Genomic DNA, 113666 nt, shown 5'->3' on the forward strand with positions numbered 1-113666 from the left:
GCGGCTCTGGTCCGATGCGCCGCAGTTCCGTGCCTCGATCGCCGAAATGCTGGTCAGCGGGATGCCGCCGGTGCTGCATCTCGTCGCATTTCGCCGACGCGATACGGGCGACGGCGGGATCATGGCGACGCGCGGGTTGGCGCTCTTTGCGGACCAGGAACTCGAAGCGCGCATTCCGGACGGCTGGACGGTCGCCGAAATGGTACGGCGCCTGTCGCGGCTCGCGCTCGACATGATGCTCAACGGTCCGGTCCGGACCGCGCGGACGATGCGCGGGCTGGATGCCGGCGAGTGGATCGACCTGTTGCCGCCTATGGATGGCGCGAGCCAAAGATCGACGGTGATCGTCGAATTCGGCCGCGACGGTTGATCGGGCGCGGCTGGCATGGGGCGCCGCCGCCGCTGTCCGGATTTCAGCGTCATCACCTGATCCCGATCGCCCTGCTGCGACGCCCGCAGATGCTGGTGATGTTCGATCACCTCCGCGACGAGGGGTTCGGGCTTCAGAATTTCGCGGGCAACGGGCTGGTGCTGCCGGCTTGCGAGCCGGCGGCGCTGCGATCGGGTCATGCCCTGCATCGGGGGCCGCATTGCGGTTACAGCGATGTCGTTACCGCACGGGTCGAAAGGATCAGGGTGCATTTCGCGCTGCAGGCGGCGGCCGACATCCGCGCTGCGCGTCGCGCCGCCGTTATGCGTCTGAGGTTGCTGCAGGACACGACCCGGCGCGCGCTGACCGACGGGCATGGAGCGGGATTCTGGCTCAACCGGCGCGATCCGATGCGGCTGTTCGTCGACCGCCCCTATCTGGACGAAGCGATCGAGCGGTTGTTCGGGGAATAGGCGGCGGCTTTCGACCGGAAGCTGCCGCTCGATCCTCCCCATCGCGAAGCGCTGGGGAGGGGGAGTGTTGGGTCGTCCAGTCCCCCGGACTGGACTTGGATTGCCGGGGGCAATCCAACCCTACACTCCGCGAAGCGGTGGTGGAGGGGTCTGGCCTTGCACCGACGCCTGACGGCGTCGACCCCTCCGTCAGCCCTGCGGGCTGCCACCTCCCCATTGCTGCGCAAAGGGGAGGATCTGGACGACAGCTCACCACCCCAAAGCCGCCGTTGCCGTCTGGCCGGGCTATGTTGGGCTTAAAGCCGCACCTTCGCTTCGAGTTCGCGGCGGGCGGCGAGATATTGCGCTTCGAGCTCGGCGACATATTCGGCCACCGGGCGCACTGCGGTGACGGGGCCGATTCCCTGGCCCGAGCCCCAGATATCCTTCCACGCTTTTGCCTTGGTATTGCCTCCCGAACCGAAGTTCATCGTCTTCAAATCGCCTTCGGGCAGATTGTCGGGGTCCATGCCCGCCGAGACGATCGACTGGCGGAGATAATTGCCGTGGACGCCGGTGAAGAGGTTCGAATAGACGATATCCGCAGCCCGGCCCTCGACGATGCCGTTTTTGTAGCCGTCCTCGGCATTGGCTTCGACGGTCGCGATGAAGGCGCTGCCGATATAGGCGAGGTCGGCGCCGCACGCCTGCGCGGCAAGGATCGAGCGGCCATGGCCGATCGCGCCCGACAGGGCTACGGGGCCGTCGAACCATTCGCGGATTTCCTGCACGAGGGCGAAAGGGGACTGGCGCCCGGCGTGGCCGCCCGCGCCCGCCGCGACGGGAATCAGGCCGTCGGCGCCCTTTTCGACCGCCTTGCGCGCGAAGCGATCGTCGATCACGTCGTGGAGCGTGATGCCGCCCCAGCTATGGACCGCCTGATTGAGTTCCTCGCGCGCGCCCAAGGAGGTGATCGTGATCGGCACCTTCCATTTGGCGCAGGTCGCGATGTCCTGTTCGAGCCGGTCGTTCGATTTATGGACGATCTGATTGACCGCATAGGGCGCCGAGAGGCGGTCGGGATTGTCGCGGTCCCACGCGGCGAGTTCCTCGGTGATCCGGTGGAGCCATTCGTCGAGCAGCGACTGCGGCCGCGCATTCAATGCGGGGAAACTGCCGACGATGCCCGCCTTGCATTGCGCGATGACGAGATCGGGGCCCGAGACGATGAACAGCGGCGAGCCGATGACGGGCAGGCGCAGGCGGTCGAAAATCGGGGGAAGGGCCATGAATCAGTCTCTCCGGTTGCCAATTGCAACTGACCTTAACGTAAACGGAAGGTTGCGCAAGATGCTACGGTCCTGACCCTAGTCGAAGGCGGGACCCTTGAGCTCGACGATATTGCCTTCGGGGTCGGCGATGTAGATCGACGGGCCCTCGCCTTCGGCGCCGTAACGCGGGCCCGACTGCTCGACGGCGACGCCGTGGCGGTCGAGGTGGGCGCGGATCGCCGCGTCGTCGAAGGGGGTTATCGTGATCGCGAAATGGTCGACGTTGCGGCCTTCGGCACCCGGCGCCGCACCGCCCATCGCGCCCAGCTTGCCGTCGACGGTGACGAGGTCGATCAGCGAGCCGCCCGCGCGCAATTGATAAAGTCCGATTTCGGCTTGGGTGCGTTCGTCGGTGCAGCCGATAACCTCGCGGTAAAAGGCCACCATGCGGCCCACGTCGACGACGCGCAGAACCACATGGTCGATCGCGCGAAGGCTGAAGGGGGGTGTGTCCACGGTGATCGCTCCTCGAATTCTTGCGGACGGACTTCCTAACTTGTGCCTACCCCCGCTGTCCATCGAGTGGAGACGGGGGTTGGTCCGGCATCGGTTGCGGCGGGCCGCGGGGCGCGACATTATCGGGCGATGCAGTTGCTCCAGCCCAGCCTCTTGCCCCCCGCGACCGACATTGCGCGCCACCGCCACTGCGAACCCTATGCGACGGTCGTGCTGGCGGGCGCCTATGAGGAAGCAGGCGATGCCGGACGGATCGCCGCGCAGGCGGGCGAGGTGCTGCTTCACGGGCCTTTTTCGGCGCACCGCGACCGGATTTCGGCGAAGCGGACGATGGTGCTCGACCTGCCGCTGCCGTTCGACGGGCGCGAATGGCCGGCGCGCGCGCGGATCGCCGATCCCGACCGGATTGTCCGGCTGGCCGAACGCGATCCGGTCGCGGCGGTGACCGCGCTGCTCGGCGAAGTCGTGCCGGTGACCGCCGGTGAAGAGGGGGATTTGCCCGACCAATTGTCGGCGGCGCTGCGGACCTCCGCGCCGCCGCGGATCGGCGAATGGGCGGCGGCGCGCGGCCGGTCGCGCGAACATGTCTCGCGCTGTTTCGAGACGCTCTATGGCGTGCCGCCCGCCGCCTATCGCGCCGATTGCCAGGCGAAGCGCGCGTGGCGGATGATCGTGGAGAGCAAGGACAGCCTTGCCGGGGTCGCGATCGAGGCGGGCTATGCCGATCAGGCGCATATGACGCGCGCGGTGACGAAGGTGACCGGGCTGTCGCCGCGGCGATGGCGGATGGCGGTGGGTTGAGGGCGTGGCGGCATTGGGATGGGGAGCGGGCGTGTAAATCCTCCCTGCCGCGCAGCAGTGGGAAGGGGGACCGCCGCGAAGCGGTGGTGGAGGGGTCGCGACGGTGCGCCACAGCCCCTCCGTCAGCCCTTCGGACTGCCACCTCCCCATGGCTTCGCCACAGGGAGGATCGTGCGGCAACCAGCGATCGATAATTGCCACAGGTCACATTTTTTCAAGAAATGTGAGGCGCAACGACGTTAGGCCGGTCGTATGACAAGCCTCTCTCCCGCTTCGCCGCGCCCGTTTGTGGCGCTTTCCGGTTTCCGCTTCCGACTGTGGCCGATTCTGCTCGCCGCGGTGCTGATGCAGGCCATACTCGAGCTTGGCCGCGTCACCGCCCGCGAAATCTATTTTGCCGGCGCGCCGCTCTGGGACGGCTATATCTCGGTTTTCCTGCTCCTGGCGATCGCATTCCAGGCGCTGCTCGGGCTGGCCGCGATCCTTGTCATGCGCCGGTTGCTGCCTGCGGCCGACCCGCATCTGCGCTGGCCGCCGGGCGCGAGCTATGTCGGGATCGCCGCGTTGATCGGCATCGGGATGGGGCTGGTGATGCTCGTCGCCGATTACTGGCCTGCGCTCGCCGCGCAGACGCCGCCGAACATGGACTATTCGAAGGCGCCGCTCGATTCGGCGGGATATCTGCTCGGAATGATCACGACGGGGCTGGCGGAAGAGACGATCTTTCGCGGGCTGCTCGTCGGAATGCTGGTCGTACTCGTGCCCGGACGGCTGCGGATCGGGTCGTTCGACCTGCCCGTCGCCGCCTATCTCGTCGCGCTGATGTTCGGGCTGGCGCACTGGAAATCCTTTACCGTCGATCCCTTCTATCAGGCGATGGCGCAGCAGATTTACGCCTTGGCCTGGGGGCTGATCTATGTCTGGCTGATGGAGCGGTCGCGGAGCCTGCTGGCGCCGATCGTCGCGCATGGGCTGGGAAATTTCACCGAGGTCGCGATCGTGATCGCGCTCAACGCGCTGTGGGCCTGACGCACCAAGGGCGGCCGCCTGGCCGCCCTTGATCCTTTCGGGGCCGATCAGACTGCGATCGGGCGCCGGCTGGCCCTGACCGCGACATATCCGAAGAGGATCGCGGCGACGAGGAGCGCGCCCTGCGCGGCGGCAAACGGAGCTTCGGTGCCGCTCGGGGCGAGCGCGTTGAGCGCGGGGACCTTGAGGAAGGACTGCACGACGAGCACGAAGAGGTTGAGGTAGAGCGCGGCGGTGGCGCTGACCGCATAGACGGTGGCGGCGCGACCGGCGAGCTTGCGGCCGTAAAAGGCAGCGAAGGCGAAGACGAGGATCAGCGTCGAGAGGATTCCCGTACCGAGCGCCGGCGTGAAGGCAAGGATGGGGAAGAGGAAACCGGTGAGGCTGGTGAGCAAGGTCGCCCAGAGGAAGATGTGGGTGGCGCGGCGGAGGAGGCGCCCGCGCGCGAAGGCGGGAAGGGCGATAAGGCCCGCACCGATGCCGATCAGGCTGATCGCGACATGGAGTGCGGTGAACTGCGGGATGGTGAGGCCGAGGATCATGGTGGTTACTCCTTGTTTGGAGCGGACGGCGAGCGGGTCGCCGCCCGTCCGTTCGGTCAGCCGTTGATGAAGTCGAGGAGATCGGCGTTGAAGCGGTCCTGATGGGTGACGGTCAGGCCGTGGTCGGCACCTTCATAGACCTTGAGCACCGCATGTTTGACGATCTTGACCGTCGAAAGCGCCGCGGCGCCGATCGGCACGATCTGGTCGTCGTCCCCGTGGAGGACGAGCGTGGGCTTATCGAACTTCTTGAGGTCCTCGTTGAAGTCGCTTTCCGAAAAGGCGCGGATGCTGTCGAGCAGGCCCTTGAGGCCGCCGTTCATGCCCTGACGCACAAATTCGTCGCGCACCGCCTCGCTGACCGCCGCGCCGTCGCGGTTATAGCCGTAGAAGGGCAGGGTCAGGTCCTTGAAGAACTGCGGGCGGTTGTCGAACGTGCCCTTGCGGATGCCGTCGAAGACGTCGATCGGCAGGCCGCCGGGATTGGCTTCGGTCTTGAGCATCAGCGGCGGGACCGCGCCGATCAGCGCTACCTTGGCGACGCGGGCGGTGCCGTGGCGGCCGATATAGCGAGTGACTTCGCCGCCGCCGGTCGAGTGGCCGACGAGGATGACGTCTTTGAGGTCCAGCTGTTCGATCAACTCGCCGAGGTCATCGGCGTACTGGTCCATATTGTTGTTTTCCCAGACCTGATCCGAGCGGCCATGGCTGCGGCGGTCGTGCGCGATGGTGCGGAAGCCCTGATTGGCGAAAAATACCATCTGGGCGTCCCAGGCGTCGGCCGACAGCGGCCAGCCGTGCGAAAAGACGATCGGCTGGCCGTCTTTCGGACCCCAGTCCTTGAAGAAGATATTGGTGCCGTCCTTGGTCGTGATCGTGGTCATGTCCTGATTCCTTTCGTTTCGAAGGGGCGGGGTGTCCGCCCCGATGAGAGGGAGATAGGCTGCTGCGTCCTTGCGCGGGATTGGCGGACGCGACATTATGCGGGCCGATTCCGACAAAGGAGCCACCATGCCCAGATTGAAGGTGCCCGATGCGCCGCCGGCGCTCGTCGAAGTAGGGATGATGCTCTATCCCGACTGCCAGATCGGCATGGTCCACGGGATTACCGACCTGTTCGACGTTGCCGGGCGGTTCGCGATCGATCATGGGCGCCGCCCGATCCGGGCGAGCCACTGGCGCTTGCAGGAGCGCGGGGGTTTCGCGCGCTGTTTCGACAGCCATCCGGACGAGCCGGCGAGCAATTCGCCCGCGGTACTGATCGCGCCCGGGAGCCTCCACAAGCTGCTCGAGCCCGACGAGGTCGCGCCCTACGCACGCTGGCTGGTAGACCGGCACGCGCAGGGCACCGTGCTCGCATCGAATTGCGGCGGCGCCTTTGCGCTCGCCGCGACGGGATTGCTCGCGGGGCGGCCGGCGACGACGCACTGGTTCTTTGCCGAGGAGTTCCGGATGCGCTTTCCCGAAGTGCGGCTGGAGGCCGACCGGATGGTGGTCGACGACGGCGATATCGTCACCGCGGGCGGGCTGATGGCATGGACCGATCTCGGACTTCGCATCGTCGAGCGATTGCTCGGCCCAACGGTGATGATGGAAACCGCGCGTTTCTTCCTGATCGACCCGGCGGGGCGCGAACAGAAAAATTATGCGAGCTTCGCACCGCGGCTGACGCATGGGGACGAGGCGGTCCTGAAGGTGCAGCATTGGCTGCAGGCGAAGGAGGGAAGGGTAAGCGGCGTGGGCGACATGGCGCGCGAGGCGGGGTTGGAGGAGCGCACCTTCCAGCGCCGCTTCAAGGCTGCGACGGGCATGACGCCGGTCGAATATGTCCAGCATATCCGCGTCGGAAAGGCACGCGAACTGCTTGAGTTCACGCGGCGGACGGTCGACCAGATCGCGTGGAGCGTCGGATATGAGGATGCGGCGGCGTTCCGCAAATTGTTTCACCGCCTGACCGGCTTGTCGCCCGGCGAATATCGCCAGCGTTTCTCGACGCCGCAGTCGCTGGCGGAGGTCGCCTGAAAATTTTTTCTCGCCCCGTGTCGATTTGACGGCGGCTCGTTCGTCGTCTGGATACGAGCCGCTGTTGGCCCGATCAAAAGGAGATGGAAAATGCGTGTGATGGTTTTCGTGAAAGCGACCGAAGACAGCGAAAAGGGCCTGCCGCCGACCGAGGAAATGACCGAAATGTTCGAGGCGATGGGCAAGTTCAACGAGGAACTGGTCAATGCCGGCGTGATGGTCGACGGCGACGGGCTGAAGCCCTCGTCGGCCGGCAAGCGCATCGCGTTCGACGGTCCGGGCCGCACCGTGATCGACGGCCCATTCGCCGAGACGCGCGAGCTGGTCGCCGGCTATTGGGTTTGGGAGGTCAAGGATATGGACGAAGCGGTCGCGTGGGCGAAACGCTGCCCCAACCCGATGCCGGGACCGAGCGAACTCGAAATCCGCCCCTTTTATGAAATGGAGGATTTCGGCGACGCGCTGACCCCCGAACTGGCCGAGCGCGAGCAACAGCTGCGCGACAGGCTCAGCGGCCAATAATCAATGCCGGCCGCCATGCTTGCCTCCCCGGCTCCCTTGCCCGAGAAGGCAGGCATGGCGAAGGACGAGGCCCATCGGGCGATCGAGGCGATATTCCGGATCGAGCGGGCGCGGCTGGTCGCCTCGCTGGCTCGGATGGCGCGCGATGTCGACCGCGCGGAAGAGCTGGCGCAGGAAGCGCTGCTGATCGCGCTCACCGAATGGCCGAAGAGCGGTGTGCCCGACCGGCCGGGCGCCTGGCTGACCGCCGCGGCGAAGCGGCGCCTGATCGACGGCGTCCGGCACGACGCGATGCGCTCGCGAAAACAGGCCGAAATCGGCCGCGAACTCGACGAGGAACAGGATATGCGCGTGGAAGCCGCCGAAGCGGCGCTCGACGATCCGCTGGGCGATGAGTTGCTCGGGCTGATCTTCGCCGCCTGCCACCCCGTGATTTCGCCCGAGGCTCGCGCCGCGCTGACGCTGCGGCTCGTGGGCGGGCTGACCGTCGAGGAAATCGCGCGCGCCTTCCTGTCGAACGAGGCAACGATCGCAGCGCGGATCACGCGGGCGAAGAAAGCGATCGCCAAGGCAGGTGTCGCGTTCGAAGTGCCCCGCGGCGCCGAACTGGCGGCGCGGCTCGGCTCGGTGCTCGAGGTCGTCTATCTGATCTTCAACGAAGGCTATGCCGCGACCGCGGGGCCCTCGCTCGTCCGCCCGCCGCTCTGCGCCGAAGCGCAGCGGCTGGCGCGTATCCTCGCCGGGTTGATGCCCGAACAGCCCGAGGTGCTGGGATTGCTCGCGCTGGTCGAGATCCAGGCATCGCGGCTGACGGCGCGCGCCGGGCCCGACGGGCGTTTCGTGCCGCTGACCGAGCAGAACCGCGCGCGCTGGGACCAGCTGCTGATCCGGCGCGGGTTGAATGCGCTGAACCGCGCCGAGGCGTTGGGCGGTGCCGACGGTCCCTATGCGTTGCAGGCGGCGCTTGCTGCGTGCCATGCCCGCGCACGGTCGGCGGAGGCGACCGACTGGCGGCGTATCGCCGCGCTCTATGACCGGCTGGGGCAGGTGATGCCGTCGCCCGTGGTCGAACTCAACCGCGCGGTCGCGCACAGCATGGCGTTCGGCCCCGAGGCGGGATTACGGCTGGTCGACGATATCGCCGACGCGGCGATGCTGCGAAACTATGCGCCGCTTCCCGCCGCACGGGGCGATTTCCTGCTTCGTGCCGGTCGCCGCGACGAGGCGCGGGCCGCATTCGAAGCGGCGGCCGCGCTGACGGGAAATGAGCGCGAGCGCGATTTCCTGCTGGAACGCGCGGCGGCGTGTAGCGAATGACGGAGATGCGCATCGAGACGATCGGCACCGAGGGGCAGCCGCTCGTCGTGCTCGACGATTTCGCGCCCGATCCCGACGCCCTGCGCGATTTCGCGGCGGCTGCGGACTTTGCCCTGGCGCTCAACCATTATCCGGGAGTGCGCGCGGCGCTGCCCGAGGCCTATCTGTCGACGCAGCTCCCGCTTATCGCCGAGGCCGCGGCGGCCGCCTTCGAACGGCGGGGCGCGCTACGCGTCGTCGATGCGAGCTTTTCGATCGTGTCGACCCCGCCCGGCGAACTGACGATCCCGCAGCGCCTGCCGCATGTCGACGCCTTCACCAAGGATCGCATCGCGCTCGTCCATTATCTCTCGCCCGAAGGCGGCGACGGGACCGCCTTCTTTCGTCATCGTGCGACGGGATTCGAGACGGTGAATGCCGCGCGGCGCGATATCTTCTTCCGCCACCTCGATACCGAGATGCGCCACGGCGGGGTCCCGCCGCCCGGATATATGCTGGGCGATACGCCGTTGTTCGAACGCATCCGGGCTAAGCCGGCGCGTTACAATCGCGCGCTGCTCTATCGCAGCTGGAACCTGCACAGCGGCGCGATTTCGGCCGCCAACCCGCTGCCGGCCGATCCGATTAGGGGGCGGTTGACGGTGACCGCTTTCCTGTCGATCGATTGACGACGCCCGCCGCAGATTTCCAACGGTCTTTCGCCGAGAATCGGCCGCTGTTCCGTAACGGGACAACGGTCCACCGCACTTCGGTGTAGGGCGGATGACGAACCGCCTATGGGCGCCGGCGCTCTCCTCTTCGAATATGGAATCAAACTCGTGGCCTTTCCAACCCGCACTCTGGTTTCCGCCGCGCTTGCCGCGACCGCGCTGACAGTCCCGGCGCTTGCGCAGAGCAAGTCGATCACCGGCATCGACGCGCTGCGCGAATGGAATCTCGTCGTGCTCGGCAATCTCGAATCCTCCTCCGCGGCCGATCGGTCAATCTCAACGACAATTTCCTCGGCGGCACCAACAATCTTGGCGAACGGGTGATCTGGAACTTTCCCGATGCCGAGGAACTCAAGCTGACCACCGCCTGGGGCGGGTCGGTGCTTGCGCCGCTCGCCCATGCCGAGACGCGCAATTACATCCAGGGATCGGGGGTTTTCGGCAACCTCAAGCAGAATGGCGAGATGCACGTCGGGATCTTCAAGGGGGGCTATGTGACCCCGCCTTCGGGCGGCACGTCGACCGGCGGCGACAGCTCGACCGGGGGCGGGGCGCCCAGCGGCGGGGGATCTACCGGCGGCGCGGTGCCGGTGCCCGAGCCGGGGATGGTCGGCCTGTTCGGGCTGGGGGTCGCGGGGCTGATCCTGTGGCGCCGCCGCCGCGCCAGCCGGGATGACGGATAACCGTCAAGTCGTTTGTCGATTCGAACGCGCCGCTCGTCGAAGGGAAAGACGGGCGAGCGCGCGCTATATGGCAATGAAATAAAATATCTTTTTCGGGACTCGTCGCGGCTTGCGCGATGATCCGGTCACGCTTGTGCGCCCAAAAGGAGATGCGTCGCCGACCCAATTTCGCCCCGGCGGCGGTCATGGCCGAACAGGCCGATGCGACCGCCCCCTTCGTTTCCCCCACCGAAGGCTCTCCCCATGAAATTCCCCCACGCCATCAGCGGCCAAAAGGACAGCGATTGCGACTGTCTGCCGCGCCCCGAAACCGCCGCCAAAGCGCGTATCCTGACGCCTTTCCTCCTGCGTTATCGCGATGCCTGGTTCGGTATGGAGAAGCGCGTGGCGTTCGAGGCCGAGGATGTCGCCGCGGCGCTGGCGATGATGGAGCGCGAGCCGATCGGCGAATGGGCCGAATTGTCGAGCGGGGACGAGGTGATTTGCCGCCGTGGGTACGAACCGGGCGGGGCGGCCGATTATTGGGTCGTCGACTGACCCGCCCGCATGCGGCTTGCCATCAGCGGCAGCGAAGCTCGCCGCGATCGATCGCGCGCCCCAGCAGCGCGCCGCCGGCGGCACCGATAATCGTGCCCACCGTTCGGTCGCGACCGCCGTCGAGTTCGCGCCCGACGAGCGCGCCGACGGCGCCGCCGATGATCAGCCCGGTCGTCCCGTTGTCGCGGCGGCAGTGGTAGCGGCCATCGTCGCCGCGCCAGATCCGCGAGCCGCGATCGAGCCGGCGCGGCTCATAATAGCGGCCATAATTGTCGTAGATGGCGGCCTGTTTGGCGCGTTTTCCGTGCGCGGGGGCCCAAGGCGGCGGGTCGGCGAGCGCCGGCGCGGCGGGAAGGGCGACGGCCGCCATCATGGCGGCGATAAGGGTCTTGCGCATCTTTGATCCTTTCCTTGGCATGGCCGATCGTGCCACGATCGACCATAACCCGGGCTGAACGGCGAAAACGTCGCATCGGCCTTTCGGTTCCCCGTAGCGATCAATCGAGCGCCTTTCCCATGCGGACCAGCGGCACGGCGACGCCGCCCGGGCCGGGAGCTGCGACCTGTTCGATGGGGGTGTAGCCGCAGGCGCGGTAGAGCGGCTCGCCCGACAGCGTCGCCATCATTTCGGCGCGGCGGAAGCCCGCGGCGCGCGCCGCATCCTCGCACAGCGACATGACAAGGCGGCCGACGCCGCGGCGGGCGAAATCGGGGTGGGTGTACATGGCGCGGATGCGCGCCGCGTCGGTGGCGGGGTCGAGCGGGGCGGGGTTGCGGAGATCCTTGCTGTGATCGCCGCCATAGAGCGTCGCGCGGTGCGACCAGCCGCCGCAGCCGGCGATCCGGCCTTCTTCCTCGACGATGAAATAGGTGCCGTCGGCGATGAGCTGGGTATCGAGGCCCATCACCGCGTGGCTCGCGGCGATCTGTTCGGGGCCGAGAAAGCCTTTCTGCAGCTCGGCGATGGCGAGCGCCATCACGGCGCGCAGCGCTTCGAGGTCGGCGGGGGTGGCGATACGGTGAGTGAAGGGGCGGGGCGTGAACATGACCAAGCCATGACGCGCCGCCGCGCCTCGCGTCAACCGCCGTGTGCCGCCGCCATCGCGGCGTTCTTTTCGGCGCGCAGCTTTTCGGTGTGGAGCAGCTTGTCGGCCATCGCCTGCCACGCCGCCGCGGCGCGCAAATTGCGGTCGCGGACCTGCGTCAGCGCCGAGGCCTCGGCCTCCGCGGTGCATTTTTCGGCCTGTGCGACATAGAATTCGATCGTGGCCGACATGGCTGCTCCTTTAAAGGTTCGGGTCGATCAATCGACCATATCGGCGATCAGGCGCCTAAGCTCGCGGCGCGACAGCGTCGGGCGGCGGCGGCGCGGCGGGGTCGCCGTCATCGCCTTGCCGGCCAGCGACAGCGCGGGCAGAGCGGGGAAAATTGCATTGTTGTTATTGAATAGTGTCATCATCTTTATCTTTGATTTCGAGTGTTTTGCTTGTTGGAAGCCGGCGCGGTTCGCCGGTCTTCTTCGTTCAGAGCCCGCGCCTCTTGCGCTGGCTCGGGGCGACCGGCCCGCCGCCGCGTTCGCGGTAGACGAGGCGGCCCTTGGTCAGGTCATAGGGCGTCATTTCGACGCGCACGGCATCGCCGACGACCGACCGGATGCGGAAACGCCGCATCCGGCCTGCCGTATAGACGATCACCCGATGACCATTTTCGAGGACGACGCCGAAGCGCCCATCGGGCAGGATCTCGTCGATCTGCCCCTCGAAGGTCATCAGCTCCTCTTTGGCCAATAATCAGGCCGACTGGAGGTTGATCGCCGAGACCTTGCCGTTGCGGCCGGTTTCGAGTTCGTAGGAGACGCGCTGCTCCTTGTTGAGCGTGTCCATGCCCGCGGCCTGGACCGCGGTGATGTGGACGAAGCTGTCGCCCGAGCCGTCTTCATTTTCGATGAAGCCATAGCCCTTGTCGGCGTTGAAGAATTTTACGGTGCCGATCGGCATGAGGTGTTTCCTTTCACGAGAAACGGGAATCCACCGGCAAAAGCACCGGCGGAGCTGGTAGCATGTGAAGGGAAGATAGTACCCCGAAGGGCCGTAAATTTCCGTCGCAGGCGACGATAGCTTCGCGAATATGGCGGTTTTCCTGAAAAAGTCAAGGTTGGCGGATTTGGAGGCCCTCTCCTCACTCTGCGGAAAGACGGAATTTGCGCGCAGAGGCGCAGAGGCCTTTCGGGTTCACGCGGAGACGCGGAGACGCGGAGAGATGGCGCTTGCCGCGAAGCGGCTCCCTTCCCGCACGTCGCGTCAAGCCTGACCGCGGCAGCGATGAAGGGCCATTCGGCCCAGCACGATCTCCTCCGCGTCTCCGCGTCTCCGCGTGAACCCGATCCTTTGCCCCTCCGTCAGCCGCCTTGCGGCTGCCACCTCCCCATCGCTTCGCGACAGGGAGGAGCTAGACGCTCCCGCTTTTCCGCGCCTTTGCGCCGCACTCCTGCGCCGGATCGTTGGCGGGCCGGGGGATGCCGAAGAAGGCGCGGCGGGCGGCTTCGCCGGCGATGCGCAGCGGTTCGACGAAGGCGGCGTGCGCCTCCTCGATCAGCGCCTCCTCGTCGACGTCGAGCGTGCGTTCGTAATCGGGATCGCCGAAGACGCCCTCCTCGATGCCGGTAAAGTCGTCGGGCGGGGGGAAGTTGGTGCGCCATTCGCCCTGCTCCTCGTCGTGCCAGACGGTCATCGCGGCCGCCTCTTCCTCGGGGGTCGGTTCGGTTTCGGGTTCTTCGTCGCAATCGGCGGAAATCCGCGCAACTTCATTCGCGATTGCGGTGCCGCGCCAGAGCGAGGCGAGGGGGTTGGCGCGGTTGTCGCTGCCGGCGAGCCAGAGCGCGAGCGCGGCGGCCATGCCTTCGGTCGCGCGTGCGGGCGCGGTTTCGGCGGTGCCTTCGGGCGCCTCTTCGGATGCGGCGTCGGTGGCGGCGGTGCGCGCGGCTTCGGCCCTGCCGCTTGCGGCTTCGGCGGCGCCGAAGAGCGACAGGAAGCCCGGCCAGTCGCCGGCGATGGTCTGCGCGAGCATCTCCTCGCCCGCTTTAGCGCGCGTTTCGACCATGCGGTCGAGCCGCGCGAGCATCGCGAGGCCAAGGCGGCTGTCGATGCGGCGGCGTTTATAGAGGCTGCGGTCCTCCTCGCGCATCACGGTGGTGACCTCGTCATGCCCCCAGATCGCGCGCGGGCGGCTCGTCGACGAGCCGCCCGCGCGCGATCAGCAGCGCCGCGGCACAGCCGAGCCGGAACGCCGCGCCCTCGGGCCGCTGTTTGAGCTGATAGACGGCGGACGGCGACATGCCGACCTTGGCCGCGGAAATCTTCACCGACCCGTTGGTGGCGAAAGCCTCCAGAAACTCGCGCTGGAGCCGCGGCGTCCAGTGATAGCTGCCGGGAGCGGGGATATGCGCGGGATCGTGCGGGGAGTCGTCCATCGATTCGTCCTTTCGGTTGGGTGAAACCGACAGAATGAACCATATGGGTGAAATGTAGGAAAGGCTATATTTCGGAGAGCCTAATGTGCATGTAGGCGACAATGGTCAGCCGTTCAGCAAACGACGTAGTTCAGCTAGGTCTTCTGCTGGAAGGTCCTCCAGCATAATCTTGCCGGCCGAGATGCCCTTTTCTGGCGGATCAACCGTTTCGATCACGGCCCGGCTCTGCAGCGAATCAAGATTTGCAATCGAATCCTCCAAGGATTTTAGGATTGCACCTCGCGAATTCTCCTTGATCGGTCGCCTTCGGCGACCGCCCTTCCTGATTGACGAGATCGATTGGATGACTGAGTGCGTTAGTCCGAATAGTTCGGGATTGTCCCAGTGGATGGCGTTGAGGATGGCGAGCAGATTTTGCTCATTTGAAGCTATTGGATAGCCACCATCAACAACATCCTTGCCTGCAATGGGGGCAAACGTGACGACCCGAGGGGATGCTAACAGAGTTCTGCCCGCCATCAGCGGAGCGTGCAATCGGAGTCGGGTTTCAAGCTTATTCGCGTAGTCGTCCTGCTTGGCCTCGAAGCCCTCTGCTTCCGCTCCTTCGAGAAGCTGAAACATGACAACACCCTTTTGAGGACTCACCCAAAGGTCATCAACGGAGCTTACATCGTCAGCGCCCGCCAAAACAGGATATCCAACGTACAATAGACCATCGCCGGGGAAATTCTGCTCAATCAATGTCGCGAGACGCTGGCTCGTAACCGGCTTCTCGTTAGTTCCCCATACTACGTCGGTCATGAACGCTACCAAGCTCCCAGTCGGTTGAATTGGACGTTAGCAAGGCCGGCGGCTGGTGGCTATATGTCGCCTTGCAACTTAGTCCGGGGCGGCCCCATTCGCCGCGCTGAGGATCGCCCGCACGCTCGCCGTCGCCACGTCCGTATCCAGCCCGCATCCAAACAGGCTCTTCCCGTCCGCCGTGCGGCATTCTACATAGGCCGCGGCCTGCACGTTGCTGCCCTGGCCGATCGCGTGCTCGCTATAGTCGACAATGTCCATCAGCGGACCTCCTGACTCGGCGAGCGCTGCGATGACGCTCGACATCAGCCCATTGCCACGGCCGCTGACGCTGCGCGGTGTGCCGTCGATCAGGAGTTTGCCTGCGAAGATGCGGTCGGGGTTGGGGCGGTTCTGTCCCGATGGACCCCACCCCAACCCCTCCCCTGAAGGGGAGGGGCTTGAGGACGGCGCATGCGTCTCCGACCAGTCGACGAGCTGGAAGCGCTTGGCTTCGGTCGCCAGATACTGGCCCTCGAACGCGTGCCAGATATCCTCGGCGCCAAGTTCGCGGCTCGTCTGGTCGGCGAGTGCCTGCACGACATGGCTGAAGCTCGCCTGCATCTTCTTGGGCAGTTTCAGGCCCTTGTCCTGTTCGAGCACCCAGGCGACGCCGCCCTTGCCCGACTGGCTGTTGACGCGGATCACCGCTTCGTAGCTGCGGCCGAGGTCGGCGGGGTCGATGGGGAGGTAGGGGACTTCCCAGCGCTGATCATTCTGGCGCTCGCGCGCGGCGAAGCCTTTCTTGATCGCGTCCTGATGGCTGCCCGAGAAGGCGGTGTAGACGAGCTCGCCGCCATAGGGGTGGCGCGGGTGGACGGGCAGGTTGTTGCAATATTCGACCGTCTGGATGACCTCGTCGATGTTCGAGAAGTCGAGCTGCGGGTCGACGCCCTGCGTGTACATGTTGAGCGCGATGGTGACGAGGCAGGTGTTGCCGGTGCGCTCGCCATTGCCGAACAGGCAGCCCTCGACGCGGTCGGCGCCCGCGAGCAGGCCGAGCTCGGCCGCCGCGACGCCGGTGCCGCGGTCGTTGTGGGTGTGCAAGGATATGATCGCACGGTCGCGATTGGGGAGGTTCTTGCAGAAATATTCGATCTGGTCGGCGTAGATGTTCGCCGTCGAAGCCTCGACCGTCGCGGGGAGGTTGAGGATGATCGGCTTGTCCGCCGTCGGTTGCAGGATGTCCATCACCGCCTCGCAGCAGGCGATGCTGAAATCGAGTTCGGCGGTCGAGAAGGTTTCGGGGCTGTATTCGAAGCGCCAGTCGGTGCCGGGCAAGCGCGCGGCATTGTCGCGGAGCTGCTTTGCGCCCTCGATCGCGATGCCCTTGATCTCGTCCATCTCCATGCCGAAGACGATCTTGCGCCACGCGGGGCTGACCGCGTTATAGACGTGGACGATCGCGGTTTTGGCGCCTTCGAGGCTGTCGAAGCTGGTGCGGATGAGGTCGGCGCGGCTTTGGGTGAGCACCTGCGGGGTGACGTCGTCGGGGATGCGGCCCTGCTGGACGAGGCCCGAGATGAAGTCATATTCGGTCGCGCCGGCGCTGGGGAAGCCGACTTCGATCTCTTTCAGGCCGATGCGGACGAGCAGGTCGAAAAAGCGTGCCTTTTTCTCCGCATCCATCGGGTCGATCAGCGCCTGATTGCCGTCGCGCATGTCGGTGGAAAGCCAGATCGGCGCCTTGGTGGTGACGCGGCCGGGCCATTCGCGGTTCGTGAGCGGAACCTGCGGGAAGGCGCTGTACTTGACCGAGGGGTCGCGGAGCATGGTCATGGGGTTCAAACTTCTTCTGGTGGTTGCGAGTGCTTGTCGATCGGACCCTTGAGCGGGTGGCCGCGACTAGCGCGCAGCCAGTGTCACGCCCAAGGGCGTGTAAGTCGCAGAAGAAGAAGGGCGTTGCCGCGCATGGCCGCCCTAGTGATGCAAAATGTCGCCGGATGCAAGGGGGGAATGCGAAAATTGCGTGGTCTTCCCCCATCCGTCATCCCGGCGAAGGCCGGGATCTCACCGGTGCGTTCTTGCGACAGGTCGAGATCCCGGCCTTCGCCGGGATGACGAGGTTGGTTTGGGGTGCGTGCCTCAGTCAGCCCGTCACCCATTCGACCTTGGGATCGTTGAAATCGACGACGTCGGCGAGTTCGTGGACGTTCGGATAGCCATAGCCGACGAGGTTGATGAAGGTCTGGATATTGAGCGCGAGCGGCGCCGATTTGAGCGGCACGGGGCTTTTGTGGTTCGAGAAATTATTGTTGCAATAGATGAGGATGGGGCGGTTCGGGTCGGCGCCGATCACCGCGGCGAGGCTCTCGGCGGTGAAATCGGTGAGGGGGAGGTTGACCGCGCCCTTGATGTGGCCGCGCTGGAAGGCGTCCTTCGAACGCGCGTCGAGGAGCAGGGTGCCGGGCTTCGCGGCCGCGGCCTTGAAGGCGTCGAAGGCGATGAGGCGCTGCGCGCGTTCGGGGGCGACGCTGGCGGTGAGCGTCTGAAAACCCGGATAGTCGATCTGCGGATTGGCTTGGGCCAGCGCGGGCGTGGACGTAAGGGCGAGAGCGAGTAGCAGGCTGCGCATGAGGATCCTCCCTTGAATGCAAGGGAAGCTAGGCCGCTTTGGCTGGCTCTGCGATGAACCGAAAAATGTCGCCGGGCCGCGAAGAAACTCGCGGCCCGGCGTAGTGCAGGGGATGGTTGCGGAGCGGGCCTCAGGCGGCTTCGCTCTCGTCGTCCTCGTCCCACGGTTCGTAGACCTCGTCCTCGATCAGATTGTCGACCGCGTGGACGCGCACGCCGATAACCCAATCCTCGAGCGGGCCTTCCCATCCGGCCTCGACCTCGCTCAGTACCTCGGCGGCCTCAGCAGGGCGGTCGCCGACGAGGTCGAAATCCTGCACGCCGTCGTCGGGCGGAGTGATGTAGACATGGGGGTCGAGCCGGACATTGGTCCAGCCCGCGGTGGGGGCGAGGCCTTCGGCTTCGACCACCAGCAGCGGATTTTCCTCGTCGCCGTCGATCCCGGCGTTCACTTCGACGATTTCGCGTACCAGTTCGCTCATCACATGGGCTCCTTGTGCGAAAAGGGGCGGGACCATGCCGGTCCCGCCCCCTGATACGCGGCGCGTGTGACAGATTGGATGCGCGCTTACTGCTTTTCGAACGCGGCGTGGATTTCGAGTTCGACTTCGTCGCTGACCATCGGAATGCCCATCGAGACGCCGAAATCGCTGCGCTTGATCGTGGTTTCGGCTTCGAAGCCCACGGTTTCCTTCTTGGTCATGCCCATGCCCGCGCCGTGGAAATCGACGTCGAGGGTGACGGGCCTGGTCACGCCGTTGAGGGTGAGGTTGCCGGTGACCTTGGCTTCGTCGCCGTCGGCATCGACGACGACGCTGGTCGAGACGAATTTGGCGTCGGCGGGATTGGCGCCGAAGAAGTCGGGCTTGCCGCCGTCCTTGCCGGGGCGGAGGAGGTGGCTGGTGAGCCCGGCGCTGGCGGTGGTGACCTTCGACACCGGGATGGTCACATCGACCTTGGCGGCGGCGGGGTTGGCGGGGTCGATGACGAGCGTGCCGGTCACGTCGCCGAAGATGCCGCTATATTTGCTGAAGCCGAGATGGTCGACTTCCCACACGACCATCGTGTGGCCGGGGTCGGCGGCATAGGTGCCCGCGGTGACGCGCGACTTGTCGGGCGCGCCGGGGGCGGAGCCGCCCTGCGCGACGACGATCGGGGTCGCGACGGCGGCGATGAGGGCGATAGCGGCAAGGGGAGCAATGCGGCGCATGAAAAATCTCCTGTTGGGGAAGCGGAAGCTAGGCGACGGCGAGGGACGGCGTCAACAAGCGGCGGAGAAACGCAGGGTTTCAGTTTGCGTCGCGCCGGGCGTCAAGGCGCGCGGCGCGCCTCGAACCAGTCGCGCAGCGCCGCGGCGGCGCAGCCGGTGAAGCCATAGGACCCCACGGGCGAGCAGCTGTTCGGGCGGCTCGCGCGCGCGACATTTTCATAGCCCTCGACCTTCGAGGCCCAGCTGCCGCCGCCGACAGCCTCGTCCTCCTTCAGCTCCTCGCGCAATTCCTTGGGCACGCGGTAGCGTTCGGTTTCGGGCTGCTGGGCGCAGACGACGATCTCGCCCTCCTGCGCCTCGGGGCAGGGTTCGTCGCCGTAAGTATAGAGTATCGAGGTGCGCTCGGGGGGCGTGCCCGATTGCGCGAGGCTGCCGCCGTCCTCTTGCGCGAGCGCCGGCGCGGCGAGCGCGAGCGCCGCGAGAAGGGGGAGGAGGCCGCCTTTTTTCTTCGTCACAAAATCGCGTTCCCAAGCCCCGGTTCCCTGCATTGCAGATGGAGCGCCGCAGATGAACCTAAGCCGAACTGCCCCCCGCAACAATTGCCGTAACCCTTTGCGCTTTCGGCGCGAACTGGGTGGCGACGGGGCCGGCGCGGGGCCGATGCCTTCCAGATGGAGATTGCTTATGAAAAACCAAGCCTTTTTCGCGCTGCTCGCCGCGGTGCTCGCGCCGCTGTCGGTCGCGGCGTTCACGCCGCAGGCCTATGCGAAGCCGGTCTATGTCGGTGTTGACGGTGGAAACATTGCGGTGAGCGGCTATGATCCGGTAAGTTATTTCGAAGAGGAAGGCGTGCCGGTGAAGGGCGATGCGGCCTTTGCCGTCGAGCATGACGGGGCGGTCTATCATTTCGCGAGCGCCGAACATGCCGCGAAATTCCGGGCCGATCCGGCGGCGTTCATGCCGCAATATGGCGGCCATTGCGCGTGGGCGATGTCGCGCGGCTATCTCGCGCCGGGCGATCCGTTCGCCTATGCGATCGTCGACGGCAAGCTTTACCTGAACTTCAATCAGGAGGTGAAGGCGAAGTGGGACAAGGACCGCGCGGGTTTTATCGCGGCGGCGGAAAAAAATTGGGTGGCGATGCCCGACGACGCCAAATTCGGCGAGTGAGGCCGGGCAGGGGAGCGGGATTTTCGTTCGCCGCTTCCCCTGTTATCGATCCGCGAGCGAAAAAAATTTCGTTTATGCGACATGGTCTTATCGGCTTGCCGTGCGAAACGGCCGACGACCTGCGCAACTTTCGCCCGGTCCACGAGTATTCATGTGCCAGAACGGGCCACGTCAAGGGGCGGGCTCGAGCTGCGGGGGCAGCTGGTTCAATTGAAGGAGTAGGGTATGGGTGCCGTTTCGAAGAGTTCAGGCGCGATGCTGATGCTGGCGCTGCTCGCCGCACCGGCGACGGGCGGCCTGGCGGCGCAGGCGCAGGAGCAGGCGCAAGAGACGAATGGCGAAGTCATGACGACCGTTTACGGCCAGCTGCCTTCGCCCGACCAGATGACCAAGGGACCCAAGGTCGAAGGCATCATCTCGGCGCGCAGCGACGGCCGTATGCAGGTCACGACCGCCGACGGCAACAACACGGCGATCGCGATCGCGGAATATACCAAGATCAAGAGCAGCGGCGGCTTTCTGGGCCTTGACCGCGACAAGCTCGCGGCGAATTCGCTGCTTAACGGTCTGCCGGTCAGCGTCGACACCTTGCAGTGGGACGGCGGACTGGTCGCGAACGAGGTCAACCTCAAGAGCAAGGACCTGCGCACCGCGTCGATGATCCACACCGGCACCGACCAGCGCTTTGCCGAACAGACGGCGGCGACCGAGGCGCTGCGCGGCCGCGTCGGCGACATCGACCAGTATAATGTCAAGGGCACGACGAACGTGAACTTCGACACCGGCAAGGCCGTGCTGTCCGAACAGGCGAAGGCCGATCTTTGCAACGCGGCGAACCAGGCCGAGGGCATGGACAATGCATTGCTGCTCGTCGTCGGCTACACCGATTCGACCGGCAGCCAGGAATTCAATCAGGTCCTGAGTGAAAAGCGCGCCGGCCGCGTGGTCAACCATCTGCAGCAGGCCTGCGGCTGGAAACCCTATCGGATGCTGACCCCGACGGGCATGGCCGAAGCCGACCCGGCGGCGGACAACACCACCCCCGAAGGCAAGGCGCAGAACCGCCGCGTCGCGGTGAATATTCTGGTCAGCAAGGCGACCGACGGCCTGTAAGCCTTGATGGCAGGCAAGATATACGGGGCGGGCCTTTTGGCTCGCCCCGTTTTTTTGGGGGAGGCTGTCCTAAGCTCCTCCCTGTCGCGAAGCGATGGGTAGGGGGACCGCCGCCGCCGGCGGTGGTGGAAGGGCCGCGACGGTGCGCCATAGGCCCCTCCGTCAGCGCTTCGCACTGCCACCTCCCCATGGCTTCGCCACAGGGAGGATCGAAGGCCGATCTTAGCCCGGAGAGCTCCCGAGACTGTCCAGCGACGCCGCGATCTTGTTCCAGACCTGCGCCAGTTCGTCCGCCGTAATGCAATAGGGCGGCATGACATAGAGCGTGTTGCCGAGCGGGCGGAGGAGGATGCCGCGGTCGCGATAAAAAGCGATCAGGCGCGGGGCGAGATTCGAAAGATAACCCGCGTCGGGGACGGCGATGTCGAGCGCGGCGATCGTGCCGAGACGGCGCGGGTTTTGAACGCGCGGGTCGTGGCTGAGCAGCGAAAGATGCGCGGCCTGCGCGTCGGCGAGCGCATCGATGCGCTGCTGAACCGGCTCGTCGCGCCAGATTTCGAGATTGGCGTTCGCGGCGGCGCAGGCGATGGGATTGGCCGTGTAACTGCTTGAATGATAGAACGCCTTGCCGCGGTCTTCCGAAAAATGGGCTTCGAAGATCGGCTCGATGCAGAGGGTGACCGCGAGCGGCAGGCTGCCGCCGGTGAGGCCCTTCGACAGGCAGACGATGTCGGGGATGACGCCCGCAGAATCGCAGGCGAAGCGCGTGCCAGTGCGGCCCCAGCCGGTCATCACTTCGTCGGCGATGAAGAGGACATTGTAGCGGGCGCAGATGGCGCGCATTTCGGCGAGCACCCATGCGGGATAGACGAGCATACCCCCGGCGCCGAGGATGAGCGGTTCGACGATGAAGGCCGCGGGCTTTTGGACGCAGGCGGCTTCGAGCGCGTCGAGCGTCGCTTGCTCAAGTCCCTCGTGCGGGAAAGGGATGGTGTCGACGTCGAACAGCAAAGGCTGCCACGCACGGTTGTAGACGCCGCGCGCGCCGACCGACATCGTGCCGATCGTGTCGCCGTGATAGCCATGTTCGAGGACGAGGATGCGGCTCCGCGCTTCGCCGATATTGTACCAATAGCCGAGCGCCATCTTGAGCGCGACCTCGACGCTGGTCGACCCCGAATCCGAAAAGAAGACGCGCGTGAGCGGGGCGGGGGTGATGCGGACCAGCTCGGCGGCAAGGCTTTCGGCGGGCTCGTGCGTCCAGCCCGCGAAGATGAGTTGATCGAGCTTTTCGGTCTGGGCGCGGATCGCGGCCATGATGTGCGGGTGGGCGTGGCCGTGAGTGGTGACCCACCATGACGAGATGGCGTCGATCCAGCTATTGCCGTGCGCGTCGTAGAGCTTGGCGTCTTTGGCGTGGGCGATCAGCGGGATCGGATCGCCGAGGCCGTGCTGGGTGAAGGGGTGCCAGACGGGGGAGGTGGAGTTCTGCGTCATAAGGGCGCTCTATCTCATATCGTCATCCCGGCGAAGGCCGGGATCTCGACCTCGCATTCTTTCGCATCGGTGGGATCCCGGCCTTCGCCGGGATGACGAATATCTATCGAAAGTTTGCGAGATCAAAGTTGGCCGCGAAAGCATCCGCCAGTGTTTCGCTGTTCAGCGGATCGATGATCGGCAGGCGGCCCAAGCGGCGGACGCCCGAGATTTCGGATATGATCGCCTCGCTGTCTTCGACCGCATCGCCGAGGAAGGCGAGGCCGTGGATTGGGACTCCGCGGGCGCGGAGCGCCTCGATCGTCAACAGGCTGTGGTTGATCGTGCCGAGTGCGGTGCGCGCGCAGACGATCACCGGAACCTGCCACTTGGCGAAGAGATCGGCGTAGAGGGTGGTGCGCGCGACGGGGACGAGCGCGCCGCCGGCACCCTCGACGATCAGGTCGCCGGGGGGCGGGGTCAGCGTTTCGAGGTCGATGTTGACGCCGTCAATTTCGGCGGCAATATGCGGCGAGGCGGGGGTGACGAGGCGGTAGGCTTCGGGGCGGATCGGCACGCCGGCGAGGCGCGCGACGACTTCGCTGTCGGTTTCCTCGTCGAGCCCCGACTGGATCGGTTTCCAGTAGGGCGTGCCGGTCGCCTGCGCCAAGCCCGCGGAAAAGACGGTTTTTCCGATGCCGGTGTCGGTGCCGGTGACGACGAAGCGCGTCATGCCGTGGCCATCGCCTGCGCGAGCGCGTCGGCCATATCGTCGATGTTATCCTCGTCAACATTGAGCGTGATCGCGATGCGCAGGCGCGCGGTCCCTTCGGCCACCGTCGGGGGGCGGATACCGCGAATGTCGAAGCCTGCGTCGCGCAGGCTGCCCGCGATGCGCATCGCGCGCTCGTTATCGCCGATGATCACGGGCAGGATCTGGGTGCCGCTGGCGGGGATGCCGAGCGGGACGAGGCGCTCGGCGGCGTGACGGACGAGCGCGTGGAGGCGCGCCTGCCGCTCGGGCTGGTTCGCGGCGATCTCGATCGCCTGCCGGACGAGCCACGCCGTCAGCGGTGACGGCGCGGTCGAAAAGATGAAGGGGCGGCCGCGGTTGACGAGGAAGTCGCACGCGATCGCGGGGGCGCAGAGCAGCGCGCCCTCGGCGCCCAATGCCTTGCCGCAGGTGTGGAGGGTGACGAGATTGTCGCGGCGCGGCAGCGCGTGCGCGAGGCCGGCGCCGCCGGGGCCGAAGACGCCGGTGGCATGCGCTTCGTCGACCACGAGTACGGCGCCGTGGCGGTCGGCGACGTCGGCGAGCGCGGCGAGCGGGGCGCGGTCGCCGTCCATCGAATAGAGGCTTTCGACCGCGATCCACGGCGTTCCCGCGCCGCCGCCGGCGCGCCAGCGCAAAATGATGTCGTCGAACGCCTGCGCGTCGTTATGCGCGGCGGCGACATGGCCGGCGCGGCCGAGCTTCATTCCGTCGTGCGCGCTCGCGTGGATCAGCTCGTCGTGGACGACGAGGTCGCCGCGCTGCGGCAGCGTCGCGAACAATGCGGCGTTGGCGGCGAAGCCGGTGGCGAAGAACAGCGCGGCCTCGCTGCCATAATGGCGCGCGGCATGGGCTTCGAGCGCTTCATGTTCGGCGTGGTTGCCGCGCAGCAGGCGCGAACCGCCCGAGCCTGCTGGCAGGCCGCGCGCGATGCCGGCGGCGAGCGCGTCGCGCAGCACGTCGGAGGCGGCGAGGCCGAGATAGTCGTTCGACGCGAAATCGCGGCCTGCGCGCGGAGCGAGGGCGCGGCGGCGGCCCTGCTCCGCGAGCGCGGCGAGGTCGGCGCGGTGGGCGGTGAAGGGGCGAGGCTGGTCGGTCATCGGGACCCTTGTCAAAAGCCCCTCCCCTTCAGGGGAGGGGTTGGGGTGGGGTCTCGAAACCTTGCGCGAGGCCGATGGACCCCACCCCGTTGCGACTAGCGGGCAAGCCCGCAAGTCTCACTGCCCCTCCCCTGAAGGGGAGGGGTTTGCAAGCGGTTCAGTTCTTCGACTTGTCGACGAGCTGGTTCTTGGCGATCCACGGCATCATCGCGCGGAGTTTTTCGCCGGTCTGTTCGATCGGGTGCGCTGCGGCGGCCTTGCGGCTGGCCTTGAGTTCGGGCTGGCCGGCCTGGTTGTCGAGCACGAAGTCCTTGACGAAGCGGCCCGACTGGATGTCGGCGAGGACGCGCTTCATTTCCTTCTTCGTTTCGTCGGTGATGATGCGCGGGCCCGTCTTGATGTCGCCATATTCGGCGGTGTTCGAGATCGAATAGCGCATGTTCGCGATGCCGCCTTCATAGAGGAGGTCGACGATCAGCTTGGTTTCGTGGAGGCATTCGAAATAGGCCATTTCGGGCGCGTAACCCGCCTCGACCAGCGTTTCGAAACCCGCCTGAATGAGGTGGGTGATGCCGCCGCAGAGCACGGCCTGTTCGCCGAAAAGGTCGGTTTCGCACTCTTCCTTGAAGGTCGTCTCGATGATGCCGCTGCGACCGCCGCCGACGGCCGAGGCGTAGCTGAGGGCCAGCGCCTTGGCGAAGCCGTTGCCCGAGGCGCCCGCGCCCTGCGCTTCCTGCGCGACCGCGATCAGGCAGGGGACGCCGCCGCCCTTCTGATATTCGCTGCGCACCGTGTGGCCGGGGCCCTTGGGCGCGACCATGAAGACGTCGATGTCGGGGCGCGCGTCGATCAGGCCGAAGTGGATGTTGAGGCCATGCGCGAAGGCGAGCGCGGCGCCGGGCTTCATGTTCGGGCCGATGTCGTCGGCGTAGATTTTTGCCTGATGCTCGTCGGGGGCGGCGATCATGATCACGTCGGCCCATTCGGCGGCTTCCTTGTTCGAAAGCACCTTGAAGCCGGCGGCTTCGGCCTTTTTCGCGGTCGGCGAGCCGGGGCGGAGAGCGATCGCGACTTCCTTCACCCCGCTATCGCGCATGTTCTGCGCGTGGGCGTGGCCCTGGCTGCCGTAGCCGACGACGGCGACCTTCTTGCCCTTGATCAGATCCTGGTCGGCGTCGCGATCGTAATAAACCTGCATGTCATTCTTCCCTATTCTTCTTCCGTCACCCCGGACGTGATCCGGGGCGCCAATAGTTGAAACCCAATGCGTAAACTCTAGAGCGCCTCCGGCCCGCGGGCGATGGCGACGACGCCGGTGCGGCCGACCTCGACCAGCCCGCATTCGCGCATCAGCGCGATGAAGCGGTCGACCTTGTCGCTCGTCCCGGTGATTTCGAAGATGAAGCTCGACAGCGTCGTGTCGACGACCTTGGCGCGGAACACGTCGGCCATGCGCAGCGCCTCGATCCTTTTGTCACCGGTGCCCGCGACCTTGACCAGCGCGATTTCGCGTTCGACATGTGCTTCGCCCGCGTCGTTGAGATCGACCACGCGGTGCACGGGAACGAGCCGGTCGAGCTGCGCGATGATCTGGTCGATGATCGGCGGCGGGCCGTTGGTGACGATCGTGATGCGGCTCAAGGCATGGTCCGAACTGATGTCGGCCACGGTGAGGCTTTCGATATTGTAGCCGCGCGCGGTGAACAGCCCGGTGATCTTGGCGAGCACCCCGGCCTCGTTATCGACGGTGATGGCGAGCACATGGCGCTCGCCGGCTTCGGTGGTGATTTTCATGACTTTTCTTTCCCCCTCCCGCTTGCGGGAGGGGCTAGGGGAGGGCATGTCTGCGGGGCGGGGCTGGCGAACAGGCCCTCCCCCGACCCCTCCCAGCGGAGGAGAAAATTGCGGTTCTGCCGCATCACACCAGCGCTTTCGCTTCGTCGTCCATCGTGCCGGTGACGTCGCTCGGCTGGAGGATCATGTCGGTGTGCGCCGCGCCCGACGGGATCATCGGGAAGCAGTTGGCGAGCTTGGCGACGCGGCAGTCGACGATCACCGGTCCCGGCGTGTCGATCATCTTCGCGATGCCCTCCTCGAGCTGGCCCAGCGTGTCGATGCGCAGCCCCGTCCAGCCGTAAGCGTCGGCGAGCTTCACGAAATCGGGCAGGCTGTCCGAATAGCTGTTCGAATAGCGGCTCTCGTAAGTAAGTTCCTGCCACTGGCGGACCATTCCCATCCATTCATTATTGAGGATGAAGATCTTCACCGGCAGGCGGTACTGGCTGACCGTCCCCATTTCCTGGATGTTCATCTGGAGCGAAGCTTCGCCCGCGATGCAGATGACGAGGCGGTTCGGGTTGGCGATCTGTGCGCCGACCGCGGCGGGGAAGCCGTAGCCCATCGTGCCGAGCCCGCCGCTGGTCAGCCAGCGGTTCGGCGCCGAGAAGCCGAAATGCTGCGCCGCCCACATCTGGTGCTGGCCGACCTCGGTCGTGATGATCGGGTCGCGGCCGCGCGTCGCGTCGAACAGCGCCTTCACCGCGCGCTGCGGCATGATGTCGGCGTCCGGCTCCTTCTTTTCGGGGAAGTCTAGGCAGCGCGTCGCGCGCCAGCCGTCGATGCGGCGCCACCATTCGCCGAGGTCGCGCGCCTTGTGCCCCTTGGCCTGCCACGCGGCGATCAGCGCGTCGAGCGCGCGGCCGGCGTCGCCGACCACCGCGAGGTCGACAGGGACGATCTTGTTGATCGAGCTGCGGTCGATGTCGATGTGGATCTTCTTCGCCTCGGGCGCGAAGGCGTCGAGGCGGCCGGTGACGCGGTCGTCGAAGCGCGCGCCGACCGCGATGATCAGGTCGGCGCGGTTCATCGCCATGTTCGATTCATAGGTGCCGTGCATGCCGAGCATGCCGAGCCATTTCGGATCGTCGGCGGGGAAAGCGCCGAGCCCCATCAGCGTCGAGGTGATCGGCGCGCCGGTCAGGCTGACGAGTTGGCGCAGCGCCGCACTCGCATCCGGCCCCGCGTTGATCACGCCGCCGCCGGTGTAGAAGATCGGGCGTTCGGCCGCGGCGATCATGTCGATCGCCTGGGCGATCGCATCGGCGTCGGGTTCGACCTGCGGACGATAGCTGTTGTGCTGGATGAATTCGGGCACCGAATAGGTGCCGGTCGCGACCTGCACATTCTTCGGAATGTCGATCACCACCGGGCCGGGGCGGCCGTGCGTCGCGATATGGAAGGCCTCGTGCATGATCGGGCCGAGACGGTCGGGGTCCATCACGAGATAATTATGCTTGGTGCAGTGGCGCGTGATGCCGACGGTGTCGCATTCCTGAAAGGCGTCGGTGCCGATCAAGGTGGTCGGAACCTGCCCCGTCAGCACGACCATCGGGATCGAATCGAGCAACGCATCGGTGATGCCGGTGACGGCATTGGTCGCGCCGGGACCCGAAGTCACGAGCACGACGCCGGGCTTGCCGGTCGAGCGCGCATAGCCCTCTGCCGCGTGGGTCGCCGCCTGTTCGTGGCGGACGAGGATATGCTTGATCGTCGGGTGTTTGTAGAGCGCGTCATAGATCGGAAGGACCGCGCCGCCCGGATAGCCGAACACCGTATCGACCCCGAGGTCGACCAGCGCCTGAACCACCATGTCGGCACCACTCATTTCCGTCACGACGAAACTCCTTTCAACGCAAAAGTGCCGCGCTTGTGCGCTGCAACAGGGTTGCGGGCAATAGGTGTATGATTCTATCCTGTCAACAGACTATCACGTAATTTTATTGCTAATTGATCAATAGAATCGACGTTTAATGACTCTTCGTGGCCCGACCAATCGGCGGGCGGCTGGTGGCGGAACCACGTATATTGGCGCTTCGCATATTGACGGGTCGCCGCCTGCGCCGCTTCGAGCGCGTCGGCGCGGCTGATTTCGCCGCGGAGAAAAGCAGCGATCTGCGGCACGCCGATCGCACGCATCGCGGGAAGATCGGGGTCGAGGTGACGTGCGAGCAGGGCTTCGACTTCTTGGATCGCGCCGCCCTCGAACATCTGGATCAGGCGGGTATCGCAGCGGGTACGAAGCCAGTCGCGCGGGGGGAGGAGGATCAGCGGGGCGAGGGCGATGGTATCGGCGATGCCGCCTTCGCGCGCCTGCTGCCAGTCGGCGAGAGTGCGGCCGGTCGCGCGCACGACCTCGAGCGCGCGCGCGACGCGCGTGGTGTCGGCGGGGTTGAGGCGGGTGGCGGCGGCGGGGTCGGCCATCGCCAGCGCGGCATGGGCTTCGGCGACCGGAAGCGCGCGGACGGCTTCGCGGACGCGCGGGTCGATTTCGGGGACGGGTGCGATGCCATGGAGCAGGGTGCGCAGGTAAAGGCCGGTGCCGCCGACGAGGATCGGGACCCGGCCCGCAGCATGCGCCTCGGCGATGACATTGCGCGCTTCGGCCGCCCAGCGCGCGGCATTATGCGCTTCGGCGGCGTCGACATGGCCGAACAGGCGGTGCGGCACGCCCTCCATCTCTTCCGCGGTGGGGCGCGCCGAAAGGATCGCGAGGTCGGCGTAGACCTGGCTCGCGTCGGCATTGACGACGATCCCATTTTCGAGCGTTTTTGCGAGCGCGACCGCCAAAGCGCTCTTGCCGCTGGCGGTGGGTCCGGCGATAAGTGCCACGGGCAGCCGCGCTTTGGCGGTCGAGAAAGAAGGAGATGCCATGTTCGTCGCGACGCTGATAGCAGCCGGGAAGCTGACCGACGAGGTGGTTCGCGAAGGTATAGACCGGCTGGCGGCGACGGGACACGATGTCGGCGCGCCGCACTGGCTCGACGAGCATGACGCGGCGGACATCGTCTTTCACGGCAGTCTGGTGAGCGCGCGCAAGGAACTGGCGCATATGGATCATGGCGCGCTCGACATCGTCGTCCAGCCGCTGGGCGACCGCACCAAGAAGCTGATCATCGCCGACATGGATTCGACGATGATCACCGTCGAGTGCATCGACGAACTCGCCGATTATGCGGGGCTGAAGCCGCAGATCGCGGCGATCACCGAACGCGCGATGCGCGGCGAGCTCGATTTCCGCGCCGCGCTGACCGAGCGCGTCGGGCTGCTCGGCGGGATGCCCGAAACGACTTTGGTCGATTGCCGGATGGAGCGTGTGCGGTTGACGCGCGGCGCGCGCACCTTGGTGCAGACGATGAAGGCGCATGGCGCATATTCGGTGCTGGTGTCGGGCGGCTTCATGCCCTTTGCCGGGCCGGTGGCCGAGGCGATCGGCTTCGACAAGGTCGTCGCGAACGAGCTGGAGATTTCAGGCGGCAAGCTGACGGGAAAGGTGCTGGAGCCGATCGTCGACAGTTCGGCGAAGCTCGAGACGCTGAAGGCCGAAGCGGCGCGCCACGGCCTGCCGCTCGCCGAGACGCTGGCCGTGGGTGACGGCGCGAACGACATTCCGATGATCACGTCGGCGGGGCTGGGGATCGGCTATTATCCGCACCCCTCGGCGGGCGAGGCGGCGGCGGCGGTGATCCGGCATCATGATTTGACGGCGTTGCTGTGGGCGCAGGGCTATTCGCGGCGGCAGTGGGTGATGGGGTAGGGGTAGCGGCAGCAAACGACCGAACCTAGCCGTCGCCCCCGCGAAGGCGGGGGCCGCTGTCGTTTTACACAATGCCGCTGAGTAAGGCCGCTAGCGGCCCCCGCCTTCGCGGGGGCGACGGTTGTGGAATGTCCGCTCTCCACCCCATAGCCGACATCGGGGTGACGATCGCGCTGCGGCCCACTATGATGCTGGCGGGAGAAGCCCATGACCAAGCACCGCATCTATTCGATCAGCGTCGCGAGCGTGTATCCGCATTATATCGCCAAGGCGGAGAAGAAGGGGCGCACCAAGGCCGAGGTCGACGAGATTTTCCGCTGGCTGACGGGCTATAGTCAGAAGGCGCTTGAGGGCGAGTTGGCGAAGGGCACGAGTTTCGAGGATTTCTTTGCCGCGGCGCCGAAGCTCAACCCGGCGCGCGAGCTGATCACGGGGGTGATCTGCGGCATCCGGGTCGAGACGATCGAGGACCCGCTGATGAAGGAAATCCGCTATCTCGACAAGCTGATCGACGAACTCGCCAAGGGCAAGGCGATGGCGAAGATTTTGCGCATTCCGGGGGAATAGTTGCCGCCGATGTTAATGGTGTTATCTTTGACGGCGGCAATATTTACATTGTTAACTTTGCGTTGATCTACGCGGCTTCGGGAGCCGCCATCTCTTCGGTCAGCCACGCGCGGAACCGCCGCATCGCGTCGCTCTCGGGGCGCGACATCAGGCGGGTGAGCCAGTAGCGGCCGGCGTCGATCGCGACCGCGAAGGGCTGGACGAGTAGCTCGGCGGCAAGCTCGCGCGCGAACATCGAGGGCGGCGCGAGCGCGACGCCGTGGCCCGAAGCGGCGGCGGCCGCCATCAGCGCCGAGCTGTCGAAAACGGGGCCCCGCAGGACGGGGACGGGCACGCCGGCGGCGGCGAACCAGAGCGCCCATTCGTCGGCGCGGTACGAGCGGAGCAGGCGTTCGGGGATCAGGTCGGCGGGTTTTTGGAGGCGCGCGGCGATCGCGGGGGCGCAGAGCGGTGCCAGCGGCGCGGCGAGCAGCGGCTCGGCATGGGTGCCGTGCCAGGCGCCGTCGCCGAAGCGGATCGCATAGTCGAGCGCCTCGCCCGCGAGGTCGACGCGGTTGTTGTTGGTCGCGATGCGCAGGTCGATCGACGGGTTCAGGCGCGCGAAGGCATCGAGCCGCGGCAGCAGCCAGCCGGTCGCGAAGGTGCCGACCACGCCGACCTTGAGCGCCTCGCGGAAGCGGCCGTCCGCATATTGATCGAGTGTCGCGGCGACGCGGTCGAACGCCTCGGCGACGACGGGGACGAGCGCATGGCCCTCGTCGGTGAGCGCGAGGCCGCGCGGCAGGCGGTGGAAAAGGCGCGTGCCGAGGCGGCGTTCGAGCTGTGCCACCTGATGGCTGACCGCGCCTTGGCTGACGTGGAGCTCGATCCCCGCGCGCGTGAAGTTGAGGTGGCGCGCCGCCGCCTCGAAGGCGCGGAGGGCGTTGAGCGGGAGCTGGGCGCGGTCCATGACCCGTCATTAATTATTCTTATGGCTTTGTCGAGAAATGATGCTTTGTCGTCGGGCCGGCGAACGGGCATTTCCGGGGACGAAGGGAGACGAAAATGTTCGATGCAATCAGCCTGTTCGCCTGGCTCGCGGGTGTGAGCGGGGCGCCGGTTCCGGCGGTCGATCCGCTGACGCAGCCGATCGAGACCTCGCGATCGGCCGGGTGGCTGGCGCCTGCGGAACCGGAGAAAATTTTCGGTAAGACCTATCTTGTCGGTTTCGCGGGGATGAGCGTCGCGCTGATCGACACCGGCGACGGGCTGGTGCTGGTCGACGGCGCGCTGCCGCAGGCGGCGCCCGCGATCCTCGCCAATGTCCAGAAGCTGGGGTTCGACCCCAAAGACATCAAATTTATTCTGAGCACCGAACCGCATTTCGACCATGCCGGCGGGCTCGCGGCGCTCGCGCGCGACACCGGCGCGACGGTGGTGGCGAGCGCGCGCGGTGCCGAGGGGCTGCGCATGGGGAAGCACGCCGACGACGATCCGCAGCTCGGCTATGGCGGCAGCTGGCCGGCGGTGGAGCGGGTACGCGTCGTCAAGGACGGCGAGGTGCTTAAGCTTGGCAAGACCGCGATCACCGCGGTCGCGACGCCGGGGCACACGATGGGCAGCATGAGCTGGCGCTGGCGCGCGTGTGAGGGCCGCGTCTGCAAGGCGGTGGTCTTTGGGTCGAGCCTCAATCCGGTGTCGGCCGACGGCTATCGCTTCACCTCCAAGGCCGGCGCGCCCTTTGTCGAGGGGTTTGCCGCAAGCTATCGCAAGATGGACGCGATGCCGTGCGACATATTGATCTCGGCGCATCCCGACAATGCGGGGCCGGGGCGGTATAACGACGCGCCGGGCGCGTGCCGCGCCTATGCCGACAGCTCGCGCAAGCGGCTCGAGAAACGGCTGGCGGAGGAGCGTACGCGATAGCAATCAATTCTGCGGCTTTTCAACCTTGTAAGCCCCCGCAATCGCGCTAGTCTGACGGCGAGTTTACGGGGGATTGCTCGATGTTGGACGCCGCCTTGCTGTTCGCTTTCCTGCCGGCTGCGGCGCCCGCGCCGCCCGTCACCGGCAATTCCGCCTATTCGCAGCAACTGCTGGCGTGGAATCCCGGCGAGATCCGCTGCGACGGCGCGGCGGTTCCGGGCACGGCGTTGCGCCCCGGCGTCGATGTGGCGACGATGGACCCGCAGCGGATCAAGCCCATATCCTATCGTTTCGCAATCGACGGTGCGGGGCGCACGCACTCGATCGTGCGCGACAGCGGTAGCGTTTCGCCCTTCGGGCAGGATATCGGCCCGGCGCTGGCGGCGAGCCGCTTTGCCGCGGGGGCGCCGCGCGCGAATTGCGAAATCAGCTATTCGCCGCAATTCGCGTCGCTGGCGCAGGCGCCGCTCGCCGACATCGCCGCCTATTCGATCTTTCCGACCGGGCCGAGATTGCCCAAGGCGGGTTGGGACCGCTTCGCCGCCGCCGGCGATTGCCGCGACAAGCCGCGCCCGGTCGCGCTGCTGCGCGCGCGTCCCGATTTTGCGAAGCTGAAGGCGACTCCCGGCGTGCGCGACTGGTCGCTCGTCACCTATGACACCGATGATGAAGGGACCCCGGTCAATGTGCGGATCGCGCATGGCACCGGCAATGACGAACTGGACACCGCCGCGATCGAGGCGGTGCGGGCGTCGCGCTTCACCGGCGGTGCGCGGACGGGCTGCCTCTATCCCTATTGGCGCGGCGCGGCGAAGATTGCGGCGCCCGAACGGCCCGACAAGGCGGCGATGCGCCCCGCGAACGCCGCTTGTCCGGCAAAGATCGAGTGGGCGAGCCGGCCGACGACCTCTTATCCGACCGCCTATCGCAAGCGCGCGATCGAGGGCTGGGCGATGGTTTCGTTCGACGTCGCGCCGTGGGGCGAGGTGGGCAATGTCAAGCTGCTCGAAGCGCAGCCGTCGGCGGATTTCGGCGGGCAGGCGATCTCAATCGTGCGCAGCGGCCGCGTCGTGCCTTCGGCGCGGGGCGCGTCGGGCTGCGTCGAAACGGTGAAATTCCTGATGCCGGATCGCAATCAAGCCGACGATGAGGATGAGACGCCGGTCCAGCGACAAGACGTGCCTATTTTTTGATGTGGCTTCGGTCGAGCCGGCACCAACCAACCGCCGAAACCGCGTCCGGTATTGGGGGCTGCTCGCCGCTTCGCCGCCTATTTATCGACGACCAGACATGGCTGGCCGTCCTTGCGCAGCGCCGCGCAGAAGCTTTCGGCCTCGCCCTTGTTCGCGAAGCCGCCGGCCTGGAGGCGGGTGAGCTTGCCGCCCTTGACCAGATAGGGCTGGCGTCCGGCGAAGGCCGGATTCTTCTTTTCGAGCGTCGCCCAGAGTTTGCGCGCATTGCCGTCGACGCCGAAGGCGCCGAGCTGGGCGCGCCACGGGCTGGCGGCGGCACCGCTGTGGACGCGAACGGGGGCGGGGACCGCCTTGACCGGTTCGGATTTGGCCGGCGCGGGTTCGGCCTTGGCGGGTTTTGCCGGTGCCGGGGCGGGCGCCGACGGCAGCGGGCCGCTTGCGGGCGGCGGCGCGTAGGTCGTGCCCGGCTGGCCGGTCGCGGCGACGGCGTCGGCGGTCGCTTCGGCCGCCGCCGCCGCCGCGGCGCTGGCGACGGGCGAGGGCGGCACGGCGACGCTGCGGATCGGTTCGGGAAGCTTCGCGGCGGATGGCGGCGCGGGCTGTGCCTTGATCACCGGCGGCGGCGTGTAGCTGGTACCGGGGGTCGAGGCGGGCAGGCTCGCCGTCTTGATCGGAGATGCGGGCGCGGGTTTCGGCGTGGCCGGTGCCGCTGCGCTGACCGCGGCGAGGCGCGCCTGCTGTTCGCCGCGCTCGATGTCGGGAATCATCGCGAGGCCGCGCTGGCGCTGCTCGAGCGGGATCAGATTGTCGAGCTGGACGAGGCGCGCCGAGGCGATGGCGAGCCCGGCGTCGCTCGCGCGCTTGGTGAGTGCATAAGCGCGCGGCCAGTCCTGCGCCGCGAGGTCGCCGTTGAAGTGCGCGGTGCCCAGAACATATTGGGCGCGCGGTTCGCCGCGTGCGGCCGAGCGGGTGATGAAGGTCATCGCCTCTTCGCGCCGGTTCGCGGTGAAGAGGACGAGGCCGAGATTGTCCTCCGCTTGCAGATGCCCCTGCTTCGCGGCGCGGCGATACCAGGCTTCGGCTTGGCCCAGATCGGTCGGCACGCCGCGGCCGAGCTTATACGCCTGGCCGAGATTGAACTGCGCGTCGGCATCGCCGGCGATCGCGAGCGGGCGCCATTCGGCGACCGCCGCCTGATAATTGCCCGCCTGCCACGCATCGACGCCGTCCTTGACGTCGGCATGGGCGGGCGCCGCCAGCATCGACGCAAGGGCGAGCGGCAGGGCCAGTGAAACGGCGGTGCGGAACGAACGCATCTTATTCTCCAATGACTTGCGCGGCATGACAGCGGCTGCAGTCCCCGGATGCTTCATAGCGCCAATTGGCTAACACGGCGTTAGCGACAAAATGCGGTGCGCCGAACTTGATCCGTTCTGGGACAAGTTGGTCTTGAGGGGTTGTTTACCATATTCGCGAGCAAGTCGTTCACCCTCTTTTTATCATCGTTAACCCAATTTTAGCGCCCCGCATGGCATCCCTTCGCCGATTTTTGGATTTCCGAGGGGGTAACGCAGTGCGCGTATTGGCATTGGCTTCACAGAAAGGCGGGTCGGGTAAAACCACCTTGTCGGGGCATCTGGCGGTGCAGGCGCAGCTTGCCGGCGCCGGCCCGGTCGTCCTGATCGACATCGACCCGCAGGGCTCGCTCGCCGACTGGTGGAACGAGCGCGAAACCGACCTTCCGGCCTTTGCCCAGACCACGGTCGCGCGGCTCGCCTCCGACCTTGAAATCCTGCGCCAGCAGGGCTTCAAGCTCGCCGTCATCGACACCCCGCCGGCGATCACCATGGCGATCCAGAGCGTGATTTCGGTCGCCGAGCTGATCGTCGTCCCGACGCGGCCCAGCCCACATGACCTCCGCGCCGTCGGCGCCACCGTCGACCTGTGCGAACGCGCGGGCAAGCCGCTGGTGTTCGTCGTCAACGCCGCCACCCCGAAAGCGAAAATCACCAGCGAGGCCGCGGTTGCGCTGTCGCAGCACGGCACGGTCGCCCCGGTCACGTTGCACCACCGCACCGATTATGCCGCGTCGATGATTGACGGCCGCACGGTGATGGAGGTCGACCCCAACGGACGCTCGGCCGACGAAATCCGCCAGCTGTGGACCTATATGAACGATCGCCTCGAAAAGAATTTCCGCCGCACGATCTTTGCCGCACCGGTCCCGACGCAGGGCAATTACGGCGCGGTCCGCCCGATGGGCGGTGGCTTCGGCCGCCGCATCGCCGGTCAGTGACGGGAGCGGGAACCATGGGCGAACCGAAACCCCTCGCATCGCTGAGCGCCGGACTTCTGGCGCGCAAGGGCGGAGCGCGTCCGGCGATGCGCCGCCAGCCGCTCGGCAGCGGCCCCGCACCGCTGAACAGCATGGGTTATGACGACCTCGGCTGGAACGACATGGGCTATGATGTCGACCCCGACCAGTCGGCCGAACCCGCGCGGATGCTCGACCTCAAGCCCTTGCTCACCGGATCGGTGCCGGCGCATAACATCGAGGCCGAACATGCGGTCGACGACAGCGCGCATCTCGAGCCGGCGCAGGAGTTTTCGGCCGAATATACCGGGCCGACCGACGACTATGGCGCCGACCAGTTCGAGGCCGAAACGCACGAAGTCCCCGAGGTCGTCCGCCAGCAGGAATCGCTGATCGAACGCGTCGCCGCGGTGGCGCGCAAGGTCGAAGCGCGTCCTGAGGCCGCGCCGAAGAAGGAAAAGGCGCCGCGCGCGCTGCGGGCCCGCGAAAAGGCGGCCTTCACGCTGCGCCTCGACGCCGAGCGCCATTTGCGTCTGCGCCTTGCGAGCGCGGTGACGAACCGGTCGTCGCAGGTGATCCTGACCGATCTGCTCGACGAATATCTGGCGTCGCTGCCCGAAATCGACGCGATGGCGAGCCGCCTGCCGGCCGCGCGCCCGGCGCGCGGGTCGCGCTGAAAGACATAAGAGGGGGACCCGTCATGAACCGCAAGTTGCTGAAGAAGCTGGCCCTTTCGGGCTTCGTCCTCGGCGTGGCGACCGGATGCAGCGGCATGGGCAAGATGGCCGATGCGCCGTCGCGCGCCGCCGGAACGCCCGCGCTTGCCGCCAAATCGGCCGACAAGGCGCGCGCCGCGCTCGAAGCCGGCAAAGCGAGCAAGGCCGTCGGCCTTGCCGAAGCCGCGGTCGCGGGCAGCCCGCGCGATGCGGGCTTTCGTGCGCTGCTGGGACAGGCTTACCTTAATGACGGCCGCTTTGCTTCGGCGAGCGCGGCGCTGACCGAGGCGATGGAACTCGGTGCGACGGACAGCAACACGATCCTGTCGCTGACGCTGTCGCAGATCGCGCAGGGCAAGAATGCCGAGGCGGTGTCGCTATTGACGCGGCATCGCGACACGGTTCCCGCGTCGGACCTGGGGCTGGCGCTGGCCCTCGCGGGCGACGCCGAAGGATCGCTCTATGTGCTGGGCCAAGCCGCGCGCGCCGAGGGCGCCGAGGCGCGGACGCGGCAGAATTTCGCGCTGGCGCTCGCGCTGTCGGGCCGCTGGGCACAGGCGCGCATTGTCGCGTCGCAGGATCTGTCGCTCGACAAGCTCGAAGGCCGGATGGCCGAATGGTCGAAACTCGCCGAACAGCCGAACGCGCAGGTCCGCGTCGCGGGCCTGATCGGCACCGAGGCGCAGCAGGACGCGGGGATGCCGGTCCGCCTCGCGCTCAGCAATTTCGCCGATACGCAAATGGCGGCCGCCGAGCCGGTCAGCGCGCCTGCTGTGCTCGCCAGTGCCGATCCGGCACCGGTCGCCGACTATGCGCCGCCGCCGCCGGTGCTCGCAGATGCGGGCAGCACGATCCGCAGCGTCGAATTGCCGATGCCGGTGCGCACCAAGGGCGGCGTCGTGCCGGTCACCGAATTGCCGCAGCCGACGCCGGCTGGCGAGATGATCCTTGCCGAAACCGCACCCTATCGCGCCGCGCCGCGCGCCCAGGGCGAGGGGCGCATCCGGCCCGCGCAGCAACAGGCGCTCGAACTCGCGACGGTGCTGATCCCCAAGGCGATGGGTTTCGACGCGAAAAATCCCGACGGCTGGGCGGTGCAATTGGGCGCTTACGACAGCCTGGCGATCGCCAAGGAAAAATGGGGCACGCTGAAAAAGCGCAACAACATGCTCGGGAATTTCCCGGCGTCGAGCCATGCCGCGACGATCAAGGGCCGCACTTACTATCGCCTGACGGTCAACGGCCTCGCCTCGCGCACCGACGCGACGAGCCTGTGCAATCAGCTGAAAGCACAGGGCCAGACCTGCTTCATCCGCGCGATGGGCGGCGGCGAGACGATCCAGTGGGCGGCGAAGGCGGGTTCGATGCGGCTCGCATCGCGATAGGGCAGATTTTCCGGAAAAGGGGGAGGGGCGTGGCCGCGAGGCCGCGCCTCTTTTGCATTATAAGGCGGCCGCAAACGACGGCTGCCGAGGGTCAGAAGCGAAAGAAATAGGGCATGCTTTCGAGCGTCTCGACGACCTTGCATTTGGCACCCACGCTCTTGCAACTGCCCATCACCGAACGTTTCGCGCCGCCGGGCGTGCCCGCGAAGCCGGCATAATATTGCCCTTCCTTGTCGCGCGCGATCGCGAAATGGCCATTGCCGCCCCATAAGCCAACGACGCAGTCCCGGCCGCCCGCCTCGTGGCACGCCGTCATCGCATATTGTTCGGCTTGCTCGCGGCTGTCGCCGCGCAGCGCGCCATAGCTATAGCCGGGCTGGCCCGACGCCGAGCGCCAGAAGGCGATCGCGGCGAAGCTGTTGACCATATAGCCGCCGACATATTCCTGTTTTTCCTGCGCGAAGGGGATGACCTGCCCGGGCGCGGCCGGGGGGCGGGCGTCACCATAGATTTGTTGCAGCACCTGCGGCGGCGGGGCGTTGCAGGGGAGCCCTTGCGCGCAGGGGATGCCCTGGACGGGTTGCATCTGCGCGGCCGCGGCGGGCGCGAGGAGGGCGGAGAGAAGAGCTGGCACGGCAAGACGGCGCATGGGGTCATCCTCGCTGTTTATCCAAACCTGTCCGAGGGGTATCGAATTAAATCAGCGAGATAAAGCCTGTATCAGCGTATCCGCAACCCGCCCTTCCACATCATCGTCGCGCGGCCCTGTACCGGCATGCCGTCGAAGGGCGTGTTGCCCGCCCAGGCGGCCATTTTCTTCGCATCGACCTGCCACGGCGTGCCGTCGTCGACGAGGATGAGGTCGGCTTCCATGCCCACCGCGAGGCTGCCGGCGTCGACGCCGAGAAGGGAGGCCGGAGTCGCCGCGAGCAGTTCGAACAGGCGGCCGGGCGAGACATGGCCGTCGCGGACGAGGCCGAGGCCAAGCGCGAGCAGGGTTTCGGCGCCCGCCATGCCGGGCAAAGCCTCGGCGAAGGGGAGGCGCTTGTCCTCGGGGCCGCGCGGGTCGTGGCCCGACGACAGGATGTCGATCGTGCCGTCCTTGATCGCGGCGAGGCAGGCGTGGCGGTCGTCCTCGCTGCGCAGCGGCGGCGACAGGCGCGCGAAGGTGCGGAAATCGCCGATCGCGGTGTCGGAGAGCAGCAGGTGCGCAGGGGTGATGCCGCAGCGGACGGGGAGCCCCTTCGCTTTCGCGGCGCGGATCAGGTCGAGCCCGCGCGCGGTGGTGACCTGGCGAAAATGGACGGGGGCGCCGGTTTCCTCGACGAGCGCGAGGTCGCGCGCGACCGCCATCGCCTCGGCGATCGCGGGGGCCGAGGCGAGGCCAAGGCGCGTCGCCATTTCGCCGTCGGTTGCGACCGCGCCGGCGGTGAGGCCTTCATCCTCGGCATGGATGATCGTGACGAGGCCGAGCGAGGCGGCATAAGCGAGGACGCGGCGCATCACGCCGCTGTCGGCGATGCGACCGCGGCCGGTGGCGACGGCGCGCGCGCCCGCCTGCTTCATCAGGCCGATTTCGGCGAGTTCTTTGCCCTCCAACCCTTTCGTGGCGGCGGCGAGCGGGTGGACCCAGAGATCGGGCTTGCCGCCTTTGGCGGCGCGCTCGACGAGGCCGGCGCCGTCGAGCGGGCCGCTGTCGGGCATCAGTGCGGCGCGCGTGATGCCGCCGAAGTGGAAGGCGGGCTTGTCGGTCGCGAAGACGCCGAGGTCGATGATGCCGGGGGCGAGCCATTGGCCCTTGGCGTCGATGGTTTCGGTTCCGTCGGGGACTTCGGTCGGATCGATGGCGGCGATGCGGCCGTCGACCGCGAGCAGGCTGCCCGAGCGCGGCGTGTCGCCGTCGATCAACTGGGCACCTACGATGTGGAGCGGCCTCAGTTCCATCCCGGGACCCCCCGCTGGCGGCGCGTCAATATGTCGAGGCACGCCATGCGGACGGCGACCCCCATTTCGACCTGTTCGGTGATCGTCGAGCGCGCGGGATCGTCGGCGATGCTGCTGTCGATTTCGACCCCGCGGTTCATCGGACCGGGGTGCATGACGATGGCGTCGGGCTTCGCCTTTTCGAGCCGCTTCGGCGTGAGGCCGTAGAGCGCGTGATATTCGCGCGCCGAGGGGAGGTAGGCGCCGTCCATGCGCTCGTTCTGGAGGCGGAGCATCATCACGACGTCGGCGTCTTTGATTCCTTCATCCATGTCGGTGAAGGTGGTGGCGTGCATCCGCTCCATCGCGGGCGGGATGAGCGTGGGCGGCGCGACGACGCGCACCTCGTTGCCGAGCAGCGTCAGCGCGAGGATGTTCGAGCGCGCGACGCGGCTGTGAAGGACGTCGCCGCAGATAGCGATCGTGAGCCCCTCGACGCGGCCGAGGCGGCGGCGGATCGTCAGCGCGTCGAGCAGCGCCTGCGTCGGATGCTCGTGGCGGCCGTCGCCGGCGTTGAGGACGGGGCAGTCGACCTTGTCGGCGATGAGCTGGACCGCGCCCGACGAGGCGTGGCGAATGACGATCGCATCGGCGCGCATCGCGTTCAATGTCATCGCGGTGTCGATCAGCGTCTCGCCCTTTTTCACGCTCGACTGAGCCGCGTGCATGTTGACGACGTCGGCGCCGAGGCGCTTGCCCGCGATCTCGAAGGAGAGAAGCGTGCGGGTCGAATTTTCGAAAAAGGCGTTGATGATGGTGAGGCCCGCGAGCCGGTCGTCATGTTTCGACGCGCCGCTGCGGTTGAGTTCGACCCACTCTTCGGCGGCGTCGAGCACGTAGGAAATCTCCCACGGGGTGAGCGGGGCGATACCGGTGAGGTGGCGATGGCGAAAAGCATCGCCGCCGGGCGGATAGTCGCTGGCGGGTCGGGTGGTGGAGCTTGTCATTAAAGGGGAGCGTTTAGGTGCGGGGGGCGATTCTGGCAAGCGAAGATCCTCCCCGTTGGGGGAGGATCAGCGCGTCATCGCGTCGATCGCGCCTTGCAGGATGAACGCCGCCGCCGCGCTGTCGACGCGTGTCGTGCGCTTGGCGCGGCTGACGTCGGCGGCGATCATCGCGCGCTCGACCGCGGCGGTCGACCAGCGCTCGTCCCAGAGCAGAAGCGGAAGGCCGAGCGGCGCGAGGTTGCGCGCGAAGGCGCGGGTGCTTTGGGTGCGCGGGCTGTCGCTGCCGTCCATGTTGAGGGGGAGGCCGACGACGAGGCCGACGATATTGTGCTGTGTGATCAGCGCCTTGAGCGTTTCGAAGTCGACCGAGAATTTCTTGCGGAGGATCGTCTTGTCGGGGGTCGCGAAGCTCCAGTTCGTGTCGCAGAAGGCGACGCCGATCGTCTTGGTGCCGACGTCGAGCCCCGCGAGACGGCCGCCGTTCGGGAAATTGGCGGCAAATTCGGGGGCGGCGGTGGTGATCATCACGGCCTCTCTAGAACATGATCGCCTTTGAATGAAAGACATCACCACCGTTCCGTCATCCTGGCGAAGGCCGGGATCTCGCCGGTGTGTCAGGATGCCAGAGTGAGATCCCGGCCTTCGCCGGGATGACGATTTAGGTGAGGAGGCGAGCGGGTTGAGAGCTGGACCCCGGATCAGGTCCGGGGTGACGGAGGGGGAGTAGTGGGCGTCGCCGGCTCCAGCGGTGCCGCCGGGGGCGGCACGGGCGACGGCTTGCCTTCATAGGTGGCAAGCCGGCGGAGCGCGTCGGCGCGGACGTTCGCCCAGAAGAGGGTGATGTCGTAGACGTGATAGTTGTTGCCGGGGAGCACATAGCCCGCGACGACATAATTCTTCGCGATATCGGCGTCGCCGATCATCAGGAAGCCTCGCGTGTCGTCGCATGTGGCGCCGATCTTGCCCGCGACCAGCGATCCCGACTTGAAGCCGGTGGTGGGCTTGAGCGTACCGATATTCGCCTCGGGCGGCGCGGCGGTATCGGGAACGCCGGTGAGCGGGTTGGTGCAGAGCATCCGCGTTTCGGCGCGCGGGCGGCCGTCGAAGCCGATGGTGCCGTCATAGGCGTCGGTGACCATCGCCGGGTCGGCGGGGTCGGCGAAACTCGCCCAGCCGAGGATGCAGCCCTGTTGTTCGGGGGTCCGGCAGGCGGGGAGGCCGAGGCCGGCGATGTCGGTGTCGAGGCTGACCGGCCAGCCGATGATATAGGCGGCGACGATGCGTTTCGCGAGCGGGGTGCCTGCGATCTTCGTGCGGAGCAGGGTGGTGAGATGGAGCGCGCCCTGGCTGTGGCCGGCGAGGATGATCGGCTTGTCCTTCGGCTGCGCGGCGAGGAAGGCGTCGAACGCTTCCTCGACGTCGCGATAGGCGGAATCGATCGCCTTGCCCGCGGTGACGCGGTCCTGCGCGAGAAAAGCGCCGAGCGTCGCCTGGCGATAGCGGGGCGCCCAGATTTCGCCGGCATCGGCAAAGGCGCTCGCCATGCCCTGCACGAACAGATTGGCGCGGTGGTCCGAATCGCGATCCTCGAGCGGGGCGTTCCAGCTCGAGCGGCTGTAATAGCTGGTCGGATGGACGAAAAAGACCGCGGCGTTGCCCTTGGGGAAGGGGGCTTCGGCGGCAGCCTCGGCCGCCTTGGCGGGCGGGATCAGCCGGCCGGCCGTCTTTTCGTCCGGAAGCTCGGTGCCGGGGGTTTCGCTGCCGTCGGAGGCGGGACGCCAGGCCGAGGGATCCTTTTCCATCCCCGGCCGCGCGAACCACATTTTGGGGTCGTCATAGGCGTTGGGCGCGACCGCGGCCTGCGGCTTGAACTCGGTGCTGGGGACGAAGGCGGTGCGCGCGATCCAGCCCGGGAAAAGCTGGTACACGACCCCGGCGGCAAGGATGAGGAGGATGATCGCGGCGATGAAGTAGAGGAACTTGCGGGCCAAATGGGGGCTCCATGGGAGAGGAATTGCTCCCATTCTAGCCGTTCATGTCGAGCGAAGTCGAGACACCCGTCGCCAGTGCGTGACCGCGGGGCATCTCGACTTCGCTCGATGCGAACGGAAAAGGGGGAGGTTCACGGTGTCTAGAGACGCGCATTTGGCTTGCCGCGCGCCGTGAAACAAGCCCAGATGTCGGCATGACCGATGCAGTAGCAGCCGGCGCCGCCGCCGATTCGCCCCTCAGACCGTCCCATGTCTCCGCGCGTCTCGACGACAGCGATCCGCCCTGGCCGCTGCGCCCGTGGATCATGGCGGCGATCTGCGCCGCCGCGGGGCTCGCCTTTCACCTGCTGATCGACCATCATTATGACGATGCGCTCGCGCATTGGCGGAGCGCGCTGGCGACGGGGATCGCGGCGGCGACGGTGGTGTTCGTGCTCGGAGTCGAACGACGCCGCTGGCACTGGGCGCTGGGCTTCGCGCTCAGCTGGGGCGTGATCCTCGGGCTGATCGCGCGGACGACCGCGGCTTATAATATCCAGGGCAATCCGGTCGAATGGCCCTTCTGGTCGGGGATTCTCGCGGTGCTCGTCGCGACCCCGCTGTTCCAGACGCGGCGCGACGTCGCGCCCGACTGGCGCTTCTGGAAGCTGTGGCAGATGCCGTACGCGCGGCTGCACAGCCATGCGTGGACCGACGCGGTGATCGGCGCGGCGAGCCTCGCGTTCGTCGGCATCACTTTTTTGCTGACGGTGCTGATCGGGCAGATGTTCAAGCTGATCGGGATCAACCTGATCTTCGACCTCTTGAACGACGAATGGTTCGGCTGGATGCTCGCGGGCGCGGCGTTCGGCGGCGCGGTGGGCCTGCTGCGCGAGCGCGACAAGCTGGTCGCGACGCTGCAGCGGCTGGTGATGATCGTGCTCGCGGTGCTCGCGCCGGTGCTCGCGGTCGCATTGGTGCTGTTCCTGCTTTCGCTCGCGGGAACGGGGCTGCAGAAGCTGTGGGATTCGGGCTTTTCGACCGCGGCGGTGATGATGGCGGTGGCGGCGTTCGCGGTGCTGCTCGCCAATGCGGTGATCGGCAACGGCGGCGACGACCGCGCGACGAGCCCCGCGCTACGCTGGGCGGCGCCGGTGCTGGCGATCGCGGTGCTGCCGCTCGCCGCGATCGCCTTTTATTCGATGCACCTGCGCGTGGTCCAATATGGCTGGACCCCCGAGCGCATCTGGGGCGTGATCGCGGCGCTGATCGCGCTCGCTTATGGCATCGCGGGGCTGTGGGCGGTGGCGCGCGGGCGACGCGATTTCGACGACCTGCTGCGGCCGATGCAGCAGAAGCTGGCGATCGGGCTGGCGCTGCTCGCGCTGTTCCTTGCGTTGCCGATCCTCGATTTCGGGGCGATTTCGACGCGCGACCAGCTCGCCCGGCTGAAATCGGGAGCGACGCCGGTCGAGAAGTTCGACTGGGCGGCGCTGGCGTTCGATTTTGGGCCGAGCGGGCGCGCGGCGCTGGCGGAGGTGGCGCGTTCGCCGCGGAAGGAGCGCGCCGACGCCGCGGAGGCGGCGCTGGCGGCGAAGAACCGCTGGGACCTGAGCGGACCGCGCGGCGCGCTGCTGCTGAAGCCGTTGGCCGAGCGGTTGCGTATCATTCCCGAGGGCCGCGCCTTGCCCGCCGAAGCGCTCGACCGGATTTCGGCGAGCTACATGTGCAGCCGCGCCAAGGCGTGCGTCGCGCTGTGGCTCGACGACAAAAGGATCGGCGTGCTGGGGCAGAATGAGCCGGGCGATGCGCTGAATTTCGACTTCGTGACGCAAAATGACGCCGGACAATGGGTGCAGGGCGATTGGGCGAAGCCCGTGCCCGCGAAAAGGCGGGCGGTCGACCTGTCGACGGCGCGGATCGAGGTCGAGACGGTGACGCAGCGCCGCGTGCTGGTGAACGGGGAGCCGGAATCGGGGACGTTCGATTGAGTTTTGTTCGTCCCTGTGGCGGAGCCATGGGGAGGTGGCAGCGGCGCAGCCGCTGACGGAGGGGCGGTAGCGCGACGTTGCGGCCCCACCACCACTCGCTTCGCGAGCGGTCCCCCTCCCCATGGCTTCGCCACAGGGAGGATCATGGTTGATGCGATCCGGCGGGGATGCTAGCGGCGCGGCTTCGTTAAAGTTAGGGCGATCATGTCAATCGATCAGGCAACAGTAAGGAAAATCGCGTCGCTGGCGCGCATCGCGATCAGCGATGCCGAGGCCGCCGCGATGGAAGGCGAACTCAACGGCATTTTGGGCTGGGTCGAGCAACTCGGCGAGGTCGATGTGACCGGGATCGAGCCGATGACCGCGGTGATCCCGAACACGCTGCGGCTGCGCGACGATGTCGTCGATGCCGACCCGCTGACCGGCGGCAACCGCCGCGACGATGTCCTCGCCAATGCGCCCGCGCCGCAGCACGGCTTCTTCGGCGTGCCGAAGGTGATCGAATAATGACCGACCTGACCAACCTGACCGTCGCGCAGATCCGCGACGGGCACCGCGCGGGCAATTTCAGCGCCGTCGAGGTCGCCGAGGCGTTCAACGCCAATGTCGCGGGGGCGAAGGCATTGAACGCGTTCATCGTCGAGACGCCCGATCATGCGCTGACGGCGGCGAAGGCGGCCGACGCCGACCGCGCCGCGGGGACGCTGAAGCCCTTGTCGGGCGTGCCGATCGGGATGAAGGACCTGTTCTGCACCAACGGGGTGCAGACGACCGCCGCGAGCCATATGCTCGAAGGCTTCGTGCCGCGCTATGAATCGACCGTTTCGCAGAAATTGTGGGACGCGGGTTGCGGCATGCTCGGCAAGCTGAACCTCGACCAGTTCGCGATGGGGTCGTCGAACGAGACGAGCTATTTCGGCACCGTCATCAGCCCGTGGAAGCGCAACGACGGCGGCAATGCGGCGCTCGCGCCGGGCGGGTCGTCGGGCGGGTCTTCATCGGCGATCGCGGCGCGGCTCTGCCCGGCGGCGACAGGGACCGACACCGGCGGTTCGATCCGCCAGCCCGCGGCCTTCACCGGCATTTCGGGGATCAAGCCGACCTATGGCCGCTGCTCGCGCTGGGGCATTGTCGCCTTCGCCAGCTCGCTCGATCAGGCGGGGCCGATGGCGCGCGATGTCCGCGACTGCGCGATCATGCTCGAGAATATGGCGGGCTTCGATCCGAAGGATGCGACCAGCCTCGATATGGCGGTGCCCAATTGGGAAGCGGCTTTGTCAAGCGATCTCAAGGGCAAGACGGTCGGTATTCCCAAGGAATATCGGCTTGAGGGCATCGACCCCGACATCGACGCGATGTGGGATGCGGGCATTGCGATGCTGAAGGATGCGGGGGCCGAGGTCATCGAGATCAGCCTGCCGCACACCAAATATGCGCTGCCGGCCTATTATATCATCGCGCCCGCCGAGGCGTCGTCGAACCTCGCACGCTATGACGGCGTGCGGTACGGTTTGCGCGACCTGCCGCAGGGCGCGGGGTTGCAGGATATGTATGCCGCGACGCGCGCCGACGGCTTCGGGCCCGAGGTCAAGCGCCGCATCATGATCGGCACCTATGTGCTGTCGGCGGGCTTCTACGACGCCTATTACACGCAGGCGCAGAAGGTGCGGACGCTGATCGCGCGCGATTTCGAACAGGCTTTTGCCTCGTGCGACGTCATCCTCGCGCCGACCGCACCGTCGGCGGCGTTCGGGCTGGGCGAAAAGACCGCCGATCCGCTGGCGATGTATCTGAACGACGTGTTCGCGGTGCCCGCGAGCCTTGCCGGGCTGCCCGCGATGTCGGTCCCCGCGGCGCTGAACCGCGAAGGGCTGCCGCTGGGCCTGCAGATCATCGGCAAGGCGTTCGACGAGCAGGGCGTGCTCAATGCGGGGCTGGCGATTGAGGAGCGGGCGGGCTTCACGGCGCGTGCGGAGAAGTGGTGGTGAGTTTGAACCTGTCCGTTAAGCCCGTCTATGGATGGGGCTGGACGGACGGGGCTGGCACCGTCGAAACACCAAGTGAGTTTACAGCCATTGCTGAACGCAGCGGAGATCAATTGGTGGGAGTCGTCGGACCGGGTGAATTCTCCGGTTGGAAAGTTACCATGTCGAAAAGACATACCGGACCTTTTGACGGGTTGGTGAATGTGACGATTCAGAACGATGGCGCAGAGGAAATATTCTCCGGTTCTGCGGAGATATCGAAGGACTTGATGGAATAATGAGCGACTATCGCATCAAGGGCGAAACCGGCGAGTGGGAGGTCGTGATCGGCCTCGAGGTCCATGCGCAGGTCACCTCCAACGCCAAGCTGTTCTCGGGCGCCGCGACGGCGTTCGGGGCCGAGCCCAACACGCAGGTGTCGCTGGTCGACGCCGCGATGCCGGGGATGCTGCCGGTGCCGAACCGCGAGTGTATCCGCCAGGCGGTGCGCACGGGAATGGCGATCGAGGCCGAGATCAACAAATGGTCGCGCTTCGACCGCAAGAATTATTTCTACGCCGACTTGCCGCAGGGTTACCAGATTTCGCAGCTTTATCATCCGCTTGTCGGCGAGGGTTCGCTGACGATCGCAGCCGATGAGAAGGCGGGTATCCCCGCCGACAAGGTGATCGGAATCGAGCGCATCCATGTCGAGCAGGACGCGGGCAAGCTGATGCACGACCAGCATCCGACGATGTCCTACGTCGACCTCAACCGGTCGGGCGTCGCGCTGATGGAGATCGTCTCGCGCCCCGACATGCGCTCGCCCGCCGAGGCGGGGGCCTATGTGCGCAAGTTGCGCTCGATCCTGCGCTATGTCGGGTCGTGCGACGGCAATATGGAAGAGGGCTCGATGCGCGCCGACGTCAACGTGTCGGTTCGCAAGCCCGGCGACGAATTCGGGACGCGCACCGAGACGAAGAACGTCAATTCGGTGCGCTTCGTGATGGCGGTGATCGAGGGCGAGGCGAAGCGCCAGGTCGAGCTGATCGAAAGCGGCGGCAGCGTGGTGCAGGAAACGCGGCTGTACGATCCCGACCGCAACGAGACGCGCTCGATGCGGTCGAAGGAAGATGCGCATGATTATCGCTATTTCCCCGATCCCGACCTGCTGCCGCTCATACTCGACGATGCGTTTCTGACCGAATGCCGCGCGAGCCTGCCCGAACTGCCCGACGCCAAGCGCGCGCGCTATCTGGCCGAAGGGATTTCGGCCTATAACGCCGACGTGCTGACCGCCGAGGTCGAGGTGGCGCGCTGGTTCGACGCGTTGCTCGAAGCGGGTGCGAAGCCCGTCGCAGCGGCGAACTGGGTGACGAGCGAGTTGTTCGGTGCCTTGAACCGTCTGGGCCGCGATATTTCGGACTCGCCGGTCAGTCCCGCCCAGGCGGCCGAACTGCTCGGGCTCGTCGCCGACGGCACGATTTCGGGGACGATCGCCAAGGCGGTGTTCGAAAAGATGCTCGAAAGCGGCGATGCGGCGGGCGTGATCGTCGATCGCGAAGGGCTGAAGCAGACGAGCGACACCGGCGCGATCGAGGCCGAGATCGCCAAGGTCCTCGCCGCCAATGGAGACAAGGTCACGCAGTATAAGGGCGGCAAGGAGGCCCTGTTCGGCTTCTTTGTCGGGCAGACGATGAAGGCGATGCAGGGCAAGGCGAACCCGCAGGTCGTCAACGAACTGCTGAAGAAGGCGCTCGGCTGACCCAATAAGTGATCGCGTTCACAGCGAATCCGGCCGCTTCGCTGTCATGGCATTGAAACCAGTGCAGATATGATGGGAAGGGCGGACATGATGAAGCGGATGATGGTTTCGGTCGGCGGCGCGCTCGCGCTGGTTATCGGCGGTTCGGCAATCGCGGCGCCCGCCGTGAACGACGGATATGACTGGGCGATGCGCGTCAACGACGAGGGGCCGGTGCACGATGCGATCCTGGCCTATGAGGTCGACGGCACCGACGACCAGCCGCTGAACTTCACCTGCGAGGAAAGCGGCGACCGCGTCTTTGCAGGGATTTCGGGCGGTGCGCCCGACCTGACCGCGATCACTCTCGAGTCGGGCGACCAGCGCGTGCGGCTGACCGGGACGACCGAGGCCGACGAAATACCGACCTTTACCGCGCAGGAAATGCCCGCGACCTTTCCCTTCTTTCGCGCCTTTGCCGCGAACGGCTGGCTGCGGATGACCGCGAATGGCGACACAGTCGACATGACGGCGACGCCGCGCGGCAAACAGGCGATAGCGCGTTTCGCCGCTTTCTGCGCCGGCTGACGCGATGCGGCAGATGCTGCGCGCGCTGCTGACGCTGTGCTCGATGCTCGCCTTCGCCGGCATGGTGCGGGCGGAGACGGTCGTCTTCACCGACGTCAATGTCGTGCCGATGGACGCCGAGCGCGTGATTGCGCGCACGACGGTGATCGTCACCGACGGCAAGATCGCGAGCATCGGGATCAAGGCGAAGCTGCCCGCGGGGACGCCGGTGATTGACGGCAAGGGGGCGTGGCTGGTGCCGGGGCTCGCCGACATGCACAATCATGTGACGACGCGCGACGACCTGACGCTGCTGCTCGCGAACGGCGTCACCACGATGCTCAACATGGGCGAGGCGACGAACAGCTTCGCCGGGCGGACGCGGATAGCGGTGAACAAGGGCGAGGTGCCTGGGCCGCAAATTTTCACGGCGCTCGCGGTCGACGGCGACCCGCAATATGGCCATCTGGTCGTCAAGACGCCCGAGGATGCGCGCGCGATCGTCGGGATAGCCAAGGCGAACGGCTACAGCTTTATCAAGGTCTATACGAACCTGCCGGCCGATGCCTTCGCGGCGCTCGCCGGGGAGGCGAAGGCGCAGGGGATCGGTATCGTCGGGCATAATGCGAAAGCGGTCGGGCTTGCGAAGCAACTGGCGGCGGGACAGGCGATGGTCGCGCATGTCGAGGAATTTTTCTACGGCTTCTTTCCCGAGCCGCCCGCCGACGATCAAAATGCGCCGCCCGCCGATGTGCGGATCGCCGACGCGATCGCGCTTGTGAAGGCGCATGGCGCCTTCGTCACGTCCGACCTGTTCAACTATCGCACGATCGCGGCGCAGTTCGGCAAGCCCGAGGTGGTGAAAGCCTATCTGGCGGCGCCCGAGGCGCGCTATCTGTCGCCCGCCGACCGGCTGGCGTGGGCGGGGTCGGGCTATCAGAAAAAGGCGGTCGACCTGTCGCGGCGCGTGGCGTTCGAGGCGCGCTTTGTGAAGGCGATGGCCGATGCCGGCGTGCCGCTGATCACGGGCGGCGACGCGCCGACGATTCCGGGGCAGGTGCCGGGCTTCGCGCTGCACGAAGAGATCGACGCGATGCTCGCCGCCGGGCTGACGCCGTGGCAGGCGCTGTCGGCGGCGACGCGCACGCCGGGCGAATTCATCGCGAAGACGGTGCCGGGCGCGGCGAAGTTCGGCGTTGTGGCGCCGGGCTATCGCGCCGACCTGTTGCTCGTCGAGGAGAACCCGCTGGAGAAGCCCGCGACGCTGCGGTCGCCGCTGGTCGTGATGGCGGGCGGGCGCTGGTATGATGCGACGGCGCTGAAAGCGATGCTCGCCGAGGTCGTGGTGCGGCGCTCTGGCCAGTAAAAGATAGTCATAAAGCGGGTCCAGTTTATTGGAGCGAAGGTACGCCGATTTTTTGCTTGCCGCGTTTGAAGCTTTTTACGATGCACGCATTTGGGACAGGCGGAAGATTACTTCCCGAGTCTGAAGATGTCCGGGGGGACGGGGATGATGAATAAATGGCTGGCGGCCGCCATTCTGGCGGTATCGTTTCTTGTCGTGGCGCCAATGGCACATGGGCAGGAAAAAGGCGCAGTGCGCGAAGGGTTTTCGGCTGAAACGCTCAGCGGAAAGAAAATTTTGCTGTTTCGGCCGTCGGTTTGGGTAGGCGAGCAGTCTACGGGCGGGCTCGCCGAGCCTAACGCCGATTGGACCGCGCAGGCGCGCGAGTTTCTGAATGCCGAACTGGCCCGCCGCCAGATAGAGTTCAGCAACGAGCTGATCATCGAGCCCGATCTTGTCGGCGAGGACGCCAAGCTTTTTTCCGAACATCGGGCTTTGTTCAACTCGGTTGCCAGTTCGGTCGTCAATTACCAGTTCTTTGCCGGAAACCGTCTCCCGACGCGGAAGAACAAGGCATTTGACTGGACGCTGGGAGAGGGCACCAAAGCAATCGCGGAGAGGACCGGCGCGCAATATGGGCTATTTGTCCGGACCGAGGACCAATATGGCTCATTCGGGCGAAAGATGTTTCAGGTTCTCGCGATCGGGCTGGTCGGCGCGGGCGTGAGTTCGGGCAAGCATGTCGGCTATGCGGGACTTGTCGATTTGCACACCGGAAATCTGGTCTGGTTGAACGCCGACGAGCAAATGGGCGGTGACGTCCGCACCGAGGAGGGCATGCAAAAGCGCGTTGGTCAATTGCTGGAGGATTTTCCGGGTTTCAAGCCGGTCGCTACGGCAACCAAATGACCAAGCGGGCAATCGTTGCGGCAGTAGTGATGCTGGCCGCCCCTTCTTCCTTGGCCGCGCGTGAACCGTTCGAAAGGCCGACCTATGCAGGGGCATATGAGCCGCTGGGCGTCGATGAGCGCGGTTTGTGGATGCAAATGGACGATTATGAAAGGGCGTTTCGCGATTCCCCTTTGGTCGTTCGAGATGAAGCTCTCACCAAATATGTAAAGAGCGTACTTTGTAAAACGGTCGGACCAGATCGTTGCGAAGCAACGCGAGTCTATATTGTCCAGGATAAGCTGTTCAATGCGAGCATGGCACCAAATGGAATGATGCAGGTACACACCGGCTTGTTGGCTCGCGTGCATTCGGAAGCGGAACTGGCGACGGTATTGGGACACGAATTTGCTCATTTTGAGCTGCGGCACAGCTTGAATGGCTTTAAGGAGCAGCGAAAAGGCAGCGACTTGATGGCGTGGATCGGCTTGGCGGGCGCCGCCGCTGCCCCGAACACCGGTCTCGGCTTCGCCCAAACGCCGATCGCATTCGGTTTCTTCGGCTTTAAGCGTGCGCAGGAGTCCGAAGCGGACGCTCTTTCCGCATCCTACATCAAGGCATCGGCTTACCCGCTGCGTGCATCGGCCGTGTGGACGCGACTGATGGAAGAAGAGGACGCGCTGAAAGAAGAGCGGAAGTTGCGCAAAATTCGCCGGCGAAATCCGGGGGCGATCGATACGCACCCCACTGATTTACAGCGTGTCGCCTATTTCGCCGAGCAGGAAGCCGAGGCGGGAGCAGCGGAGGGCGACGAGGGGCGCGAAGCCTATGGTGCGGAGACCGCGCGCGTTCTGCCGACGCTCTTCGACAGCTTGGTCAAGGGCAACGAGTTCGCCGCTGCCGACTATGTCATCCAAAGCCGGGCCAACGCCTTGGGCTGGGACGGATTGTTGCTTCATGCCCGCGGCGAGCTGTATCGGCTGCGCGGCAACCCGCGGGATCTGGTGACGGCTCGGCAGTTTTACGAACAAGCGATCGCGACCGGTTCGGCGCCTGCCGAGGCGTGGCGCGGCGTGGGACTGACCGCGATGCGCGGCGGGGATAGCTCGGCGGGAAAAGCCGCGTTGCGCGAATATCTGGTCCGATTGCCGCAGGCATCCGACGCCGCGGCCATGAAAATGCTGTTGGAGAATTGAAATGGCTATCCATCGTCGTTCGGTGATTTTCGTCGCGGTTGTGCTTGCTGCCTGGAGCCCGTCTGCAAGTGCGGGCTGGAAGCTGATAAGCGCAAAAGAAACCGCGCAGGTCGATGGCTTGAAAGTAACGCCCGAAAGAGACTGGAACCAAGGTGGACGGCCCGGCAAGCAGGGACGGGTGTGGACGCAGGATGGTGTCGGTCTCAACGCGATCGAGTTCTTCTCCGCCATTCCTGCGGGTGGGTCGCTGTACAAGGAGCGCGACAAGAAGAATAATCCGATGCCAAAGTTCGACAGCGGTCTGTTGCTGCCCGAACTGGCCGATTTTTTTGAACGCAGCTTTCGCGCGGCGAACCAGCTTTCCGATTTTACGATCGTCGAATCGGCCCCAACCGACATCGGCGGGAATAAGGGGTTGCTGGTCCGCTATCGTTATACGATGCCGAATGACGAGTTGACGCGGCTTGGCGAGGCTCGCCTGGCGGTCGTCGACGGCAAATTATTCGTAGCGAATTATTATGCGCCGCAACTGCACTATTTCGGCGCCGGCCTGCCCGAGGCACAAGCCATGATGCAGCGCGTAAGATTCTGAGGTCCGCGAGCGGCGCCGGGCGAGTCTAGCGTGGAGGTGCCGACCACACGCTTTTTCCTTCCTTCACCGTTTCAAGAACGCGGATGTCCTTGATTCCATCGACCGGCGTCGTCAGCGGGTTCTGGTCGAGGATCACGAAGTCGGCGAGCAGGCCGGGCTTGATGCGGCCCTTGCGGTCTTCCTCGAAGATTTGCCAGGCGGGGCCGGTGGTGAGCGCCTGCAGTGCGGCATAGGCGCCCAGCCGTTCCTTTTCGCCGCTGACGACGCCGGCGGGCGAGACGCGCGCCATCGAGGTCCAGAGCATGAAGCGCGTGTCGAGCGGGGTGACGCTATAATCGCTGTGGTTGGAGGCGATCAGCCCCGCAGCGCGCGCCGAGGCGAAGGGGCTGATGAAATCGACCACTTCGTCGGGGAAATTGGTCCGGTGAATGTCGGCCCAATACCATGTGTGGTTCGAGAAATAGGCGGGGCCGACGCCGATGCGCTTGTAGGCCGCGAGCTGATCGGGGCGCTGGAACTGCGAGTGGATGACGATCGGGCGGCGGTTCGCGGCGGCGGTGATTCCGAGCGCGTCGAAGCCCTCGATCGCCATGTCGATCGCCGCGTCGCCATTGGCGTGGACGAAGAGCTGCCAGCCGCGGTCGTGGACCTTCTTCGCCTGCACGATGAAGTCGGTTTCGGAGAGCACCGGTTCGCCGTGCCAGGGATGATGACCCTCGGGGCTGCCGCGCTTGTAATCGCGGGTGAAATAGCCGGTGCGCGCCTGCACCGACCCGTCAAGGACGAACTTGATCCCCTGCAGCTTCACATGGCCCTGATAGCTGCCGAATTTGAGCGCGGACTGCGCGAGCAGCGCGTCGAGCCCGGTCGAGAAGGGGAGGAGCGCGAGGTCGATTTTCAGTCGCTCGCGTGCGGCGGGCGACGTGAGGAAGGCGACGTCGGGCGGCTGGGTCGCGCCGTCCTGCGCATGCGTATAGCCCTCGGCGAAATAGGCGTTTTGCGCGGCGTCGAGCGCGGCGAGTTTCTGCTCCGCTGTCGGCTGCGGCAATTTGGCGAGCAGCAGGAACATCGCCTTTTCGAGCAATACGCCGTTGAGCTTGCCCGCTTCATCGCGGAGCATCATCCCGCCGGGCGGGACGGGGGTGGTCTCGTCGATGCCCGCGGCCTTCAGCGCGGCGCTGTTGGCGACCGCGCCGTGGAGCGAGACATGGAGGACGACGAGCGGGCGGTCGGGGGCGATCGCGTCGAGTTCGGCGCGGGTGATATAGCGTTTTTCGGCGAGCGTCTCGTGGTCGAACTGCCAGACGGTCGCCCAGCGTCCGGGCTGGGCCGGGGTGCGGGCGAGATAGTCGCGGATCGCCGCGATGACGCCGGCGACGTCGGTGACCGGCGCTCCGGCACGGAGATCGAGCCCGCCGGCGGTCAGCGTGGCGACGGTGAAATGCGAATGGGCGTCGATGAAGCCGGGGAGCATCGTCGCGCCGTTGAGGTCATGGACAACGGCGCCGTCGCCAGCGGCGGCGCGAGCCTGCTTTTCGGAACCGGCGAAGGCGATGCGGTCGCCCTTTGTCAAGACCGCTTCGACAGTCTGCGGCGTCTCGCCGTCCATCGTGATGATCGGGCCGCCGAGGTAGAGCGTGGTGTCCTGCGCTGTGGCGGGCGCTGTGTTCGCCAAGAGCAGCGCGATGGCGGCGGTGATGGATTTCATATGTCTCTCCCCTTGCTGCCATCGTGGCGGCGGAGGGAAGGGCGGGTCAAGAGGTTAGCAAGCTAATTTTAATCCTCCCTGTCGCGGAGCGATCGGGAGTGGCAGCCCGTAGGACTGACGGGGACTGGTGACTCTGCCATCGTCGCCCCTCCACCACGCCCTGCGGGCGCGGTCCCCCTCCCCATCGCTTCGCGACAGGGAGGATCTGCTTAAACCTGATCGGGCGGCACTTCGTCGGGGCCGCGGCCGGGCTGGTCGATATCGCCGCCGCCGGGGCTGCCGGGGATTTCGACCGGTTGACCGGCTGGGTCCTCGAGCGGTGTCGGCTGGGTCGGCCGTTCGGGCGGCGCGACCGGATCGATGATATCGGGCTTGGGCTTGGGCAGCGGGTCGGCCGCCTTGACATGGAGGTCCGAGGGGTAGGGCATCATATATCTCCTTGACCTGATCAACGAACCGGCGCGACGCATGTTCCGCCAGCGGAACGGGCGGCTTTGTGCCCTTGCCCTTGGCCGCGTGTCTGCTATAGCCCCGCGCGGCCCGCACGGGCGTGCGCGGCAGCGCGCGATTTCGTGCACCCGGCCGAAAACACCTGCGGGCGTGGCGGAATTGGTAGACGCGCTGGTTTTAGGTACCAGTATCGCAAGATGTGGGGGTTCGAGTCCCTTCGCCCGCACCATTCCGCAATGCAGGCCGGGATCATGGGGAACTTCGCCCTTTTGGCGGGGTTCGATACGAGATTTTGAGCAAGGATAAGACCAAGGCAATGAAGACCGTCGAAACGCTGAACGAAGGCCTGAAGCGCGAATATCGCGTCACGATCACCGCCAAGGATATCGACGCGCGCGTCGACGACGAGGTGAAGAGCATCGCCCCGACCGTCCGCATGCCCGGTTTCCGCCCCGGCAAGGTGCCGCCGAACCTGATCCGCAAGATGCACGGCCCCGCGCTGTCGGCCGATGCGCTCAACAAGGCGATCGACGCCGGCGTGCGCGACCTGATGGCGAAGGAAAAGCTTCGCCCCGCGCTGCAGCCGGCCGTGACGCTCGCCGACGGTTATGAAAGCGGCAAGGATGCCGAAGTCACCGTCGCGCTGGAAGTACTGCCCGAAATCGAAACCCCGTCGATCGACGGGCTGAAGCTCGAGCGCCTGACCGTTCCCGCCGACGACAAGGCGGTGATGGCGAAGATCGAGGAATTCGCCGCGCAGATGAAGCGGTTCGAGGAAGCGCCGAAGACCAAGAAAGCCGCGACCGGCGACCAGGTCATCATCGACTTCGCCGGCAGCGTCGACGGCGTCGCCTTCGACGGTGGCACGGGCGAGGACATGGCGGTCGAAATCGGCTCGGGCCAGCTGATCCCGGGCTTCGAAGACCAGCTCGTCGGCGTCAAGGCCGGCGACGAAAAGGTGCTGAAGGTCAGCTTCCCCGACGAATATCCGGTCGAAAATCTGAAGGGCAAGCCCGCCGAATTCGCCGTCACGGTGAAGGAAGTGAAGGTTCCCGCGGCGTCGAAGATCGACGACGAGTTCGCCAAGACGCTCGGCCTCGAAAGCCTCGACAAGCTGAAAGAGCTGATGAAGGATCAGGTCGAGCAGGAACTCAACGGCCTGACGCGTACCTATATGAAGCGCAAGCTGCTCGACCAGCTCGCCGCGAGCCATGATTTCGAAGTGCCGCCGACGATGGTCGAGGCCGAGTTCAACCAGATCTGGCAGCAGCTCGAGCATGAAGCGAGCCACGAGGAAGATCCCGAAGCGGCGAAGGCCGAACTCGAGAGCGACCGCGACGAATATCGCAGCATCGCGGTGCGCCGCGTCCGCCTCGGCCTGCTCCTGTCGGAAATCGGCCAGGCGCATGGCGTGCAGGTGTCGGCGCAGGAAATGCAGCGCCTCGTCATGCAGGCGGCGCAGCAGTATCGCCCCGAAGATCGCCAGCGTTTCGTCGAATATGTCCAGCAGGACGCGCTCGCCGCCGCGCAGCTCCGCGCCCCGCTCTATGAGGACAAGGTCGTCGACTTCCTGTTCGAAAAGGCCGAGATCAGCGACCGCGAAGTGACGCGCGAAGAGATCGAAGCCGCGATCGAAGCCGACGACGACGGCCACGTCCACGGCCCGGGCTGCGGTCACGACCATGACCATGACGCGAAGCCCGCCAAAAAGGCGGCCGCGAAGAAGGCTGCGCCCGCCAAGAAGGATGCGGTGAAGGAAGAGGCCAAGGAAGAAAAGGCCGAGGCTCCCGCCAAGAAGGCGCCGGCGAAGAAGGCCGAAGCCAAGACTGAGGACAAGCCCGCGGCGAAGAAGGCTGCTCCGGCGAAGGCCGCTGCGGCCGAGAAGGCTGAGTCCGCCAAAAAAGCTCCGGCCAAGAAGGCTGCGGCGAAGAAATAGGCTTCGGCTGATGATTACAAAAAAGGCCGGGTGGAGGATGCTCCACCCGGCCTTTTTCGTTTGAATCGTCGCCCCGCGAAGGCGGGGGCCGCTACCGGTGTAACGCAAGGTTGCTGGCGGCCCCCGCCTTCGCGGGGGCGACGGACACCGCCTAAATCACGTCCATATTATAGCAATGCCAGCTGAAGATCGCGGCGGCGCCGCGGTGCGGGCGCCAGGCTTCGGCCAGCTCGCGCGCCATTTTCTCGCTCGGGCGCACGCCCAGTTGCATAATGCGGCCGACGGCTTCCTGCACCGCGAGGTCGCCCGCGGGCCAGATGTCGGGGCGGCCTTCGGCGAAGAGCAGGTAGATTTCGGCCGACCAGCGCCCGATGCCCTTGACGCGCGTGAGCAAGGCGATCGCTTCCTCATCGTCGGCGGGGAGCGCGTCGAAGGTCAGATCGCCGTCGAGGATGAGCTGGGCGAGGCTTTTGGCATAGCCCTGCTTCTGCCCCGACAGGCCGCAGGCGCGCAGCGTGTCGAAATCGGCGGCGGCCATGACTTCGGCGGGGCAGCCTTCGCCGAATTGCGCCTCGAGCTTGTTCCAGATCGAGGTCGCGGCGGCGACGCTGACCTGCTGGCCGACGATCGTGCGAAGAAGCGTCGTATAGCCGGGCGCGCGGATGCGCGGCTCGGGATAGCCCGCGTTGCCGAGCGCGCGCGCGAAATTGGCGTCGCGCTCCGCCAGCGCGTCGATTCCCGCGTTCAGCTGCTGCTGGCTTAGGCCCATCCTATATTCTCCTTTTGTTCCCAAGGTTGCTGATAGCAACGCTTGATTTGACAGGCAACGCGCGACATAGCGCCTGCGACAAGAAAGAGATGAGGGACTAGCATGGCCAAGCTGATTGTCGTGACGCGCGACGGAACCGAACATGAGATCGAAGGCGACACCAGCCTGACCGTGATGGAAAATATCCGCGACGCCGGTTTCGACGAATTGCTCGCGCTGTGCGGCGGCTGCTGTTCGTGCGCGACCTGCCATGTCCATGTCGAGGCGGGCGACAAGGACGCGATGCCCGCAATGAGCGAGGACGAGAACGACCTGCTCGATTCGACCACCGACCGCGACGATAATTCGCGCCTGTCGTGCCAGATCCCGTTCAGCGACGCGCTCGACGGGCTGAAAGTGCGGATCGCGGCGGAGGATTAGACCTTATTGGCCCGCCGTCGCGACCGCGTAGAGCGCGATCGCCGCGGCGTTCGAGATGTTGAGGCTCTCCATCCGCGGCGAGATGGGCAGCTTTGCCAGCACGTCGCAATGTTCCATGACATTGTGGCGCATCCCGTCGCCTTCGGAGCCGAGCACCAGCGCGACCTTGCTGCCGTCGAGCGTCGATCCGAGCGTCGTTTCGGTGTCGCCCATCAGCCCGATGCGCCAATATTGGGCCTCGGCGATCTCCTCCAGCGCGCGCGACAGGTTGACGACGCGCACCCATGGCACGGTTTCGAGCGCGCCCGATGCCGAACGCGCGATCACGCCGCTTTCGGGCGGGCTATGGCGGTCCTGCGTGATGATCGCCGCCGCATCGAACGCCGCCGCCGAGCGCAGCACCGCGCCGATATTGTGCGGATCGGTGACCTGGTCGAGGATAACGAGCGGACGCTTGCTCTCCGCATCCACCTCTTCCTGCAACAGGTCGCCGAGATGGATATTCTCGAGCGGGTCGACCTCGATCACCAACCCCTGATGCGGCGCGTCGCGCGCGACGAGTCGCGCGAGGTCGGCGACGTCCGCATAGCTGATCGGAATCACCGGCGGCAGGTCGAGCTGGCCCAATGCCTCGCGCGTGCCCCAGATGCGCTTGACGTTGCGTTCGGGGTTGGCGAGCGCGGCGAGAACGGCGTGGCGGCCCCAGAAACGGATGGCCTGACCGCGTTGGTTTCCGCCTGACGGGCGGCGATGTCGGGAAAATTGTCTCATAAGGCGCGCCTTTCCCACGACCGCCATTGACAGGCAAGCCTCGTTTCGCCATTGGACCGCTTCCCAAAGCGGGCCCCAAGGACAGGTGGCCGAGTGGTTAAAGGCAGCAGACTGTAAATCTGCCCGGGTTTCCGTACGCTGGTTCGAATCCAGCCCTGTCCACCACCCTCCCTTCCGAGGGTGTCCGCAGAAGTCCCTAGAAATCCCAGAAAACCTAGCGTATAATCGCCCATATTGTCCGCCTGCGTCCCTTGGTGTTTGCCTGCAACCGGATGCAAATGTGGGAGAGATGTGGGAGTAAATCGATTACTCCCACACTTTGAACCTTCCGCAAGCGGCGCTAAAGTGTGGGAGTAAGCGATGGGCAAGCTCACGGCGGTTGCGGTCAAGGCAGCTTTGGCGAATCCCGGCACCTATCAGGACGGTGACGGGCTGGTGCTTAGGGTGGACAAGCGGGGCGGAGCCTACTGGCTTTTGCGGCTCCAACGCGACGGCAAGCGGCAGGACATCGGTCTGGGTAGTGCTAAGCTGCTAACGCTGGCCGAGGCCCGGGATAAGGCCACGGGGCTCCGGAAGGCGGTCAAGCTAGATCGGCGCGACGTTCTGGCGGAGAGAAAAGATGAAGTCGCCGCGAAGGTGACGTTCCGCGTTGCCGCGCGCCAATATCACACCGAGAATGAGGCGGGTTGGAAAAGCGCGGTTTACGCGCGGCAATGGCTCGCCAGTCTGGAAAATTACGCCTTCCCGAAATTGGGCGATGTGCCGACCGGGGGTATTACGGCCGCTGACATCATCACAGTGCTGACACCGATCTGGCAGGAAATTCCTGAAACCGCCCGCCAAGTGCGCAACCGGATTTGTGCTGTGCTGGACTATGCCCACGCTAAGGGTTGGCGCTCCCGCGAAGCCCCATCGGGCAATGGCAGCCTGAAAGCGGGGCGTGGATTGCCTCGGCAGGTTAAATCGCGAGAGAATCGCAAGGCCATGCCCTATGTTGCCTTGCCCGCCTTCATCACTGCTTTGCGGCGCAAGCCATCCTATGGGCGGCTCGCGCTAGAACTGCTCATCCTTACCAGCGTGCGCAGTCAAGAGGTAAGGTTAGCGACATGGGCCGAATTTGATCTTGAAGGCCGTCTGTGGGCCATTCCCGCCGATCACATGAAGCGAGGCAAGGCGCACATGGTTCCGTTGTCTGACGCGGCTCTGGCGGTGTTGGCAAAAGCGAATGCCTTCCGGCTTCCGGACACAGATGTCGTTTTCCCCGGTTTGGCTGGCAAACCGATGTCTGACATGACTCTGCTAAAGGTGCTGCGCGACATGCGCGAGCCGTTCCACGTTCATGGTTTTCGCTCTACCTTCACCGATTGGGCAGCGAACGAAGGCTTTGCCGATGCCGTGGTAGAAGCGGCGCTGGCTCACAAGACGCCCGATGCGGTACAGGCTGCCTATCGCCGCACAACCTATCTTGGCACGCCTAGCCAGCCGGGTGCGCGCGTTAAGCTGATGGATGCCTGGAGCGGTTTTTGCGTTGGCGGCGTCGTTGGCACCGGCAATGTCGTGCCTTTGCCTGACAAGAAGGCGGGGTAGTGCGCGTTTTATTGCAGGCAGCAGTTCCTCTCGGAACTGCCATCGAGGGTGCGAATCGTACTCTCAAAAAACGTTGGAAATGCGTCGATTTACACTTCGGCCACGCAAGAGCACTCTAATCGCACTCTCTAAAAGTGGCGAAAAAGCGCCATGCACCCGTGCGTGAGGTGTGTATCCAAATTATGGGTCCGATGCGTAGCATCGCGGCCCGGGAATTGGTCGTTGTAGAGCATCGATGATTCCGAGAAGGGACGCGGGGGTGGTTTGTGCTTTGAAATCAGAGATGCGATAGGAAAGCCGCCGCAGGTTGTCGCTCAGCAACGTGCCCATCGGTCAATCGACATGGCATATTGGCGCTGAGAGGGCTTTATTACCCCGATATAGGCAGGGGTTCGCTGGAGTGGGGATAGATGGGGAAACTCTTGAAGTTTACAGAATCCACTCTGTCGCTATAGAATTTCTGCAGAGTTGTTTTTGAGGGGGAGGTATTATTGCCCAGCGGTCAGCCAGCCGACGCAGTCGCCGTTAGCAGTTTTCTCGGTTTCGATTTGGTAAACTGGATCATCTTTGTCGCTATCGTATTGCCGTTCGTGGTGGCATGGGTCATATTTCAAAAATACATGCGAGAAGTTCGTACGCCTATGCGCTCTCTTTGGAAGCACTTGTGGCCTACGTTCGCAGCTTTTGCTGTGCTTTTCATTGTTGCAATTTTATTCTTCTGGGCTCTTGTTCTAGAATCTAACGGAAATACTAGGCCACAGATTGTTTTGAGCTTTTTTTCCTCTTTGGCGGAGGATTTGGTCTTCTTCTCGCTCTTGGGGTTCATGATTATTTTAATTCAGAGAAGAGAGGCGGACCGGGGACGAAACTTTGATGACAAGATCGATCTACTTTTCGATGCGAAGCGGCTCAGGAGTGGAGAGATCGCGTATCTCCGCTCTCGGATTCAAACTGTGAGTTCTGACTGTCAAAATAACGATACAACGATTGACGTTATAGGCTTCGACGAGGCGAACGGACTAATTCAGATCGACGTCTCGCGCAGCTTCACTGTCGCAAATTATCTAACAAACGAGCCGGCAGTTTTCGAATTCAAACAAAGAGTGGTTCCAGATAATTCCTGTGGAAATGAACCATGTTTGAAAATTTTCCCTGCGGTTACGACAAGCCTACTTCCTGATGGCAAGGGGGGCTATGAGAGCCATGAAGACGAAATTCTTCATGAGGGGGGAGAATTCAGCGCCGATGAAAAATTCGAGCCTGAGTCTCGTAGGCTTGAAATTTTGCCTGGGCAGCTTCGGGAATTTCGAACCCGTTTTCGATGCTGGCAGAAAGTGGTTCCGCTTGAAGGGGCAGGATTGAAAGAGCTAAAGACTGCGGCGGGGGACCACGAAGGTTATCGCTTGCAGGCGAAAAAGCACTGGGATGAACTCACGATCCGAGTTCGAAACAGCTTGTCAGATAGGATTCGGATTGCCATACATGGGCAAGACAAGCGGATTTTTGAGGTTCATCCTGGAGATCAGCAGCACAAAGCGTACCGGATCGAGAACCTTTCGCACGAATCAAAAATTTCTGTGCTTTTCGGCGTTTTGAAGGATCCCGTTAAGGAACCAAGCGTTATAGAAACAGAGTGAAGGAGAATGAAAATGCGTGGAGTCGAAGATACCACTGAGTAGCCCATTCCGGCATTCCATTAACCGAAGCCCCAGCTGATGCTGGGGTTTTTTTTGTGCAAAATGTGTGGATCGGTTTTGGGTGCGCGGGTGACTGGGCACTAACTGATGTCCGATCAGGTGACGCGTTCCGAGACGATCAAGCTGTCGCAGCCGTCGCCTCTCTGATGACCGTTTCAAGCTTTTTCGGGCAAGCGCGACAGCTCGGCAGAGCTGATGCGCAGCAGGTTGGGCAAGCGGACGCGCATGACGAGTAAGAGGGGTCGGCGAGGTTTTTTGGCAATTTTTGGAGCGAAACTCCGGCTCTCCCACATTTGCGGAGATTGGCCCTATTCGCCGTTGTTCAGCCTAACCGCCACAGCATGCGCAGAAATCTTGCCCCGAGCGTCGGCCTTGGCTGCTATCGATGACGCAGGGTCGTCGATTATCCGGCCAAGCATGGCCAGTTCACGAGCCGATAGGAGCTGCTCCGCCGCATATTCGTCGGGCGTCATTTGGCTAATCCGTTGAATCCGCTCTCGCTCGATAGCCGTGTGATGCTTCTTACGCAGCCAAGCTACCAGCGGTCCAAGGTTCATGGCTGTGGACCGGCGTGCAAAAAGGACCCCGTTAGCGGGGTGATCGGCGTCTAAAAGGGACCCCTCATTTCGATGGTTTAAGCAGCCGGCTGGATAATCAGGCGGCGAGATCGGGATGTTGGTTTTGGAGACAGTGGTTCGGATTCGGCGCGAGTATGCCGGTGGTAAGGCGATCAAGGCGATCGCGCGGGATTTGCATGTGTCGCGGAAGGTGATCCGCAAGGCGATCCGAGCGCCGGAAGGCACATTCGACTATCAGCGCAAGGTTCAGCCACTGCCGCGGATCGGTCCGTTTCAGGATCGGCTCGATACGCTGCTGGAAGAGAATGAGGTGCGCGGCAGGCGCGAGCGGCTGCGGATGACGCGGATCCATGACCTGCTGGTGCGCGAAGGTTTTGAGGGCTCCTACGATGCCGTGCGCCGCTACACGGCGCGCTGGAAGGCCCTTCGGCGCAAGGATGCCGGCGATGGTGTCACCGCCTTCATCCCGCTGACGTTCAAGCCGGGCGAGGCCTACCAGTTCGACTGGAGCCATGAGGATGTAGAGATCGCCGGCACACCGATGCGAGTGAAGGTCGCGCATATGCGACTGTGCGCATCGCGAGCGGTCTATGTCCGAGCCTATCCACGCGAGAGCCAGGAGATGCTGTTCGACGCGCATGCGCGCGGCTTTGCCTTCTTCGGCGGCGTGCCGGGGCGCGGCATCTACGATAATATGAAGACGGCGGTGACCAGCGTGTTCACCGGCAAGGAACGGGTCTTCAACCGGCGGTTCCTGATCATGACCGCCCATTATATGATCGAGCCGACCGCCTGCTCGCCTGCGGCGGGATGGGAGAAGGGGCAGGTCGAGAACCAGGTGCAGACGATCCGGGGCCGCTTCTTCCAGCCCCGGTTGCGGTTCGCCAGCCTCGAGGAGCTCAATGGCTGGCTGGAGGCCGAGTGTCGGCGCTGGGCGGAACGGCAGGCGCATCCTGAGCAGGGCGAGCTAACCGTGGCGCAGGCGCTGGAGATCGAACGATCGGCACTGCAACCGATGCTGGGGCCGTTCGACGGCTTCAACGAGAGCGAGCATGCCGTGACGGGCACCTGCCTGATCAGCTTCGACCGCAACCGCTACTCGGTTCTCTCGACGATGGCGCGGCGCACGGTGCAGGTCCGTGCCTATGCCGACCGCATCATCGTGCGCTGCGGCGAGGAGGTTGTCGCCGAGCATCCTCGCTACTTCGGGCGTAACCGCACGATTTACGACCCCTGGCATTATCTGCCGGTGCTGGCCCGCAAGCCCGGCGCGCTACGGAACGGTGCGCCCTTCCAGGACTGGGATCTGCCGCCGGCACTGGCTCGCCTGCGCCGCAAGCTGGGGAACGGCGACGATGCCGACCGCCGGTTCGTCCGTGTGCTGTCGGCCGTGCTGACCGATGGCCTGGATCCGGTCGAAGCGGCCGTGCGCGAAGCGCTGGCGACCGGCACGGCGAGCGACGATCTGATCCTCAATATCCTGGCGCGCCGCCGCGAGCCGCCGCGCCCACTTACGATCATCACCTCCGAGGATAGCGCGCTACGCCATCCGCCGATCGCCGACTGCGCCCGTTACGACCAGCTGAGGACCTTCGATGCTGCGGCATGACATGATCGAGGCGATGCGCGGGCTTGGGCTCAAGGGCATGGCGGGCGCGTTCGACGATGCGGTCACCACCGGCCTTCAGCGCCAGCGCACCACGATGGAGATACTGACCGACCTTCTGCGGGCGGAAGCGACGCATCGCCATGCCGCGTCGATCCGATACCGGATGGCGGCCGCAAAGCTGCCGGTCGTGAAGGATATCGATGCGTTCCGGTTCGAGGGCACACCGATCAACGAGGGGCTGGTGCGTTCATTGCACAGCGGCGCGTTCCTGCCCGCACGGCGCAATATCGTCCTGGTGGGCGGCACGGGCACCGGCAAGACCCACCTGGCCATCGCTATCGCCGCCAATGTCGTTCGCTCGGGTGCGCGAGGCCGCTACTTCAACACCGTCGATCTGGTGACCCGCCTCGAGGAAGAGGCCAGGATCGGCAAGAGCGGTGCACTCGCCGCCCAGCTCGCCCGCCTCGATCTCGTGGTGCTGGATGAGCTGGGCTATCTACCGTTCGCCCGCTCAGGCGGCCAGTTGCTGTTCCATCTGATCAGTAAGCTCTACGAGCAGACCAGCGTCATCATCACCACCAACCTCGCGTTCGGCGAATGGCCCACGGTGTTCGGGGATCCCAAAATGACCACCGCGCTCCTCGATCGCGTGACCCATCATTGCGACATCGTCGAGACCGGCAATGACAGCTGGCGCTTCAAAAACCGCAGCTGACCACCCCCGCCGACCTCCGATTAAAAGATGCCTTTGCGCTGCGCGCGCCTCCGGTCGGGCTCCGCCCTCCCTACGCCGCGCGCAGCGCAAGAGCGCGTGTCCGATCAACCTTGCGCCATCTTGAAAAGGGGGTCCCTTTTGCGCGCCGATAGGGGGTCCCGTTTGCACGCCGATTGACACCAATATCATAGAGAGAATGCGGCGGGACGGAAAAGAGCTCTCTATGCGCGCATATCGAATCGGCGTTCGCGGCCGATCGGCAATTGATTGACGAGGCCGCGAACGGGAAGACGCGAAACGCCATACGCGCGATGCAGCTGGAAGCCGAGATGGCGATGAGCCCGATCATGCGCGCGCGGTCTTTCCGGATAAGCTTTGCCGACTATCGCCAGGATGAGCGGTTCGCAGGCGCCCATCATCCAAACCAACGCATCGATCGACACCTGTTTGTCACAATGAATTCCTAGGGCGCGACCACAACCAGAACATAACTCTCCCCCCGTCGAGATCCAAGGAGCATCCATGAAACGCCTTACCGCCTGCGCGCTTGTCGCGCTGCAATTCGCTGCGCCCGCGATGGCCGCGGCCCAAGGGATGATTCCGGCCGACTCCGAAGGCGTCGAGGGCGAAATGATCATCGTCACGGGCACGCGCGACGCGCGGCGGACCCAGTTCGATACGCTGGCACCGATCGACGTCCTGTCAGGCAAGGCGATCGACAACAGCGTGTCGAATGATCTGTCGGACACGCTGGCGCAGCTCCTGCCCTCGTTCAACGTGCAGCGCCTACCGGCGGCCGACGGTCAGGCGTTTGTCCGCCCCGCGACGCTGCGCGGCCTGTCGCCCGACCAGACGCTCGTTCTCGTCAACGGCAAGCGCTATCACCGTTCGGCCTTGCTCGGCACGCGCGGCGCGCAGGCCGCCGACCTCGCGACCATCCCGAACCTTGCGATCAAGCGGATCGAAGTGCTGCGCGACGGCGCATCGGCGCAATATGGGTCCGACGCCATCGCGGGCGTGATCAACATCATTCTCGACGACCAGCCCGGCATGACCGCCTTCGGCCAATATTCGAGCTATTATGAAGGCGACGGTCAAAGCTACCAGACCGGCGGGCAGGGCGGCGTCGCGCTCGGCGATCGCGGCTCTTTGGTCTTCACGGGCGAATTTTCAAAGTCCGACGCGACCTCGCGCACGCGGCAGCGCCCCGACGCCGAAGCCTTTCAGGCCGCGAACCCGGACCTCGACGTGCCGAACCCGGTGCAGCGTTGGGGCCAGCCCGACCTGCGCTCGGTGCGCGGCGCGGTGAACGCCGATTATGAGATTGCCGATGGCGCGACCGCCTATGCCTTTGGCACGGTCGGCAGCGGGGAGGGGGTGACCGATTTCAACTGGCGCAACCCCGTCGGTACCGGAAACGTCTACAACCCGAGTACGGCATTCCCCGGCTTCAGCTTCCGGGCCCTCTATCCCACGGGCTTCACCCCGCGCTTCGGGACGAAGTACGACGATTTCCAGACCGCCGGCGGCGTGCGCGGCGAGGTTGGCGATGCGTTCACCTATGACCTCAGCGCGGCGCTAGGGCGCAGCCGCATAAATTATAATATGAGCGAATCGCTCAACGCCTCGCTCGGTCCGGACAGTCCAACCAGCTTCTATCTCGGGCGGTTGATACAGCGCGAGTTCAACCTGAACGCCGATTTCGTCTATCGCCTGCCGCTTGGCATGGCCGAGCCTGCGAATATCGCTTTCGGCGCCGAACGGCGCAAGGAGACCTATGCGATCCGGCCCGGCGATCCCGCATCCTATGCGATCGGGCCCGGCGCGGCGACGGGGCTGGCGCCGAACAGCAACGGCTTTCCGGGCTTCAGCCCGCTCAGCGCGGGCGAATGGTCGCAGACCAGCTATGCCGGCTATGTCGATGTCGAAGTCCGACCGGTCGAGATGCTGACGCTCGGCGCGGCGGGGCGTTACGAGGATTTCTCGGCCTTTGGCGACACGTTCAACTACAAGCTGTCGGCGCGCCTCGAACCCGTGACCGGCGTGGCGCTGCGTGCGACCTGGTCGACGGGTTTCCGCGCGCCCACTCCCGCGCAGCTCAATGCTGTGAGTACGAGCCAGGGCCTCGACACGACGACGCTGCAGATTTTCAATACCGGTCGCCTGTCGCCCTCCGATCCGATCGCGGTCGCACTGGGTGCAAAGCCGCTGACGCCCGAGAAATCGCGGACGCTGACGGCGGGCTTGACCTTCCAGTCGGATTTCGGGCTGACGGGCAGCGTCGACGTCTATCAGATCAAGCTGCGCGACCGTTTCGGCCAGTCGAGGACCTTTGCGGTGCCGGCCGATTTGCCGAATCCGCAGCGTTTCACGGCGGTCACCTATTTCACCAATGATTTCGACACCCGCACGCGTGGGGTTGACGTCGTGCTCGCCTATGCGCGCGACCTGGGTCCGGGCAAGGTCGATCTCAGCCTTGCCTATAATTACAACCAGACTCGGGTGACGAGCGGCACAAGCGCGTCGATCGGGAATGAAACGCAGCGGGTGCTGTTCGAAGACCGCTTGCCCAAGCATAATGGCACCGCCTCGCTCGGCTATACGGTCGGCCGTTTCGGATTGCAGGGCCGCGCGCGCTATTATGGCGCGTGGACCGACGTCAGCGGCAACGCGACGGGCGAGGTATTCCAGCGCTTCGGATCGATGGTGATGTTCGATCTGTCGGCGAGCCTGCAACTGAACGATCATCTGTCGATCCGCGCCGGGGCCGAGAATATCTTCGACACCTATCCCGACGAGGCGACCAACCAGGCGGTGCGCGGGCTCATCTATTCGCGCAATGCCCCCTATGACACCGACGGCGGCCAATATTATGTTCGCCTCGGGATCACCTTCTGACGCAAAAGGAACGGGCGTGGAGCTGAATCGGAGGCAGATGCTGATGGCCGCCGCGGCTGCTCCGGTGGCGGGCCGGCTCGAAGCCGCGCCGCTGCCGGCAGGCGCCCAGCCCAAAGACGAGGGCTATTGGGCAAAGGTCGCGGCGCAGTACGATGTGATCGATGGCATCATCCAGCTCGAGAATGGCAATTGGGGCATGATGGCGCGGCCCGTGCTCGAGCAATATGAAGCCGCCGTCCGGCGGGTGAACCGCGCGACGAGCTATTATGCGCGCCGCGGGCTCGTCCCCGACCTCATCGCGGTACGCGCGCGCGTCGCGGCAAAGCTGGGTGTGGCGCCCGAGGAAATCGCCTTCACCCGTAACGCGACCGAGGCGCTCAAGGCGCTGATCGGCGGCTATAACCGGCTGCGCTCTGGCGACGCCGTGCTCTATGCCGACCTCGATTACGACAGCATGCAGGCGTGCTGCGACTCGCTCAAGAAGAGCCGCGGCGTCGATGTGGTGCGCATCGCGCTCCCCGAACCCGCAACGCATCAGGGGCTGATCGACAGCTACGAAGCGGCGCTCAAGGCCAATCCCCGCGTCCGCCTGATCCTGCTCACCCACCTCAGTCACCGGACGGGACTGGTCGTTCCGGTCCGCGAAATCGTGGCGATGGCCCGCGCCCGCGGCGTCGATGCGATCGTCGATGCCGCACACAGCTGGGGACAGCTCGATTTCACGCTTCCCGATTTGGATGCCGATTTCGTCGGGCTGAATCTACACAAGTGGATGGGCGCTCCGCTCGGCGTCGGTGCGCTTTATATCCGCAAGGCGAAAGTCGAACTGATCGACCCCGATATTGCTAACGAACCGCCATTTGCGGCGACGAGCCAAGCGCGCGTGCACACGGGCACGGTCGATTTCGCGGCGCAGCTTAGCGTGCCCGCGGCGCTCGATTTCCAGGATCGCATCGGCGATGCGGCGCGCGCGGCGCGCCTGCGCTATTTGCGCGATCGCTGGGCCGAACCGCTGCGCGGCGCGCCGGGGATCGAGATATTGACGCCGGTCGATTCACGCCTGCACGGCGGGATCACATCCTTTCGCCTCGCGGGCCGCACAAGCGAGGCGGACAATATGGCCATTGCCAAGCGCCTGCTTGAAGATCACCGGATATTCTCGGTTCATCGCGCCGGACCGGCTCGCGGTGCGTGCGTCCGGATCACACCAGCGTTGTTCAACACGCCGAGCGATATGGACATGCTCATAAAGGCGATATCGACCTTCACTTGATCTTTGCGTTGCCGGGTGCGGCGAATTTGGCGTGCGCGATTCCTGTCAGTGCGCAAGCTCGAGAATTTGCCCTTCCGCCGTCAATCTTGCGCGAAGCTTGTCATAGTCGACATCCTGGACGGCGACCTGGTCGTCGATCGCGAGCGAAGCGGCTGCTGCTGCCGACTGGCCGAGTATCATGAATACCGGCTCCATCCGGATCGAACCATAGGCGATGTGCGACGCCGACAGCGCGACCGGCACCAGCAGGTTCACGGCCTCGCGCTTCTTCGGCACGATGGCGTCGTAGCTGATCGGATAGGCGCGACCGGGGCTGATCTCGATATTGCCCTCGTTCCGCGCGAAGCCGCGTGCGTCGACGATCCGCTGCACATTATGCGAATCCATGTTGTACGAGCCCATTCCAACCGGCCGCGGCGTCGCCTTGGTGCCGCGCAAATGCGGTTCGGCCATCACGAAGTCCGAAACCATGCGGCGCGCTTCGCGCACATACATTTCGCGTGGCCAATGGCCGGTGCCGGTGAACTCATCCTTGCAGAGCCCCCATTTTGACATTTCCGCGCGGGTTTCTGCGGGCACGTCGGGATCGTTCGCCATGAACCACAGCAACCCTTGCTGATAGGTCGTGTGCTCGCGCGCGATCGCGGCGCGATCGGCATCGCTGCCTTCGGGATAATCATAGTTCATACCGATATTGTCGAATGAGAAGGCGCCGAAATTGTTCGTGTCGGTCTTGCCGTTGGGGATACGGTCGAACTTGCGAAAATAGTCGCGATAGCCGGCGTCCATGTAGCGTTTGAGCAGCGTATACTGGCTTGCGTCATAGCCTGCGGGCTTGGGGAAGGGCACGCGGTTCGCAGGCACGTCGGTCAGGCACATACGATAGGTATAGGCCTGGATCTTGCGATCGGCCGTGCCGTCCGGCGCCGGGCGTTCGGCGCTGATCCGGGGCACGAGCCCGCTCGAGGGGTCGCCGGGCACGCGATACGGATCGATGTCGAGCGTGAACTGGTGATTGGTGGTGTTCGCGAGCTGGACGCCGTTGAGCGTCTCGCCATAGGTCGCGTTCGCTTCGCGCCCGATCGCGAAGCTGACGCCGGCGCCGGCCATCAGGTCGCCCTCATAGGTCGCGTCGATGAAGATATGTCCCTCGAAACGCCGGCCCGACTTCGAGCGGAAGGCGACAATACGATTGCCGTCCATCTCGACGCCGCGCTTCGAGCGGTCGAGTGGCTGATTGCGCACGATGGTGACGCCCGCCTGCTTTGCCCAGTCCTCGAAGATCCGTTCGGCGACCTTGGGTTCGAACTGCCACATGGCATCGCCATCGACGAAGTTCTCGGCCCGGGCGGGGCGCGGGGCGTGGACCCAGACCGACGGGTCGTCATAATATCGCTTCACCTTGCGGTAGAATTCGAGCGACAGGCCGCCGATCGCGCGATGGTTGCCGGTGTCGGACCAGCCGAGGCCGTTGGTCGACATGCCGCCGAGATAGTCTTCGCGGCATAGCAGTAGCACCGACCGGTCGAGCCGCCGCGCCTCGATTGCCGCGACAACGCCCCCCGAGGTGCAGCCATAAATGACGATGTCGGCGTGCTGCCGAGCGGAGGCGGTCGAAGCAAAAGCCGCCATCGGCATAAGCCAGGCAGAAGCGATGGCGAGGGCGCGGACGCGGACGCGTTTGCGGCGCATGGTGATCCTCATCATCAGAAGCTGGCGGCCACGCCGAAGAAGATCCTGCGATCCTCCTGTGCGCTGAATGTCAGGCGATCGGGTTCGCCCAGATACTGACGGTCGATCGCCTTGGTCAGGTTGATGCCTTCAAATGTCAGGCGCAGGTTGGGCGTCAGGTTGATTTGCGCCGACGCGTCGAGCTGTCCCCTCCCAGCGATATAGGTGTTGCCGCCGCTGGCTGCGCCGCCGACCGAGTTCAGATATTTGCTGCGATAGGTATAGGCCGCGCGCACCGAGAAGGTGTCGTCCTCATAATAGCCGATCAGCGTGTAGCTATCGCGCGACAAGCCGGGGAGCGGGAGCCGCTCGCGGGTGATGGCATCGACCAGCGGCGTCGAGCTGTCGACATAGGTGTAGTTCGCCTGGATCCCGAGATTGTCGAACGGAGCCGGCAGGAAGCGGAAGGCATGCTGATAGGCGAGCTCGAAGCCCTTGATGTCGCCATCTTCGCCATTTTGCGGCTGCGATATGTCGAACAGCCCGAACCGCTCCGAAAAACCGGGAATGAACTCGCGGGTCACGGTGTTCACCGTGAAGGAATCGACCTTCTTGTAGAAGACGGCACCGGTGAGCGAACTCGAAGGGGCGAAATACCATTCGAGGGTGGCGTCAAATTGCGTCGCCTCGAATGGCCGGAGATTGGGATTGCCGCGCGAGCCGGTCATGCTGACGGTGTTGGGTACGAAGCTCGCGCTGACCTGATTGAGACCCGGCCTGGCAACGACCTCCGCCCCGGCCAAGCGCAGCGTCAGATCGTCGTTGAAATCGATCGACAGGTTGGCGCTGGGCAGCCAATAGCTGAAATCGGCCTTGATCATCGTCGTGGCGGTCGGCGACAGAAATCCCTTTGTCGCGCGCGCCGTGCTGACATAGCGCATGCCGGCGTTGCCCGAATAATGCAGGCCCCCGATATCGCCTTCGAAATTGCCCTTCACATAGGCGCCCAGCGTGTCCTGCCTGACGTCCTTGATCGAGGTCGGGCCGACGGTGATCGTCGTGTCGTAGGGATCGGGTCTCGCAAGGCCCAGCGCGTCGCGCGCGGTCCATTTGTCGAGCGTGCCGCCCAAAAGATCGCGGGGAAAGCTGCCGTCGGCGCCGGGGAAAAAGGCACCATAGTCCTTGCCGTAGCTGAGCCCGGGCAGCTCGTCGACGGTCAGGATGCCGTCGCCGTTCGCATCGCCGGCCGCGAGCAGGCTGGCGGCGACGGGCAGGTTCTGCGGATCGGCGGCGAGCAGCTCGACACGCTCGTAGCGTACCCCGGTCTCTACCGAGGACAGGATGCCCCACTCGGTCTGATACTCCCAGTCCAGCCGCCCGTCATAGCCGCTGTTTTCGGTCACCGCGTCATAGTCGAAGATCGACAGCAGCTGATATTGCGACGGGTCGTTCGGGTTGAAATTGGCATCGATCGACAGGTCCGGCACCGGATTGCCGCCCCTGAAATCATAACTCGCGTTCGCCGTGTTTCCCGCGCGCGGCACGACCACATAAGTGAATGAGGCGCCCGGCCCGCCGTCGCTGCCTTTGCCATGCGCATAGGACATGTCGAAGCTTACGCGGGCGCGGTCGCTTTCCCATTTCACCGATCCGCCAAGCAGGGTCGATTTGAGGTCGGTGGGCTCGTCATAGATCAGCGGCCGGATGGTCACGCCGGTGAAGGTGCCGGCGACGACCGTATCGCTCTCGTTCACGATCGCATCGGTGTCATTATTGTTGAACAACACTTGGTAATTGACACTGTTGCGCTGGCGCTTGAGGTGGTTGAAGGTCGCGTCGAGGATGATTTCGAGCGTGTCGGTGGGGCGCCACTGCGCGGTGCCGTTCACCGTCAGCCGCTGTTCGGCGCGGTTGAAGATGCGCGCCATGAAGCGGTTCGGGCGGTACAGGCCCGGATCATCCACGCCGTCACCATCGCCGTCGAGCGCGCCGGTCTGCGTCCAGCCGCCGGCATCGAACGAATGGCCCTGCGTCTTCGTGTCCGAATAGGCGATGCTGGCGAGCAGGCCGAAACGCTCGCCGAAACTCTTCGAGACCATCGCCGAACCGCGATAGCCGACATGGTCGGCCTGATCGGCATAGGCGCCCTGAAGGCGTCCGGCGGCGACGAAGTCCTTGAGGTCGAGCGGGCGCTTGGTCTTGAGGTTCACCGTCGCGCCGAGCGCGCCCTCCGGCATGTCGGCGGTGGGCGATTTGATGACGAGGATAGAAGAGATGATCTCGGGGCTCACCGATTCCAGCGCCGCGTTGCCGCCGTTGCCGGGCCCGATATAGTTGCGTCCGTTGATCTCGAGCCGGTTCTGCGAAATCCCGCGCACGGTGAAGTTCGATCCATCACCCTCGCGCCGGCTGATCTGGACGCCCGTCACGCGACTCATCGCTTCCGCCACATTCTGGTCGGGCATCTTGCCGATGTCCTGTGCGGTGATGACGTCGACGATCGACTGCGCTTCGCGCTTGACGTCGATCGATTCCTGAAGCGACGCGCGGATACCGGTGACGACGATATCCTCGCCGGCTGGCGTGTCCACTGCCGGACCGGGGAATTGTTGCGCGGGGGCCTGCGCTCCGCCTGCCTGATCCTGCGGGGCGGCGGCGAGGTGGCGCTGCGCGACCACCGCGCGGCGCTTCAGCACGAAGGCGTTGCCGACCTTGACCGGGACGAGATTTGTGCCGGACAGGAGCATTCGCAGCGCCGCGGCAACCTCCATCGATCCCTTGACGCGATTGACCTGCAAGCCTTCGGTAAGGGCCCCGGGAGCCAGGACCTGAATACCGGCCTGATGCGCGAACATCGGGATACCGGTGCGCGCGGGCTGCGCGGGAACGTCAAAGCGCCGGACCTGCGCGGCGGCTTCGGCGGGCGAAGCCACGCCGCATATGATCGCGGCAGCGGTCACCAGCAAATGAATACGCGCGTGCGTCATCCGATCCTCCCCGTTTTTATCGGGCGCCCTATTTCCGGTACGCTCTTGATAACAAGAGTCCGCGTCGTCGGATTTCCGTCAGGGTAACGGGTTCTTTTTTCGCGCCAGCCGGATCTCTGTGGGGGTGGTGGTGACGGCGACGTCGAGCGAGGCGGCCAACGTCGCAGCGAAATCGGCGGGGCGGTCGATCTGGAAAAGCCCCACCAGCCGCTGGCCCGCCAGATCCGGGTCCGCGATCACCAACTGCCGGCGATTGTACCGGTTGAACTGTTCGACCGCGCTGCCCAGCGTCTCGTTCTCCAGCGAGATCTCGCCGCTGCGCCACGCCAGCGATCGCTCGATTGCGGCGGGCTCGGTCGCGACTTCGGGCGCTGCCGCGCCGGGCCGGAAGATGGCGTATTGCCCCGCCTCCAGAATCGTCATCGTCCCGCCGCTGTCGGTCGGCCAGGCGGCGACACTCCCTTCGGTGACGGCGACGCGCACGCCGCTGTTTGTGCGGCTCACCGAGAAGGCGGTGCCGACCGCGCGCACCTGGGCGATGCCGGCATCGACGACGAAGGGGCGCTTGCGATCCTTGGCGACCTGAAACCAGGCCTGCCCTTCCTGGAGCGCGATGCGGCGGCTGTCGTCCACCATGGCGACGCGCAAACTGCTGCTGGTGTCGATTGTCGCGACCGAACCATCGGCGAGCGGCAGCCGCCGGATCTCGCCGCGGGCGGTTGTCACGCGCTCGACCATCAGGTGAGGCCAAGCGACGATTCCGGCAATCCCCGCCGCCATCGCGCCGACGGCGCCCGCGAGGAGCCAGCGCCGCGTCGGGGTCGCCGGGGGAGGGGCGTGTGCGAAGTCGATCGGCGCGCCTCCCGTCACCGCACGGTCGATCACGCTCAACCCCGCCTGCGCGCGGAGCAGCGCACCGGCGTGGCGGTGATCCTGCGCCAACCATGCCTCGAGCTCGGCGCGTTCGGTCGCATCGAGCGGATGACGCAGCGCCCAGGCGGCGGCGGTCTCTTCAGCGTGATCGCGCATGCGCAGCACCTCCATCCGACAATCTTTCCCGCTCGGGTTCGGGCTCGGTGATCAGCTTCAGGATCGCGCGCAGGCTGCGGCTCGCGTCATTCTCGACCACAGCCTCGCTCACGCCCATCGCCGCCGCAATTTCCTTCTGGGTCAGCCCTTCAACCCGGCGCATGAGGAAAATCCGCCGGGCGCGCTCGGGCAGGGTGGAGATCGCTGCCTGTACGCGTTCGAGTTCCTGACGTGCGGCGGCGAACCGTTCGGGCGAGAGCTGGTCGCTTTCCGGTTCGGCATCGAAGGCTTCCGCCAGCGCTTCGATCCGGACGACCCGTGCGTGCTTGCGCTGCCGCTGCGCCAGGTTGCGGGCCATGGTGAACAGATAGGCGCGCGGCGTCGTGACGTGCGCGACGTCATCGAGCTGGGCAAGGCGACAATAACATTCCTGCACGATGTCCTCCACGTCGGCTGCAGCGACAAGCCGCCGCCGCAGCCATAGCCGCAGGTCGCGTTCGTGCGGCAGGATCTCGCGTCCCACCCAATCGGCTAGCGCCTCACGTTCCGTCGTTTCGCTCCTCTCACCCTCTAAGAGGCCCGACCGCGATGTTTCCGTCAACCGCGATGCTGAATCGGGTTACTTTCGTTTCGTGAGAGCGGTCTCCTGCGCCGCTTCAAACAATCGTTCTAAACTGCCAAAAATGATAGTCGATCGCCGACGCGGAGGTCTTCGCTTCGATAAGAGTCAAAATGAAGTTGACAGCGGCACGCGGGCCTGACATTTCGATATTATTCGAAATAAGGAATCGCCCGTGCAAGCCGACGCTGCCATCAATGCCCTGGGGGCTCTCGCGCAGGAACACCGTCTCGCCCTGTTTCGCTTGCTTGTGCAGGCGGGCGAGCGCGGGCTTGCTGCCGGTGCGATCGCCAAAAAACTCGGCATACCGAACAGCTCGCTGTCCTTTCATCTGTCGCAGCTGCGCGCGGCCGGACTCGTTCTGCAGGAACGACAGCATCGCTCGATCATCTATCGCGCCAACTATCCGGCGATGAACGCGCTCGTCGCCTATCTCATGGAAAATTGCTGTGCCGGTGCCGCCGATTGCGGTGCGGGTTCGGCCTGTGAAACGCTCGCAGCGGAAAGGAAAAGTGCATGAAGCGTCTGCATGTCCATGTCGGTGTCGAGAATCTCGACGCCTCAATCGGCTTCTATTCGACTATGTTCGGTGCCGAGCCGACCGTCGTAAAGGACGATTATGCCAAATGGATGCTCGACGACCCGCGCGTCAATTTTGCGATCTCCGCGGGCAATCATGCGCGGAAGGGCATCGAACATCTCGGCATTCAGGCGGAAAGCGCCGAAGAACTTGGCGAGGTTTACGGGCGCCTGAAAGCTGCCGACGGGCCGGTCCTCGAAGAAGGGCGGACCACCTGCTGCTACGCCACGTCCGAGAAGAGCTGGATTGCCGATCCCGACGGGATCGTTTGGGAAGCCTTCTTCACCGACGGCGAGGCGACAACCTATGGCGACAGCCCCGCGCTCGACCAGCTTGCGAGTAATGATGCGGGTTCGACCTGCTGCGTTCCCAAGTCGGTCGGTGCGGCATGACCCGGCCCTTCAATGTCCTTTTTCTTTGTACGGGCAATTCGGCGCGTTCGATTCTGTCCGAAGCAATATTGAACCGCGAAGGCGAGGGGCGGTTTCAGGCCTTTTCGGCAGGCAGCTTTCCGAAGGGCGAGGTACATCCTGCCGCCTTGGCGCTGCTCGGCGAACTCGGCTATCCGACCGATGGCCTTCGCTCGAAGGGTTGGGACGAGTTTGCCCTCCCCGACGCGCCGCCGCTCGATCTTATTTTCACCGTCTGCGACAATGCCGCCGGCGAAATCTGTCCGGTCTGGCCCGGCAAGCCGGTCACGGCGCATTGGGGTATCGAAGATCCGGCAGCCGTCGAGGGCGAAGGCCAGCGCGAGGCCTTCTGGCAAGCCTATCTCGCGCTCAAACGGCGGATCGACCTGCTGCTCGCGCTGCCGCTCGCGAGCCTAGACGAGCTCAGCCTCGCCGAGCGGCTGCGCGCGATCGGAAAAACGGCCGATACGGAGACGACGCTTGGGTGAAGCGTCGTTGGCGCGTCGGATAGCGGCCGAAGGACTGGGGGCTTTCTTTCTTTTCGCCTGCGTCATCGGTTCGGGCATCATGGCAGAGGTGCTTTCGGGCGGGAACGACGGCTTGGCCTTGCTCGCCAATATGATTGCGACCGGTGCGATCCTGTTTGTCCTGATTACCGCACTGGGCCCGATTTCGGGCGCGCATTTCAATCCGGCGGTCACGCTTGTTGGCGCGTTGCGGCGCGAGCTGACGTGGCGGGACGCCGGCGCCTATGTCGCGGCGCAACTCGCATTCGGCATCGTCGGAGCGTGGGCGGCGCATCTGATGTTCGACCTGCCGATCGTGCAATTCTCGGTGAAGGTACGAACGGGAGTCGGCCAATGGGTTGGCGAATTCGTTGCGACATTCGGGCTTTTGCTGACGATCCTCGGGACCGCGCGATACCGGCCCCGGGCAGTCGCGGGGTCGGTCGCGCTCTATATCGCTGCGGCTTATTGGTTCACGTCATCGACGAGCTTCGCCAATCCCGCAATCACCGTGGCGCGGAGCCTGTCGGACACATTTGCGGGCATCGCGCCGCACGACGTGCCCGGCTTTGTCGCCGCACAAATTGCCGGGGCGATGTCCGCCTTTGCCGTCGCGGGCTTTCTGTTCGCTGGTCCGGCGACGGCGTCCGCCATCTCTCCTGCCCCCGCCGAAAAATGACGGGCCGCGACAATTCTCCCGGGTTCGTTTGTTCGCACGAGAGCCTCGATCGGCTATGCCGTTCTTGCGACGCCGTAACAGGATTGTCCTTTTTCCAAGCTAGGGGCCGCAGATGCTGAAATTCTCCGCTTCCGTCGATCGACGCGCTTTCACGTCCGGTCTGACCTCGCTGGCCTTTTCGGGACTGGCATTGAGCGGCTGCGCGACGTCGAGCGCACCGCGCTCGGCAGGGGCTCCGGGCTACGGTGCGCTCGAGCCCGACCCCGGCGGGCTGCTCGATCTGCCGCGCGGCTTTTCCTACCGGGTCATCTCGCAGCTCGGCGAGCGGATGGACGATGGCCTGCGCGTCCCCGACCGTGCCGACGGTATGGGGGCGTTCCATATCGACAGGAATCGGGTCGCGCTCGTCCGCAACCATGAGTTGCAGCCGAAACATGCCGGGGTCGGCCCGTTCGCTTCGCCCTCGCGGACGGGTGGCGGATACGGGCGGGGAGCCGATGGCGGCTGGTTGCCCGGCGGAACGACGACATTGGTCTATGATCAGCGCAGCGGGCGGGTCGAGCGGCAGCATCTCAGTCTGGTCGGCACGATCCGCAATTGCGCGGGCGGCATCACGCCGTGGGGGAGCTGGCTCAGCTGCGAGGAGGATGTCTCGCGCGCGGGGAAGGGGCTGACGCAGGATCATGGATGGGTCTTCGAGGTTCCTGCGGCCCATCCCGGCCTCGTCGAAGCGGTGCCGCTGCGCGCCATGGGCCGCTTCAACCATGAGGCCGCCGCCGTCGATCCGCGAACCGGTATCGTCTATCTGACCGAGGATCGCGACGACAGCCTCTTCTATCGTTTCCTTCCGGAGCGGCGAGGCGAGCTGGTGCGCGGCGGCCGGCTCCAGGCGCTCGCTTTCGCCAATCGGGACCGCGGCACCGACAGTCGAAACTGGACGGCGCCGGATCTCGCCGCAGGCGAGTGGATCGCGGCGCGGTGGATCGATCTCGACGGCGTCGACAGCGCGAACGACGACCTGCGTCATCGCGGTCATGCGCAGGGAGCGGTCCGGTTCGCGCGCGGGGAGGGCATCCACTTCGGCGACGGGGAGCTTTATTTCTGCTGCACGTCGGGCGGAGCGGCGAAGCTCAGTCAGGTCATGCGCTATCGTCCCTCGCCGCACGAGGGGCAGGAAGGCGAGGGCGCAAGCCCGGGCCGGCTTCAGCTATTCGTCGAATCCACGGATTCGGCGATGCTCAATTTCGGGGACAACATCACCATCGCGCCGACCGGACATCTCATCATTTGCGAGGATCAATATACCGAGACCGTCGACAATCATCTTCGTGGCATCGCCCCCGACGGGCAGGTCTACGCCTTCGCCCGATTGCATGCGCAGACGGAACTTGCCGGCGCCTGCTTCTCCCCAGACGGCCGGACGATGTTCGTGAACGTTTACAGCCCAGCAAAGACGCTCGCGATCACGGGCCCTTGGGGCAAGGTGCGGGCATGACCCTTCAAACGAGGTTGCCGAACGTCCGCTATTTATCTTGTCGGGCCGGAAGAGGACGGTCCACACACGGCCAGCGGCCGTCGACTATCCCGTGTCAGTGCGGCACCGCTCCGAGCTCGAACCCGGTCTTGTCGTGGAGGGCAAATTTATCGACGATGTCGGCGCTGGCGCGATTGTAACCGACGACCTCGACCGTGCGGCCTTCGCGGCGCAGGCGCGCGATGATCTTGTCGAGCGCGCCGACGCCCGAGATATCCCAGAAATGTGCGGCCGACACGTCGATGAGGATGTCGGGTGCGGTCTCGTCGGTGTGGAAGCTCCGCGTGAAGCGGTCGACCGAGGCGAAGAATATCTGGCCAGTCACGAAATAGGTTGCACGGCTTCCGTCGGGAGCGATCTCGCGCCTGACCTCGAACATCCGCTGCACCTTGGCGGCAAAGAAGATGCCCGACAGCAGCACGCCCGCGAGCACGCCGACCGAGAGATCGTGCGTCGCGACGACGACCACGACGGTCGTTACCATCACCATCGACGAGGTGGGAGGATGGCGGCGCAGGTTCGCGATCGAATTCCAACTGAAGGTGCCGATCGACACCATGATCATGACCGCAACCAGCGCGGGCATCGGCATGCGGCCGACATAGGAGCCAAGGAGCCCGAGCAGGATCAGCAGCGTCGCGCCGGCGGTCAAGGTCGACAGCCGCGTGCGGCCGCCCGAGGTCACATTGATCACCGACTGCCCGATCATCGCGCAGCCGCCCATTCCGCCGACGAAGGCGGCCGCGATATTGGCGCTGCCTTGCCCCGCGCATTCGCGTCGCTTGTCGCTGTCGCTGTGCGTCATGTCGTCGACGATCTGCGCGGTCAGCAGCGATTCGAGCAGGCCCACCGCGGCCATCGTCAGTGAATAGGGAAGGATGATCTGCAACGTCTCCAAGGTTAGCGGCACGTCGGGCAGTATGATGCTCGGAAGGCCCTCGGGCAGCTTGCCCATGTCGCCCACCGTGTTCACCGGCAGGCCGAAACCGATGCTGATCGCCGAGAGGATCAGGATCGCGACGAGCGGCGAGGGGACGGCCTTCGTCAGGCGCGGGAGCAGGTAGATGATCGCGAGCCCGCCTGCGATCATCGCGTAAGCTTCCCACGTCACGTTGGTGAGCTGCGGCCACTGCGCGATGAAGATGAGGATGGCGAGCGCGTTGACGAATCCCGTGATCACCGATCGCGAGACGAATTGCATGACGAGGTCGAGGCGCAGCAGGCCGGCGATGATCTGGATGATGCCCATCAGGATCGTCGCGGCGAAGAGATATTCGACGCCATGATGGCGGACGAGCGGGACAACGAGCACCGCGACGGCGGCGGTCGCCGCCGAGATCATTCCCGGCCGTCCACCGGTGAAGGAAATGACGATCGCGATCGCGATCGACGCATAGAGGCCGACGCGCGGGTCGACCCCGGCGATGATCGAAAAGCCGATCGCTTCGGGGATGAGCGCGAGCGCGACGACGATCCCTGCGAGAATGTCGGCGCGCGCGGTTGCGGCGCCGGCGAACCATTGCTGGCGGTAGGCGATAAGTCCGTTGAACATGAAAAGCTCACATCAAGACACATGGCGCGGGCAAGGCCGCGTTCGAATTTACATGTGCGATGTTGTCCGGCGGATCGGCGGCCGGAATAGCCACCCGGAGTTGCACCGGGTCCTTGCGAATGGCGGCCCTCTATCCCGATGCCCGCTTCCATTGCAAGTGATCGCTTTGTCAGAATACGCGCTTGTCGTTCCGAAAGCCGAGCGACCGGCCAGCCTGGGCCATGCTGGTAGAGCATCTCGTTTACACCGAGAGGGTCTGCGATCGAAGGTCTGCTTTATCAGGGACGTTCGAAACCTGATAGTCCGTAACCGGCCATCGTGCGTCGTCTTACCCCGGCAGTGCTCAGCCGACCCCGTCCATTCGCTCCGATAAGGCGTGAAGGTCGGTAGCCAGCGCATCGACGCGCGACGCGATGGCGGCGAGCACTGCCCGATCACTGTTCCGCGCCGCGGCCAACCGAGAGATTTCCTTGGCTATTTCGGACTGGGGATCATGGTCGAGCGCTTGACCGAACAGGATTATATTCCGCCAGAGGCGGGTCATCTTTTCGCGAAAGGCCATGACATTCTCTCCTTTGATAATTGATGCGCCCTTCCCGGGCTCGGCGCCGTTTCGCTGCGCGGTTATAGCTAAGCCGATGCCGGTGCCGTCCGTGCAGTTTCGCGACCCTCGTCAGGGCGGATGCGGTACCAGAGCGAATAGAGCGCGGGCAGGAAGACGAGGGTCAGGATCGTTCCGCCCAATGTGCCGCCGATCAGCGTAAAGGCCATCGCGCCCCAGAAGACCGAGGTGGTCAGCGGTACAAAGGCGAGGATCGCGGCGAGCGCGGTGAGGATTACCGCCCCCCTTTTTACCCTGCAGGCGTGCGGGAATTACACCGGTGTCTTTTGACATTCGTCATGTCAAAAACCATTGAAATATAATGGCAATAATCCTTCTTAAGATTTGGGCGCCTACCCGATAATCGCCGACAGGCTTGACCACATTGACGTGGGCTAATGGCACCAAGCAAAATGGGGGTATTCAGCGTGAAACAGGAGACGCTTAACAGGCCGGCTCGCGGAATGATTTTGATGAAGCGTTCCGGCAGAGCCTTCGTCGCGATATCTGCCATGACTGCCATCGCTTTCGCCGCAGGTACGAACGCCTGGGCGGCGGCGCAGCAGTCCGCTCCGTCCGCCGCCGCCGTCTTTGAAGGCGAGGCGAACAAGCTGGGCGCCAGCAGGTGCGCCAGCCTCTTTTCCGGCCTGGGCAACGGTCTGACAGCGGGGTCGGCTTTCGCTGTCAAGACCGAAGTGGGCGCACAACCCGCGGACGCGCACGCGATGCAAGGCGTTGTCGGCATGACCTATAATACTCCGGGCTTTAAGGGGCAGGCGGCGGGCATCATCTTTGCCGCGCCTACCGGAGGCGCGTGCGAAGGAAATCTGGTGCGCGTCGCGCCCTATCGGCAATCCTGTCGGGAAGTCGTCGGTCTCTTGCCTGCGGGCACCACGGCGGGCGACACATTGTCGGGCGTGCCGACATATAATCTGGGCGGCAATCAGGGACTGGCGCTTTTGTTGCCCAGCGGATCCTCTTGCGTCGTCGTGAGCGTGGCCCGGTCGGTCGCGCTGTAAGTTTGCGAGACAGAATCTAAAACGGATTGCTTCACGCGCCGCCAATCCGGCGGCGCTCGATCCAGCCAATATTGGTCAGCAGTCGCTTCCGCACAGCCTGTGCGGGGGAGAGCCGATCTGCGTCCCGAGGTCCGGCTGACCGACCGACGGGCGAAACTTCGAAACAAGGGGTTGCGTCATGAATGAAGTCGAAACCGCATCGCACGGCCGTCGCGGCCAATTTTCCGGGAACTGGACCAACGGCGTAGACGGCGGAAGCTGGTCGCAGCGGCGCCGGCTGATGACGATGCTGCGCCGCGCGCACCGCGTGCTGGGCGTGGATCGCAAAGATCTGGGCGTGGGCGCGCTTGGTTTCGGCGGCGGCGCCCGCGCGGTGCTGCTGTCATCGGCGAGCGCACAGGGCGTGATCGGCGGCCTGGTTGCCATTGCCGCCATCGGCGCGGCCACGCCCGCCGAGGCGCAATATCAGGCCGGCGGCGGTTCGGCGACGGCTCCCAACTCCATCGCCATCGGCAATGCGTCGGCATCCGGATCAGGCTCGATCGCCGAGGGCGTCAACGCCAATGCCAGCGCCACCAACGCCGTCGCGATCGGCGTCGGGGCGATCGCATCGGAGGTCAACTCGGTCTATCTCGGCGCGCGCACGGTGCCCGGCACGGGCGCCACGGGCGCCGGAGCTATCGCAATCGGCACGGACGTAACAGCAAGCGACTCATGGGCCGTCGCGATCGGGCTTCAGAGCACAGCCTCAGGCGCGGGCGCCGTAGCACTGGGCCGCCTCAGCATAGCGTCAAACGCCGCTGCCACCGCCGTTGGCAACCGCGCCCAGGCGACCGGGGACAGCGCGACCGCACTTGGTGCGCAGGCCTTGGCCATTGGCGCAAGCACCGTTGCCGTGGGCCAGGGTGCCGGCGCCGGATCCACCACGGGCAATGCCAGCTCCGTCGCGGTGGGCATCGCGGCCGGTACGCTCGTTCAAGGGGCGCAGAATACGGCGATGGGCGGCGGCATCGCCAGCGTAATGCGAGGCGCCGGTTCCGGCGTCACGGGGACGCGCAATATCGCCCTCGGGACCGGCGATGGCACCGTTGCCTACGATGCTAGCCTGTCGGCCTCCGCAGGCAGCCTGGTTACGGGCAGCGACAATGTCGCGATCGGAACCAATGCAGGCATCGGCGTTGCCGCCAACGGGACAACATCGATCGGCCACAATGCCAACGCCAGCCAGACCAACGGCACTGCCATTGGCTTTGGAGCAACCGCTACCGGCGTGAACGCCATCTATCTGGGCGGACGCACCGGCGCCGGAACGGGTGCTCTCGCCGAGAGCGCCATCGCCATCGGCACGGACGTGACGGCAAACGTGGCCGACGCCACTGCAATCGGACGTCAAAGCGTGGCATCGGCCCAGTTCGCCGTTGCGATCGGGGTAAATTCCCGTGCGTCCGGCATAAGCTCATCGACGCTCGGCCCCAACGCAGACGCTTCGGGCAACTTCGCACTGGCACTGGGCAATGCTGCTGTGTCGAGCGGAATCGGTTCGGTCGCGATCGGGTCGGGCGCCGAAGGTATGGCCGATGCCGCCGTAGCGCTCGGCAATGGCACCCGTGCGACCCTCGCGCGTTCAACCGCGCTTGGCGTGAGTGCCACGGCAAGCGGGCCAAGTGCATTGGCTGTGGGCGACACAGCGAATGCGAGCTCTTCCAACGCGATCGCGCTCGGCAATGCTGCTACCGCGGCTGGGGCCGACGCGATGGCCCTCGGCACCAGCGCCTCGGTACAGGGACCGAATGCCATCGCCATCGGCAATGGCGCCCTCGCTTCGAACCTGACCAACGGGACCGTCGGGTCGGTTGCGATCGGTAATTCGGCCAGGAGCTCTTCGGACACCAGCACGGCGGTTGGCGGCAACGCGAACGCTGGCGCCGGCTCGACGGCGCTAGGCGGCAATGCCAACGCATCGAACATTAGCGCGGTTGCGATTGGTGGCGGCGCGGGCGGCGCGCAAGCGACCGGTCTTGGTGCCGTGGCGATTGGCGGCGGCAACGGTTCCGGAGTCCAGTCCGCGGCGTCCGCCACCGGGCTTCAGGCCATCGCGATCGGGCAGAACAGCGTCGCCGCTTTCGGGAGGGCGGTTTCGGTCGGATATGGCGCAGTCGCCGGCAGCGGGTCCTCGGTCGCCATCGGTATCAACAGCACGACCGGCGCGACCGGACAGAATGTCGCGCTCGGCAGCGGCAGTACGGCGGATTCGGCCAATAGCACCGGCGGCGCGGTGGCGATCGGCAGGTCGAATACCGCGTTCGGCGACGGCGCGGTGTCGATCGGCGATCCGAGCTATGCGAGCGGCACGGGCGCCTTCACCGGCGGCGCGAACAATATCGCCAATAGCGACGGGACCGCGACCGCCACGGCCGCGAACCAGGCGAATGGCGCTGTCGCCATCGGCAACGAGAATGTAGCCATCGGCCAAGGCTCGGTTGCCTTGGGCAATGCCAGCACCGCGCTGGCCGCGGGCGCGCTGGCATTTGGCGACACCGCTGTCGCCAACAATGCCGGCGATGTCGCGCTGGGTTCGGGCAGCACGACCGACGTGGCGGTGGCGACGACGGGCACTACGATCGACGGCACGGCATATGCTTTTGCGGGCACGGCGCCGACGAGCACGTTGAGCATCGGTGCGCTGGGTGCTGAACGGACGATCACCAATGTGGCGGCCGGCCGGATCGACGGCAGCTCGACCGACGCGGTGAACGGCTCGCAGCTCTTCGCGACCAATCAGGCGGTCGACAGCCTGGGCGTACAGGTCGACCAGAATACGACCGACATCGCCAACCTTGACGGTCGCGTGACGACGGTTGAAGGCGATCTCACCAACCTTGGCGACGCGATCACAAACATCAGCGATGGCGGCGGCATCAAATATTTTCACGCCAACTCGGCGCTGGCCGACAGTCAGGCGCTGGGGACCGATTCGGTCGCGATCGGGCCCAACGCGGTCGCCAACAATGCCGGCGACGTCGCGCTCGGCAATGGCTCGACGACCGACGTGGCGGTGGCGACGACCGGCACGACGATCGGCGGCACCAACTACGCCTTTGCGGGCACGGCGCCGACCTCGACGCTGAGTATCGGGGCGCTGGGTGCCGAGCGGACGATCACCAATGTGGCGGCGGGCCGGATCGACGGCAGTTCGACCGACGCGGTGAACGGGTCGCAGCTCTTCGCGACGAATACGCAGGTAACGCAAAACACCACCGATATCTCGAACCTCGACGGGCGTGTAACGACCGCCGAAGGCGATATCACCAATCTCGACGGGCGGGTGACGACCGTCGAAGGCGATGTGACCAACCTCGGCAACATCATCAACGACATCAACACGGGCGCGGGCATCAAATATTTCCACGCCAACTCGACCGAGCCCGATTCGCAGGCGCTGGGCACGGACTCGGTCGCGATCGGCCCGAACGCCGTGGCCAGTAACGCTGATGATGTGGCGCTGGGCTCGGGATCGGTGACTGACGCTGCGGTGGCAACGACGGGCACTACGATCGACGGCACGGCATATGCCTTTGCAGGCACGGCGCCGACGAGCACGTTGAGCATCGGTGCGCTGGGTGCTGAACGGACGATCACCAATGTTGCGGCTGGCCGGATCGATGGAAGCTCGACCGACGCGGTGAACGGCTCGCAGCTCTTTGCGACCAATCAGGCGGTCGACAGCCTGGGCGTACAGGTCGACCAGAATACGACCGACATCGCCAACCTCGACGGTCGCGTGACGACGATCGAAGGCGACCTGACCAACGTCGGCGACACGATCACCGACATCGCGGGCGACACCTCCGACGCCTACACTGACGCGAATGGCGATGGCATCCGCTATGCCCGCACCAACGAGGCGGGGCTTCCGGAAACCGACGCTTTCGCGCAAGGTGTGGGGTCGACGGCGCTCGGTTATCAGGCGGCGGCGACGGCCGACAACGCGGTGGCCTTGGGCCGCGATGCGCAGGCCAGCATCGAGGGTTCGCTCGCCCTCGGCGCCGGTTCGGTTTCCGACCGGGCGATTGCGCCGACCTCGGGTACATTGCCCGCGGGGATCGGCTTCGTGCCCTTCAATACCACCGACGCGACGTTGCTCGGTGCCGTGTCGGTCGGTAATGCGGCGACCGGCGAGTATCGGCAGATCACCAACGTCGCCGACGGCACGCAGGCGCAGGATGCGGTGACGCTGCGCCAGCTGCAGGGAGCGATCTCTTCGGTCTCGGTGACCCCGGTGCAATATTTCCATGCAAATTCGTCGGCGGTGGACTCGCTCGCCGCGGGTGCGGAATCGATCGCTGTCGGGCCAACCACCGTCGTCAATGGCGACAATGGCATCGGCATCGGCAATGGCGCGATCGTCCAGATGACCGCGCCGGGCGGCACGGCCATCGGCCAAAATGCGCAGGTTTCGCAGGCCGACGGGATCGCCTTGGGCACCAACTCGATCGCCAACGGCATCCAGTCGATCGCGATCGGTCCCGGCGCCAACGCCAGCTTCTCGGGCAGCGTGGCGCTCGGCGCGGGAGCGACGACCTCGGTCGGCTCGCAGACCGGCTATACCGCCTATGGCCTCGCGGCGCCGCAGAACTCGGCGGGCGAAGTGTCGGTGGGAAGCGCGGGCGCCGAGCGGCAGATCACCAATGTGGCGGCGGGTTCGGCTCCGACCGATGCGGTCAACGTCAGCCAGCTGGAAGCGGTCGCGCAAAATGCGAGCACCCAGATCACCAATCTCGACAACCGGGTAACCACCGTCGAGGCCGACGTCGCCAACCTCGACAATCGGGTGACGACGGTCGAAGGCAATGTCACCAATCTCGGCGACAGCGTGGCGGCGGGTCTTGGCGGTGGTTCGACCTATGACCCGGTCACGGGCACGGTGACGACCAACCTCAATGTCGGCGGCAACAATTACAGCAATGTCAACGACGCGCTGCAGGCGCTCAACACGACGGCGAGCGCCGGGTGGAATCTTCAGGCCAATGGCGGGCCGGCCACCAACATTCCGTCGAACGGCACGCTCAATGTGACCGCGGGCTCCAACACGGTCGTGACGTTGAACGGCAATCAGCTCCAGGTCGCGATGGTCGACAACCCCACTTTCAGCGGAATGGTGACGGCCAATGGCGGGTTGACGGTGGGCCAGAACACGACCGTCAACATGGGCGGGAACGTCGTGCAGAATGTCGGAGCAGGTGCGGTGACCGCGACGTCGACCGATGCTGTCAACGGGTCGCAGCTCCACCAGGTGCAACAGGTCGCCAACAACTCGGTCCAATATGATGCGAGCGGCAATTCGGTGACCTTCAACCCCGGCGGGTCGGCGACGACATTGCACAATGTCGCGGCCGGTGTGGCACCCACCGACGCGGTCAACGTCCAGCAACTGGGCGAGGGGCTCGCGGAAACACTTGCAAGCGCCAACGCCTATACCGACTCGCGGTTCGCGGACTTCGACTTCGATCTGACGCAGGCGCGGCGCGACTCCTTCGCCGGCACCGCGGGGGCGCTGGCGGCGGCGGGCCTTCCGCAAGCGTTCGAGCCCGGCCGTGGTATGCTTGCCTTTGGCGCCGGCACTTATCGCGGCCAATCGGCCTTCGCGATGGGCTTGTCGCGGGTGATGGATGACGGGCGCACCGTCGTTAAGATCGGCGCCACCTATGACACGCAGGAGCGCGCCGGCGCCAATGTCGGCGTCGGGTTCCAGTTCTGACCGGGCCATTCCTCATCTGATCTTCCATGGAGGACATCATGAAAACCAAATTTGTCACGCTGCCGATCCTTTCCGGCCTCGGCCTCCTGAACCCGGTCGCGGTCGTTGCTGAAGACGCTCCAGCAACACCCGCTTCGATCTATGTGGCGACCGTAGACCCCGCCGCATTTCATAAAAAGCCGCTTGAGCACAAGAAATTGGGAGCGACCGTTAATCCCGCGACCGTGCGGATGATCACCCCCGGCGTGAACAAGTCCGACATTTACAGATGGATCGGAGCGCCGCATTTTGGCGAAGGAATTACGCGGCGATGGAATTACGTCCTGTTCTTCCCGGCCGCCCCGGGCAGCACCGAGCGTATGCGCTGCCGGATGGAGATCCGCTTCGTGCGCCCGCGCGGCTATTATAATGTGACCGCGTCCGAAGTGGTCTGGCAGGAACAATCCTGCGCCGACCGGGTTGCGGCGGCGAACTGATTGAGCCAGAGACGGCGACATGCGCTTCCCTGTCATGCTCGCCGTCTCTGCGTTCGTCTTTTTGGGCGCCCCGGTATCCGCGCAAACCTTCGGTCCACCGATCCCGGGCATGTGCCTTTTGTCGCGCCCCGCGGCGATCGGCGCGTCGCGCGCGGGCCAGTCGATGCAAGCACAGCTCAAGCAGATGCAGGCATCGCTCTCCGCCCAGCTTGCCCAGCAGCGCGCCGCAATCGACCAGCAGCGGCGGGCGCTCGAAGCCCGACAAAACGCCACCGCGCCGATCGAATATCAACGCCAGCTTGCGGCCCTCAATCAGCAAGCGCTGGCGCTCGATCAACAGCAGAATGCCCGCTTTATCGCGGCGCAAACCCGCGGACAGCAGCAGATCGACCGGGCGCTCAATGAGGCGCTTTCGCGCATTGTCACGCGCTCGGGGTGCAGCGTGGTTTTTGAACGCGACAATGCCTATGGCTGGAACAACGCCATGGATATTACCGAGGCGGTTGCTCAGGAGATGAACGGCTTGTTGCAAGCCGTTTCGCTCAACTGAACCCGGAGGGATTCCGACGTTGCGGCCGGTCGTAACGTAACAACCGTTTCTTGGAAGGACGGCCGCTCCAGCGCGTATCGTGCCCGACCTGCCGATCGTGCATCCCGAAGGCTCATGGATGCAATGTCGGCTTCTGACGCTGCCGGGCTCCAGCCGCCTGACCGCAAGCGGCTAAAACGGGCGCGGCGACCCGTTTCTCGGCCGGCCGGCATCAATCGAATGTGAAACGCACCCCGACAGCAAAGGTACGCGCGAGCAGCAGGGTGCCGAGATTATATTTCTCTGCGTCGCCGACGTTGTCGAACCGGTAATAATTCTGCTGCTTCGATTTGAGCAGATTCACCGCGTCGAAGGTCACGCCGACCCGGTCGGTGACGTTCCAGGTGAGCTGCAGGTCGAGGCTGTCCTCGGGCTGGAACCAGACGCCGATCGGATTGGCGAAGAGGCGCGCTTCATTGTTGTGGAGGAACGCCTTGCGCCAGATGTAGGACAGGCGGGCGCTGACCGGTCCCTTGTCGTATGCGAGCGTCGCATTGTACGACAGTTTCGAGACGTTGAAGAAATCCGACTGCGTATCGCCGGTGATATTGCCCGCCGAATCCGACATCGGGATCGTCTGGTTGGAATCGAGGACCGTCAGGCTGCCCTGGAATCCGAGGCCGTCGAGCGGGCCGGGCAGATAGGTGGGGAAATAGGTCAGCCCCACTTCGACGCCCTTGAGCACGCCGTTCGAGGCGTTCACCGGCCGGGTGATCGCGAAATAATCGGTGGCGCCGGCGACAATCCCGTTGTTCGGGATATATTCGCGCACCGTGAGCGGCACCACCAGCCCGTCGATTTCGCGGCGAAAGCCGGTCACATAGATTGCGCTGTCGCGGTCGAAATACCATTCGAGCGCAAGATCGTAATTCTTCGAATGCGTGGGTCGCAGATCGGCGGTGCCCGCGGTGCCGCTGCCATAGCCCACATTGGTGAGGTCGCCGGTCAGCGAATAATTGGGGTTGATGTCACCGAAATTCGGGCGGCGCAGCGTTTCGCCATAGTTGAAGCGCAGGCGCAGGTCCGGCGTGATCTCGTAGCGCGCGGTGAAGCTCGGCAGGAATTTCTCGCTGCCGTTGCTGGCACGGGTCAGCGCGCCGCCATCCAGCCGATTGAAGAAGTTCGACTTGGTGTTGACCGAGACATAGCGGACGCCGGCCTGGAGATGGAGCGGGCGGCCGAAGACTTCGACCTCGGCATCGGCGAGCGCATAGGCCGACATCGTGATCTCGCCGATGTCAAAGACGCGGTCGAGCGACAATTCGTCCGAGAGCAGCAGATTATTGGCCGGATTGGCATTGTAGAGCGTCCGGATCTCGTCCGCATTGTCGTGCAGCCAATAGCCGTTGCCGAGCACCCAACTGGTCGGCACGTCGGCGCGGCCGTCGAAAAAGCCCGAGTTGGTGAACAACGCGCCTTCGGGCAGGGTGGAGAGTTGTACGCCGAGGCGACCGGCGCTCTGCTCGCGGACGAAGGTCGAGGCTTTGCGATCGTCGTAGCGCAGCCCCGCCTTGATGCGGCGCAGGAAGCCCTCATCCCAGCTGTAATAGCCGTCGAGCGTCAGGGTCAGCGCGCTGCCCTTCGCCTTGTTGGCATTGTCATAGAGTTCGGCGACGTTCCAGACGCCGGGGTCGGCGAGCAGCGAATCGTCGTCGAAGTGGAAGGAGGGGACGCCGCCACCGGCGTTGAAATCGACCACAATCTGGTCGGCGACGCGGTCGGTGCGCAGAGCGATGAAGCTCGTCTTGTTTGTGCTGGTCTGATAGGCGAGGTCGGCGACGATCTGGCCGCGGTCCCCGTCGACGTCCCATTTCCCGTTCAGGGCATAGACGAAGCTGTCGGTCTTATTGGTCGCGAAGTCGCCGCTGTTGAAGCCATAGACATCGTCGACCGTGCGCGCCTTGACGATGTTGGTGCCCTCGTAAAGCTCGACCGGGCCGGGGTTGCCCCACCAGTCGACGAAGCTGAATTGCAGCGAGTTGAAGGTGCTGCCGCGGAAGCCCGCGTAGAAGACTTCGGCGGTATAGACCGAGGAGTCGTTCGGCGCCCACTGCAGAGCGACATTGGCCGAGGGCCGCTCGCGCTTGCCATAGAGGTCGGAGCTGAACACCGCGTCGCGTGACAGATAATAAGGCACGTCGACGCCGTTGATGTTCAGCGTCGAGCCGGCCGCAGCGGGCAGGCCGTAATCGAGGCCGGGCGTCCAGTTGATATTATCCGGGCCGGGGAAAATGCGCTCGAGCGGCACGAAACCCGATCCCGCCGGCGGCGTTTCGGTCGCGAAAGGCACCATCGCGCCCGCCGTCGTCGACATGTTGCGATATTTGGTGCGGCTCCACGACCCGTTCACCAGCAGCCCGATGTCGCCGATGCCGGTTTCCCAGCGGTCGCTGACGAGCAGCGCGACGTTGGGATTATAGCTGTCGGCCTGTTCGTTGTAGATGCCGCGCGCAAGGCCGGAGATGGCGAAGCCGTCGAAGTCAAAGGGGCGGCGGGTCTGCACGTCGATCTGGCCGGCGAGGCCGGTTTCGATCTGGTCGGCGGCGCGGGTCTTGTAGACATCGACGCGATTGACGAGGTTCGCCGAAATGTCCTGCAAGGCAAAGGACTGGCCCGCAGCCGTGAAGATGTTGCGGCCGTTCAGCGTCGTGAGTGGATCCGGAAGGCCGCGGATGGTGACCGCCGCCGCCTCGCCGCCGCCGCGATCGGTGACCTGGATGCCGGTGACGCGCTGGAGCGCTTCGACCACATTGTTGTCGGGCAATTTGCCGACATCCTCGGCGACGATCGCGTCGACGATCTGCGTCGATTCCTTGCGAACGTTGAGCGCGCCTACGATCGAGGCGCGCACGCCGGTGACGATGATTTCCTCTTCCACCTGCGAGGCGGTAGTATCCGCCTCCGCCGCATCTTGCGCGCGTGCGACGCCCGACAGGCTCAAGGCCAGAATGGATGCGGTGCAGAATGCAATCGATCGGAACGCCATCGTCAAAACCCTCCCAAATAGGGCTGGCCCATACCATGCCCTCAACAGCTTAAGGCTGGATATTTGTCGGAGTTAATAATTGCAAGAAGAATCTTCCGGAGGCACGCAAAAGCCGATGTGTTCCCTGTCTTCCGAGAAATGGTGCACGGGACCGCCATCCGTTTGTCAATTTTTTGTCAGAGTTTATGAATCCCGTTCAAATGGCGACCCAAATCGATACCGCTTCCGCCGCGGGCGCCAGGCGAAGCGCCTCGCCGATCGCCGCTATCGCCCGACCGGGGTAGGCCCGCGACAAGAAGCGCACCCGATCGGCTGCGCCACCGTCGACCCGCTCGAAGATGTCGGCATTTGGCAGCGGGGTGGACGCGTCCTTTGGCGCGATTGTTATCGACCCATCGGGGCGGGCCACAAGGTGGTGGCTGGGCATGAGGATGGGCGAAAGGTGGATGCCGCCGCCAGGAGCCGGTGCGGTCCGGAACTGCGTCGCCGCCAGCGCAGCGGCCCCGACGAAGGCGCGGCCGTTTTCATGCGCCAGCCACGCGCCAGGGCGTGCGAGCGAGGCAAAGCGGTCGGGAAGGGGCCCATTGCCGACCGGGACGCCGAAATCGGGCGTGCCATCCGCGTCATAATAGAGGCGCTGGATGCGCGTGTGGCGGTCGGGGTTGAACAGCGGGTCGCCCTCGATCGCTTCATAGTCGCGGCCATGATAGACGAGAATGTCGCGGCCCTGCTCGTCGACGGTGAAGCTGTTGTGGCCGGGGCCGTAGACCGAGGTTTCGGGACAGCTTGTGAACACCGGGGTGGGCGATTTGGTCCAGGCGCGCGGGTCCATCAGGTTGGCGTCCTCGTCGATGGTCAGCAGGCCGAGGCAATAGCGCGCGTCGGTCGCGCTGGCCGAATAGGTCATGAATAGCCGACCGTTGCGGTGGAGCACGGCGGGTGCCTCGGCGACCTTGAAGCCGCGGATTTCCCAGTCGAGCGTCGGCACCGTCAGCCGCGCGGGCTTTGCCGCGAGCGTCAGCGGCGTCGCCAGCGGGGCGATATAGAGGTTGGAATTGGTCTCGATTCCCGGTTCGCGCTGCGCCCAGGCGAAATAGCGCGTGCCGCGATGCGAAAAGACGGTCGAGTCGAGGTTGAAGCTGTCCCACGGCGTCTCGAACCGGCCGAGTACCGCCCATCGGCCCTCCATCGGGTCGGGGCCGTCGCAGACCACGGCATAGGTGCGAATGCGGAACACATCCTCGCCGCCGCCGCTGGGGCCGGCCGCGAAATAGACGATCCAGCGGCCGTCGATCAGGTGAAGTTCGGGGGCCCAGATGAAGCCCGACATCGGGCCGCTGGCCTGATGCCGCCAGAGCACGACCTCCTCGGCCGTGGAAAGCCCGGCGAGGGTGCGCGAGCGGCGCAGGACCAGCCGGTCATATTCGGGCACCGAGCCGGTCATGTAATAATAGCCGTCGTCGTGCCGGAAAATCTGCGCATCGGCGCGCTGGCGAACGAGCGGGTTGGCCGGACCGGCGGCGGCGGGCGGAGTGGCGGCGTTCAGGATCGACCGGCCGGCGGGGGCGCAGGCGACCGGCAGCAGGGCGGCCGTGGCGGCAAAGGCGCGGCGCGAAAGATAGTGGGTCATGACGGTCCTCTCCAGTCATTGTGGGTCGTTGCCCGATCCGCGCGCGGCGCGGTGGCCGGGCGGGTCAATATTCGGCAACGGGCCAGCCGTCCGCGCCCCATCGGATGGGCGCGAGGCGCAGCGTCGGCGCGCCGTTCGCCTGCTTGTCATAGGCGTGCCAGACGACATAGGTGGTGCCGTCGCGATCGTTGAAGGCGCCGGCATGGCCCGGCCCGCGAAAGCGCTGCTGCTCCTGAAGGTCGGCGCGCAGGAAGATCGTGCCGCCGCCTTCCATCAGCTTGCTGCCGTCCTTGCCGAGATAGGGACCGGTGATGTCGTTCGCGCGGCCGACGACAGTGTAATAGGTGCTGTTCACCCCTTTGCAGCAATAGTCATAGGACAGCAGGAGGTAATAGAAGCCGCCGTGCGGGATGATGAAGGGCGCCTCGACCGGGGCGGGGCCGCCGGCGGGCGCGGGGCGGCGCGCGATCGAATAGGGCTTCGCGCCCGGCGCCGGCTTGCCGCTTTCGGGGTCGAGCGCGAACAGCTTGATCCCGCTCCAGAAGCTCCCGAGTGCCAGCCAGTGCCGTCCCTGCCGGTCGATGACGAAATTGGGGTCGATTGCGTTGAAATCGTCGGCGGGGGTCGACATGACCACCAGCCCGCGGTCCTTCCAGCCATAGTTTTTCGCCTTCGGATCGAGCGTCGGACTGGTCGCGAGCCCGATTGCCGAGCGGTTGGAGCCGAAGGTGGAGACTGAATAATAGAGCCGATACTCGCCGCCAACAAACGAGATGTCGGGCGCCCACAGGCCGGTCGCGCCGGGAATGGCTTGTGTCGCCCATGCGGGGATCGCGGGCAGCACCGGCCCGGCGTCGGTCCAGTGCAGCAGATCCTTCGACGTCTTCGCCGCGATACGGTCCCCGGTGGCGAAGACATGATAGGTGTCGCCCTCGCGGATGATCACGGGATCGTGCGTCGGGGCAAGGTCGCCCGAAAGTCTGGCGCCCATCGTGGTCGCGGGCACGGGCTGTTCGGCCCGTCCCTCCGCCGCGACCGCGATCGCGCCGAGCAAGGCGAAGCCGGCGATCGCGGCACGCGCCTGGCGCGACACATCCACCGCCCTGCTCATCGCAGCTCGATCACCACGACCGACCGCGCAGGCAGCGTCACGATCAGGTCGCCGCCCTTGATGCTGGCGCCGTCGAAGGCGACCGGCCTGACGGCGTCGGGTGCGTCGAAGCTGTTGTGCGCATTGATCGCGGGCGCGGTCAGCAGGCGCCCGGCCGCCGCCGACGCCTTCACCCCCTCGAGCCGGACGGTCACGCGGTTCGTTTCGTTCGGGTCGAGGTTCGACAGCGCGACATGGATCTTTCCGTCCTTGCCTCGCACCGCCGAACCGCTGACCGCGGGCATTGCGAATGCGCCCTTGGAATAGCGCGGCGTGTCGATCGTGATCGGCAGCACGCTGGCGTCCTGCCAGGGTTTGTACATTTCGAAGACATGATAGGTCGGGGTGAGCACCATCCGCTCGCCGTCGGTCAGGATCATCGCCTGCAGCACATTGACCATCTGCGCGATCGCCGACATGCGCACGCGGTCGGCATGTTTCGCGAAAATGTCGAGATGGACCGAAGCGATCAGCGCGTCGCGCAGCGTGTTCTGCTGACGAAGGAAGCCGGGGTGCGTGCCGGGGTCCTGCGCATACCAGGCGCCCCATTCGTCGACCGCGAGGAATATCCGCTTTTCGGGATCATATTTGTCCATGATCGCGCTGTGCCGCGTGATCAGCTCGTCCATCCGCCATGCCTGCTGGAGCGCATCGGCCCAACCGCTCTCGTCGAAATTGACGGGATCGGCCTTCGGCGGCCAGCCGCCCTGTGGCAGCGTGTAATAATGCAGCGAAACGCCATCGAGCTGGCCGGCCGCGACGCGCATCATCGTCTCGGTCCAGTTATAGTCGTCGACATTGGCGCCGGCGGCGATCTTCATGATCCTGGTCTCCGCCGGCGCCTTGATGAAGGTGGCGTAGCGGCGGGTCAGGTCGGCGGCATATTCGGGGCGCATGTTGCCGCCGCAACCCCACAGCTCATTCCCGACGCCGAACCAGGGCACCGCCCAGGGCTCCTTGCGGCCGTTCTTCGCCCGTTCATCGGCCAGGCTGCCGGCGGGCGCGGTCATATATTCGACCCATTCGGCCATTTCGCGGGGCGAACCGTTGCCGACATTGCCCGCGACATAGGCCTCGGCGCCGATCTGGCGCACCAACTCGAAAAATTCGTGCGTGCCCACGCTGTTGGGTTCGGTCACGCCGCCCCAATGGGTGTTGATCTTGGCCGGACGCGCCCCTTGCGGCCCGATGCCGTCGCGCCAGTGATATTCGTCGGCAAAACAGCCGCCCGGCCAGCGGATCACCGGCACCGCCAGTTTGCGCAGCGCGCCGACGACATCGTTGCGGAAGCCGTTGGTGTTCGGAATTCTGCTGTCCTTGCCGACCCACAGGCCGCCATAGATGCCATTGCCCAGATGCTCGGCGAACTGGGTGAAGATTTCCTTCTTATAGACCGGCCCGGGGGTGCCGGCGCGGATCGTCGCCGCTGTCGGCCTGTCCTGCGTGTCGGCATGGGCCGTTCCCGCCAATGCGGTGGCGCAAAGCAGGAGGGCGGCGCTCGTGCGGCGCAAAGCCTTCAACATTCTCTTCTCCCTTTTCCCAATATATCAGTCGTAAAAGGCTTCGACACTCTCGCGCCGTCCGCGCAGAAAGGCGTCGGCGACGAGGCGAAGCGGGTCGATGTCGACGTCGCTTCGCCCGCCGCGAATGAGGTTGGCGAAGCGCGAATAGAGGCCGGGATATTCCAGATCCTCGTTATGTTCGGTGCCCGAGGGGAGCGAAAGCACCGCGCCTCCCTGCGAAAGGCGGAGCGTGCCGGCGTCGGTCTCGACGATGATGTCCCAGCTTTGCGGCCCGGTCTGGCGCCAGTCGAGATCCATGTGGATCGGCGCCCCCGTCGTGTCGCAAAGCGCGAGGTCGGCGGCGATCGGCGCAGCGCGGTTGGCCGGAATACCGAGGGTTGCTGTCTTCAGAAAGACCGCGCGGGGAAGGATGTGGGTCAGGATCGACAGCGCATTGATCCCCGGATCGAACACGCCGAGCCCGCCGGGTTCCCAGATCCAGGCCTGTCCGGGATGCCAGACGCGCACATCCTCGCGCCATATGATCGACACATTCGTGATGCGCCGTTCGGACAGCCAGGCGCGTGCCGGCGCGACGCCGGCGGCGAAGCGCGAATGCCAGGCGGCGAACAGCGTGACGCCGACCTTGTCGGCGCGCTCGCGCAGCGCCGCCACTTCCGACAGGGTGGCGCCTGGGGGCTTTTCCATAAAGACGTGAATGCCGCGGCGGAGCGCCATCGCGGCAAGCCCGTAGCGGACCTGCGGCGGGGTGCAGAGCGCAACGGCGTCGATGGCGGGCCCCTTGTCGAGCAGTTCCTCGAGGCTTTCGAGATGCGCGATGCTGTCGTCGGGTCCGCGGTGGTCGGGACTGACCGTCGCGGCGAGGCTGAAGGCCGGCGTGCCGGCGATCGCGGGCAAATGCTGGTCGCGGGCGATCTTGCCGACGCCGACCACGGCGATGCGGATCGGGTCCATCGATCAGAGCATCCGGACGTCGACGGACCGCGCCGCGCCGCGGATGAGCGCATTGGCGATCGGCAGGGTGAAGGGCGCGGCCGAAATCTCGAACATGTCGCCTTCGCGCGGCGTCACGCCGTCGCTGAAAGACAGGGTGGCGGTGCCGAAGAAATGGACATGCACGTCGCCGGGCCGGCGGAACAGATCATATTTGAAATGATGATGTTCCAGATTGGCGAAGCTGTGCGACATATGGCCTTCGCCCGACAGGAACGGCTTTTCCCAGACCGAACGGCCGTCGCGCAGAATCCGGCTCGTCCCTTCGATATGTTCAGGCGGCGCGCCGAGCAGAAGTTCGGGGCCGAGCGCGGCCTGGCGCAGCTTTGAATGGGCGAGCCACAGATAATTGTGGCGTTCGGTGACATGATCGCTGAACTCGTTGGCGAGCGCGAGGCCGAGGCGCCAGGGCGTGCCGTCCTCGCCGACGATATAGATGCCGGCCAGTTCCGGCTCTTCGCCGCCATCCTGTGCGAAGGGCGGCATCTCCAGTGGATCGGCAGGGCCGACGAGCTGCGACCCGTCGCCCTTGTAGAACCATTCGGGCTGCTGCCCGGCGCTGCCCGGCGCGGGTTTGCCGCCCTCCAGCCCTTCGAGGAACATGCGCATCGAATCGGTCTGCTTTTCGCCCGATGCTGCCGCCTGGTGCATCTTGTCGCGGCCCTCGGCCGACCCGAGATGGGTGAGGCCGGTTCCGGTCATCAGCAGATGTGCCGGATCGGGATGGTCGATCGGCGCCAGCAGCCGGCCCGCCGCGAGCGCCGCCGCGATGTCGACCGGATCGCCGCGTCCGCACGCCCGCGCGGTTTCCGCGAGGTTCGTGCCCGCCGCGATGGCGCGGAGCGCGAGCTCGCGGACGCTGGTCGCGCCGGGCAGGAAATGGGCGCTGTCCCCCTCGGCGAAGATGACCGAGCGGGCGCCGTCGGGCGCCCTATGTTGAAGCAGGCGAAGGTAGGCCATGTTCTCTCCCTGCCACGACGCCGAAGCTGAAGAAGGCGCCGCGGGATATGCTGGTTATCAGTCGAACGTGAGGCGCCCATCGATCAGGCGGGGCGCGCCGTCGCCGAAGGCTTTGTCGCGCAGTTCGGGTGGCAGCACCGGCTGAGCGAGATTCTGGTAGCTGATCGGGCGCAGAAACCGGTCGATCGCGAGGCTGCCGACCGACGTGGTGCGCGAATCGGATGTCGCCGGAAAGGGACCGCCGTGGACCATCGCGTGGCACACCTCGACCCCGGTCGGCCAGCCGTTGGCGAGGATGCGGCCGGCCTTGCGTTCGAGCAACGGCAGCAGGCGCGCGGCGAGCCCTTCGTCGGCACCGTCCATGTGCAGCGTCGCGGTCAGCTGGCCTTCGAGCCCGGCGAGTACGCCGGCGAGCTCGGCTTCGTCAGCACAGCGCACGACGAGCGAGGAGGCGCCGAAGACTTCAGCTCCCAGTGCCCGATCGGCGAGGAAGGCCGCGGCGCTGGTCTGGAACAGCATCGCGCCGCCATGCGTCCGGTCGCCCTCGGCGCCACACGCGAGCGTCGCGACTGCCGGATTACGGGCAAGGGCGGCGGCGCCGCGTGCATAGGCTTCGCGGATGCCGGTGGTGAGCATGGTCTGCGGCGCAGCTTCGGAAACGGCGTCGGCAGCGGCGGCGACGAAGGCGTCGAGACCCTCGCCCTCGATCGCCAGGACCAGCCCCGGATTGGTGCAGAATTGACCGGCGCCCATGGTGAGAGACGCGACGAACGCGCCGCCGAGTGCCGCCCCGCGCGCTTTGAGCGCCGCGGGTAGCAGCAGCACCGGATTGATGCTCGACATTTCGGCATAGACCGGAATCGGCACCTCGCGCGCCTGCGCGAGCTTCACGAGCGCGAGTCCGCCCGCGCGCGAGCCGGTGAACCCCACCGCCATGATGCGCGGGTCCTGCACCAGCGCGGCGCCGAGATCATTCGACGGGCCGCTGAGATGGCCGAACACGCCCGCGGGAAGGCCCGAGGCCGCCACAGCCCTGGAAATCGCGTCGGCGACGAGCGCGCCGGTGGCGGGGTGGGCGGGATGGCCCTTGACGATGACCGGACATCCGGCGGCAAGCGCCGAGGCAGTATCGCCGCCCGCCGTCGAGAAGGCGAGCGGGAAGTTCGAGGCGCCGAACACCGCGACCGGGCCGACCGGAACCATCCGCAGCCGAAGGTCGGGGCGCGGCAGCGGCTGGCGGTCGGGAAGCGCGGGATCGATGCGGATCCGGCGCCAATATCCCTTGCGCACGACGTCCCCGAAGAGGCGGAGCTGGCCGATAGTGCGCCCGCGCTCGCCCTCGATCCGCGCCCGCGGCAGACCGCTTTCGGACATGGCGGTCTCGATCAGCGAATCGCCGATCGCGAGAATCTCGTCGGCGATACGGTCGAGAAAGGCCGCGCGCGTGTCGCCGTCGGTCGCGCGATAGATGTCGAATGCCGCCTCCGCCGCGGCGCCGGCGGCGGCGACATCAGCGGCACCGTGTACGGGAAGCGACTGGCCTTGCAGCTCACCGGTCTCGGCCGCCACGGAACGAAAATCTGGCATTGGGTCCTCCTTATTACTCCGACATATTATGGACGGACGAGAAACGCAATCTTTGTCGTTCCTTCGCGCGGCGAGGACTGTTAGGCTCCGGGGAGGAGGCATATCGATTGGCTATGGAAAACAGGCTCGCAAAAGCGTCAGATAGCGCCAAGACTTCCGAGGAGCCGCGTGGTCCCGGAAGGCGGCTGCATGGGGCCATCGCGCATCGGCTGGGGACCGATATCTTGTCTGGCAAATATGCGCCGGGCGATGTCCTGTCGGGGGAGGTCGCCTTTTCCGAGGAATTGCAGGTCTCGCGCAGCGCTTATCGCGAAGCGATCCAGGTTCTGACGGCCAAGGGGCTCGTCGCGAGCCGGCCGAAAGCGGGAACGCGCGTGCTGCCGCGCGACCGCTGGAACCTGCTCGATCCCGAGGTGCTGGGCTGGGCTTTCGCCGGCGAGCCCGACATCGAGTTCGTCCGAAACCTGTTCGAGCTGCGCGCGATCGTCGAGCCGGCGGCCGCCCGCCTGGCCGCCGGACGCCGCGACAAGGCCGATCTGAAAGCGATGAAAGAAGCGCTTGCCGCCATGCGGCGGCACACGCTGACGACCGAAGGGGGGCGTGCTGCCGACCGGGATTTTCACAATGCGATCCTTCACGCCACGCGCAACGAGGCGCTCATGGCGCTGAGCGCCAGCATCGGGGCGGCGGTCAACTGGACCACGCAATTCAAGCAGCGCACCCGCGCGTTGCCGCGCAACCCGATCCCCGATCATGCGCGAGTGTATGACGCCATCGCCGCGGGCGACGGCGACGCGGCCGCGCAGGCGATGAACCAGCTCGTCGAGCTGGCGCTCGATGATACGCGCAGCGCGATGGATGCTTAGCTGATCCGCCGGGCGCCCTCTCTGGCGGGAGGGCGCCGAGCAGGTCAGATGGCGCGTGCGGGTGGAGCCTCCGCCTCCGGGGCCGGATTGGGCAGAGCCTGCGTCGGCTTGCTGCCCCACAGGGCGTAGAAGAGAACATAAAGCTCGCACGCCGCGGTCAGCAGGAAGGAGGTCTGGAGTCCATAATTGTCGGCAATCCAGCCCTGGACGATCACCAGTGCCCCGCCGGCGATCGCCATAACGAGCAAACCCGATCCCTCCTCGGTCAACGGCCCGAGGCCCTTGATCCCGAGAGTGAAGATCGTCGGGAACATGATCGAGTGAAACAGACCGACGAGGATCAGCGACCACATCGCGACCGGGCCGTGCGCGAAGACCGTAACGATCATCACGGCGAAGGCGCCGACCGAAAAGACAGCCAGCACCTTGGCGGCGTCGAAGCGCTGCATGAGCGCCGAGCCCGCGAAGCGCCCGACCATCATGCCGCCCCATAGAAAGGTAAGATAGCGGCCGGCCTGCTCGTGGGTCAGGTTGGCGATGTCCGGCTGGCTGACGAAATTCACGAAGAGGTTCGCGACGCCGATTTCGGCGATCAGATAGATAAAGATCGCCGGGATGCCGAAGACGAGATTGCGGTGACTCCAGAGCGAAAGATGCTTGCGCTCCTCCTTTGCGGCGCGCGAATTCGCCGAACCCATGGCGGGAAGCGGGAAGCGCGCGATGATGACGGCGAGGATGACGAGCACCGCCGCGACCAGGCCATAGGGCAGGATCACCGACTGGGCGTCGGCGAGCCGTTCGGCCTCGGTGAGCACCGCTCCGACCTCGGCGGTGCCGCCCTTGGACCGCCCGAGAATCAGATAGGCGCCGAACAGCGGCGCGAGCATCGTTCCAGCCGAATTCATGGCCTGCACAAGGTTGAGGCGCGACGAGGCGGTTTCGGGCTTGCCGACCACCGCGACATAGGGGTTCGCCGCGACCTGCAACAGGGTGATGCCGCTGGCGATGATGAAGAGCATCGCCAGCGTGACGCCATAGGACGGGATTGCCGCCGCGAGCATCATGCCGAGCGACCCGGCGGCCATGACGAGCAGGCCGACGACCAGCGATTTTTTGTAGCCGATTCGCTCGATCAGCTTCGCCGACGGAATCGAAGCGACGAAATAGGCGATGAACCACACCGATTCGATCAGCGTCGTCTGGGTGTAGTTCAGATCGAACACGCTGCGCAGATGCGGCAGCAGCGTATTGTTGATGACGGTGATGAAGCCCCACATGAAGAAGAGACTGGCGAGCAGCGCCAGCGCCGGGCCGTACCGTATGTCGGCGCTGTACGAACCATCGGCCGATGAGCCGGATGCAGGGATCGGTGCTGGCATATCTGTCCTCTCGGTTATGGCGCCGCGGGTGCCCTGACGAACCGGCTTGCGCTTTTTCTATTTGTCGGAGTATATGCGCGAAGCCATTCCGTCAATGGGGCGGCGTCGTTCAAACCATGCGGGAGCAATCGGGGATGCGGATTCTGGAAAAGGCACTGACTGCGGTGGCGGCGCTCACGACGGTTTCAATGCCAGTTTCCGGCGCGCGGGCCGTCGAAGCAACGCGGGCGCCGGCAGGAACGCTCGCCGACGGCACGGCGGTGGAGGCGATCACGCTCAAGGCCAACAATGGCGTCTCCGCGGTGATTCTCAGCTATGGCGCAACATTGCAGAAGTTCCTCGGGCCCGACCGGGAGGGCCGGGTGGCCGACGTCGTGCTCGGCTATGACAGCCTGTCGGACTATGTCGACCATCCCAATTATTTCGGGGTCACGGTCGGCCGCTATGCCAACCGCATCGCTGCCGGCAAATTCTCGCTCGACGGCAAATCCTATCAATTGCCGCGGAATGACGGCGACAACAGTCTGCATGGCGGCGGAAACGGCTTCGATAGGGCCGCATGGACCGTCGTTTCGATGAAATCCGGGCCAAAAGCAGAGGTCGTTCTGGGCCATCGGAGCCCTGACGGCGATGCGGGTTATCCGGGAACGCTTTCGGCAACCGTCACCTATACGCTCGACGAAGCAGGCAATCTCGGCATCGCCTTCGAGGCGCGAACCGACAAGCCGACGATCGTGAACATGACCAACCATGCCATCTTTAACCTGGCGGGCGACGGTGCGCCGCAGGGTACGACGGATCACCGGCTTATGATTCCCGCGGGCCATTATACGCCGGTCGACGGAAAGCTGATCCCGACCGGCGAGCTGCGCCCGGTCGCGGGCACTGTTTTCGATTTTCGCGCGCCGCGGCGGATCGCCGACGGCCTGCGCGACGGCGCCGACCAGCAGATCGTCTTCGGGCGGGGTTACGACCATAATTTCGCGCTCGACGCGGGACTGACCGCCAAGCCGAAGCTGGCTGCGCGCCTTGAGGATCCGGCGTCGGGCCGCGTGCTGGAGGTGCTTTCGACCGAACCCGGTATCCAGTTCTACTCGGGCAATTTCCTAGACGGGACGCTCGTCGGGAAGGCGGGGCATCTCTTTCGTATGGGCGACGGTATCGCGCTCGAGCCGCAGAAGTTCCCCGACGCGCCGAACCATCCCGATTTCGTGACGGCGCGCGTCGATCCAGGCAAGCCGTACCGGCATGTCATGATCTATCGCCTGTCCACTGCGCGCTGACCGGCATCATCATGAACGGAAAGATTATGCCCAAGCTGCGCAGCCGCGCCTGGTTCGACAATCCCGACAATATCGACATGACGTCGCTCTATCTGGAGCGCTACCTCAATTTCGGCCTCAGCCTCGAGGAATTGCGCTCGGGCAAGCCGATCATCGGCATCGCCCAGACGGGCAGCGACCTCAGTCCCTGCAACCGCCACCATCTCGTGCTCGCCGAGCGTATTCGCGAAGGCATCCGCGAGGCGGGCGGAATCGTTCTCGAGTTTCCGGTCCATCCGATCCAGGAAACGGGCAAGCGCCCGACCGCGGGGCTCGACCGCAACCTCGCCTATCTGGGCCTCGTCGAAACGCTCTACGGCTATCCGCTCGACGGCGTGGTGCTGACGACCGGCTGCGACAAGACCACCCCGGCGTGCCTGATGGCAGCAGCGACGGTGAACATCCCGGCGATCGCGCTGTCGGTGGGGCCGATGCTCAACGGCTGGCACAAGGGCGAACGCACCGGGTCGGGAACCATCGTGTGGAAGGCGCGGCAGATGCTGGCCGCGGGCGAGATCGGCGACGAGGACTTCATCCGGCTGGTCGCCTCCTCGGCGCCCTCGACCGGCTATTGCAACACGATGGGCACCGCGACGACGATGAACAGCCTTGCCGAGGCCCTCGGTATGATGCTTCCCGGCTCGGCGGCGATTCCAGCGCCCTATCGCGATCGACAGGAATGCGCCTGGCGCACCGGCAAGCGGATCGTCGAAATGGTTCATGAGGATCTGAAGCCCTCGGATATCCTGACGCTTGACGCTTTTCGCAACGCCATCACCGTCAATTCGGCGATCGGCGGATCGACCAATGCGCCGATCCATCTTGCGGCGATCGCGCGGCACATCGGCGTCGACCTGCCGGTCAAGGATTGGGAGACGATCGGGCATGGCGTGCCGCTGCTCGTCAACCTCCAGCCGGCGGGCGAATATCTTGGGGAGGATTATTATCGCGCCGGTGGCGTCCCCGCGGTAGTCGCACAGCTTATCGAACAAGGGCTGATCCGCGAGCACGCGATGACCGTCAACGGCCGCACCATCGGCGAGAATTACCGGGACGCCGTGATCGAGGACGAGCGGGTGATCCGGCCCTTCGCGCAGCCGATCTTGCCGGACGCCGGCTTTCTGGTGCTGTCGGGCAATCTGTTCGACGCCGCTATCATGAAAACCAGCGTGATTTCGTACGAATTCCGCGACCGCTATCTTTCGAACCCCGACGATCCGGACGCGTTCGAGGGGCCCGCTGTCGTGTTTGATGGACCCGAGGATTATCACCGGCGCATCGACGATCCTTCGCTCGGGATCACCGCCAAGACGCTGTTGTTCATGCGCGGAGCCGGGCCGATCGGCTATCCGGGTGCCGCCGAGGTCGTTAACATGCGTCCGCCCGCCTATCTGATCACCGAAGGCGTTTCGGCGCTGCCGTGCATCGGCGACGGCCGTCAGTCGGGCACGAGCGGCAGCCCCTCGATTCTCAACGCAAGTCCCGAAGCAGCGGCGATGGGTGGACTCGCCCTGATCGAAACAGGCGACCGGGTGCGCATCGATTTGCGTCGGCGAACCGTCGACCTGCTCGTTTCCGACGAAGAATTCGCTGCGCGGCGCGCGGCGTTGCAGGCCAAGGGCGGGTACGCCTATCCTGCCTCGCAGACCCCGTGGCAGGAGATGCAGCGTAGCGTCGTCGGGCCGATGAGCAGCGGCGCGATCCTGGAGGGCGCGGAAAAATATCAGCGCATCGCCCAGACGATGGGCTTGCCGCGCGACAATCACTGACGCCGACGGGAGGCGAGGAAACTATGGCCCACTGGCGGACGATCGACCGCGGCATTCGCGACCGTCTCGGCGAAGGTGCGCTGTGGAGCGCGCGCGACAATGCGGTCTATTGGGTCGATATTCTCGCGCCGGCGCTCAACCGGCTTTCGCTTGCCGGCGGCGCGATCGAGCGCTGGGATATGCCCGAACCGCTCGGCTGGGTCGTGCAGAACCGTAACGGAGAGCTGATCGGGGGATTCCAGAGCGGCTTTGCCCTGATTTCGCTCGATCCGTTCGCGGTTCGCCCGATCGCCGACCCCGAGCCGCATTTGCCCGGAAACCGCATGAACGACGGCAAGGCCGACCGTCACGGCGCGATCTGGTGCGGCACGATGGACATGGCCGAACGCGACGCATGCGGCGCGCTCTACCGCCTGGCGCCGGACGGAGGGTGGCGGGTCATGGACAGCGGCTATCTGGTTCCCAATGGCCCTGCCTTTTCGCCGTGCGGTCGTTGGCTCTATCATTCCGATACGGCGCGCCGGACGATCTATCGCTTCGAACTCACCGAAATCGATATCAGCAACAAGCAGCCGTTCATCCTTTTCGCGGAGGAGGAGGGCTATCCCGATGGTATGACGACCGACGGCGAAGGCTATCTGTGGGTCGCCCATTGGGACGGGGGGCGTATCAGCCGCTTTTCGCCCGAAGGCCGGCTGGATCGCGCGATCGCTTTGCCAGCTCGGCGCGTTACCAGCATCTGCTTCGCGGGCGAAGCACTGGACCGCATGTTCGTGACCTCCGCCGCGACAGACCTGCCGCCATCGATCCATGACGGGGCTCTGTTCGAGGTGGAAGCTGGGGTTTCAGGAATCCCGACCGGAACTTACGGCGGCTGATATGGCCCCGTTCTAGACTGCGGTTAATCTGCCGGAGTCGGCGATTGCCGCGACAGAGGGGGGACTGGAGCCCTCGATGGCCAAAATGGGGTGGTCGAACAAGGGTTAGACCGTCAGAAATGTGGGGGTGGGCTCACATTTCGAGAGGAAATTATATAAATATCAATATTTTAATATACGAGTTCGATATAAGATCTGCCACCATCCTCCACGAAAACAAGATCGCACCGGCGTGTCCTCGCTGGCCAGCATCGGCACGCGATGCGGACGGGGGCTCTTGATGTATCGGCGCGTGTCCAGCATTCTCGAGGCATGAACAGGAAATCCAGCCAGCGTCCCAAGGGGCTGCGCCAATTCATGAATTCCGATCAGCAGGGTGCGTGGCTGGAGGGGAGGGCAGAAGTGGCCGACGCCGGGGAGCGGCAGGATTCGATCGAGCAGCGGATGAAATATGCGCCGCGTTTCCAGAAGCTGCTTCGCCGGCCGCAGGCGCCCGACCTCTTCGGGATTCTGGAGCAATACGGCCGGACCTGCATAGCCGTGCCGCGCGCGACCGAGCGATATTATTGGTCGGTTTCCTGCCTGCCGTCCACCTCGGACAAGCCCTTGGTGCGCATCAACGCGAGCTGGATGGAGCTGTTCACCCTATACGCCGACGGCGACGGTCTTCGTGCCCGGTTCATTGTCCATCTTTCGGATTGCACGACCGACGGGTCGCTCGTGCCGGAGGCGATCGACCGGGCTTTTCTCGAACAGAGCGTGCGGACGCCTGGGGACCTGAGCTATTCGTTTCCGGCTGGCTCGGACATCTTCATCGTCAAGATACGCGGCGCTTCTTCCATCCGCGACTTCCTCGCGGTCCCGCGCGCGCTGCGCGCTGTCCGGCGTTTCAATCTGACCCATATGAACCGCGGCAGGAACGCCTATCAGGCCAGCCATTCCTATAGCGTTGCCGATTATATGCTGGGGGAGGGCGCTCCCTGACATGCGGTGATCGGCGCGGGCGGCGGCCGCCGCCCGCGCGCGGCATCAGTGGCGTCCGAGTTCGTCGCGGCCGACGACCATATAGTGGACCTCGTCGGGGCCGTCGGCGAAGCGCAGGTGGCGCACGTCGGCGTAAAGGTCGGCGAGCGGAGTCCAGTGCGAGATGCCCGTCGCGCCGTGGATCTGGATCGCCTGGTCGATGATCTGACAGACGCGTTCGGGGACCATCGCCTTCGCCATGCTGACCCACACGCGCGCCTCACGATTGCCGAGCAGGTCCATCGCCTTTGCCGCCTTGAGCACGATCAGGCGCATCGCCTCGATCTCGACGCGGGCGCGGGCGATCACTTCCAGATTCTTGCCAAGCTGCGACAGCGGGCGTCCGAAGGCGGTGCGCGAATTGCCGCGCTTCACCATCAGGTCGAGCGCGACCTCAGCCTTGCCGATCGTGCGCATGCAATGGTGGATGCGGCCCGGGCCGAGGCGCATCTGCGAAATCTCGAACCCGCGCCCCTCGCCGAGCAGGATATTTTCGCGGGGGACGCGGACATTGTCGAAGCGCATGTGCATATGCCCCTGCGGCGCATGGTCGGCGCCGAACACGCGCATCGGGCCGAGCACCTGCACGCCGGGTGTGTCCATCGGCACCAGAATCTGCGAATGCTGGCCCTTGCGTGAGGCTTCGGGGTTGGTCTTCAGCATGCAGATCAGGATTTTGCAGCGCGGATCGCCGGCGCCGCTGATGAAATATTTCTCGCCATTGATGACCCATTCGTCGCCTTCGAGCACCGCGCTCGTTTCGAGGTTGCTCGCGTCGGACGAGGCGACGCCGGGTTCGGTCATCACATAGGCCGAACGGATTTCGCCGTTCAGAAGGGGCTTGAGCCAGCGTTCCTTCTGTTCGGGGGTGCCGACCATTTCGAGCACTTCCATATTGCCCGTGTCGGGCGCCGAACAGTTCAGCGATTCGGATGCGAGCGGCGACTTGCCGAGCTCGGCAGCGATATAGGCATAGTCGAGGTTGGAGAGCGGGGTGCCGGTGTCGCCGTGCGGGAGGAAGAAATTCCACAGGCCCGCCGCCTTCGCCTTGTTCTTCGCGCCCTCGAGCAGCTCGAGCTGTCCCGGCGCCCAGCTCCAGCGATCGGCGCGGCCTTCGCCGAGCCGGAAGAACTCTTCGGTGATCGGATCGACATTGTCGGCGATGTGGCGCTTCACTGCCTCGAAGAGCGGCTGCGCTTCCTTCGACATGCGCAGGTCGTTGAGTTCGGCCTGAAGTTCGATTTCGGTCATGTGGGTCTCCAGCAGGTTTCGCCGGAGACGGTAGCGACAACCATCCATCGACAGAAATGATAGGTTTGAATAAATGATATTCGTCTAGAGAATATCCTTCTGTCATCCCGGCGAAGGCCGGGATCTCGCCGGTGCGTCAGGTGGCAAGGTCGAGATCCCGGCCTTCGCCGGGATGACGATACAGAGAGCTTATGCCGGCTTGCCTAACTCCTCGACAATGATGCCGCGCAGCCAGCCGAGCCCGGGATCGGCTTGCGCCGCCTGGTGCCAATAGAGATAGCTGCCGCCGGGTTCGACCGGCAGCGGCAGGTCGACGAGCTGCATCGGCCACATCGCGTCGAGCACGGCGGCGTGCGATTTCGGGAGCGCGAAGAGCATGTCGGACGCGGCGACGATCTGCCACGCGGTGATCGCATGCTGGCAGCGCACCGCGACGCGGCGCGCGAGGCCCATGCGGTCGAGCGCCATATCCTCGATCCCGGGGCCATAGGGCCGCGCCGTCGCGACGATATGATCGAGCGCCAGATAGGTATCGAGGTCGATCGCACCCTCGACGCGCGGATGCCCTTTGCGCGCGACGACGACGAGCGGCTCGGCGCCTAGATAATGGCGGCATAGCCGGTCGTCCGCGGGCAGCGCGACGTCGAGCGCAAGGTCGAGGTCGCCGTTCGCGAGCATCGTCACGAGCTCGCGGCGCCGGAAGGTCACGCTGGCGAGCGCGACATGCGGCGCCTCGGCGCGCACGCCCGCGACTAGCGAGGAAAAGCGCGGCATTTCGCCCGAGAGGCGCACTCCGATACGAAATTCGCGTGTCGTATGCGCGGGGTCGAACGCGGTCGCCGCATCGAGCGCGGCGTCGAGCCCGCGCAGCGCCTCGCGCACCGGCCCCGCGATGGCGCGCGCGGCGGAGGTGGGGGCGAGGCGATTGCCCTGCCGCACGAAGAGCGGGTCGTCGAACTGCGTGCGCAGCCGCGCGAGCGCGTGGCTGATAGCCGGCTGCGACAGGTTCAGGTGCCGCGCCGCGGCCGACACGCCGCCCTTGGCGAAGATCGCGTCGAAAATGCGCAGCAGGTTGAGATCGAACCGGGCGAGATGCCGCAAGGCCTGCTCCTAGACGAAGCCGGTGCGGGACCGGCGGCCGCCGATCCCGGTTCGATCGCGTCGATCAGTCAATCGTGCTGGCCAGTTCGCGGTTGAGCCACAGCGCGACGAGCGTGCCGAGCGCGCCCGAGAGCAGATAGGCGCCCGCCGCGATCAGCCCGAACTGGCTCGACAGCCACAATGCGACCATAGGCGCGAAGCCTGCGCCGAACAGCCAGGCGAGGTCGGAAGTGAAGGCGGAGCCGGTATAGCGGTGGCGCGGATGGAAGTTCGACGAGAGCGCACCCGACGACTGGCCGAACGACAGGCCGAGCAGCGCGAAGCCGAGGATCATGAATGCCGCTTCGCCGATTTCGCCCGCGCCGAGCAGCTGCGGCGCGAAGCCGCTGAACGCCGCTATGGCGGCGGCGGTGACCGCGAGCATCGTGCGGCGGCCGACGCGGTCGGCGAGAATGCCCGACGCGACGATCGCAATGACGCCGACGACCGCGGCGATCGCTTCGATAACCAGGAAGCGCACCGGGCTTTCGTCGGTGAACAGGAACACCCACGACAGCGGGTAGACGGTGACCATATGGAACATCGCGAAGCTGGCGAGCGGCGCGAAGGTGCCGATGATGATCGTCTTCCATTCCGACCGCACCGTTTCGAGCAGGGGCGCGGGTTCGAGCGCGCGGTTCTCGAACAGCTCGGCATATTCGGGGGTGACGACGATACGCAGCCGCGCGAACAGCGCGACGACGTTGATCGCGAAGGCGACGAAGAAGGGATAGCGCCAGCCCCAGGCGAGGAAATCCTCGGCGGGAAGCGTGGCGATCAGGAACATGAAGAGCAGGCTGGCGACGATCAGGCCGAGCGGCGCGCCGAGCTGCGGGATCATTGCGTACCAGCCGCGGCGGTTTTCGGGCGCGTTGATCGCGAGGAGGGAGGCGAGGCCGTCCCACGATCCGCCGAGAGCGACGCCCTGGCCCATGCGGAACAGCGCGAGAAACAGCGCGGCGCCGATGCCGACCGACTCGTAGCTCGGCAGGAAGGCGATCGCCGCGGTCGATCCGCCGAGCAGGAAAAGCGCGATAGTAAGTTTAGCGCCGCGGCCATAGGCGCGGTCGATCGCGGTGAAGATGATCGTGCCGACTGGGCGCGCGACGAAGGCGAGGGCGAAGATCGCGAAGGACCAGAGCGTGCCCGTCAGCGGGTCGAGATGCGGGAAAACGAGCTTCGGGAACACCAGCACCGACGCGATCGCATAGACGAAGAAGTCGAAGAATTCCGACGTCCGCCCGATGATGACGCCGATCGCGATCTCGGCGGGGTCGATGCGGTGACTCCCATGCTCGTCGGCGCCGTGGAGGGCGCGGGCATCGCGTTCGGCCTCGGTGGTGGGGACGGTGTCGGCAGCCATGGTAACAATCCTTGAGCTGGTGCCTCCGCTTGCGCAAGATACGGCAGCACGAGTCGGTCATAGGGCAAAATTGCCCGTAATGAAAATGCCCCTGCGCGATGATGGACGGTCGCGGGATTGGACAAAATGTCCTATGTGCAGTGCAACAAAGGAGGCCTAGGCGCGCATCATGCCAAGCAATCTCCCTCGTTTTTTCGCCCGATTGCGGCTGTTGCCGCTGCTCGCCGCGCTGCCCTTTTTGTCGGGCTGCGGGCTGATCGTGCTCGATCCCGCGGGCGACGTCGCGCGCCAGCAGGGCGACCTGATCGTCCTGTCGACGGTGTTGATGCTGCTGATCATCGTGCCGGTGATGGGCCTGACGATCTTCTTCGCGTGGAAATATCGCGCGTCGAACAAGGAGGCGACCTACAAGCCCGACTGGGACCATTCGACCCAGCTCGAACTCGTCATCTGGTCGGCGCCGCTGTTGATCATCATCTGCCTCGGCGCGGTGACGTGGGTCGCGACGCATCTGCTCGATCCCTATCGCCCGCTCGCGCGGACGGGTCCGGGCCAGCCCGTCGCGGCGGAGGTCCAGCCGCTCGACGTGCAGGTCGTCGCGCTCGACTGGAAATGGCTGTTCATCTATCCCGAACAGGGCGTCGCGACGGTGAACGAACTGGCGCTGCCGGTGAACCGGCCGGTGCGCTTCCGCATCTCCTCTTCCTCGGTGATGAACAGCTTTTACGTGCCCGCGCTCGCAGGGCAGATTTATGCGATGCCGGGCATGGAAACCAAGCTGCACGGCGTGTTCGACAAGACCGGCGAATATGAAGGCTTTTCGGCCAATTATTCGGGCTGGGGCTTTTCGAACATGCGCTTCGCGGTGAAGAGCCTGCCCGCCGGCGAGTTCGATAAATGGGTCGCGACGACGAAAGCCTCGGCGGAAGGCGACCTCAGCCGCAACGTCTATTTGGAACTCGAAAAGCCGACCCACAAGGAGCCCGTCCGCCGGTTTGCGGCGAGCGATCCGCAGCTGTTCGACGCGGTCGTCAACATGTGCGTCGAACCCGGCAAGATGTGCATGCACGACATGATGTCGGTCGACGCTGCCGGCGGCGCGGGGATCGCGGGTATCGGCAATGTCCGGCAGGTGACCTACGACAAGTTCGCCGCGCGCGGCACCGTCGACGTCGCGCGCTGGAGCGTGCGTTACGTCGCGGCTTATTGCAGCGCGCCGGTGATGTCGAACGACCGTCCCGACGCGAAGCCGGTCGCCCCGGAAAAGCTGAAGGGCGAGGGGCTTCCGCATCCTTCCAAGCCCGAACGCACGGCGCTTCGCGCACCCGCCGCCGCCGAACGCCCGCTGTCCTGAACGAGCCCGAGATTCCCATGACCATCCCGCATCCCGCACCCGAAACCGGTCCGATCCTCGGCAAGCTGTCGATGGAGGCGCTTCCGCTGCACGAGCCGATCCTTGTCGTCACCTTCATCGGCGTCGTCCTTGGCGGCATCGCGGTGCTCGGCCTGATCACCAAATATCGTCTCTGGGGATATTTGTGGAAGGAATGGTTCACCACAGTCGACCACAAGCGCATCGGGATCATGTACATGATCCTGGGGCTTATCATGTTCCTGCGCGGCTTTGCCGACGCGATCATGATGCGGCTCCAGCAAGCGATGGCGTTCGGCGGGTCCGAAGGCTATCTCACCCCGCACCATTATGACCAGGTGTTCACCGCGCACGGCGTGATCATGATCTTCTTCGTCGCGATGCCGTTCATCACCGGGATCATGAACTATATCGTCCCCCTGCAGATCGGGGCGCGCGACGTCAGTTTTCCCTTCCTCAACAATTTCAGTTTCTGGATGACGACGTCGGGCGCGGTGCTGACGATGATCTCGCTGTTCGTCGGCGAATATGCACAGACCGGCTGGCTGGCCTATCCGCCCTTGTCGGGGATCGCTTACAGCCCCAATGTCGGCGTCGACTATTATATCTGGGGCTTACAGATAGCCGGCGTCGGCACCACCCTGTCGGGCATCAACCTGATCGTCACGATCCTGAAGCTGCGCGCGCCGGGCATGGG

Annotated in this window: 107 protein-coding genes, 2 tRNA genes, 2 pseudogenes and 1 other annotated feature (2 of these 112 cut by a window edge); of the genes and pseudogenes, 55 read left to right on the plus strand and 56 right to left on the minus strand. The window is 65.2% G+C overall.

The window, feature by feature from the left end:
* Positions 1-370: the final stretch of a hypothetical protein gene (locus OVY29_RS02500; protein WP_313910783.1), read on the plus strand. It extends 476 nt beyond the left edge of the window; only the last 370 of its 846 coding nucleotides appear in the window; its start codon lies off the left edge, out of view; the stop codon is at positions 368-370.
* Entirely contained in the window at positions 292-843 is a 552-nt protein-coding gene (locus OVY29_RS02505) for an AHH domain-containing protein (protein WP_313910784.1), read from the plus strand. Before OVY29_RS02500 ends, OVY29_RS02505 begins: the two co-directional genes overlap by 79 nt.
* Positions 844-1139: 296 nt before the next feature.
* On the opposite strand, the gene OVY29_RS02510 is transcribed toward OVY29_RS02505, so the two are convergent.
* Both OVY29_RS02510 and OVY29_RS02515 read right to left on the minus strand, forming a co-directional pair.
* Positions 1140-2111: a nitronate monooxygenase family protein gene (locus tag OVY29_RS02510; protein ID WP_313910785.1), complete on the minus strand. Its 972-nt coding sequence runs from the start codon at positions 2109-2111 to the stop codon at positions 1140-1142.
* Between the two features lie 78 nt (positions 2112-2189).
* Positions 2190-2609, minus strand: a complete 420-nt coding sequence (locus OVY29_RS02515) for a VOC family protein (RefSeq protein ID WP_313910786.1) — start codon at positions 2607-2609, stop codon at positions 2190-2192.
* A gap of 135 nt (positions 2610-2744) precedes the next feature.
* Between OVY29_RS02515 and OVY29_RS02520 the strand changes: the two genes are divergently transcribed.
* Together OVY29_RS02520 and OVY29_RS02525 are read left to right on the plus strand one after the other, a co-directional pair.
* Positions 2745-3410 (plus strand): helix-turn-helix domain-containing protein, encoded by a 666-nt coding sequence (locus OVY29_RS02520; protein WP_313910787.1) that lies wholly within the window; start codon positions 2745-2747, stop codon positions 3408-3410.
* Between the two features lie 252 nt (positions 3411-3662).
* Positions 3663-4439 carry a CPBP family intramembrane glutamic endopeptidase gene (locus OVY29_RS02525; RefSeq protein ID WP_313910788.1) on the plus strand — a complete coding sequence of 259 codons (777 nt, stop codon included), beginning with the start codon at positions 3663-3665 and terminating at the stop codon, positions 4437-4439.
* A 47-nt stretch (positions 4440-4486) separates the two neighbouring features.
* On the opposite strand, the gene OVY29_RS02530 is transcribed toward OVY29_RS02525, so the two are convergent.
* Both OVY29_RS02530 and OVY29_RS02535 read right to left on the minus strand, forming a co-directional pair.
* Complete coding sequence (locus OVY29_RS02530) at positions 4487-4981, minus strand: hypothetical protein (protein ID WP_313910789.1); 495 nt, start codon at positions 4979-4981, stop codon at positions 4487-4489.
* 56 nt (positions 4982-5037) lie between these two features.
* Positions 5038-5865: an alpha/beta fold hydrolase gene (locus OVY29_RS02535; protein WP_037554748.1), complete on the minus strand. Its 828-nt coding sequence runs from the start codon at positions 5863-5865 to the stop codon at positions 5038-5040.
* A gap of 127 nt (positions 5866-5992) precedes the next feature.
* Here OVY29_RS02535 and OVY29_RS02540 point away from each other — a divergent pair, with 127 nt between their 5' ends.
* The 6 genes and pseudogenes from OVY29_RS02540 to OVY29_RS02565 all read left to right on the plus strand — a co-directional run bounded on the left by OVY29_RS02540 (position 5993) and on the right by OVY29_RS02565 (position 10772).
* Complete coding sequence (locus tag OVY29_RS02540) at positions 5993-7003, plus strand: GlxA family transcriptional regulator (protein WP_037554816.1); 1011 nt, start codon at positions 5993-5995, stop codon at positions 7001-7003.
* 90 nt (positions 7004-7093) lie between these two features.
* Positions 7094-7453, plus strand: a pseudogene (locus OVY29_RS02545) (YciI family protein); the annotation flags it as partial.
* Positions 7454-7579: 126 nt separating this feature from the next.
* Positions 7580-8842: an RNA polymerase sigma factor gene (locus tag OVY29_RS02550; RefSeq protein ID WP_313910790.1), complete on the plus strand. Its 1263-nt coding sequence runs from the start codon at positions 7580-7582 to the stop codon at positions 8840-8842.
* The gene (locus OVY29_RS02555) at positions 8839-9510 is read left to right on the plus strand and encodes a DUF6445 family protein (RefSeq protein WP_313910791.1); all 672 of its coding nucleotides are present in this window, start codon (positions 8839-8841) and stop codon (positions 9508-9510) included. The genes OVY29_RS02550 and OVY29_RS02555 overlap by 4 nt, the downstream gene beginning before the upstream one ends.
* Positions 9511-9770: 260 nt before the next feature.
* A complete protein-coding gene (locus tag OVY29_RS02560) occupies positions 9771-10235 on the plus strand; it encodes a choice-of-anchor A family protein (RefSeq protein ID WP_313910792.1) in 465 nt (154 codons plus the stop codon).
* 243 nt (positions 10236-10478) lie between these two features.
* Positions 10479-10772 (plus strand): hypothetical protein, encoded by a 294-nt coding sequence (locus OVY29_RS02565; RefSeq protein ID WP_313910793.1) that lies wholly within the window; start codon positions 10479-10481, stop codon positions 10770-10772.
* A 22-nt stretch (positions 10773-10794) separates the two neighbouring features.
* Here OVY29_RS02565 and OVY29_RS02570 read toward each other — a convergent pair whose 3' ends face one another.
* From OVY29_RS02570 to OVY29_RS02635, 14 genes are all read right to left on the minus strand, one after another.
* Positions 10795-11169, minus strand: coding sequence for a glycine zipper 2TM domain-containing protein (locus OVY29_RS02570; protein ID WP_295324828.1), 375 nt, complete (start codon positions 11167-11169; stop codon positions 10795-10797).
* A gap of 100 nt (positions 11170-11269) precedes the next feature.
* Positions 11270-11818 (minus strand): GNAT family N-acetyltransferase, encoded by a 549-nt coding sequence (locus OVY29_RS02575; protein ID WP_313910794.1) that lies wholly within the window; start codon positions 11816-11818, stop codon positions 11270-11272.
* 32 nt (positions 11819-11850) lie between these two features.
* Positions 11851-12048: a hypothetical protein gene (locus OVY29_RS02580; RefSeq protein WP_037554754.1), complete on the minus strand. Its 198-nt coding sequence runs from the start codon at positions 12046-12048 to the stop codon at positions 11851-11853.
* Positions 12049-12075: 27 nt separating this feature from the next.
* Positions 12076-12231, minus strand: coding sequence for a hypothetical protein (locus tag OVY29_RS02585; RefSeq protein ID WP_161786538.1), 156 nt, complete (start codon positions 12229-12231; stop codon positions 12076-12078).
* A gap of 64 nt (positions 12232-12295) precedes the next feature.
* Positions 12296-12559 carry a translation initiation factor IF-1 gene (gene infA, locus OVY29_RS02590; RefSeq protein ID WP_313910795.1) on the minus strand — a complete coding sequence of 88 codons (264 nt, stop codon included), beginning with the start codon at positions 12557-12559 and terminating at the stop codon, positions 12296-12298.
* A 3-nt stretch (positions 12560-12562) separates the two neighbouring features.
* On the minus strand, positions 12563-12769 hold the full coding sequence (locus OVY29_RS02595) for a cold-shock protein (protein ID WP_037554756.1): 207 nt from the start codon (positions 12767-12769) through the stop codon (positions 12563-12565).
* Between the two features lie 451 nt (positions 12770-13220).
* Positions 13221-13958 carry a hypothetical protein gene (locus tag OVY29_RS02600; protein ID WP_313910796.1) on the minus strand — a complete coding sequence of 246 codons (738 nt, stop codon included), beginning with the start codon at positions 13956-13958 and terminating at the stop codon, positions 13221-13223.
* A 13-nt stretch (positions 13959-13971) separates the two neighbouring features.
* Positions 13972-14241 (minus strand): helix-turn-helix domain-containing protein, encoded by a 270-nt coding sequence (locus OVY29_RS02605; RefSeq protein WP_313910797.1) that lies wholly within the window; start codon positions 14239-14241, stop codon positions 13972-13974.
* Positions 14242-14346: 105 nt separating this feature from the next.
* On the minus strand, positions 14347-15042 hold the full coding sequence (locus OVY29_RS02610) for a hypothetical protein (protein ID WP_313910798.1): 696 nt from the start codon (positions 15040-15042) through the stop codon (positions 14347-14349).
* 78 nt (positions 15043-15120) lie between these two features.
* On the minus strand, positions 15121-16860 hold the full coding sequence (leuA, locus tag OVY29_RS02615; RefSeq protein WP_313910799.1) for a 2-isopropylmalate synthase: 1740 nt from the start codon (positions 16858-16860) through the stop codon (positions 15121-15123).
* Positions 16861-17170: 310 nt separating this feature from the next.
* Positions 17171-17656, minus strand: a complete 486-nt coding sequence (locus OVY29_RS02620; protein WP_313910800.1) for a rhodanese-like domain-containing protein — start codon at positions 17654-17656, stop codon at positions 17171-17173.
* A gap of 130 nt (positions 17657-17786) precedes the next feature.
* Positions 17787-18137: a hypothetical protein gene (locus tag OVY29_RS02625; protein ID WP_313910801.1), complete on the minus strand. Its 351-nt coding sequence runs from the start codon at positions 18135-18137 to the stop codon at positions 17787-17789.
* 86 nt (positions 18138-18223) lie between these two features.
* The gene (locus tag OVY29_RS02630) at positions 18224-18865 is read right to left on the minus strand and encodes a YceI family protein (RefSeq protein WP_313910802.1); all 642 of its coding nucleotides are present in this window, start codon (positions 18863-18865) and stop codon (positions 18224-18226) included.
* A 101-nt stretch (positions 18866-18966) separates the two neighbouring features.
* Positions 18967-19380 (minus strand): hypothetical protein, encoded by a 414-nt coding sequence (locus OVY29_RS02635; protein ID WP_037554821.1) that lies wholly within the window; start codon positions 19378-19380, stop codon positions 18967-18969.
* A 169-nt stretch (positions 19381-19549) separates the two neighbouring features.
* Here OVY29_RS02635 and OVY29_RS02640 point away from each other — a divergent pair, with 169 nt between their 5' ends.
* Positions 19550-20035 (plus strand): YHS domain-containing (seleno)protein, encoded by a 486-nt coding sequence (locus OVY29_RS02640; RefSeq protein WP_037554763.1) that lies wholly within the window; start codon positions 19550-19552, stop codon positions 20033-20035.
* A 225-nt stretch (positions 20036-20260) separates the two neighbouring features.
* Entirely contained in the window at positions 20261-21148 is an 888-nt protein-coding gene (locus tag OVY29_RS02645) for an OmpA family protein (protein WP_037554764.1), read from the plus strand.
* A 222-nt stretch (positions 21149-21370) separates the two neighbouring features.
* Here the strand turns inward: OVY29_RS02645 and OVY29_RS02650 are convergent, their stop codons facing one another.
* The 7 genes from OVY29_RS02650 to miaA all read right to left on the minus strand — a co-directional run bounded on the left by OVY29_RS02650 (position 21371) and on the right by miaA (position 29206).
* On the minus strand, positions 21371-22645 hold the full coding sequence (locus OVY29_RS02650) for an adenosylmethionine--8-amino-7-oxononanoate transaminase (RefSeq protein ID WP_037554765.1): 1275 nt from the start codon (positions 22643-22645) through the stop codon (positions 21371-21373).
* A gap of 103 nt (positions 22646-22748) precedes the next feature.
* Positions 22749-23357: a dethiobiotin synthase gene (gene bioD, locus OVY29_RS02655; RefSeq protein ID WP_037554766.1), complete on the minus strand. Its 609-nt coding sequence runs from the start codon at positions 23355-23357 to the stop codon at positions 22749-22751.
* Positions 23354-24496, minus strand: coding sequence for an 8-amino-7-oxononanoate synthase (locus OVY29_RS02660; RefSeq protein WP_313910803.1), 1143 nt, complete (start codon positions 24494-24496; stop codon positions 23354-23356). Before OVY29_RS02660 ends, bioD begins: the two co-directional genes overlap by 4 nt.
* A gap of 157 nt (positions 24497-24653) precedes the next feature.
* Positions 24654-25694 (minus strand): ketol-acid reductoisomerase, encoded by a 1041-nt coding sequence (gene ilvC / locus OVY29_RS02665; protein WP_037554768.1) that lies wholly within the window; start codon positions 25692-25694, stop codon positions 24654-24656.
* Between the two features lie 77 nt (positions 25695-25771).
* Positions 25772-26290, minus strand: a complete 519-nt coding sequence (gene ilvN / locus OVY29_RS02670; RefSeq protein ID WP_037554769.1) for an acetolactate synthase small subunit — start codon at positions 26288-26290, stop codon at positions 25772-25774.
* A 124-nt stretch (positions 26291-26414) separates the two neighbouring features.
* Positions 26415-28169, minus strand: coding sequence for a biosynthetic-type acetolactate synthase large subunit (gene ilvB / locus OVY29_RS02675; protein WP_313910804.1), 1755 nt, complete (start codon positions 28167-28169; stop codon positions 26415-26417).
* A gap of 74 nt (positions 28170-28243) precedes the next feature.
* Positions 28244-29206 carry a tRNA (adenosine(37)-N6)-dimethylallyltransferase MiaA gene (gene miaA, locus OVY29_RS02680; protein ID WP_313910805.1) on the minus strand — a complete coding sequence of 321 codons (963 nt, stop codon included), beginning with the start codon at positions 29204-29206 and terminating at the stop codon, positions 28244-28246.
* On the opposite strand from miaA, the gene serB reads away from it, so the two are divergent.
* Positions 29205-30089, plus strand: a complete 885-nt coding sequence (serB, locus tag OVY29_RS02685; RefSeq protein WP_037554773.1) for a phosphoserine phosphatase SerB — start codon at positions 29205-29207, stop codon at positions 30087-30089. The genes miaA and serB overlap by 2 nt on opposite strands.
* Positions 30090-30296: 207 nt before the next feature.
* Positions 30297-30656, plus strand: coding sequence for a DUF2200 domain-containing protein (locus OVY29_RS02690; RefSeq protein ID WP_313910806.1), 360 nt, complete (start codon positions 30297-30299; stop codon positions 30654-30656).
* Positions 30657-30723: 67 nt separating this feature from the next.
* Here the strand turns inward: OVY29_RS02690 and OVY29_RS02695 are convergent, their stop codons facing one another.
* Positions 30724-31605, minus strand: a complete 882-nt coding sequence (locus OVY29_RS02695; protein WP_313910807.1) for a LysR family transcriptional regulator — start codon at positions 31603-31605, stop codon at positions 30724-30726.
* A gap of 95 nt (positions 31606-31700) precedes the next feature.
* Between OVY29_RS02695 and bla the strand changes: the two genes are divergently transcribed.
* Together bla and OVY29_RS02705 are read left to right on the plus strand one after the other, a co-directional pair.
* Positions 31701-32561, plus strand: a complete 861-nt coding sequence (bla, locus tag OVY29_RS02700) for a subclass B3 metallo-beta-lactamase (RefSeq protein WP_313910808.1) — start codon at positions 31701-31703, stop codon at positions 32559-32561.
* Between the two features lie 80 nt (positions 32562-32641).
* Positions 32642-33754 (plus strand): TonB family protein, encoded by a 1113-nt coding sequence (locus tag OVY29_RS02705; RefSeq protein WP_313910809.1) that lies wholly within the window; start codon positions 32642-32644, stop codon positions 33752-33754.
* A 77-nt stretch (positions 33755-33831) separates the two neighbouring features.
* Here the strand turns inward: OVY29_RS02705 and OVY29_RS02710 are convergent, their stop codons facing one another.
* Positions 33832-35070, minus strand: coding sequence for an SPOR domain-containing protein (locus tag OVY29_RS02710; protein WP_313910810.1), 1239 nt, complete (start codon positions 35068-35070; stop codon positions 33832-33834).
* Positions 35071-35327: 257 nt separating this feature from the next.
* On the opposite strand from OVY29_RS02710, the gene OVY29_RS02715 reads away from it, so the two are divergent.
* The 3 genes from OVY29_RS02715 to OVY29_RS02725 are packed head-to-tail and all read left to right on the plus strand — an operon-like array spanning position 35328 to position 38169.
* Entirely contained in the window at positions 35328-36050 is a 723-nt protein-coding gene (locus OVY29_RS02715) for a ParA family protein (protein WP_136174082.1), read from the plus strand.
* Positions 36051-36064: 14 nt separating this feature from the next.
* Positions 36065-36745 carry a hypothetical protein gene (locus OVY29_RS02720; protein WP_313910811.1) on the plus strand — a complete coding sequence of 227 codons (681 nt, stop codon included), beginning with the start codon at positions 36065-36067 and terminating at the stop codon, positions 36743-36745.
* Positions 36746-36768: 23 nt separating this feature from the next.
* Positions 36769-38169 carry an SPOR domain-containing protein gene (locus OVY29_RS02725; RefSeq protein WP_313910812.1) on the plus strand — a complete coding sequence of 467 codons (1401 nt, stop codon included), beginning with the start codon at positions 36769-36771 and terminating at the stop codon, positions 38167-38169.
* A gap of 91 nt (positions 38170-38260) precedes the next feature.
* Here OVY29_RS02725 and OVY29_RS02730 read toward each other — a convergent pair whose 3' ends face one another.
* From OVY29_RS02730 to OVY29_RS02750, 5 genes are all read right to left on the minus strand, one after another.
* Positions 38261-38818, minus strand: a complete 558-nt coding sequence (locus OVY29_RS02730; RefSeq protein ID WP_037553453.1) for a DUF4189 domain-containing protein — start codon at positions 38816-38818, stop codon at positions 38261-38263.
* 71 nt (positions 38819-38889) lie between these two features.
* The gene (locus OVY29_RS02735; protein ID WP_313910813.1) at positions 38890-40113 is read right to left on the minus strand and encodes a dihydroorotase; all 1224 of its coding nucleotides are present in this window, start codon (positions 40111-40113) and stop codon (positions 38890-38892) included.
* Positions 40104-41099, minus strand: coding sequence for an aspartate carbamoyltransferase catalytic subunit (locus OVY29_RS02740; RefSeq protein ID WP_313910814.1), 996 nt, complete (start codon positions 41097-41099; stop codon positions 40104-40106). The genes OVY29_RS02735 and OVY29_RS02740 overlap by 10 nt, the downstream gene beginning before the upstream one ends.
* Positions 41100-41165: 66 nt before the next feature.
* Positions 41166-41624: a Holliday junction resolvase RuvX gene (ruvX, locus tag OVY29_RS02745; RefSeq protein WP_313910815.1), complete on the minus strand. Its 459-nt coding sequence runs from the start codon at positions 41622-41624 to the stop codon at positions 41166-41168.
* 173 nt (positions 41625-41797) lie between these two features.
* Positions 41798-43090, minus strand: coding sequence for a DUF3089 domain-containing protein (locus OVY29_RS02750; protein WP_313910816.1), 1293 nt, complete (start codon positions 43088-43090; stop codon positions 41798-41800).
* 194 nt (positions 43091-43284) lie between these two features.
* Here OVY29_RS02750 and OVY29_RS02755 point away from each other — a divergent pair, with 194 nt between their 5' ends.
* The 10 genes from OVY29_RS02755 (at position 43285) to OVY29_RS02800 (ending at position 53356) form a co-directional block, all read left to right on the plus strand.
* A complete protein-coding gene (locus tag OVY29_RS02755) occupies positions 43285-45060 on the plus strand; it encodes a DUF4153 domain-containing protein (protein ID WP_313910817.1) in 1776 nt (591 codons plus the stop codon).
* A gap of 204 nt (positions 45061-45264) precedes the next feature.
* Entirely contained in the window at positions 45265-45567 is a 303-nt protein-coding gene (gene gatC / locus OVY29_RS02760; RefSeq protein WP_313910818.1) for an Asp-tRNA(Asn)/Glu-tRNA(Gln) amidotransferase subunit GatC, read from the plus strand.
* Positions 45567-47048 (plus strand): Asp-tRNA(Asn)/Glu-tRNA(Gln) amidotransferase subunit GatA, encoded by a 1482-nt coding sequence (gene gatA, locus OVY29_RS02765; RefSeq protein WP_313910819.1) that lies wholly within the window; start codon positions 45567-45569, stop codon positions 47046-47048. Before gatC ends, gatA begins: the two co-directional genes overlap by 1 nt.
* Positions 47045-47323 (plus strand): hypothetical protein, encoded by a 279-nt coding sequence (locus tag OVY29_RS02770; protein WP_313910820.1) that lies wholly within the window; start codon positions 47045-47047, stop codon positions 47321-47323. The genes gatA and OVY29_RS02770 overlap by 4 nt, the downstream gene beginning before the upstream one ends.
* Entirely contained in the window at positions 47323-48789 is a 1467-nt protein-coding gene (gatB, locus tag OVY29_RS02775) for an Asp-tRNA(Asn)/Glu-tRNA(Gln) amidotransferase subunit GatB (RefSeq protein WP_313910821.1), read from the plus strand. Before OVY29_RS02770 ends, gatB begins: the two co-directional genes overlap by 1 nt.
* A gap of 87 nt (positions 48790-48876) precedes the next feature.
* Positions 48877-49356 carry a hypothetical protein gene (locus OVY29_RS02780; protein ID WP_313910822.1) on the plus strand — a complete coding sequence of 160 codons (480 nt, stop codon included), beginning with the start codon at positions 48877-48879 and terminating at the stop codon, positions 49354-49356.
* Positions 49357-49360: 4 nt separating this feature from the next.
* Positions 49361-50701 (plus strand): amidohydrolase family protein, encoded by a 1341-nt coding sequence (locus OVY29_RS02785; protein ID WP_313910823.1) that lies wholly within the window; start codon positions 49361-49363, stop codon positions 50699-50701.
* Between the two features lie 144 nt (positions 50702-50845).
* Positions 50846-51589 carry a hypothetical protein gene (locus OVY29_RS02790; protein ID WP_313910824.1) on the plus strand — a complete coding sequence of 248 codons (744 nt, stop codon included), beginning with the start codon at positions 50846-50848 and terminating at the stop codon, positions 51587-51589.
* A complete protein-coding gene (locus OVY29_RS02795; RefSeq protein WP_313910825.1) occupies positions 51586-52764 on the plus strand; it encodes a M48 family metallopeptidase in 1179 nt (392 codons plus the stop codon). The genes OVY29_RS02790 and OVY29_RS02795 overlap by 4 nt, the downstream gene beginning before the upstream one ends.
* Position 52765: 1 nt before the next feature.
* On the plus strand, positions 52766-53356 hold the full coding sequence (locus tag OVY29_RS02800; RefSeq protein WP_052181981.1) for a hypothetical protein: 591 nt from the start codon (positions 52766-52768) through the stop codon (positions 53354-53356).
* 25 nt (positions 53357-53381) lie between these two features.
* Here OVY29_RS02800 and OVY29_RS02805 read toward each other — a convergent pair whose 3' ends face one another.
* Both OVY29_RS02805 and OVY29_RS02810 read right to left on the minus strand, forming a co-directional pair.
* The gene (locus OVY29_RS02805) at positions 53382-55064 is read right to left on the minus strand and encodes an amidohydrolase (protein WP_313910826.1); all 1683 of its coding nucleotides are present in this window, start codon (positions 55062-55064) and stop codon (positions 53382-53384) included.
* A 209-nt stretch (positions 55065-55273) separates the two neighbouring features.
* Positions 55274-55495 carry a hypothetical protein gene (locus OVY29_RS02810; RefSeq protein ID WP_313910827.1) on the minus strand — a complete coding sequence of 74 codons (222 nt, stop codon included), beginning with the start codon at positions 55493-55495 and terminating at the stop codon, positions 55274-55276.
* Between the two features lie 163 nt (positions 55496-55658).
* On the opposite strand from OVY29_RS02810, the gene OVY29_RS02815 reads away from it, so the two are divergent.
* Positions 55659-55743: transfer RNA gene (locus OVY29_RS02815), tRNA-Leu, on the plus strand.
* An 87-nt stretch (positions 55744-55830) separates the two neighbouring features.
* A complete protein-coding gene (tig, locus tag OVY29_RS02820; RefSeq protein ID WP_313910828.1) occupies positions 55831-57450 on the plus strand; it encodes a trigger factor in 1620 nt (539 codons plus the stop codon).
* 151 nt (positions 57451-57601) lie between these two features.
* Here tig and OVY29_RS02825 read toward each other — a convergent pair whose 3' ends face one another.
* Positions 57602-58219 (minus strand): DNA-3-methyladenine glycosylase 2 family protein, encoded by a 618-nt coding sequence (locus OVY29_RS02825; protein ID WP_313910829.1) that lies wholly within the window; start codon positions 58217-58219, stop codon positions 57602-57604.
* Between the two features lie 102 nt (positions 58220-58321).
* On the opposite strand from OVY29_RS02825, the gene OVY29_RS02830 reads away from it, so the two are divergent.
* Complete coding sequence (locus tag OVY29_RS02830; protein ID WP_037553472.1) at positions 58322-58639, plus strand: 2Fe-2S iron-sulfur cluster-binding protein; 318 nt, start codon at positions 58322-58324, stop codon at positions 58637-58639.
* A gap of 3 nt (positions 58640-58642) precedes the next feature.
* Here the strand turns inward: OVY29_RS02830 and rlmB are convergent, their stop codons facing one another.
* Positions 58643-59410 carry a 23S rRNA (guanosine(2251)-2'-O)-methyltransferase RlmB gene (rlmB, locus tag OVY29_RS02835; protein WP_037553546.1) on the minus strand — a complete coding sequence of 256 codons (768 nt, stop codon included), beginning with the start codon at positions 59408-59410 and terminating at the stop codon, positions 58643-58645.
* A gap of 79 nt (positions 59411-59489) precedes the next feature.
* Between rlmB and OVY29_RS02840 the strand changes: the two genes are divergently transcribed.
* The 3 genes from OVY29_RS02840 to OVY29_RS02850 all read left to right on the plus strand — a co-directional run bounded on the left by OVY29_RS02840 (position 59490) and on the right by OVY29_RS02850 (position 62634).
* Positions 59490-59575, plus strand: a tRNA-Tyr gene (locus tag OVY29_RS02840).
* Between the two features lie 195 nt (positions 59576-59770).
* Positions 59771-60997, plus strand: coding sequence for a phage integrase central domain-containing protein (locus tag OVY29_RS02845; RefSeq protein WP_313910830.1), 1227 nt, complete (start codon positions 59771-59773; stop codon positions 60995-60997).
* A 491-nt stretch (positions 60998-61488) separates the two neighbouring features.
* A complete protein-coding gene (locus OVY29_RS02850) occupies positions 61489-62634 on the plus strand; it encodes a hypothetical protein (RefSeq protein WP_313910831.1) in 1146 nt (381 codons plus the stop codon).
* A 368-nt stretch (positions 62635-63002) separates the two neighbouring features.
* Here OVY29_RS02850 and OVY29_RS02855 read toward each other — a convergent pair whose 3' ends face one another.
* On the minus strand, positions 63003-63167 hold the full coding sequence (locus tag OVY29_RS02855) for a hypothetical protein (RefSeq protein ID WP_313910832.1): 165 nt from the start codon (positions 63165-63167) through the stop codon (positions 63003-63005).
* 199 nt (positions 63168-63366) lie between these two features.
* Between OVY29_RS02855 and istA the strand changes: the two genes are divergently transcribed.
* Both istA and istB read left to right on the plus strand, forming a co-directional pair.
* Positions 63367-64881 (plus strand): IS21 family transposase, encoded by a 1515-nt coding sequence (gene istA, locus OVY29_RS02860; protein WP_300501672.1) that lies wholly within the window; start codon positions 63367-63369, stop codon positions 64879-64881.
* The gene (gene istB / locus OVY29_RS02865) at positions 64868-65596 is read left to right on the plus strand and encodes an IS21-like element helper ATPase IstB (RefSeq protein WP_300501673.1); all 729 of its coding nucleotides are present in this window, start codon (positions 64868-64870) and stop codon (positions 65594-65596) included. The genes istA and istB overlap by 14 nt, the downstream gene beginning before the upstream one ends.
* A 221-nt stretch (positions 65597-65817) precedes the next feature.
* On the opposite strand, the gene OVY29_RS02870 is transcribed toward istB, so the two are convergent.
* Positions 65818-66039 carry a hypothetical protein gene (locus OVY29_RS02870; protein WP_313910833.1) on the minus strand — a complete coding sequence of 74 codons (222 nt, stop codon included), beginning with the start codon at positions 66037-66039 and terminating at the stop codon, positions 65818-65820.
* Between the two features lie 79 nt (positions 66040-66118).
* Here OVY29_RS02870 and OVY29_RS02875 point away from each other — a divergent pair, with 79 nt between their 5' ends.
* Both OVY29_RS02875 and OVY29_RS02880 read left to right on the plus strand, forming a co-directional pair.
* A complete protein-coding gene (locus OVY29_RS02875) occupies positions 66119-68494 on the plus strand; it encodes a TonB-dependent receptor (protein WP_313910834.1) in 2376 nt (791 codons plus the stop codon).
* 16 nt (positions 68495-68510) lie between these two features.
* Entirely contained in the window at positions 68511-69767 is a 1257-nt protein-coding gene (locus tag OVY29_RS02880; protein ID WP_313910835.1) for an aminotransferase class V-fold PLP-dependent enzyme, read from the plus strand.
* Positions 69768-69812: 45 nt separating this feature from the next.
* On the opposite strand, the gene OVY29_RS02885 is transcribed toward OVY29_RS02880, so the two are convergent.
* From OVY29_RS02885 to OVY29_RS02900, 4 genes are all read right to left on the minus strand, one after another.
* Complete coding sequence (locus OVY29_RS02885; RefSeq protein WP_313910836.1) at positions 69813-71459, minus strand: FAD-dependent oxidoreductase; 1647 nt, start codon at positions 71457-71459, stop codon at positions 69813-69815.
* Between the two features lie 14 nt (positions 71460-71473).
* On the minus strand, positions 71474-74425 hold the full coding sequence (locus OVY29_RS02890; RefSeq protein WP_313910837.1) for a TonB-dependent receptor: 2952 nt from the start codon (positions 74423-74425) through the stop codon (positions 71474-71476).
* A 78-nt stretch (positions 74426-74503) separates the two neighbouring features.
* Complete coding sequence (locus OVY29_RS02895; protein ID WP_313910838.1) at positions 74504-75454, minus strand: FecR domain-containing protein; 951 nt, start codon at positions 75452-75454, stop codon at positions 74504-74506.
* Entirely contained in the window at positions 75438-75977 is a 540-nt protein-coding gene (locus OVY29_RS02900) for an RNA polymerase sigma factor (protein WP_037553505.1), read from the minus strand. Before OVY29_RS02900 ends, OVY29_RS02895 begins: the two co-directional genes overlap by 17 nt.
* A 271-nt stretch (positions 75978-76248) precedes the next feature.
* On the opposite strand from OVY29_RS02900, the gene OVY29_RS02905 reads away from it, so the two are divergent.
* The 5 genes from OVY29_RS02905 (at position 76249) to OVY29_RS02925 (ending at position 79743) form a co-directional block, all read left to right on the plus strand.
* The gene (locus tag OVY29_RS02905; RefSeq protein WP_037553508.1) at positions 76249-76593 is read left to right on the plus strand and encodes an ArsR/SmtB family transcription factor; all 345 of its coding nucleotides are present in this window, start codon (positions 76249-76251) and stop codon (positions 76591-76593) included.
* Positions 76590-77045 (plus strand): ArsI/CadI family heavy metal resistance metalloenzyme, encoded by a 456-nt coding sequence (locus OVY29_RS02910; RefSeq protein WP_313910839.1) that lies wholly within the window; start codon positions 76590-76592, stop codon positions 77043-77045. The genes OVY29_RS02905 and OVY29_RS02910 overlap by 4 nt, the downstream gene beginning before the upstream one ends.
* Entirely contained in the window at positions 77042-77551 is a 510-nt protein-coding gene (locus OVY29_RS02915; RefSeq protein WP_037553510.1) for an arsenate reductase ArsC, read from the plus strand. Before OVY29_RS02910 ends, OVY29_RS02915 begins: the two co-directional genes overlap by 4 nt.
* Positions 77544-78248: an aquaporin gene (locus OVY29_RS02920; protein ID WP_200880128.1), complete on the plus strand. Its 705-nt coding sequence runs from the start codon at positions 77544-77546 to the stop codon at positions 78246-78248. Before OVY29_RS02915 ends, OVY29_RS02920 begins: the two co-directional genes overlap by 8 nt.
* A 112-nt stretch (positions 78249-78360) precedes the next feature.
* On the plus strand, positions 78361-79743 hold the full coding sequence (locus OVY29_RS02925; protein WP_313910840.1) for an alkaline phosphatase PhoX: 1383 nt from the start codon (positions 78361-78363) through the stop codon (positions 79741-79743).
* A 94-nt stretch (positions 79744-79837) separates the two neighbouring features.
* Here the strand turns inward: OVY29_RS02925 and OVY29_RS02930 are convergent, their stop codons facing one another.
* From OVY29_RS02930 to OVY29_RS02940, 3 genes and pseudogenes are all read right to left on the minus strand, one after another.
* A complete protein-coding gene (locus tag OVY29_RS02930; RefSeq protein ID WP_313910841.1) occupies positions 79838-81334 on the minus strand; it encodes a SulP family inorganic anion transporter in 1497 nt (498 codons plus the stop codon).
* A gap of 60 nt (positions 81335-81394) precedes the next feature.
* Positions 81395-81450 (minus strand) — a sequence feature (sul1 is cis-regulatory element that is thought to sense ions involved in sulfur or methionine metabolism; They are found in Alphaproteobacteria).
* Positions 81451-81677: 227 nt separating this feature from the next.
* Positions 81678-81896 carry a hypothetical protein gene (locus OVY29_RS02935; protein ID WP_313910842.1) on the minus strand — a complete coding sequence of 73 codons (219 nt, stop codon included), beginning with the start codon at positions 81894-81896 and terminating at the stop codon, positions 81678-81680.
* Positions 81897-81964: 68 nt separating this feature from the next.
* Positions 81965-82174 (minus strand): annotated as a pseudogene (locus OVY29_RS02940) (hypothetical protein); the annotation flags it as partial.
* A 189-nt stretch (positions 82175-82363) separates the two neighbouring features.
* On the opposite strand from OVY29_RS02940, the gene OVY29_RS02945 reads away from it, so the two are divergent.
* The 4 genes from OVY29_RS02945 to OVY29_RS02960 all read left to right on the plus strand — a co-directional run bounded on the left by OVY29_RS02945 (position 82364) and on the right by OVY29_RS02960 (position 89738).
* Positions 82364-82954 carry a hypothetical protein gene (locus OVY29_RS02945; protein ID WP_313910843.1) on the plus strand — a complete coding sequence of 197 codons (591 nt, stop codon included), beginning with the start codon at positions 82364-82366 and terminating at the stop codon, positions 82952-82954.
* 178 nt (positions 82955-83132) lie between these two features.
* Positions 83133-88712, plus strand: a complete 5580-nt coding sequence (locus OVY29_RS02950) for a YadA-like family protein (protein WP_313910844.1) — start codon at positions 83133-83135, stop codon at positions 88710-88712.
* Between the two features lie 26 nt (positions 88713-88738).
* Complete coding sequence (gene bamE / locus OVY29_RS02955) at positions 88739-89188, plus strand: outer membrane protein assembly factor BamE (protein ID WP_313910845.1); 450 nt, start codon at positions 88739-88741, stop codon at positions 89186-89188.
* Between the two features lie 19 nt (positions 89189-89207).
* Positions 89208-89738 (plus strand): OmpH family outer membrane protein, encoded by a 531-nt coding sequence (locus OVY29_RS02960; protein ID WP_313910846.1) that lies wholly within the window; start codon positions 89208-89210, stop codon positions 89736-89738.
* 211 nt (positions 89739-89949) lie between these two features.
* On the opposite strand, the gene OVY29_RS02965 is transcribed toward OVY29_RS02960, so the two are convergent.
* The 7 genes from OVY29_RS02965 to OVY29_RS02995 all read right to left on the minus strand — a co-directional run bounded on the left by OVY29_RS02965 (position 89950) and on the right by OVY29_RS02995 (position 100606).
* Positions 89950-92763, minus strand: coding sequence for a TonB-dependent receptor (locus OVY29_RS02965; RefSeq protein ID WP_313910847.1), 2814 nt, complete (start codon positions 92761-92763; stop codon positions 89950-89952).
* A 196-nt stretch (positions 92764-92959) separates the two neighbouring features.
* On the minus strand, positions 92960-94393 hold the full coding sequence (locus OVY29_RS02970) for a glycoside hydrolase family 43 protein (protein ID WP_313910848.1): 1434 nt from the start codon (positions 94391-94393) through the stop codon (positions 92960-92962).
* 64 nt (positions 94394-94457) lie between these two features.
* On the minus strand, positions 94458-95504 hold the full coding sequence (locus tag OVY29_RS02975) for an arabinan endo-1,5-alpha-L-arabinosidase (RefSeq protein WP_313910849.1): 1047 nt from the start codon (positions 95502-95504) through the stop codon (positions 94458-94460).
* Complete coding sequence (locus OVY29_RS02980; RefSeq protein ID WP_313910850.1) at positions 95501-97066, minus strand: alpha-L-arabinofuranosidase C-terminal domain-containing protein; 1566 nt, start codon at positions 97064-97066, stop codon at positions 95501-95503. Before OVY29_RS02980 ends, OVY29_RS02975 begins: the two co-directional genes overlap by 4 nt.
* A gap of 24 nt (positions 97067-97090) precedes the next feature.
* Positions 97091-98020 (minus strand): Gfo/Idh/MocA family oxidoreductase, encoded by a 930-nt coding sequence (locus OVY29_RS02985; RefSeq protein WP_313910851.1) that lies wholly within the window; start codon positions 98018-98020, stop codon positions 97091-97093.
* Between the two features lie 3 nt (positions 98021-98023).
* Complete coding sequence (gene araD1, locus OVY29_RS02990) at positions 98024-99019, minus strand: AraD1 family protein (protein WP_313910852.1); 996 nt, start codon at positions 99017-99019, stop codon at positions 98024-98026.
* Positions 99020-99076: 57 nt separating this feature from the next.
* Positions 99077-100606: an aldehyde dehydrogenase (NADP(+)) gene (locus OVY29_RS02995; protein WP_313910853.1), complete on the minus strand. Its 1530-nt coding sequence runs from the start codon at positions 100604-100606 to the stop codon at positions 99077-99079.
* Between the two features lie 113 nt (positions 100607-100719).
* Here OVY29_RS02995 and OVY29_RS03000 point away from each other — a divergent pair, with 113 nt between their 5' ends.
* Positions 100720-101472: a FadR/GntR family transcriptional regulator gene (locus OVY29_RS03000; RefSeq protein ID WP_313912036.1), complete on the plus strand. Its 753-nt coding sequence runs from the start codon at positions 100720-100722 to the stop codon at positions 101470-101472.
* Positions 101473-101516: 44 nt separating this feature from the next.
* Here the strand turns inward: OVY29_RS03000 and OVY29_RS03005 are convergent, their stop codons facing one another.
* On the minus strand, positions 101517-102851 hold the full coding sequence (locus tag OVY29_RS03005) for a sugar MFS transporter (protein ID WP_313910854.1): 1335 nt from the start codon (positions 102849-102851) through the stop codon (positions 101517-101519).
* Between the two features lie 188 nt (positions 102852-103039).
* Here OVY29_RS03005 and OVY29_RS03010 point away from each other — a divergent pair, with 188 nt between their 5' ends.
* The 4 genes from OVY29_RS03010 (at position 103040) to OVY29_RS03025 (ending at position 107804) form a co-directional block, all read left to right on the plus strand.
* Positions 103040-104134, plus strand: a complete 1095-nt coding sequence (locus OVY29_RS03010; RefSeq protein WP_409581473.1) for an aldose epimerase family protein — start codon at positions 103040-103042, stop codon at positions 104132-104134.
* Between the two features lie 11 nt (positions 104135-104145).
* Positions 104146-105942, plus strand: coding sequence for an IlvD/Edd family dehydratase (locus tag OVY29_RS03015; RefSeq protein WP_313910856.1), 1797 nt, complete (start codon positions 104146-104148; stop codon positions 105940-105942).
* 23 nt (positions 105943-105965) lie between these two features.
* A complete protein-coding gene (locus OVY29_RS03020) occupies positions 105966-106820 on the plus strand; it encodes an SMP-30/gluconolactonase/LRE family protein (RefSeq protein WP_313910857.1) in 855 nt (284 codons plus the stop codon).
* 312 nt (positions 106821-107132) lie between these two features.
* Positions 107133-107804: a hypothetical protein gene (locus OVY29_RS03025; RefSeq protein WP_313910858.1), complete on the plus strand. Its 672-nt coding sequence runs from the start codon at positions 107133-107135 to the stop codon at positions 107802-107804.
* A 45-nt stretch (positions 107805-107849) separates the two neighbouring features.
* On the opposite strand, the gene OVY29_RS03030 is transcribed toward OVY29_RS03025, so the two are convergent.
* The 3 genes from OVY29_RS03030 to OVY29_RS03040 all read right to left on the minus strand — a co-directional run bounded on the left by OVY29_RS03030 (position 107850) and on the right by OVY29_RS03040 (position 111597).
* Positions 107850-109094 (minus strand): acyl-CoA dehydrogenase family protein, encoded by a 1245-nt coding sequence (locus tag OVY29_RS03030; RefSeq protein ID WP_037553513.1) that lies wholly within the window; start codon positions 109092-109094, stop codon positions 107850-107852.
* Between the two features lie 189 nt (positions 109095-109283).
* Positions 109284-110195 (minus strand): LysR family transcriptional regulator, encoded by a 912-nt coding sequence (locus OVY29_RS03035; protein ID WP_037553514.1) that lies wholly within the window; start codon positions 110193-110195, stop codon positions 109284-109286.
* A gap of 64 nt (positions 110196-110259) precedes the next feature.
* Entirely contained in the window at positions 110260-111597 is a 1338-nt protein-coding gene (locus OVY29_RS03040; protein WP_313910859.1) for an MFS transporter, read from the minus strand.
* 169 nt (positions 111598-111766) lie between these two features.
* On the opposite strand from OVY29_RS03040, the gene cyoA reads away from it, so the two are divergent.
* Together cyoA and cyoB are read left to right on the plus strand one after the other, a co-directional pair.
* A complete protein-coding gene (cyoA, locus tag OVY29_RS03045; RefSeq protein ID WP_313910860.1) occupies positions 111767-112951 on the plus strand; it encodes a ubiquinol oxidase subunit II in 1185 nt (394 codons plus the stop codon).
* A 17-nt stretch (positions 112952-112968) separates the two neighbouring features.
* On the plus strand, positions 112969-113666 hold the 5' portion of the coding sequence (gene cyoB / locus OVY29_RS03050) for a cytochrome o ubiquinol oxidase subunit I (RefSeq protein ID WP_313910861.1). It continues 1312 nt past the right edge of the window; 698 of the gene's 2010 nt are visible here — the first part of the coding sequence; its start codon is at positions 112969-112971; the stop codon falls past the right edge of the window.

This window comes from Sphingopyxis sp. SE2, assembly GCF_032227185.1.
In the GTDB taxonomy this organism is placed as follows: Bacteria; Pseudomonadota; Alphaproteobacteria; order Sphingomonadales; family Sphingomonadaceae; genus Sphingopyxis.

Coding starts and splice junctions, on each gene's coding strand:
- OVY29_RS02510 (WP_313910785.1), bottom strand. CDS start 2,111: ATGGCCCTTCCCCCGATTTTCGACCGCCTGCGCCTGCCCGTCATCGGC.
- OVY29_RS02525 (WP_313910788.1), top strand. CDS start 3,663: ATGACAAGCCTCTCTCCCGCTTCGCCGCGCCCGTTTGTGGCGCTTTCC.
- OVY29_RS02530 (WP_313910789.1), bottom strand. CDS start 4,981: ATGATCCTCGGCCTCACCATCCCGCAGTTCACCGCACTCCATGTCGCG.
- OVY29_RS02535 (WP_037554748.1), bottom strand. CDS start 5,865: ATGACCACGATCACGACCAAGGACGGCACCAATATCTTCTTCAAGGAC.
- OVY29_RS02540 (WP_037554816.1), top strand. CDS start 5,993: ATGCCCAGATTGAAGGTGCCCGATGCGCCGCCGGCGCTCGTCGAAGTA.
- OVY29_RS02550 (WP_313910790.1), top strand. CDS start 7,580: ATGGCGAAGGACGAGGCCCATCGGGCGATCGAGGCGATATTCCGGATC.
- OVY29_RS02555 (WP_313910791.1), top strand. CDS start 8,839: ATGACGGAGATGCGCATCGAGACGATCGGCACCGAGGGGCAGCCGCTC.
- OVY29_RS02560 (WP_313910792.1), top strand. CDS start 9,771: ATGGAATCTCGTCGTGCTCGGCAATCTCGAATCCTCCTCCGCGGCCGA.
- OVY29_RS02565 (WP_313910793.1), top strand. CDS start 10,479: ATGAAATTCCCCCACGCCATCAGCGGCCAAAAGGACAGCGATTGCGAC.
- OVY29_RS02570 (WP_295324828.1), bottom strand. CDS start 11,169: ATGCGCAAGACCCTTATCGCCGCCATGATGGCGGCCGTCGCCCTTCCC.
- OVY29_RS02575 (WP_313910794.1), bottom strand. CDS start 11,818: ATGTTCACGCCCCGCCCCTTCACTCACCGTATCGCCACCCCCGCCGAC.
- OVY29_RS02580 (WP_037554754.1), bottom strand. CDS start 12,048: ATGTCGGCCACGATCGAATTCTATGTCGCACAGGCCGAAAAATGCACC.
- OVY29_RS02585 (WP_161786538.1), bottom strand. CDS start 12,231: ATGATGACACTATTCAATAACAACAATGCAATTTTCCCCGCTCTGCCC.
- OVY29_RS02595 (WP_037554756.1), bottom strand. CDS start 12,769: ATGCCGATCGGCACCGTAAAATTCTTCAACGCCGACAAGGGCTATGGC.
- OVY29_RS02605 (WP_313910797.1), bottom strand. CDS start 14,241: ATGGACGACTCCCCGCACGATCCCGCGCATATCCCCGCTCCCGGCAGC.
- OVY29_RS02610 (WP_313910798.1), bottom strand. CDS start 15,042: ATGACCGACGTAGTATGGGGAACTAACGAGAAGCCGGTTACGAGCCAG.
- leuA (WP_313910799.1), bottom strand. CDS start 16,860: ATGACCATGCTCCGCGACCCCTCGGTCAAGTACAGCGCCTTCCCGCAG.
- OVY29_RS02620 (WP_313910800.1), bottom strand. CDS start 17,656: ATGCGCAGCCTGCTACTCGCTCTCGCCCTTACGTCCACGCCCGCGCTG.
- OVY29_RS02625 (WP_313910801.1), bottom strand. CDS start 18,137: ATGAGCGAACTGGTACGCGAAATCGTCGAAGTGAACGCCGGGATCGAC.
- OVY29_RS02630 (WP_313910802.1), bottom strand. CDS start 18,865: ATGCGCCGCATTGCTCCCCTTGCCGCTATCGCCCTCATCGCCGCCGTC.
- OVY29_RS02640 (WP_037554763.1), top strand. CDS start 19,550: ATGAAAAACCAAGCCTTTTTCGCGCTGCTCGCCGCGGTGCTCGCGCCG.
- OVY29_RS02645 (WP_037554764.1), top strand. CDS start 20,261: ATGGGTGCCGTTTCGAAGAGTTCAGGCGCGATGCTGATGCTGGCGCTG.
- OVY29_RS02650 (WP_037554765.1), bottom strand. CDS start 22,645: ATGACGCAGAACTCCACCTCCCCCGTCTGGCACCCCTTCACCCAGCAC.
- bioD (WP_037554766.1), bottom strand. CDS start 23,357: ATGACGCGCTTCGTCGTCACCGGCACCGACACCGGCATCGGAAAAACC.
- OVY29_RS02660 (WP_313910803.1), bottom strand. CDS start 24,496: ATGACCGACCAGCCTCGCCCCTTCACCGCCCACCGCGCCGACCTCGCC.
- ilvC (WP_037554768.1), bottom strand. CDS start 25,694: ATGCAGGTTTATTACGATCGCGACGCCGACCAGGATCTGATCAAGGGC.
- ilvN (WP_037554769.1), bottom strand. CDS start 26,290: ATGAAAATCACCACCGAAGCCGGCGAGCGCCATGTGCTCGCCATCACC.
- serB (WP_037554773.1), top strand. CDS start 29,205: ATGTTCGTCGCGACGCTGATAGCAGCCGGGAAGCTGACCGACGAGGTG.
- miaA (WP_313910805.1), bottom strand. CDS start 29,206: ATGGCATCTCCTTCTTTCTCGACCGCCAAAGCGCGGCTGCCCGTGGCA.
- OVY29_RS02690 (WP_313910806.1), top strand. CDS start 30,297: ATGACCAAGCACCGCATCTATTCGATCAGCGTCGCGAGCGTGTATCCG.
- OVY29_RS02695 (WP_313910807.1), bottom strand. CDS start 31,605: ATGGACCGCGCCCAGCTCCCGCTCAACGCCCTCCGCGCCTTCGAGGCG.
- bla (WP_313910808.1), top strand. CDS start 31,701: ATGTTCGATGCAATCAGCCTGTTCGCCTGGCTCGCGGGTGTGAGCGGG.
- OVY29_RS02705 (WP_313910809.1), top strand. CDS start 32,642: ATGTTGGACGCCGCCTTGCTGTTCGCTTTCCTGCCGGCTGCGGCGCCC.
- OVY29_RS02710 (WP_313910810.1), bottom strand. CDS start 35,070: ATGCGTTCGTTCCGCACCGCCGTTTCACTGGCCCTGCCGCTCGCCCTT.
- OVY29_RS02720 (WP_313910811.1), top strand. CDS start 36,065: ATGGGCGAACCGAAACCCCTCGCATCGCTGAGCGCCGGACTTCTGGCG.
- OVY29_RS02725 (WP_313910812.1), top strand. CDS start 36,769: ATGAACCGCAAGTTGCTGAAGAAGCTGGCCCTTTCGGGCTTCGTCCTC.
- OVY29_RS02730 (WP_037553453.1), bottom strand. CDS start 38,818: ATGCGCCGTCTTGCCGTGCCAGCTCTTCTCTCCGCCCTCCTCGCGCCC.
- OVY29_RS02735 (WP_313910813.1), bottom strand. CDS start 40,113: ATGGAACTGAGGCCGCTCCACATCGTAGGTGCCCAGTTGATCGACGGC.
- OVY29_RS02740 (WP_313910814.1), bottom strand. CDS start 41,099: ATGACAAGCTCCACCACCCGACCCGCCAGCGACTATCCGCCCGGCGGC.
- ruvX (WP_313910815.1), bottom strand. CDS start 41,624: ATGATCACCACCGCCGCCCCCGAATTTGCCGCCAATTTCCCGAACGGC.
- OVY29_RS02755 (WP_313910817.1), top strand. CDS start 43,285: ATGACCGATGCAGTAGCAGCCGGCGCCGCCGCCGATTCGCCCCTCAGA.
- gatC (WP_313910818.1), top strand. CDS start 45,265: ATGTCAATCGATCAGGCAACAGTAAGGAAAATCGCGTCGCTGGCGCGC.
- gatA (WP_313910819.1), top strand. CDS start 45,567: ATGACCGACCTGACCAACCTGACCGTCGCGCAGATCCGCGACGGGCAC.
- gatB (WP_313910821.1), top strand. CDS start 47,323: ATGAGCGACTATCGCATCAAGGGCGAAACCGGCGAGTGGGAGGTCGTG.
- OVY29_RS02780 (WP_313910822.1), top strand. CDS start 48,877: ATGATGAAGCGGATGATGGTTTCGGTCGGCGGCGCGCTCGCGCTGGTT.
- OVY29_RS02785 (WP_313910823.1), top strand. CDS start 49,361: ATGCGGCAGATGCTGCGCGCGCTGCTGACGCTGTGCTCGATGCTCGCC.
- OVY29_RS02790 (WP_313910824.1), top strand. CDS start 50,846: ATGATGAATAAATGGCTGGCGGCCGCCATTCTGGCGGTATCGTTTCTT.
- OVY29_RS02795 (WP_313910825.1), top strand. CDS start 51,586: ATGACCAAGCGGGCAATCGTTGCGGCAGTAGTGATGCTGGCCGCCCCT.
- OVY29_RS02800 (WP_052181981.1), top strand. CDS start 52,766: ATGGCTATCCATCGTCGTTCGGTGATTTTCGTCGCGGTTGTGCTTGCT.
- OVY29_RS02805 (WP_313910826.1), bottom strand. CDS start 55,064: ATGAAATCCATCACCGCCGCCATCGCGCTGCTCTTGGCGAACACAGCG.
- OVY29_RS02810 (WP_313910827.1), bottom strand. CDS start 55,495: ATGATGCCCTACCCCTCGGACCTCCATGTCAAGGCGGCCGACCCGCTG.
- tig (WP_313910828.1), top strand. CDS start 55,831: ATGAAGACCGTCGAAACGCTGAACGAAGGCCTGAAGCGCGAATATCGC.
- OVY29_RS02825 (WP_313910829.1), bottom strand. CDS start 58,219: ATGGGCCTAAGCCAGCAGCAGCTGAACGCGGGAATCGACGCGCTGGCG.
- OVY29_RS02830 (WP_037553472.1), top strand. CDS start 58,322: ATGGCCAAGCTGATTGTCGTGACGCGCGACGGAACCGAACATGAGATC.
- rlmB (WP_037553546.1), bottom strand. CDS start 59,410: ATGAGACAATTTTCCCGACATCGCCGCCCGTCAGGCGGAAACCAACGC.
- OVY29_RS02845 (WP_313910830.1), top strand. CDS start 59,771: ATGGGCAAGCTCACGGCGGTTGCGGTCAAGGCAGCTTTGGCGAATCCC.
- OVY29_RS02855 (WP_313910832.1), bottom strand. CDS start 63,167: ATGACGCCCGACGAATATGCGGCGGAGCAGCTCCTATCGGCTCGTGAA.
- istA (WP_300501672.1), top strand. CDS start 63,367: ATGTTGGTTTTGGAGACAGTGGTTCGGATTCGGCGCGAGTATGCCGGT.
- istB (WP_300501673.1), top strand. CDS start 64,868: ATGCTGCGGCATGACATGATCGAGGCGATGCGCGGGCTTGGGCTCAAG.
- OVY29_RS02875 (WP_313910834.1), top strand. CDS start 66,119: ATGAAACGCCTTACCGCCTGCGCGCTTGTCGCGCTGCAATTCGCTGCG.
- OVY29_RS02885 (WP_313910836.1), bottom strand. CDS start 71,459: ATGCGCCGCAAACGCGTCCGCGTCCGCGCCCTCGCCATCGCTTCTGCC.
- OVY29_RS02890 (WP_313910837.1), bottom strand. CDS start 74,425: ATGACGCACGCGCGTATTCATTTGCTGGTGACCGCTGCCGCGATCATA.
- OVY29_RS02895 (WP_313910838.1), bottom strand. CDS start 75,454: ATGCGCGATCACGCTGAAGAGACCGCCGCCGCCTGGGCGCTGCGTCAT.
- OVY29_RS02910 (WP_313910839.1), top strand. CDS start 76,590: ATGAAGCGTCTGCATGTCCATGTCGGTGTCGAGAATCTCGACGCCTCA.
- OVY29_RS02915 (WP_037553510.1), top strand. CDS start 77,042: ATGACCCGGCCCTTCAATGTCCTTTTTCTTTGTACGGGCAATTCGGCG.
- OVY29_RS02925 (WP_313910840.1), top strand. CDS start 78,361: ATGCTGAAATTCTCCGCTTCCGTCGATCGACGCGCTTTCACGTCCGGT.
- OVY29_RS02930 (WP_313910841.1), bottom strand. CDS start 81,334: ATGTTCAACGGACTTATCGCCTACCGCCAGCAATGGTTCGCCGGCGCC.
- OVY29_RS02935 (WP_313910842.1), bottom strand. CDS start 81,896: ATGGCCTTTCGCGAAAAGATGACCCGCCTCTGGCGGAATATAATCCTG.
- OVY29_RS02950 (WP_313910844.1), top strand. CDS start 83,133: ATGAATGAAGTCGAAACCGCATCGCACGGCCGTCGCGGCCAATTTTCC.
- bamE (WP_313910845.1), top strand. CDS start 88,739: ATGGAGGACATCATGAAAACCAAATTTGTCACGCTGCCGATCCTTTCC.
- OVY29_RS02960 (WP_313910846.1), top strand. CDS start 89,208: ATGCGCTTCCCTGTCATGCTCGCCGTCTCTGCGTTCGTCTTTTTGGGC.
- OVY29_RS02965 (WP_313910847.1), bottom strand. CDS start 92,763: ATGGCGTTCCGATCGATTGCATTCTGCACCGCATCCATTCTGGCCTTG.
- OVY29_RS02970 (WP_313910848.1), bottom strand. CDS start 94,393: ATGACCCACTATCTTTCGCGCCGCGCCTTTGCCGCCACGGCCGCCCTG.
- OVY29_RS02975 (WP_313910849.1), bottom strand. CDS start 95,504: ATGAGCAGGGCGGTGGATGTGTCGCGCCAGGCGCGTGCCGCGATCGCC.
- OVY29_RS02980 (WP_313910850.1), bottom strand. CDS start 97,066: ATGTTGAAGGCTTTGCGCCGCACGAGCGCCGCCCTCCTGCTTTGCGCC.
- OVY29_RS02985 (WP_313910851.1), bottom strand. CDS start 98,020: ATGGACCCGATCCGCATCGCCGTGGTCGGCGTCGGCAAGATCGCCCGC.
- araD1 (WP_313910852.1), bottom strand. CDS start 99,019: ATGGCCTACCTTCGCCTGCTTCAACATAGGGCGCCCGACGGCGCCCGC.
- OVY29_RS02995 (WP_313910853.1), bottom strand. CDS start 100,606: ATGCCAGATTTTCGTTCCGTGGCGGCCGAGACCGGTGAGCTGCAAGGC.
- OVY29_RS03000 (WP_313912036.1), top strand. CDS start 100,720: ATGGAAAACAGGCTCGCAAAAGCGTCAGATAGCGCCAAGACTTCCGAG.
- OVY29_RS03005 (WP_313910854.1), bottom strand. CDS start 102,851: ATGCCAGCACCGATCCCTGCATCCGGCTCATCGGCCGATGGTTCGTAC.
- OVY29_RS03010 (WP_409581473.1), top strand. CDS start 103,040: ATGCCAGTTTCCGGCGCGCGGGCCGTCGAAGCAACGCGGGCGCCGGCA.
- OVY29_RS03015 (WP_313910856.1), top strand. CDS start 104,146: ATGAACGGAAAGATTATGCCCAAGCTGCGCAGCCGCGCCTGGTTCGAC.
- OVY29_RS03020 (WP_313910857.1), top strand. CDS start 105,966: ATGGCCCACTGGCGGACGATCGACCGCGGCATTCGCGACCGTCTCGGC.
- OVY29_RS03025 (WP_313910858.1), top strand. CDS start 107,133: ATGAACAGGAAATCCAGCCAGCGTCCCAAGGGGCTGCGCCAATTCATG.
- OVY29_RS03030 (WP_037553513.1), bottom strand. CDS start 109,094: ATGACCGAAATCGAACTTCAGGCCGAACTCAACGACCTGCGCATGTCG.
- OVY29_RS03040 (WP_313910859.1), bottom strand. CDS start 111,597: ATGGCTGCCGACACCGTCCCCACCACCGAGGCCGAACGCGATGCCCGC.
- cyoA (WP_313910860.1), top strand. CDS start 111,767: ATGCCAAGCAATCTCCCTCGTTTTTTCGCCCGATTGCGGCTGTTGCCG.